Source organism: Lysobacter solisilvae, assembly GCF_016613535.2.
GTDB lineage: Bacteria > Pseudomonadota > Gammaproteobacteria > Xanthomonadales > Xanthomonadaceae > Agrilutibacter > Agrilutibacter solisilvae.
Window position 1 is genome coordinate 2,673,325 of sequence record NZ_CP071518.1, and the last position, 115,343, is coordinate 2,788,667.

The window sequence follows — 115,343 nt, forward strand, 5'->3', positions numbered from 1 at the left end:
CGGATGACGTCGGGCTCGCGCCAGTCGCCCAGCACGCCGTGTGCGGCGAGGTGTTCGAACAGGGCGCGGCCATGCTCGCGCCCGCCGTGGACCCGCAGCGAAAGCTGGCAGCCGCGACGCCCCGGTTCCCGCGGGGTAACCACATGCAGGACGTTGTGCAGGCGCGCGTCGATCAGTTGCTCGAGGTAGCCGGTCAGGCGGCGCGAACGTTCGCGCAGCGCCGGCAAGCCGACGCGGTCGAACAGTTCCAGCGAGGCACGCAGGGGTGCCAGGCCCAGAATCGGCGGATTGCTCAACTGCCAGCCCTCGGCGCCCGGGGTGGGCGAGAACTGCGGGCCCATGCGGAAGCGGGTGGTCACCTCATGTCCCCACCAGCCGGCAAACCGCGGACGTTCCGTGCTGGCGTGGCGCTCATGCACGAAGCAGCCGGCGACCGCGCCCGGTCCGGAGTTCATGTATTTGTAGTGGCACCACACGGCGAAGTCCGCGTTGGCATCGTGCAATCCCAGTTCGAGGTTGCCGACACCGTGCGCGAGGTCAAAGCCGGCGACGGCGCCGGCGGCGTGCGTCAGACGCGCGACTTCCTTCAGGTCGAAGGCCTGGCCCGTGCGGTACTGCACACCCGGCCAAAGCACCAGCGCCAGGCGCGGACCATGTTGCGCGATCGCGCGTTCGAGCGCTGCCATGGAGATCGTGCCGTTGGGCTCGTCGGCCTCCAGTTCGATCAGGTCGGTGGCGGGGTCGAAGCCATGGAAGGCCACCTGGGATGCCACCGCATGCCGGTCGGACGGAAACGCACCGGCTTCAATCAGGATGGCCGGACGTTCGCGCGTGGGCCGGTAGAAGCTGACCATCATCAGGTGCAGATTCACCGTAAGCGTGTTCATTGCCACGACCTCGGAGGCCTGGGCGCCCACCACCCGGGCCAGAGGCTCGCGCACGAGTTCGTGGTAGGGCATCCACTGTGCCGAGCCGGTGAAGTGGCCCTCGACGGCTTCGGCCGCCCACTTGTCCAGGACTTCTTCCACGTGGGCCCGCGCGCCGCGCGGCTGCAGGCCCAGCGAATTTCCGCAGAAGTACGCCTGGTCCGCGCCGTCATGGGCGGGAATCAGGAATTCGTCACGCAGCCGCGAGAGCGGATCGGCAGCGTCCAGGGCCAGCGCGTGTTGGGGGGCGGTGATGTCGGTCATGAGTTACCAGTGACGGAGGGCATTGAAGGGTCTCAGGACCTCCCTGATTCCCTGGGGTTGCAGTCGCACGTGCTTCGGTCAGGCAAACCGGGAAGCCGACAGCCCGAGCCATTCCAGCGCGGTGCCGTGGTACAGGCGCGCCTGGTTCGGGGTGTCCAGCTGCAGGGCTTCGATGCCGGCGCCCGGCGTCTGCTCGCCCAGCGGGAACGGGTAATCGGTACCCAGCATCACCCGCGACACGCCGCAGGTGTCGAGCAGGTACTGCAGTGCACGCGGGTCGGCCACCCAGGAATCGAAGTAGAAGCGTTCCAGGTACTCGCGCGGATTGCGCGGATTGTCCGTGGCGACCAGGTCCGGTCGCATGTTGAAGCCGTGTTCGATCCGGCCGATGGTGTACGGGAAACTGCCGCCACCGTGAGCGAGGCAGACTTTCAGCCGCGGCAGCCGCTCCATCACACCGCCGAACACCAGGCAGCATGCCGCGCGCGACTGCTCGGCCGGCATGCCCACCAGCCAGGGGAGCCAGTACTTGGGCATCGTCGGCGTCCCCATCATGTCCCAGGGATGCACGAGGATGGCCGCACCCAGTTCGCTGGCGGCCTGGAAGAACTCGAACAGCTCCGGCGCGTCCAGGTTCCACTCGTTGATGTGGGAACCGATCTGCACCCCCTGCAGGCCCAACTGGTCCATGCAGCGCTCCAGTTCCTGTACGGCCAGCCGCGGCGACTGCAATGGCACGGTGCCGATGCCGGCGTAATGTCGCGGGTAGTCGCGACAGGTTTGCGCCATGTGGTCGTTGAGCGCCTGGTGCAGCTCCAGTGCGTGATGCGGCTTGGCCCAGTAGCTGAACATCACCGGCACCGTGCTGATCACCTGCACCTGCACGCCGAAGCGCGCGTAGTCGTCGATGCGCTCCTGCGCATCCCAGGTCTTGGACCAGATCTCACGGAAGAACTTCCCGTCCTTGTAGATCCGGTGACGGCCGTCTTCGGTGTGGTGAATCACCGGGAAGCGCTCGTCGCCGTACTTGCGCGCCAGGTCGGGCCAGTCGCGGGGCAGGTAATGGGCGTGGGTGTCGATCTTGAGCATGCGCGAATTCAGGCCATCAAATGCCGATCCCGCATGATATATGCCGTGGGCGGGTCATGCAGTCCCGGCCGCCGCGATCCCGGCGGCCGGGCGCGCGGCCTGCGCTGGAAAGGTGTGAGTTGTGCAGGGAACCGCACAGAGCACCGCGACCTAGGTTGCCGGAGCGACACCGCGCCACTTGCGCGGCCGGGCGTCAGCTGGCGGCCGACGGCTCGTGCGCCAGGTCCAGCACGGTCCCGAAGCCCGCCTTTCGCGGCAACCGGCTGAGCTTGTAGTAGTGCCAATGCACGACGCACAGGCCGATGAAGCTGGCAAATGGAATGGCTTCGTCGCGCAGCGGGCGGTTGTAACGCTGCCACGCGCCGGCGTAGGAACCCACCAGCCGCCAGAGCTGGCCGTCGCGCGCCATGGCCCGCCCCAGCGCGATCCCCTGCCGCGCGGCGGCCAGCCAGGAACGCAGCCGGGCGCCGACGCCGCGCGGATTGCGCGTGAGCGCCAGACGCCGGAATGGTGCGGAGCCGGCGTAACCGGCAAAAAGGCGCTCGAAGTAGGCCTCGGGCGCGTATAGCCGCCGCAGCAGGTCATCGAAGCCGGCCTTCAGCGCCGCGCGGCTCATGAGCCTGGGATGGAACGCCACGTCCGGGTCGGAGAAGTCCAGCCGTCCCTCGTCGCGGAGCCGTTCGTACAATGGCGTGGTCGGAATGGGTGAAAGGATCGCCACCGTGGCCTGGGCTATGCCCGAGCGCTGGATGAATTCGAACTGCTGGTCGAAGACCTCTTCGGTATCGGTGTCGAACCCGACGATGAACCCCCCGTTGACAACGAGGCCGCCGTCGCGGATTCGCTGCAGCTTGGCTTCCAGGCTGTCGCCGCGGACGTTCTGCGTCTTGTGCATGCTGATCAGCGCTTCCTTGCTCGGCGACTCGATGCCGACGAACACCTGGCGGAAGTTGGCGGCCGTCATCAGTGCCAGCATTTCCTCGTCATCTGCCAGGTTGATGCTGGCCTCGGTGACCAGCACCAGTGGGAAATTGCGAGCCCGCTGCCAGTCCACGATCGCACGCAGCAACTCCTTGGCCTTGCCCTTGTTGCCGATGAAATTGTCGTCGACCAGGAAGCAGGAGCGGAATCCGGCGGCAAGGATCTGGTCGAGTTCGGCCAGCATCTGCACCGGTGTCTTCAGTCGTGGCCGCCGTCCGAACACCGTGATGATGTCGCAGAACTCGCACATGAACGGGCAACCTCGCGAGAACTGCAGCGAAGCCATGACGTAGCGCTGGCCGCGGACCAGATCGTACCGGGGCGTTGGCACCGAGGCCATGTCTGTCCGGTCGGGCTGGCGGTAACGCTTCTGCAGTGGTGCGTCCCGCGCCACGGCCTCCAGGAAGACAGGCCAGGTTTCTTCCGCTTCGCCAACAAACACCGTATCGCACAGGCCTTCGAAGGCATCTTCGGCTACCGAAGCGTAAGGCCCCCCGACTGCGACGATCGCCTGGCCGCCGCGCAGGCCCTGCAGGATTTCGTGCATGCGTACGCGCTGCACGATCATTCCCGTGACCCCGACCACATCGAAATCGCGCAGGCGCTCGAAATTGATGTCCTCGACGTTCTCGTCCACGATCTCGACGTCGCAATGCGAAGGCGCCAACGCCGCCAGCGCGGGCAGCGCCCCGGTGACCACCCAGCAACGGCGATCGCCAGGCATCAGTGGCAGCGCGAAATCGAATCCCCAGTAGGACGGTTCGAATTTCGGGTTGACGATGGCCACCCGCAGGCGCCGCGCGGCTGGCGCCGGCGTGGCCGGATTGCCGGACCGGGTGCGGGCCAGTGGCAGCGGATCGGGCAAGGTCAGAACGGTCGGATTCATTGCGACGTCCCGGAAGTTGCCAGGACGTCCGCACGGACCGCGGCGGGTCCGGCGCCGAGCAGGGCAGGCAACAGGTAGGGGTGGGGTCCTGCGTACGGCGACAGGAACGACAGGCGAAGGCCGGCGTCCGCAAAGCACGGGCCGTGGTAGAGATGGCGACCGCCGGGTGGGTTGATGTACTCCACGCCGCCAAGCGCGCGCACGATCGCGATGATCCGCTCCTGTCCGCGCAGCGCCGGATCCACCCCCAGGGTCGAGCTGCGCAGCAAGGTCGGGCGCAGATCGAGCAGGCTGCCGACCAGGCGCAGCCCGTGTTCGAGGAAATCCACGACCCCCGACAACGGGGCGCCCAGCAGTCGATGCAACTGCCCGGCTACTTCCGTATCGGAGCCGGCAAGCCAGGGAAAACGACGTAGCCGCGCATCTAGCGTGTTGCGTGCACCTTCGGCAAAGGCCAGATCTCGGATGAGAACATCGCGCGGTTGCCGCGCCAGCGGCAGGGTGAGCCATTCTGCTCCGCCGGCAGGGCCGGGCAATTGCGCCCGGTGCACGCGGCCGCGACGATTGAACTGGACGCAATCGAGCATCACGAAACAGTCGGCGGCGGCGAACAGGCGAAAGTAGCCTGGATATGGGAAAAAGTAGGGCTGCATGACCGCCACCCGTACCGGGCTCACGCCAATGCCTCCGCGCCGCATGCATCTGGCAGCGTCAGCAGGTGGATGCGCAGCCGTTCGTTGATGGCGTTCTGGCGCGGGGCACCGACGAAAGCGTCGAACAGGGCGCGATTGCAGAGAAACTCGTGGCGGGCGAGGTCGTCGCCGCGCAGGTAGTGGATGACGCGAACGTCCTCGGGCTGGACCCAGGCGTGCGCAAGCAACCGGTCATCGTTGGCACAATTATATTCGTGCCCCAGTTCGACCACGTCCACGCCGGTCTCCGCCATGGCCAGTGTCAGGGCAACCTGGGCCGCGAACCGATTGCGCGGCAACATGCGACAGGCCAGATCGAGACATTCGTCGATGCGTGCGGACACGGCGGTGAACGCGGCGGCATTGAAAGCGACGAAGCCGTAATTGAAGTACGCGGGCGAAGCGAGTTGTCTGCCGTCCACGTCGATGGAATAGCGTCGGTCCAGTGGCAGTCCGGGGCGGTCGATGGCCCGTAGCAGGCCGAGCCAGGTCTCCTCGTTGTTCGCAAACGGCGGACTGTGCGCCTGCAGTCCCGCCACGGCAGGAGGTGCGCCGTGGAGCAGGGTGAGCAGGTCGTCGAAGGGCGCCACCGGACAGGTATCGGCGTCACACAGCACCACGATGTCGGCGTCGCTAGGGCAGGCATAGCGACCGTGGCCGGACGCCCATTCGGGAGCAGTCATCCGCGCATGCAGTTCGTCAGGCACCACGTACCAGTCGACCGGAAATGCCTGCGCCCACGCATTGTGGGCGTGGACCTCGGCCAGCGAGGCCCGGTCGCCGACGGACACTTGGATCCTGGCCTGGGCGTACGCGCTCCCCAGGCTGGCCAGCGACTGTGCGATCAACCGTACCTGCGCATAGAACGCCGGCTTCGGCGAAATGGGGATGCGGAACTCCAGCTTCATGGTTCGTCTCGCTCCTCGACGGCGTAGCCGAAGCCCGCGCGGCTGAAGTCGTTGCCGTTGTAGAACATCACGCGGGAGTTCCCGTCCCGCACGACGCAGGCGGCTACCTGCATCCAGTCATCCCAGTCCCCCGGTTGCGGAGACGGCGCGAATCGCACCGGAGCAATGTCCTCCGGGCGCACGGTAGGGCCGTTCAGAGGGGACCGGTAAAGCCGATAGGCATCGGCCGACGGTCCACGGAATTCCGAGGCGCCGCGCGCGCTGAACCAGAGCGTCGCGTCCTGGCCCTCACCCTCGATCCAGGGCCGTGTCACGCCTGCCCAGGCCGTCCCCTCGATCGAAACCACCGGGTCACACTGGGTGTGCCAGGATGCGCCGTCGGTTGAATGCGCAACACGCAGGTCGTAGAAGGGCTCCGTTCGGCCGGCGACCCGACGCCATCCCAGTCCGTTGGCGTACCACATCGAGAAGCCCGAGTCCGTCCGCCGGACGCACGGGGCGGTGACGAATCGAGGATGTCCGGCGGGCGATGTCAGCACGGGGGTGTGGCTGGCCTTGCGAAATGAAAGCCCGCCGTCTTCGCTTACGGCCAGGCCGATGGCCAGTTCATGCGGTACATCCCGGCCCAATCGCATGCCCGTGTACCAGAGCATCACACGTCCATCCACGGCCAGGGCCGCCGATACCCACAGCCCGGCGCTGTCGAACGCGCCCTCGTTCCCGCGCTCCAGCCCGGGAACTTCACGGACGGCGAGCACGCGCATGGCGTCGCGCGGGTCAACGTCGGCGCACAGGACCCCGGCCCGGCCGTCCGAGTCGCGCGCGGCGAACCAGATGCGCCACAACCGTTCCCCGAGCGGCAGGCAGGTCGGCATGCCGGCGCTGTGTCGCCACCATGGATGGGTAGCAGGCGGCGACACGACCAGGCCCCTGCGGCGCCAGATTCCCATGCGATCGACGTCCTAGAGCAAGCGCTTGAGACGCTGGCTGGAATAGCGCGCCACCGGTGAAGCGACGCCGGGAACCACGGTGTCGGGTGGCAGGTCCGCCAGGACCACGGCGGCCGGACCCAGGAAGCAGCGCGCCCCGACACTGCGTCCATAGTCGATGCTCGATTTGCCCGCCATGAAGCACTCCTCGCCGAGGGTCACGTTGCTGGAAATCCCGATATGTGAGGACAGGAAGCAGTGGTCGCCGATCCGCGAATGATGGCCGATGTGGTTGTTGCTCCAGAGGATGACGTTGTCGCCGATCTCGACGAACGGCTGCAGCGTGTTGTTGTCGAGGATGAAGCAGTTCTCTCCGATGCGATCGGTGTAGACATTGCAGCTGGGATGGATGAAGGAGGCGAAGGTGTAGCCCCGAGCCTTGCCTTCCTGAAAACGCGCCTTGCGGAATTCATTGAGCTTGCGGAAGCTCAACGGTCCCAGCAGCTTCACCCGATCGGGTGGAAAGCTGCGCTCCAGTTGCTCCCAGGAAACCTGGGGCCTGCCCGCGAACGTGTCGCCAGTGCGGAACGCGTCGTCGACGGTGAAGCCGACAATGCGGTCGGGCCCGTGGGCGTCGATGTAGATGCGTGCGACATCGGCGATCTGTCCGGCGCCGAACACGACGATGTCATTCACGGCGTCACCCCGCGGCCGGCCTGGGTGATGCCTGCCTGGGCGTGCGGTATTGCAGCCTCCGCGAGCGCGGCCACCACTCGCGCGATTTCCGTGTCGTGCAGGTCCGGGGCCATCGGCAGGCCGATCAGGCAGGTGGCGATCCGCTCGGTGTTCGCGAGCAGCCCCCGCGGCGCCGAGACGAAATGCGGTTCGTTGTGCAGGCCGACGCCGTACCAGCGCCGGAAGCCCACCCGCGCAGCCGCGAGTGCGGCGGTCGCCGCCGCGGCCTCGGTTGCGTCGCGGGCGACGAAGAGCGCGTAGCAGGAGGCCACGCGCGGGGCGGTCACGATTCGGCCGGCCAAGCCATGGGAGCGCGCGTGCTTCTGGTAGGCCTGTGCCACCTGCGACAGCGCGTGGCGCTGCGACGGCCACCGGGCCAGTTGCGCCAGGCCAACGGCGGCATGGTATTCGCTGAGCTTGCCGTTGATGCCGGGCATGCGGCATTCGCGCGCGCCCAGGAACCCGAAATTCAGCGCACCGTAGGTCCGCTCGATGACGCCGCGATCCGTGCACAGCACGGCGCCGCCTTCGCCGATCCCGAATGCCTTGGTGGCGTGCATGCTCAGGACAACCGGCACCGTGCCGAAGGTGTCATCGGGATGGTCGCAGGCCTGCTCGAAGGCAGCGGCGGCGTCGATCACCACCGGTATTCCCGAGTCGCGGGAAAACTCGCTCCATGCCTGCTGGGGCACCGACTGGCCGTAGGCTGCCGTGGCGAGTGCGAGGCCGACACGCTCCAGCGGCTGGCGCGCGGCAAATTCGGGGGTGGGCATCCATCCGTTCGAGTCGACGTCGATCAGCCGCGGTTGATAGCCACACGCCTCGGCGGCCAAGGCTGTCGCGGCGAATGTGTAGGCGGGGCACAGCGCCCAGGGGCGCTCAGAAGTCGCCCTGCCGGCCGTGGCCAGGATCGCGGCGATCAGTGCCGAAGTGCCCGACGAGGCCAGGCACACCTCTTCCTCGCGCACACCGAAGGCCTGCGCCAGTCCGCGCGTGAACTGCGCGGAAAGCGTGCCGTGATTCGTATACCGCCGTGCGTCGTCCATGCGCTCCAGGAAGGGAGTCAGGTCTTTTACGCGCGGCAGCCGTGGCCTGCATACCGGGACGGCGTCCGCCTCGCGGCCGGCCGCGATGGGGCGCCTGCCCGGCGGTGGCAGGTCGTCCTTGAGCGCGAATGCCATCAGCTCGTACAGGTCGCGATCGGCGCGGAAACCGATCGCGCGTCCGGCCAGCCCGCGCAGGTAACGCGCGAGGTCGTCATAGGAAACGTGGAACAGGTCGTCGCGTTCCCAGTCCACGAGGGTGGACATGACGTTGAAGACGATGCCACGTCTTACTCGGGGCCAAGTGGCCTCGAGCATTCGGGTCATGAAGGCCCACATTTGCTCATGGGTGGCCTCGTGCCTGACGGTGAACAGCCCGTTGGCGAAGACGAAGTCACAGTCGAGCAGACGGTCCAGCGTCTTGCCGTCGGCGTCGAGCAGGTCCAGGCAATGAAACGCCACGTCGGGAAACTTCGCCCGGGCGATACCGATTGCCAAAGAGGAGCGGTCGATGCCGATGTAGCCGACGTCGTCGAAACCTTCCTCCTGCAGGAAGCGATACAGCTCACCGGTTCCGCAGCCCAGGTCGCACAGCGTGACGCGGCGTTGACCGGCATGCTGCAGCACCAGGTCGATGCCCATCCGGAACCGGGCGCGCCGACCCGCTTCGTCCGGCCAGGCCGCGCCTGAGGCGGTGTCGCCGTGGCGCGCGAGGTGCGCGTCGTAGTAGTTCAGCAACGCTGTCGACGTATCCACCAGTTCTTGCGCGCCCCCGGTCCTGCTGCGATCGTCACGCGCCGGCCCCGGCAACACCGCAGGCCCTTGCACGCCCCGAGTATTGCATCGCTGCATGAACTTATGGAAGCGAGCCAGAGCGGGCGGCAAGGTCGGCACTACCTGCGTCGCCCGGAAGGCGCCGTGCGATTGCGTCAGAGAGGGGGCCTGGTTCCGGTCGTGCCGGCGCGGAACCCTCAGGATTCCCCGGGGTCGTCGTATTTCGCGGGCGCGGGATTCAGATGGCCGCAGTCGCGGCAGGTACGGTGCTCGCGCGAGCGGTAGAAGCGCTCGAACACGGCCGGGAATTCGTTTTCGATGTCGCGCAGCGGGAAGAATTCCTCGTACAGCTTCTCGTTGCACCGTTCGCAGTACCACATCAGCCCGTCGAGTTCATGTGGCTGGCGCCGGCGTTCGATCACCAGGCCCACGGAGTCGGCCATCCGCTGCGGCGAATGGGGCGTGCGCGGCGGCAACATGAAGGTTTCACCCGCGCGAATGGGAATGTCGCGGACCGCGCCGTTTTCCTGGATGCGCAGCACCATTTCGCCCTCTAGCTGATAGAACCACTCGGGCCCTTCGTCGAGGTGATAGTCGGTGCGCTGGTTGGGCCCGCCCACCGCCATGACGATGAATTCGCCATTGAAGATGCACTTGTTGCCCACCGGCGGCTTCAACAGCGCGCGGTTCTCGTCGATCCAGGCCTGCAGGTTGAGCGGGGCGGGAAGCATGGCGTGTTCTCCGGTTTCAGGCGCCTGCGGCTGGCGCAGGCTGGCGGACCACCGCGGTGCACTTGAGTTCTATGGCGATGGGCGTGGGCAGCGCGGTGATGCCCAGCGTGGTGCGGCAGGGTGCGGTCTCGATGTCCGGGAAGTGTTCGGCCCAGACGGCGTTGTAGGCCTTGAAGTCCCGTCCCATGTCGGTGAGGTAGACGGTCACGTCGACCAGGTCCTCCCAGTGTGCGCCGCTGGCTTCCAGCACGGCGCGCACGTTGGCGAATACCGCGCGCGCCTGGGCGGCGATGTCGTACCGGCGCACGCGGCCGTCGGCGAAGTATTCATTCCCGGCAATGGCGTTGGTTGCCGCGTCGCGAGGCCCGATGCCCGACAGGAACAGCAGTTCGCCGACGCGGCGGGCGTGGGGATAGGTGCCCACCGGGCGTGGCGCCGCCTGGGTCTGGATCACGTCGTGCGACGCCGTGCTGGCCGGTTTCATGTCGCTCATTCTTCCGCTCCGCGCTTCCCACTCAGCCGGTTGAGGGCCGTGTCGTAGGCGTCATTGAGCTGTTCAGGCGAGCCTACGTCCATGCCCAGGTTGCGTACCCGTCCGTCGAGCAGGCTGTACACCCACCCGTGCACCGAAAGCTGCTGGCCTCGCGCCCAGGCGTCCTGCACGATCGTCGTCTGGCAGACGTTGACTACCTGTTCGATCGCGTTGAGCTCGCAAAGGCGGGCGTGCTTCATCGAATCCAGTTCCACTTCGTCCAGCAGCGGCTTGTGCTTCTGTGCCACGTCGCCCACGTGGCGCAGCCAGTTGTCGGCCAATCCGATGCGCTTGCCGGTCAGGCTGGCGTGCACGCCGCTGCACCCGTAGTGGCCCACGACCAGGATGTGTTCGACCTTGAGCAGGTCGACGGCGAACTGGAGCACCGACAGGCAGTTGAGGTCCGCGTGCACCACGACATTGGCGATATTGCGATGGACGAACACCTCGCCCGGGGCCAGGCCCAGGATCTGGTTCGCCGGCACGCGAGAGTCCGAGCAGCCGATCCACAGGTACTTGGGCGCCTGCTGCTGGGACAAGCCCTTGAAGAAACCCGGGTCGTCGCGGCGGACCTGTTCTGCCCACTCGCGGTTGTTGCGTAACAGTTCGTCCAGCGTCGTCATGGCAGGGAATCGCTCCCGATGAAAATGCCCACGTTCTTGGGCTCGGTGAAGAATCGCATGGCCTCCATGCCGCCTTCCCGGCCGAGGCCGGAAGCGCCGGTGCCGCCAAATGGCGTGCGCAGGTCGCGCATCAGCCAGGTGTTGATCCAGACCATGCCCACCCGCAGGCGCGCCGCCATGCGATGGGCCCGCGCGAGATCGCGCGTCCATACCGAAGCGGCCAGACCGTAGTCCCCCGCATTGGCCAGCTCGATCGCGTGGTCATCGGTGTCGAAAGGCTGCAGCGTGACCACCGGCCCGAAGATCTCCTCGCTGTTGCTGCGGCAGTGCGGACCAAGGTTGTCGATGACCGTTGGCTCGACGAACCAGCCCGGCCGATCCAGCGCCCGGCCGCCGCACAGGACCTCGCCGCCTTCCGCGCGCGCGAGCCCGATTGCGGCGACGACCTTGTCGAAATGCTGCTGTGAGACCAGCGGACCCAGGTTGTTGTCACCGTCGATCGGGTCGCCGACTCGCAGGGCCAGGGCGCGCTGGACCAGTGCGTCCCGGAACTCGGCGTAGATCCCGCGCTCGACCAGGATGCGCGATCCGCACAGGCAGATCTGGCCGCTGTTCTGGAATGCCGATCGCACGATGGTGTCCATCTGCTCGCGCCATGCGCTGTCGACGAACACCAGCGTCGGATTCTTCCCGCCCAGCTCGAGCGAGACTTTCTTGAGCAGCGGCGCCGCCAGGCTGGCGATGCGCTGACCCACGGCCGTGCTGCCGGTGAAGGAAATCGCCTTCACGCGCGGATGGGTCACCAACGGCTCGCCCACCTCCGGTCCCAGTCCATGCACGATGTTGAGCACACCCGCCGGAAAGCCGATCTGCGCGGCCAGTTCGGCCAGCATCGTGGCGGTCAGCGGGGTGATCTCCGAAGGCTTGGCCACCACGGTATTGCCCGCGGCCAGCGCCGGGGCAATCTTCCAGGTGAACAGGTACAGCGGCAGGTTCCACGGCGAGATCGTCGCCACCACGCCCAGTGGCGTGCGCAGCGTGTAGTTCAGCCCGGCCTGGCCATGGTGCGATTCGCTGGAGAACTGGGTGGCGGCATGGGCGAAGAATCGCAGGTTCGATATCGCGCGCGGGATCTCGACGTCGCGAGCCAGGCCGATCGGCTTGCCGCCGTCGCGCGATTCGGCGTGCGCGAAATCGTCCAGCCGCGCCTCGAGCGCGTCGGCGAGCCTTTCGAGCCAGCGCGCGCGTTCGCTGTTGGGCAGCGCGGACCAGGCCGGGAATGCGGCTGCGGCGGCCGTGATGGCCGCCTCGACATCGGCGGCGCCGCCACGAGCGACCTGTGCGAATGCCTTGCCGGTGGCCGGGTCATGAACCTCGAGCCATCGGTCATCGGCCACCTCACGCGGCCGCGCGTCGATCCAGTGCGTCAGTTGCATCCGCCAAGCTTAACCGCCGCGAGGGACGGCCGCAGCCCCGAGTGCCCGGTTCTATGCCCTCGTGGGCGGGACGAGCTGCGGGTCGTGGTATTCAAACCCGACCCGGTGCTCGTCGGCGCGCGCGACACGGGCAGGGACGTTGACCGCGACGACGCCATCGTCCTGGTAGAAGAACAGGCGCACCAGCTCGTCTTCAGCCAGGGGGCAGCCCTCGGGGCGGAATACCCCGCAGCCTCCGGTGGACAGGTCCAGGAGCTGGGCGAACCAGGCGCATTCGCCGCGCACGATCATCACGCGCGAAGCGAACGGGACGCGCTCGTCGTCGCGGCGCTCGGCAGCGGTGGGCATGTTCACGGCCCCGCGTCCAATCACAGTGAACGCAGCCGTCCGCCGTCGACCGGCAGGTTCACGCCGGTGATGTAGGCGGCCGCGGGCGAACACAGGAAAGCAATGGCGGCTGCGGTTTCCTCGGGCCTGGCGAAACGGCCGAGGGGAATCTCCTCCACCATCTTGGCCAATACCGCTTCGCGCAACTGGCCGGTGCGCTCCATCGTGGTGCTGATGATCTGCTCGATTCGAGGCGTTTCGGTCGCGCCGGGCAGCACGTTGTTTACGGTGATGCCGTGCGGCGCGACCTCTGTTGCCAGCGTCTTGGCCCAGCTCGCAACCGCCCATCTCGTGGTGTTGGACACGCCCAGCCCGCGCAGCGGCTCCTTCACCGAAGTCGAGATGACGTTGACGATGCGCCCATAACCGTCGCGCTCCATGCCCGGCAGGACCGACTGCGCAAGGACCTGGTTGCCCAGCAGGTGCTGGCGGTAGGCCGCTTCGAACTCGGCGATGCCGGCGTTGCGCAACGGGCCGGGTGGGGGGCCGCCGCTATTGTTGACCAGGATGTGCACGGGTTTGCCCGCGGCAAGCGCATCGACCTTGGTGCGCAGCGTGTCCAGATCGGCGGTATCGGCCGATACCCAGCCATGCGCCTGCGCCGGATGTGGCCGCGGCAGGCGGGTGGCGAGTTCGCGCAGCGTGTCCTCGCGCCGGGCGAGCAGGGTCACGTCGGCGCCAAGGCCAGCCAGCGCCCAGGCCGTGGCCAGCCCGATGCCCTCGCTGCCGCCGCAGACAAGCGCGTGTTTGCCGGTGAGGTTCAGGTCCATGGAGTACGGGCTCGTTGAAAGAGTGGAAATGCGGTGGCGCGGCGATCTGCCGTTCATTCACGACGGGCCAGGCGGTCGAGCATCAGCGCCGCGACTTCGCGCGCCGGCGCCGCTTCGCCTTGCGCAAGCCGGGCCGCCACGGCGCGGACGTTGTCCGCAGGGTGATTCTGGTTGAGCTTGAAGGTGATCCGGATGTCCTGCACGCGCAGGCGGAAACCGACGATGCCCTTGAGCTGGACGCGCAGGTCATTGCGCTCGTAATCGAAGCGCCAGTCCTGGCCCACCCGTGCCTCCTGCTGTCGGCTCAGTTCGTCGACGAGAGTGGCCAGTGCGGCCTCTTCGTCGAAGATCTCCAACGCGCCGTCGAGGTGGGCGATGGCGTAGTTCCAGGTCGGCACGCGCGCGGCAGCGTCCTTGTCGGGATACCAGGACGGAGACACATAGGCGTGCGGGCCGTGGACGATGGCTTTCGCCGGTCCGGGGTTTCGCGACTGCGGATTGACCTTGGCCCAGTGGCCGATCAGTTCCACATGGTCGCCAGCACGACGATAGATCACCGGCAGGTGGGAGACCTGCGGCGCCGCGTCGGCGACGGTCACCAGGGTGATGAAGTTGTCGCGCTCGATCAGCGCGTCCAGCGCAGCCAGGTCGGACTCGGCGAAATGGCGAGGCGGATACATGCTTCAGCGTCGCGCTGGCAGTCTGGCGACCATGCGTTCACGCAGACCCTGGTCGTCCTGAGCGTGCGGCGGGAGCAGTTCGTCGAGAGTGAAACCGCGCTCGGCGGCGTCCTCCGCGTCCAGCCCGTCGAGCGAGATGAACTCGGCGTCCATCAGTGCGGCACGGGCGGTATCCTCGCTGTCGTAGGGCAGGGTGTTGCCGTCGCTGTCGAACACCTCGGCCGTCCCGGCGTCTAGCACGCGCAGGCGGGCCCAGATCACGGTGCGGCCGATCGTGGCCAGCCACCATTCGTCGCGCAACGTGTCATTCATGCGGAAACCACCGTGGAAAGCGCCCACAGGAGGCCAGCCAGGACCAGGGCGATGATGATCGTCAGCAGGGACAGACGGGCCGGCGCGGCCAGCCCGTCCAGGTTGCGATCGCCGGCCTGGCGATAGCGTGCCGCCAGCAACCAGGCCAGCGCGGCCGGCTTCAGGAACGCGCCGTTGCCCAGCTCGCTGCCGATGGCCGGATGGCGATCTCGGATGTGGACCAGGGTGAGCGGCCAGAAGATCACGAACGCGCAGGCGCCCGCGATGGCCATGGCGACGAAGAGCAGGGCGAAGAACAGGATCAAGGCGGCGGGATCACGATGGCAGTGTGGTGTCGCCGACTCGGGTCGGCGGGGGTGGCCGATCGTCGCGATCGCGCCGGTGACTGGACGGGCAGGCTCAGAATTCAGCGCTGCCCGGGGCGCGCGGATAAGGGATCGCGTCGCGGATGTTCGACAGGCCGCATACGTACACCACCAGGCGTTCGAAACCCAGGCCGAACCCGGCGTGCGGCACGGTGCCGTAGCGGCGGAAGTCGCGATACCAGCCATAGTGGGCCGGATCCAGGCCGAACTGCGCCATGCGCGCATCCAGCAGGTCCAGGCGCTCCTCGCGCTGGCTGCCACCGATGATCTCGCCGATCCCGGGCGCCAGCACGTCCATCGCGGCGACGGTCCTGCCGTCGTCGTTGAGGCGCATGTAGAACGCCTTGATGTGCTCGGGGTAGTTGATCACCACGACCGGGCGCCCCACGTGCTCCTCGGTCAGCCAGCGCTCGTGCTCGGTCTGGAGGTCCAGGCCCCACTCGACCGGGAACTCGAACTTCTTGTCGGCCTTCTGCAGCAGCGAGATGGCATCGGTGTAGTCGATGCGCTCGAAAGGCGCGTTGATGAAGGATTCAAGCCGCGTGATCGCGTCGGGCTGCACGCGTTCGGCGATGAAGGCCATGTCGTCCATGCGCTCGTTGAGCACGGCACGGAACATGTACTTCAGGAAAGCTTCGGCGACATTCGCGTCTTCGTGGAGATCGGCGAAGGCGATTTCCGGCTCGATCATCCAGAATTCGGCCAGGTGGCGCGTGGTGTTGCTGTTCTCGGCGCGGAAAGTCGGGCCAAAGGTGTAGACCTTGCTCAGGGCCAGGCAATAGCCCTCGACGTTGAGCTGGCCGGAAACCGACAGGAAGGTCTCCTTGCCGAAGAAGTCGCGGCTGAAATCGACCTCGCCCTTGGCGTCGCGCGGCAGGTTGGCCATGTCCAGCGTGGAGACCCGGAACATCTGCCCGGCGCCTTCGGCATCGGACGTGGTGATGATCGGGGTGGAGATCCAGTAGAAGCCCTGCTCGTGGAAGAAGCGATGGGCGGCCTTGGCCAGGCAGTCGCGGATGCGGGTGGTGGCGCCGAACAGGTTCGTACGCGGGCGCAGGTGGGCGAATTCGCGCAGGTACTCGAGCGAGTGCGCCTTGGGCTGCATGGGGTAGGTGAGCGGATCCTCGACCCAGCCGACCACTTCGATCCTCGAGGCCTGGATCTCGTAGGCCTGGCCCTGGCCCTGCGATTGCACCAGGGTGCCGGTGGCGATCACCGCGCAGCCGGCAGTGAGGTGCTTGACCTCGCTTTCGTAGTTCGCAAGCAGGGCCGGTGCCACGACCTGGATCGGCGCGAAGCAGGAGCCATCGCTCACGTTGACGAAGCTGAGCCCGGCCTTGGAATCGCGCCGGGTGCGCACCCAGCCGCGGACCGTGACTTCGCCGCCGGCGGGCAGCTTGCCCGCGAGCGCGTGTTCGACGCTGACCACCGTCATGCCTTGAATCCTGGCCGTCGCGGGCCGATATGGGGAAAGGCGGCAGTGTACCCAATGCGGCTGCCCGGCCGACAGGACGCGGAGGCGCGCCGGTGCTCCCCAGTGTTTCCTCCGGCTGCGGCAGGAGTCAGGGACGCGCCCATATACTTGTCCTGACGCGGCGCGCCCTGCGCCCCGTCCAACTCCGGAGATTCCATGGCTGTTGCCCTTGCCCCTGCCGCCCTGGCCCGTGTCCAGCGCTACCTCGCCGAGTCGCCACAGGCGCTGGGCCTGCGTTTCGGCGTGAAGCGGACGGGCTGTTCCGGGTGGCAGCACTTCGCCGACCTGGCGCAGGACCAGCGCGACGGCGACCACGTCTTCGAGCAGGAAGGCGTGCGCATCTTCGTCGACGCCGACAGCCTCCCACTGGTGGACGGGACCACCATCGACCTGGTCAAGCAGCGGCTGGGCGAGCAGTTCATCTTCCGCAACCCCAACGCCAGCGCCGAATGCGGCTGCGGTGAGAGCTTCACGACCGACGCCGACGCGGCCTGATTCTCTACAGGTTCCGCGCTTCAGCCCCTCGAAGCGTTCATCGGCCTACAAGTGGCCGGGCCGCCGGCTTTGCCGTCCCTGGCCACTGGCGGTCGACAGGGAGAACCCAACCTTCGGCACGGCAGCACCCTGGCTGCCCCGACTAGACTCGGGCCTTCGCCCCGGGGAGTCGTCGTCATGTTCCGAACCCTAATGCGGCGCCTGCCGCAGCTGGCCGCCGCTGCCGCTTTTGCGCTGGCGCTCGCGCCTGCGGTGCAGGCGCAACAGCGAACCGCCAGCCAGTCGCTGCATCAGCTTTTCGACGAGGAGTGGGAACGCAACCTCCGCGAAAACCCGGTCAGCGCCAGTTACCAGGGGGACAAGCGCTACAACGACCGCTGGGGTGACGCCAGCCTGGCGGCCATCGAAGCCAGCGCCGCCGCCGATCGCGCCGCATTGGCGCGGGCGAAGGCGATCGACCGCGCCGCGTTGTCGCCGGCGGACCAGCTCAATTACGACACCTGGGTATGGCTGCAGGAAAAGGCCGTGCAGCGGCAGAAGTTCCGGCCCTACCTGCAGCCGCTGAGCCACCAGGGCGGCGTCCAGAGCATCGACGGCATCACCGAGATCCTGCCGTTCGCAACGGTCCGCGACTACCAGGACTGGCTCAGGCGGATGGATGCGCTGCCCCTGCTGGTCGAGCAGAACATCGCTTTGATGCGCGAAGGCATGAAGGCCGGCAGCATGCCGCCCAAGGTGCTCATGCAACGGGTTCCTCGCCAGATCGCCGGGCAGATCGTCGATGATCCGACGAGCAGCCCCTTCTACGGCCCCTTCCGCAAATTCCCCGACAGCCTCACGCCTGCCGAACGGGCACCGCTGGAGGCGCAGGCCCGCCGCACGATCTCCGAACGCATCGTGCCCGCCTATCGCACGCTGCAGGCGTTCTTCAACGACGAGTACCTGCCGCACGCGCGCGACTCCATCGCCGCCGCGGACCTGCCGGACGGCAAGGCCTACTACGATTTCCTGGCCGCCTACAACACGACCACCGACCTGAGCGCCGGGCAGATCCACGAGATCGGCCTGAAAGAAGTCGCGCGGATCCGCGCCGCGATGGAGAAGATCAAGGCAGAAGTGGGCTTCCAGGGCAGCCTGGGCGAGTTCTTCACCCACCTGCGCACCGATCCGAAGTTCTTCCACAAGACGCCTGAGGCCCTGCTGGTCGCGTACCGCGACATCAGCAAGCGAATCGACCCGGAGCTGGTGAAGATTTCACGCACGATCCCCCGCCAGCCCTACGGCGTGCGCCCGATCCCCGACACCATCGCCCCCGACACCACGACCGCGTATTACCAGGGCGGCGCGGCCGACGGCAGTCGTGCCGGATTCTATTACGTGAACCTGTACCGCCCGGAGATGCGGCCGATCTGGGAAATGATGCCGCTCTCCCTGCACGAAGCCGTGCCGGGCCACCACTTCCAGTTCGCCCGGTCGCTGGAGCTGCCGGACGCGCCAATGTTCCGCAAGACCGCGTATTTCGTGGCCTATAGCGAGGGCTGGGGCCTGTACGCCGAGCAGCTCGGTTTTGACATGGGACTGTACGAAGACCCCTATGACCGTATGGGCCAGCTGGCCTACGAAATGTGGCGGGCGGTGCGGCTGGTCGTCGACACGGGCATGCACGCCAAGGGCTGGAGCCGTGAGCGGGCGATCGCCTACTTCAAGGAAAACGCCCCCAAGACCGACCAGGACATCGTCAACGAGATCGACCGCTACATCGGCGACCCGGGGCAGGCGCTGGCCTACAAGATCGGCCAGATGAAGATCTCCGAACTGCGGGCCCGGGCCCGTGAACGCCTGGGGGAGCGCTTCGACCTGCGGGAATTCAACGATGAGGTCCTGTCGACCGGTTCGGTGCCGTTGGCCGCCCTGGAGCGTCATATGGAGGCCTGGATGGCCGGGAAGGGCCGCTAGGAGCACCGGGCGCCCCGGCTGGCTGCTCCTCTGTCGGGACACCACGGGTCCGCGCGGCCGGGGCGGGCCGAGTGGTGGCTTGCGGGCATGGCCGCTGGGAAACCGGCTCCCTTGGGCAGTTGACGTGGCCCTCCCCGGCGGGCGGATCGCGGGTTTGCGTGTAACCCATTGAAGCTGCCATAATTTCCGGCTCCCGCGGCTTAGGCCGGGGGGACCTTGCTCCACCGCGGCCATCCCGGCCGGCGGGGGGCTGACCGGAGGCGGCCTGGCTGCGCTCCGGCATCCACAAGGAACAACACATGCGTCATTACGAAGTCGTGTTCCTGGTCCATCCGGACCAGAGCGAGCAGGTGCCCGCCATGATCGAGCGCTACAAGGGCCTGATCGAGAACGGTGCCGGCAAGATCCACCGCCTGGAAGACTGGGGCCGCCGCCAGCTGGCCTACCCCATCGAGAACCTGGTCAAGGCCCATTACGTGCTGCTCAACATCGAGTGCAGCCAGGCCGCGCTGAACGACCTGGTCGACGGCTTCCGCTTCAACGACGCCGTCCTGCGTCACCTGGTCATGAAGCGCGATGCTGCCGACACCGAGCAGTCGCTGATCATGAAGTTCAAGGACGAGAAGGGCGACAAGCCCGAGCGTCGTCGTCGTGACGACGAGAGCGACAGCGCCATCGGCAACGCCGATTCCGCCACCGATGAAGCCGAAGCCGCTTAAGGAGCGCTGACATGTCCAAGTTCTTCCGCCGCCGCAAGTTCTGCAAGTTCACCGCCGAGGGTGTCAAGGAGATCGACTACAAGGATCTCAACACCCTGCGCCAGTACCTCACCGAGACCGGCAAGATCGTGCCGAGCCGCGTGACCGGTACCAAGTCGAAGTACCAGCGCCAGCTGGCCACGGCCGTCAAGCGCGCCCGTTTCCTGGCGCTGATCCCGTACACCGACAACCACAACGCCTGATCCTGGCGTCCGCTCCCGCCCGCGGGAGCCGGACCGGGGTGAGGCCTGCCTCGCCCGTCATTCGGACAGCGAAACCTGCTGCGGGCCCATGGGCCCGCTAACGAATTCGGAGCAACACCATGCAACTGATCCTCCTGCAGAACGTGACCAACCTGGGCAAGCTGGGCGACAAGGTCAACGTCAAGCCCGGCTTCGGCCGCAACTACCTGGTCCCGCAGGGCAAGGCCGTTCCGGCCACTGCCACCAACCTGGCCGAGTTCGAGGCCAAGCGTGCCGAGTACGAAGCCAAGGCCAAGGCCCAGCTGGAAGGCGCCGAGGGCCGTGCCGCCGCGCTGGAAGGCGTGGAAGTCACCATCTCCGCCAATGCCTCGACCGAAGGCAAGCTGTACGGCTCGATCAGCCCGCGCGACATCGCCGAGGCGCTGACCAAGCTGGGCCACAAGGTCGAAAAGTCGGAAGTCGTGCTGGGCGAAGGCCCGCTGCGCCGCACCGGCGAGCACGAAGTCGTCGTGCACCTGCATGCCGACGTCGAGTCGAAGGTCAAGGTGATCGTGGTCGGCGAAGCCGCCTGATCCCCGACCCGCGGTTCCGGAACGGGCGCCCCAGGGCGCCCGTTTCTTTTTGGGGCCGGGGGGAGGGCGCGCCACCCGTCGGCGCCACTGTGGCCGGGCATGGCAGGGTCGCAGTCTGCGAGATGCCCACCGGTTATCCACAGTGTTATCTGCAACGCCCCGGGCGGGGGGGAGACTAGGATGGCCCGCGGTTCCGCTGCGCCCAATCAACAATAACGAGGAGGGTCGCCATGACGATCCTTCCAGGGGAGTTACATCGCCGATGACATCACGCCAGGGCGCGCGTCCCGATCCTGCATTCCAGACCCGTCGCGACCAGCGCATCGAGCAGCTGCGCGTCCCGCCGCAATCGGTGGAGGCCGAGCAGGCGGTGCTGGGTGGCCTGATGCTGGCCCCCGACGCCTATGACCGCATCGCCGACCAGCTCACCGACAACGACTTCTATCGCCGTGATCACCAGCTGATCTATCGCGCGATCCGCGAACTGGCCGAGAAGAGCCGCCCCTACGACGCGGTGACGCTGGGCGAATGGTTCGAGTCGATGGGCATGAGCGAGATGGTCGCCGGCGGCGCCTACCTGATCGAGCTGGCCAGCACCACGCCTTCGGCGGCCAACATCACCGCCTATGCCGAGATCGTCCGCGACAAGGCCGTGCTGCGGCAGCTGATCGACGTGGGCACCCACATCGTCAACGAGGGTTTCATGCCCGAGGGGCGTGATACCAGCGAGATCCTGGAGGAAGCCGAGAAGCAGGTCCTGGCGATCGCCGAGGGCGCCTCGCGGGGGCGGCAGGACTTCACCGCCGTCAACAAGGCCCTTTCCGAGGCCTTCGACGTCCTGCAGACGCGCTACGCCAACGGCGGCGGCGTTACCGGCATGCCCACGGGCTACACCGATTTCGACGAGATGACCGCCGGCCTGCAGCCGACCGACCTGATCATCCTGGCCGCGCGCCCGTCGATGGGCAAGACCACGCTGGCCCTGAACATGGCCGAGTACGCGGCGATCAAGACCCGCAAGGCCGTGGCCGTCTTCTCCATGGAAATGTCGGCCTCCCAGCTTGCGCTCCGCCTCATCTCCTCGGTCGGCCGCATCAACGCCACCCGCCTGCGCACCGGCCAGCTCGAGGACGAGGACTGGAGCCGCGTCACCAGCGCAATCCGCATGCTGCGCGAGGTCAAGATCTTCATCGACGACACACCGGCCCTGTCGCCGGTGGCCCTGTCGGCCAAGGCGCGCCGCCTCAAGCGAGAGCACGACCTGGGCCTGATCGTCATCGACTACCTGCAGCTGATGCAGGTGCCGGGCAACAGCGAGAACCGCGCGACCGAAATCTCCGAGATCTCGCGCTCCCTCAAGGCCCTGGCCAAGGAACTGAACGTGCCGGTGATCGCGCTGTCCCAGCTCAACCGCTCGCTGGAAACGCGTACCGACAAACGCCCGGTGATGGCCGACCTGCGCGAATCGGGCGCCATCGAGCAGGACGCGGACGTCATCGTCTTCATCTACCGGGACGACTACTACAACAAGGAAAATTCGCCCGACAAGGGACTGGCCGAGGTGATCATCGGCAAGCAGCGTAACGGCCCGACCGGGTCGGTGAAGCTGAAATTCTTCGGCGAATACACCCGTTTCGACAACCTGAGCCACGACGGAGTGGGCTCGTTCGAATAGTCCGGGGGCGGGGAGAGCGCTCTCTGGCGGGCCAATAAGCGCCAGGGCATGCTGCGGTGCAGCATCGCGTGGGCCTCTCCACCCCGGGGTTCCTCCCGGCGCCTGCAGGCCGCGCCCCCGGCCTCCCCCATCCGGGTAGTTCCAAAATGGGCACTTTTGTGCGCCCGGAACCCTTGAAATCAAGCCTCAAGGCGTATCCTCCGACGCGCTGCGTCAGTCAAGTGACGCCGGATGAGCGGCACTTTGGTGAGGGGGAACGGTCGATCATGCGTCCGGTCTGTGACTTCCCGCACGCAATTTCCAGGCCCGCGACTTGCATGTCGCGGCGCCCATCGGCGACCCTAACGCCGGGGAAATCGGGGAACGGAAGCGATGTTCGCACGTGCGCGAAACGGATTTTCATTGATCGAACTGATGGTGGCGCTCGCGGTGCTGGTGATTCTGGTCACCGTCGCCTATCCCAGCCTGCAGTCGGTCACCAACAGCAACAGGCTGACTGCGGCCGCCAACGAATCGATGGCGATGCTGCAGAACGCCCGTCTGGAGGCCATCCGTAACAATCGCCGGACGGTCGCCTGCCTGAGCGCCAATCCCCAGGCCGCCGCGCCTGCCTGCTCCGCGAACGGGGCCACCGGCTGGATCGTCTTTCTTGATGGCGACCGCAACGGACAGTTCGGTGCCGGCGAGCGGCTGTTGCGAGTCACGACCATGCCTACGGGCATCCAGTTGCGCAGTAGCGCCAAATTTGCCGGCCTGGCCAGCTTCCGGTCCGACGGACTGGCCCGCGACGCCGCCGGCGCGCTCCTCAACGCAACGGTAGATATGTGCATGCCGGTCTCCGAACCGGTTCAGAACGTGCGGCACGTCAGCATCGGCACGGGCAGCCGGCTTTCGATCACCAAGGCCAGCACGCCCCAAGCCTGTGGTACTCCTGCAGACAATCCGCAAACATGACCCACTACCGTACACGCAGGGGGCGCGTTCGGCGCCCGCATGCCGTCGCGGGCATCAGCATGATCGAAGTGCTGATTTCCGTGGTGATCCTCGCATTCGGCATGCTCGGCATCGCCACGATGCAGATGCTGGCATTGCGAAACAGCCAGGTTTCGCTCGAACGCAGCCAGGCCACCGTGCAGACCTACGCGATCCTGGACGCCATGCGCGCCAATCTCGCCGTGGCGCGCATCGGCGGCTACAACCTGTCGCAGATGACCTGTGCGGTGCCGGAGGAGGCTGGCACGCTGGCTTCGACCGACCTGCACAACTGGGTCACCAGCCTCAAGGCCAATCTCGGCGCCAGCGCATGCGCCCACATCGCCTGCGGCGGCGCCGACTGCCTCATCAGCGTCGAATGGGATGACTCGCGCGGCAAGACCGCTCCTACCCGCATCACCACGAGGACCCGTCTATGAGCGCGCAGCGCCTGTCCGGTGCGCGCCGGACGCAGGGTTTCACCCTCATTGAACTGATGATCGGCATGGTGCTTGGCCTGGTCGTGCTGGCGGCCGTTGGTGCCGTGTTCGAGTCCAACAAGCACACCTACACCGCGACCGAAAGCCTGGGCCGAGTGCAGGAGAGCGCGCGCGTGGCGTTCGAGCTGCTGGCCAGGGACGTCCGCGAGTCGGCCGGCAATGCCTGCGAACGCGACCTGCCGGTCTACAACGTGCTCAACGACACCGCGCCGTGGTACGCCAACTTCAACAGCGGCCTGTTCGGGTACGACGGTGCGACCGCATTCCCCGGTCTGGGGTTCGGCACGGGTGTCGCCGACCGGGTGAACGGGACCGATGCGATCGAGCTCAAGTCGTCGGTCTCCGACGGCATCAACGTGGTCAGCCACGACCCCAGTTCGGCCCAGCTCAAGGTCAGCACGGTCAACCACAATCTCTTCCCGGGTGACATCGTGATGGCCTGCGACTTCGGCCAGGCCGCGATCTTCCAGGTGACCGGCGCCAACTCCGGCACCAACGACACGATCGTGCACAACAACGGCACCGCCACCGTGCTGCCGGGCAATTGCAGCAAGGGCCTGGGCCTGAGCCTGCCGGCCAACTGCTCCACCAACGGCAATGCCTATGCATTCGGCTGCTACCGCGGCGAGTGGGAGTCGGGCAAATGCAAGAACAACCGGACCTGGCCGGCCACGGTGTCCAAGCTGCGCATGACCCGCTGGTACATCGGCAACAACGCCCGTGGTGGCCGCTCGCTGTACCAGGCCACGCTCCGCAATACCGGGGGCGTGCTTGGCGTGGACCGCAATGAAATCGCCACCGGTGTGGAGGAAATGCGGCTGCGCTATCTGCTCCGCAACGGCCTCAACTACGTCGAGGCCAGCGCGGTGACCGCCACGAACTGGACGGCCGGGGAAGTACTCGCCGTCAGCATCGATCTGACGGTCCGCGGCACCGACGTCGTCGGCACCGACGGCAAGCCCCTGCAACGAAGGATCACCCATACCGTGGCCATCCGGAACCGCGCGCCATGACCTCCAGAATCCAGAATCCGCGGGCCGGGAAAGCCGGTCCCGCCCGGCAGCGTGGTGTCACGCTGGTGATCGTCCTGATCCTGCTGCTCGTGGTCACGCTGATCGCGTTGGCCAGCCTTCGCGGCACGCTGATGGAGGAGCGGATGAGCGCGAACGTGCTCGATCGCAGCCTGGCGTTCCAGGCGGCCGAAGCCGCGCTGCGCGAGGGCGAATCCGTCGCCGCGGGCAAGCCGGCGCTGCCGGCTGCTGGCTGCGCCGCGGGCCTGTGCGCCATCCCGAACCCGGCCGTCGCCCCGGTCTGGACGGATGAAGCGATCTGGGCCGCCGCGCCCGAAGCGGTCGTCCAGTTGGGCGACAAGACCGCCAAGCCGCGCTACATCGTCGAGCTGCTGGCCAACGACGTGCCGCCCAAGGGTAGTTGCACGACTTCCGGTGATGTATCGGAAACCACCTGCAGCGGCACGGAGCGCCGCTACCGCGTCACCGCGCGCAGCGAGGCCGAAGGCCGCGCCGCCGTGATGCTGCAGACCATCTTCGCGGTCCCCTGACCGCAATCGCAGAATGGATATCCGCTTCATGGACATGATCCAGCGCACCAATAATTCCCGCCGCGGCCCGGCGCGTGATCGCCTGATCGCCCTTTCGGTGGCGTTCGTGGCGACCTTGCTGGCTGCGCCCGGTCATGCGGTGAACTTCCCCAACATCCCGCTGCAGTCGGGCACGGCCTATCCGGCAGCGAACGTCCGCTTCATCCTCGACGATTCGGGCTCGATGAACTTCGTGGCGATGCCCGAGGACGTCAAGGACGACGACGACAGCACCAACTACGGCAACGGCGTCCAGGACGGGTTGAACGACGACGTCTCGGACATGTCCTACGCCCACAACACCATCTACTACAACCCGGCAACGGCGTACCAGGCCTGGCTGCGCTTCGACTCGGCCAACAAGTCGTCGCGCTACACGGGCGGCACGTCGTTCACCCAGGCCTACTGGCATCCGAGCCTGCTCAGCGACGTCGTCGACCTGTCCGACAACACCCAGACCTTCTACGTGCCCAAGTCCCAGCCGACGACCAGCACGAGCAACGCGGACTTCGTCCGCTTCCAGCTGCGGACGGTCGGCGGAAAGACGCGTGTAGTGCGCAGCGAGTGGCTGAAGGTCAGCAAGACCAACGAAGGCGAGAAGAACGCCGGCTGCGCCAGCAACTCCCAGAGCGCCTGGCGCGACTGCCGGTTCGAGACGCCCACCGGGCGCGACGAGGCCGATGAGCTGGTCAACTTCGCGACCTGGTACTCCTACCACCGCACCCGCATGAAGGTGGCCAAGGCCGGTGCGAGCGAGGCCTTCGGCCAGCTCAAGGACGACCTGCGTATCGGCTACGACTCGATCAACCGCAATACCAACGGCTTCACCGTCCCCTACAACATCCCCGTGGCCACCGACGACGGTCGCTTCCGTGGCGCCAACCGCAAGGACTGGTACGACGTGCTGCATGCCGCCAAGGGCAGCAGCAGCACGCCGCTGCACCGGGCGCTGCAGCGCGCCGGCAATTACTTCTCGAGCACCGCGGCCGACGGCCCGTGGGGCCCGGGCGCCACCAATCAGATCAGTTGCCGCCAGAACTTCGCGATCCTGACCACCGACGGCTACTGGAACAGCACCGACGGCTATACCGACCTTGGCGACGCCGACGGCACGGCGGGCGACAAGAACGGCAACGGGATCACGTCGACCTCGGGCAAGGCGTGGAAGTACGAGGTCAAGCGGCCCTACTACGACAACTTCGTCGAGACCGGCACCAAGACCCGCGGCGACACCCTGGCCGACGTCGCGATGTATTACTGGAAGAACGACCTGCGCACCACGCTGGAGAACGACGTTCCCGAATCGTTCGACGACCCGGCGTTCTGGCAGCACATGGTCACCTTCGGCGTTTCGATCGGCCTGAAGGGTCGTCTGGATCCCAGGAACGACCTGCTCTCGCTCAGCAACGGCACCAAGCATTGGGGCGATCCGATCCAGGGCGGCGCGGACGCCGACCGCATCGACGACCTGTGGCATGCCTCCGTGAACAGCCGCGGCGATTTCCTCGTGGCCTCCAACACGAAGGAATTCGTGCGCGGCCTGCTGGACGCGTTCACGACCGTGGCCCAGCGCCTGGGTTCGGCCTCCAACGTGACGGCCAACAGCACGTCGTTCGTCAACGACGTCTTCGTCTACCAGGCCAGCTATACCTCGGGCAAGTGGAATGGCGAGCTCAAGGCCTATGCCGCGACCGCGGCTGGCGTGGCCACCACGCCGGCGTGGTCGGCCTCGGGACTGATCCCCACCACCGCCCGCACCATCCTCACGTGGAACGGATCGTCGGGTACCACGTTTCCCACCACCACCCAGACCGGCCTGCTGGACGCCAGCAGCCGCCTGATCGGACCGGCGACGGGCGCCGAGAACGTCGCCTACATCAAGGGCACGCGCAGCAAGGAACGCCAGAATGGCGGCGAGCTGCGCGACCGCGACTCCCTGCTGGGTGACATCGTCAATTCCTCGCCGATGTATGTGAAGGAGACCCAGACGATCTATGTCGGCGCCAACGACGGCATGCTGCACGCCATCAACACCGCCAACGGCGTGGAGCAGTTCGCGTACGTGCCGGCCGGCATCAACTTCAGTGACCTCAAGTCCTTCAGCGACCCGCAGTACTCGCACCGGTATTTCGTGGACGGTCCGATCGTGGTGTCCAACCGCAACCAGACCGGTGGCAAGAACTACCTGGTCGGTTCGCTGGGACGGGGTGGCAAGGGCGTGTACGGGCTGGATGTCACATCGCCGGGCACCTTCAAGGCCGCCAATGTCCTGTGGGAGCTGTCCGCCGGCGACAACCTAGGCAACGTCCTGGGCGACCCGATCGTGGTCAAGCTCAACGACGGTTCCGACGCCGTCGTCTTCGGCAACGGCTACAACAGCAAGAACGGCCAGGCCGTGCTGTACGTGGTCGACATCAAGACCGGCGTCGTCCTGCATGAGATCAATACCGGCGTGGGCAGCGACAACGGTCTGGCTGCGCCGCGCGGCTGGGACGACGACGGCAATGGCACCGTCGACTACGTGTACGCCGGCGACCTCAAGGGCAATGTCTGGAAGTTCGACTTCACCGTGAGCGGCCAGGCCAAGGTCGCGCTCAGCGGCAACCCGCTGTTCTCGGCCGGCGCCAGCCAGCCGATCACCGGCGGACTGGCGCTGGCGCGCGACCCGCTCACGGGAAAGCGCTGGGTCTTCGCCGGCACCGGCCAGTTCATGACGCTGACCGACCTCAAGGACACCAGCCTGCAGGCCGTATACGGCCTGGTCGACGAGAATGCCGCGCTGACCAAGTCGCAGCTGCATTCGCGTGACATCCACGCCACGGGCAGCGTCAATGGGCAGGCAGTGCGCTCGTTCGAGCCGCACGCTCCGCTGGCCAGTGGCAAGAAGGGCTGGTACCTGGAGCTGGACACGCCGGCCACCGGCGAGCGTGTCATCAGCCGTCCGCAGGTGCGCGGCACGGTGCTGCTGTTCGCCAGCCTGATCCCGCCGACCGAGGCCACCTGCGACGCGGTGGGCAAGGGTTACGTCAACGCGCTGGACGTGTTCACCGGAACCGGGGTGCCGCAGAACGGCTACTTCAACAAGGGGACTGTCGATGGCCAGCCGGTCGGGTCGGTCGACCTGGGTGTGGGCATGCCCACCCTTCCGATCGTGATCGACAACCTGCTGGTCGTCGGCGGCTCGAAGGGTACCGTGGGCCAGACGCCGGTCAACCCGCAGGGTGGCGCGCCGTCGCGTGTGTCCTGGCGCGAGATCCTGAGGGACTGACAGACATGGCGAGCATCCGAAATTCCCGCGCGGCGGCCGGCTCCCGCCTGGCCGCGCGTGCCAGGGGCTTCACCCTGATCGAACTGGTGATCGTGGGCGTCTGCGTCACGATCCTGGCGGCCACGGCGATCGCCAGCTACGAATATGCGACCGTCAAGGCCCGCCGCGGCAACGCCCAGGGCTGCCTGATCGAAGCCGCGCAGTTCATGGAGCGCTACTACACGACGAACATGACCTATGCGGGGGCGGCCCTGCCGGCCTGTTCGTCGGACGTGACCAGCCACTACGACATCGGTTTCTCGGCTGCTCCCACCGCGGCGGGCTTCACGATCCAGGCGGCGCCCAAGGGCCGTCAGGCCGTTGCCGAAACCGATTGCGGCACCATGACGATGGACCAGAGGTGGGCCGCAAGACCCCGGCTGCGGGCTGCTGGTAACCCGTTTTTCCGGCGCCGCCAGCCAGCCGAAGTGTCGCGGACCGTCGCAGGGCGCACCCCGACAGCGCGGCAGGGCGCGGGCGAGCCGATAAACTATCGCGATGGCCCGTCCGACCTCCGCGATCATCCACGCCGACGCCCTGCGTCACAATCTCTCTCAGGTTCGCCAGCGCAGCCCGCATAGCCGGGTGATGGCGGTGGTGAAGGCCGACGGCTATGGCCACGGCCTCGAACGCGTGGCGCGCGCCCTGGGTGGGGCGGACGCGTTTGGCGTGGCCGCGCTCAGCGATGCCGAGCGCCTGCGGGCCGGCGGACTTTCCCAGCCGATCGTGCTCCTGTCCGGATTCAACGAGCCGGCCGATATCGCCCGGATGCGCGAACTGGCCGTGGATACGGTCATCCACCACCAGAGCCAACTGGAAATGCTCGAGCAGGCCGATGCAGGGGAGCCGCTGGCCTGCTGGCTGAAGCTGGACACCGGCATGCACCGGCTGGGCTTCCAGCCCGAAGCCGCCCATGACGCCTATGCAAGGCTGCGTCGACTGACCCACGTCGTCGGGCCGGTCCGGCTGCTCAACCATTTCGCCAGTTCCGACGAGTTCGACAGCGCGCAGACGCGCGAGCAGTTGCGTCTGTTCAACGAGATCACCGCGGACCTGCCGGGCGAGAGGTCACTGGCCAACTCCGCGGCGATCCTGGGTTGGCCGCAGTCGCATGGCGACTGGGTGCGCGCGGGCGGCGCCCTGTATGGGATATCCGTCGTCGATGGCCGCACCGGCGCCGACTTCGGGCTGCGTCCGGCCATGACCCTGGCCACGCGTCTGATTTCGGTCAATCGCGTGCGCGGGGGTGAGCGCATCGGCTACTCCGCTACCTGGGAATGCCCGGAGGACATGGACGTGGGGGTGGCCGCCATCGGATATGGCGACGGCTATCCGCGGCACGCCCCGGCGGGCACCCCGGTCCTGGTGGGGGGGCAGCGTGCACAGGTGATCGGGCGGGTTTCGATGGACCTGATGACCATCGACCTGCGTGGAATTCCCGAAGCCCGCGTGGGCGATCCGGTCACCTTGTGGGGCCCCGATCTGCCAGTGGAGACGATCGCTGACGCCGCCGGCACCATTGGTTACGAGCTCACCTGTTCGATCACGCGGCGCGTACGTTTCGTCGAGGCCTGAGCTCAGGCGACGGCCAGCTCCGACCGCTGGTCATCGTGCGTGGTCGGGTCGTCTTGGTCCGCGCCGTGCGTTGACGCTTCCTCGCGCCTGCGTGATTCACTCGCGGCATCCCGTCGGAGAAGCGCATGGCAGCCACAGAACGTCCGCGTCGCCGCGCCCCGTCGGCTGGCCCCATCGATGCAACCCCGACGGCCTCACCCGGTGCTACCGCGGCCACGCGTGGGCGGCCGGCCAAGGCATCGGCACGGAAGGCGCGGGGGCGGCAGTCGCAACCCGCAAGGCGGCCGTTCCGCGAAAGCCCGTCAGCGATACGTCGGCGCGCGGCCAGCGCAAACGGGCCAGGGCGAGTCGCGATCCGATGGCGAAGGTCGACACCGCCTGGCTGCGCATGGAGCAGCCCACCAATCCGATGATGATCACCGGCGTGCTGATGTTCGCCGAGGTGATGTCGGTGACCCAGCTTCGACGCGTCATCGAACAGCGCTGGCTGGCCTACCGCAGGTTCCGCCAGAAGGCCGTCGACTCGGCGGCCGGCGCATTCTGGGAAACCGATGACGACCTGGACCTGGACTGGCACGTTCAGCTCACGGCGCTGCCTGGCCGCGGCGGCAAGCGAGGTCTGGAGAAGTTCGTCAGCCAGCTGGCTTCCACGCCGCTCGATACGGGCCGGCCCTTGTGGCAGTTCCATCTGGTCGAACGGTACGAGGGCGGCAGCGCGCTGATTGCGCGCATCCACCACAGTTACGCCGACGGCATCGCGCTGGTGCAGGTGCTGTTGTCGCTGACCGATACCACGCGCGAACAGGTGAAGGGCAGCGACCTGCAGCGCGCCTGGCTCAAGCAGGACGGCGCCGACGTGGCGCGCCGGGTGGGCGCCGCGCAGCGCTACATGCAGCTGGGCTCGCGGATGGTCGAGAAGGGCATGGAGATGTATCGCGACCCCACGCTCGCCGCTGTCCTGGCGAAGGAAGGTGGCGAGATTGGCCGCGAGCTGCTGCACGCAATCACCTTGTCCGACGATCCGCCGTCGTTGCTCCGCGGGAAGCTCGGGGTCAGCAAGCGCGTGGCCTGGGCCGAGCCACTGGACCTGGAGGAAGTGAAGGCGGTGGGGCGTGCGTGCGAATGCACGGTCAACGACGTGCTGATGGCCACGGCCGCCGGCGCCTTGCGCGACTACATGATCGAGCGCGGCGACCGGGTCGACGGCATGACCCTGCGCGCCACCGTCCCCGTCAACCTCAGGCCGCTCGAGCATGCCCGCAAGCTGGGCAACCATTTCGGGCTGGTGTTCCTCGACCTGCCGGTAGGCGAGGCCAACCCGATCCGTCGCGTGGAGCGCGTGGCCGCGTGCATGACTTCGTTGAAGAACTCACGGCAGGCCATCGTGTCCTACGGCCTGCTGGCGGCGCTGGGCATGGCCCCCACCGCCGTGCAGGGTGTGGCGCTCGATCTGTTCAGCCGCAAGGCCACGCTGGTGGCGACCAACGTCCCCGGCCCGTCGCAGACGCTCTACATGGCCGGCTGCGCGTTGCGCGAGATGATGTTCTGGGTGCCGCAGACCGGTTCGATCGGCGTCGGCATCTCGATCATGAGCTACAACGGCCGTGTGCATTTCGGCCTGATCAGCGACGCCAAGCTGATCCCCGATCCCGACACCGTCATCAGCCGGTTCGGGTCGGAATTCGACAAGCTTGTTTACCTCTCGCTCATGAGCGACTGGGATTCGAAGCTGGACGGAACCGGCGCGGATTCGCTCGTTTCCAGCCAGGCACTGCATGCGCTGGACTTCGTCATGAGCTGAACGGTGTGGCAGCAAACAGTCGCTGCCATCACCGACCCGCGACATCCGCGGAATTAGCGTGAGCCCCGTTCAGTGACGGACACCATGTTCGTTCCTGCCGCCCCCATGCACGGAGACTCACGATGAACATGACTATCGAACAAGGCCGCCAGGGCCGCGTCGCCGCCACCCGCTCGGGAACTGTCGGCCGCGTGCGGCTGGTCTGCCTCGCCGCGGCAATGACGTCGCTGCTGGGTGCCTGCGCCACCACGAGTGGCCAGTACTCGCAGAACGACCCCAACCGCGACGTCAACCACACCCAGCGCAATGCCCTGATCGGCGCGGCCGTGGGTGCCGCCGCGGGCCTGCTCAGTGGCGACGATGCCACCGAACGTCGCCAGCGCGCGCTGGTCGGCGCGGGTGTCGGCGGTCTGGCCGGCGGCGCGATCGGCGCCTACCAGGATCGCCAGGAACGCGCCCTGCGCGAGCGCATGGAAGGCACGGGCGTCGGCGTCGTGCGCCAGGGCGACAACATCACCCTGAGCATGCCCGGCAACATCACCTTCGCCTTCAACGATTCGAGCCTGCAGCCGCAGTTCCAGCCGGTGCTGGATGACGTCGCCCGCACGCTGTCCGAGTACAACCAGACGATCGTCGAAGTGGCCGGCCATACCGACAACGTCGGTTCCGATGCCTACAACCATGACCTGTCCGTCCGGCGCGCGAACTCCGTCGCCAACTACCTGACGGCCAAGGGCGTGATCCAGCAGCGCCTGATCACCGTCGGCGCCGGTGAGTCGCGTCCCATCGCGACCAACGACACCGATGCCGGTCGCGCCCAGAACCGTCGCGTCGAAATCACCCTGGTGCCGGTGCGCAGCTAAGCCGGCGATGAGAGGGGAAGGGGCGGGGCAGGCGACTGCCCCGTTTCTTTTTGTCTCGGGAGGCTGCCGACTTTTCGATCCGAAGGCCGGAAGATGGCGGCCGATCAGCCCTGACGGTTCCCGTCATCGGGATTCGAGGGCGGGCGATGGCTGAAGCGGCGCTCCATCGTATTGAGCCCCGTGAGCACCAGCAGCGTAAGCAGCGTGCCCAGCACCGCCAGCCAGTGGTATCGAAGGCCGGCGGCGGCACCGATCACCGCCACCATCAGCAGCGAGGCAGCGGTCGTGATGCCGGCGACCGTGTCGCGGCCACGTGTGCCGAAGATGGTGCCGGCACCGATGAACGAAACGCCTGCGACGACGGCTTCCATCAGCCGCAGCGGATCGATCTGGACGCCCTCCAGGCGCGCCAGGCGCGGGTCATCCACGGCCATGACGCCCATGCCCAACAGCAGTGCCGAGGCGCCGGCCACCAGGGTATGAGTGCGGAATCCCGCCGGTCGATTCTTGAGTTCGCGTTCGTAGCCGATCACGCCACCCAGCGTCATCGCATACGCGGTGGTGACCACGACGGCCAGCTGTGACTGCCAATCCATGCAAGGACGCTGGGCCCGAAGACGTTAACGGGATGTGGCGGCCCCGCACGCCGTCCTGGGCCCGTGGGCTGAATCAACCCGCCGCCGGAACCGCCGCAGCGCTTGTGCCTGCCTCGCGGGGCCCTATACTGCCTGGGTCAGCGTTTTTGGCTGTCCCCGGGGGTGCATTGGCTTCGACGGGGGTCGCAAAATCGCCTGGTGCATGCCGAGGGGGCAGCTTTCCTCGTTAATCCAGCGGCAAAACTCTAGTTGCCAACGACGACAACTACGCTCTCGCCGCTTAAGGCGTAAGCCCCGAAACTGCCTGTGTCCGTGCTAGCAGCGTAGGGTCATTATCACGGAATCGCTGGAAGTGGCTGCCTGTCAGCTTCCGGTCAACCTAAAGCAGGCTGGTCCCCGGGCGCGCTTCGCACGCCGTGCTGTCCGGGGGCGAGATCCAACGGCGAGCTAAGCATGTAGTGCCGGGGATGGAGTGCCTTCGGACGGGGGTTCAATTCCCCCCACCTCCACCAATTCAAGCTGCAACGTGGTGCAAATCAGGCTGAATTCCCTAGTAATCAGGGGTTTTCGGCCTTTTTTGTGTCCGAGGACGTGCGCCCCGAGAGCTTGAAATCCAGAGTGTTCTGGCGGTAGCTTTGACGGTACCAGGCACCCAGCCGTCACAGGTTACCGTCTCCGTGCCCCTGACTGATACTGCTATTCGCAAAGCCAAGCCCTTGGCGAGGCCGCAAAAGCTCGTCGACGGCGGCGGGCTCTATCTCCTGTTGCAGCCGTCCGGCGCCCGCTGGTGGCGCTGGGACTACCGCAGGCCGGTCACGGCAAAGCGGAACACGTTGAGCCTCGGTACTTATCCGGAGACGACTCTGGCCGACGCCCGTACGCGCCGTGACGCTGCCCGCCGCCAATTGGCCGGGGGGATCGATCCTGGCGAGAGCCGAAAAGCGGCGAAGGCGGCCGGAGTCGAGCGGTCGGCCAACAGTTTCGAGGTCGTCGCCCGAGAATGGCTCGCCAAGCGGAATTGGGTGGAGGGCTACCGGGTCAAGGTGGCTGCCTGGCTTGCGAATGATGTCTTTCCATGGATTGGCGATCGTCCGGTCATGAGCCTGACCGCACCCGATTTCCTGAAGGTCGCTCGGCGGGTCGAAGACCGCGGGGCAGTGGAGTCAGCCCATCGAATCCTGCAGAACTGCGGGCAAGTGATGAGGTATGCGATTGCAACCGGACGTGCCGAGCGCAACCCTGTCGCGGACCTTCGCGGAGCCCTGAGCACTCCACCTGAGCGGCACCGCGCGGCCTTGACCGATCCGCAGGATGTTGGCGGCCTGCTTCGAGCCATCGACTCCTATGCGGGGTCTTTCGTTACGAAGTGCGCTCTGAAACTGGCACCGATGCTATTCGTGCGTCCCGGTGAACTGCGCCACGCTGAATGGGGCGAGTTCGACCTGGACAAGGCCGAATGGAACATTCCCGCAACCAAGATGAAGATGGGAGTTCCGCACCTGGTTCCGCTGTCGATGCAGGCCGTAGCCGTGATGCGAGAGCTGCAGGTGCTGACGGGGCGAGGCAAGTATGTGTTTCCCAGCGCGCGCGGAGACGGTAGGCCTATGAGCAATAATGCCGTGCTTTCGGCGCTGCGACGGATGGGCTTTGAGAAAGGCGAAATGAGCGGACATGGATTCCGTGCCATGGCTCGCACGATTCTGGACGAGGTCCTGGGCTTCCGGCCCGATTACATCGAACACCAGCTCGCCCATGCTGTCCGGGATCCCAACGGTCGTGCCTATAACCGTACGGCGCACCTGCATGAGCGACGCAAGATGATGCAGGTCTGGTCTGAGTATCTCGATTCGCTCAAAGAATGAGCTTCACGTTGTCAATTCAGCCAGGTCCAGCGCGGAAGAATTTCAATGCGATCCGGTATGGAGACGTATCTGTGACTAGCTTATTCCGGCACCTTGAAGTCGTGGGAATCCGCGTCGATTTGGCGGTTGACCAAGAATCCTCCGGTGTTGGGTCATTGGCTGAGGAGCTCCTGGACAGTGCGTCGAACCTGGCCTCCTTATCCACGCTCCTCTTTGCTGGGCTCTATCCGAAGGAGTCTGTCTACTTCTGGTGGGGGGAATCGATTTCGCTTCCTTGGTACATCGGCGACGAAGAGTTGGCCAATCGCAGGAGCGACGAGCAATTGCGCCGGATCCACGGCGTTCTGACCTCTAACCTAAGCGCTGAGGAAATGAAGTTTGGTCCAAGGACCTATCTCTTCTCCACGCTGTGCCGCTCTGCCGAAATGACGACCAGATCGCTAGCAGTCGAGGCACTGCTTTGTGTAGATGAGTACGTGGAGTGCATCGTCCGAGGAGACCTTGCCATGTGCGCGACGTGGCTGGCGGCGGCGTACTCCAATTACCTGGAAGCCGTTGCGAACGCGCGGGACGTAATGACCTCGGCCGCGGCGAGTCGTGCCGCGGGAGTCCGGCACAAGACGAATCGGGAGCTCCTCGAGAAGGCAAAGGCGCTGTACTTCGAGCGACGCCAAGACTACAGAACCATTTCGGATGCGGCCGAAGATATCGCCGAGACCGTGGGGGTGAGTTTCGATACCGCACGGCGATGGGTGGGGCGTTTTCGCCGGCTCGGTTACATCCAGAGGTAGGTGTTGCTTGTGCGCGAAACGACGGCGACAGGCTGGATGGGATTAGCAGCATGAAGTAACCCCTTCGGGGTGGATTCAAATGAGCGATTTGCCTCCGAGTTCCTTGTCTGTCTCAGGTTCTCGCGCTGATTCCGGTCAGCAAGTTCACGTGACGGTCGGGCGAGCGATCCGGTCGGTCTCTTAAGCCGGCGAGTGCCTCGGGTGGTCCGATGCTGGAGCGTGGAGCACATCCGCGACTTGACCCGTCCGAGAGTGACGACGAGGTGGGCCTTGTCTGAGGGAACCAACAGCGGACACGGCGGCGGCGTGTTCTGTACGAGGCGCCGCTCGTGCTGCTCCCTTGGGGGGCGTCCCCTTGGTTCGACGGTGGGGCGACCCGCAAGCACCTGGGCAGTCCCCAAGGTGGTCTTGCGGCTGCAAGGCTGCGGTCAAGGACCTTACATGGGGCAGTGGCTCCAGCGCTGGTGCAACGTCAAGCGCTTGATGGGACCACGAGGAAATCGGGCATCGTGGGCGAAACGGAGCGGCCCGACCGCATCCTCTCGCCAGGTACTCAAAGCTGCTGTTGCGAGACGAGTTGGACACGGTGAGAAATGACCGCAACCGGTGCCCCTCCACCGACCAATGCCACTACAGCGTCGTGCGACGTCTCGGGGCCGGCGGAACACTGAAGACCTAGCCTGCACCTATCCCTGTTCCTATGCCTACCCCGTCATACATTGCTGGCCAGCAGTAGCAAGGGTTTCGAGGACTTCTGCTGGCAGGTCGAACCAATTCAGGCTCTTGGGCGAGGCCCCTCAGGCCCTTGGGCAAAGGTGGAGGCCTCGATCCCGCCAATCTATCGCCCGGTTGGCCGAATCCGGCAGCTAGGGCCCACGTCAGGGCAAGTTGTTCTCTCCGGGAGAGGGTACCCCATGTCAGGCAAACTTCCTCGCGCGCGCGAGTCAGACCACAGCTACATCGGAATGGAATGGCCCAACCAGGGGGTGTGGGGCATTAGCCCTTGCAGAGATGCCCATGGGCGGGCGCGCCCTGATGCGCTGGGGATCCCGCCGAAAGTTTCCTCCGGCAACTTCAGTGCAAGAAGACCGTAACGACCTCACGATAGGACTTGTTAGCGCCCACGCACTCGGAATAGAAGTCTCCGGGCCGACTAACTTTGCAAACGTCGGCACACATCCCGGTAATCTCCATCCCGCAACGACTCACACGACTCACACCCGACGTCTCGGAGGAATCTGAACACACCCGGTGTTTCCGGGTCAGGCTCTCACCGCGCTGCGCCCCTCGACAAACGAAGAGGTGTGGCGTATCGCTAAAGAGGTCGCCATAGAACGAAGCCTCCTCGTAGGCAAACTCTTGACGAGGCCTGGAGGGGATGCCATTGAGTTTGGGATGGTCACCGCTCATGAGAATTGACAGCTTCACCCCAAAGTAGTTCATGCGGGCCAGCAGACAGGCCGTCATCCAGCGCCGCTCGCTTGCTACGAGCGGGCGGCTTCGCCAGTCCGGCGCCAAACCCACGCCGCTCTCCACTCGCGTCGGCGCCGTGCCTGTCGAAGCAGTCACCGGTGCGCCTTCCGGCAGGGCGCAACTCAGTGCGTAGTTGAGCACCTGGTTGCCGCCTGGCAACTCTGCCAGGCGGCTGGCGGCTGACGGCGGGGGCGACTTGTCCGCTGATAGGCGATTCGATGTTGGAAGAGCGCTGCAGCCGCTTAGAAGAAGCAGCAAAGCTGCGCCGCCCTGCTTCGGATTTCTCCAAGAGGAGCCGCTTCGCATGGCCCGTTGACGAGCTATCGTGAACATGCCGAAAGAGTGTGCGAGGTTGCTAGAAGCGCGTCGGAAGCTGCCGGTACGATCGACAGCTGCCGAACGCGAAACACTGGCGCGGCCTTACTCTTCCAGAGCCGTATCCGCCAACTGACGAAGAGCCTCGCGGTTCTCGCTTGCATCGTCGGGCTTTTCACTCGACGCCTTCATTGCGCTGTCCGCGACATTGCGCTGCTGGGAATCGCTAAGAGCCTGGGTGCCGACCTTTTCGTGGCCCGCCGGCTTTCGGAAATGGGTGAGGAGATAGGGATTAAGGCCATTATTCTTGTCCGTACCGCCTGCCTGCGCAACGCCCGCGGCGGCGAGGAGCAGGCTCAGCAGGACAATGCGGCTTTTGATGATCTGCATGGGGTTTCTCTCAAAAAGGGGGAGGGGCGCCACTGTTGAGCGCAGGCCGCAATATGAGCAGCCCATCTACTCGTACGACGACAGACGAGCAAGACCGCCAAGTGACGTTTCGTTCATCACGACGTGTCACCCCTATAGGTTCTATGACGTGCTGCACTGACACTTCGAAAAACAGCTATTGGAGGTGGCGGTGTGCTTGGTGGAGTGACGTACTTCAGCGACCTGGCCTCCTATTCCAGCGAACTAGCGCATTCATCTTCGATGGGTATTCTTCCATACACCCTTGCGCTTGCCGGCCTTTGGGACCGAAGAGAAGTAGTCCGCCGGCGCGACAGTCTGGCTGCTCGGGCACAAACCGAAATCGTGGCGGTTTTTGGCTCGAAAGAACGCACTAAGAACCGAGCACAGCACGATTGCCATGGGCTCAAGGTGTCGCATGAACGGCGAATGCCGCGAACCGACGTAGTAGTTTGTCTCTAAAGGTGACATATGCGCTTGTTTCGTAAGAACGTCCAATTGCTGTCTCCCCGAAAGAAGCTCGTTCTCTTCGGCGCAATCGCGCTAACGAGCACGCTGGCCTATGCCTATCCCTTGCAACATGTCGTTCTTGGCGAAACGGGCAAGCATCATTGGTTCTCTGCCAGCATGGATGTTCAGCATGTGGCGCTGCGTGGGATTCCTGTCTTTGACCCCTACAGCGATTCTGGGTGTACAGGAGGGGTTGAGCTCTACCTAGTGGACGAGAATGGAAAGGCCAACGAGCATCCTTTCACGGTTCCAGCTAACACCGTTGTTCTCGTTACCGATGTTTCTGTGTCAGGAAAGGCCTCCACGGCTTTCGCAGGCCAATCCCTCCAAGTGTCGCTGACGGCAAAAGACGCAGGCACCCCGGCGCATGAATTTTACGGCGACGTCATCACGTCCGCGGGACGCTTTGGTGGGAATTTCTCTTTGGAAACAGGAGCTGCCTTTGCTGGCGGGAACAAGATTTGCGTCATTTCACACGCGTGGGAAAGCATCAACAAGAAGACCATAGTGGGAGGGTTTTCAGCGACCGCCCAGGCGACCGTGATTACTAACACGCAGACGGTTTCGCTTCCCTGGTAGGGGCCTCTGTCAGGAACTCAACGGCCATCGCTCGGCTTGGTGCGCCCGCAAGAAGGGACGGGGCCGCGGGCCACCAGGTCGTTGAACGGCCTCTCATCAACGATCGACGCATGGCAGTAGGCGGTCACGGTTCGCTTCCGCCGTCGAAGCGTGGGCGTCGTCCGGGCTCAACGATATACGCGGGCACGTAGCCCCTTCCGATCCGCGCGCCCCCGTTTGTCAAGACCTGTCCGCGCATAGCGAGCCTGTGCGCGAAGCGATGGCGACAGGCTGGATGGGATTGGCCAGCATGGAGTCACCCCCTACGGAGTGACTTCAAATGCGCAATTTGCCTGAGACTGGCTTCCTGCGACTGTCGCAGGTTCTCGTGCTGATTCCTGTGAGCAAATCCACGTGGTGGGCTGGAGTCCGCTCCGGCCGGTTTCCCAAGCCCACGAGCGCCTTGGGCGGTCGCATAACGTGCTGGCGTGCGGAGCACATTTGGGAGCTGATCAATCGCGAGTGTGAGGTGCGCCGTGGCTGATGAATCAGATGGGCGTCTTGCCGGCGGCGTTCTGGACGAGGCGCCACCCGTGCTGCTCCCCCCGGGGGCATACCTCTTGCGGTTCGAAGGTTGGGCGACGCGCAAGCACCTGGGGCGGACAGCCAAGGTAGTTCTGCGGCTGCAGGTCTGCGATCAAGGGCCCTACATGGGCCAGGCCATGCAACGCTGGTACAACGTCAAACGCTTGATCGGGCCGCCGAGGAAGTCAGGTGGCTTTGCGGCGGGTTGGTCGTCGGACCTGTACCGAGAGTTCGTCTCCATCGTGGGCGAAACGGAGCGGCGAGACCGCATTCCCCTCACCAAGTACTCGAAGCTACTTCTGCGAGGCGAATTGGAGACGGTGACGACGGATCGCAACCAACGGCCCCTCCACCCCGGACTTCATTACAGCGTAGTGCGGCGCCTGGGGCCGGCGGAGCTCTAAATATCCTAGCCTGCACCTATCTCTGTTCCTATTCCTACCCCGTCATGCATTGGAGGCCAATGGAAACAAGCGTTTCCAGGGTTTCCGTTGGCAATGTGGAACGATTTCAGGCCCTTGGACAAAGGTAGAGGCCTGGATACCTGCCTATCTGTCATCTACCGCCCCGGCTGTCTGCTTTGGGCAGTCGGGGCCCAAGTCACTCGGCAGGAATCCACGGTCGACCTGGGGCCGTTTGTCATATGGAATTCCTCGCGCACGCACGCGCGCGCGAGAAATGGATGTAAACGGACGCCATCGGCCCGAGTGGCAAGAATGTCGCATCAGAGGTTAGAGGTGGCGCTGTTTTCGCGATTGAGGTTGGTTGGAAGGGTGGTTCGGGTGGGGGCGGAGTGGCGGGCCGGTGTCCGGCGCGTGGCAGATGATGGAGGGCCCTGGGGACGCAGAAAGGTGAGGGCGTAGAAGAGCCAGGATGAGTCTAGGAGGTCCGCTAGCGTGAGGCTGCGGGGCCAAGAGCCCCCTTTTGGGGAGAGGAGAGTAGGAGGGCCGTAAGAGGTGACCGAAGATGGGCCGTCGGGGCCATAGCAAAGCCCTAGCCAAGCGACTTTAGGCTGGAGACGTCTCGAAGTAGAGGGCGGACGCCGCCCCCCAGGGAAGGAAGGGACGGCGCCGCCAGCGGTGCGCAAAGCTCCTATACGTAGGAGATCCCGTGGCGCCTCACGGCGGGCTTCTTTTGCGTCGCCTCTGTCGATACGTCAATTGCGACAGATGCCCGCCAAGCTGGGGACGGATGATCCGAGAGAAACCGCTCGAGCCCGGCTATGGCTGGCCCTCGGCGGGCGGCTGCCAGTCCTGCGGTGCGGGCCAGCGTCCCTGGGAACGGAGCAAGGCAATCACAGGAGCAATCTCGCCCTGCTCCCAAATCACATCGAAGGGAATCGAATCGCGCAATGGACCGCCCGCGTGACTCAGCCAGTCCAGTTCACGCTGCTGCGCCCGCCATCGATCACGCTCGGCGGTCGTGCGCGCGTTCGTGCTCAGCACCATTAGGGCCATCTGACGCGGAATCCACATGTCGGAGGTCGCCAGTATCTCAAACGCGTGCCGACAGCCGTCGTCAGGTGTCCACAGCCGATCATGAGGGCACATCTCCAGTAGCTCGTTCTGCTGGGCCAGGAACCAGAACAAGGCGGTGCGCTTCGCGTTCATCAACACGACGTCACGAACGGTACCCGGGCGTGTCAACTGGTAATGCTCCGCGATGGCCGCGGACGCTGCGCCGCAAGCGGGCATCTGCGGCAGTGGGCTAAGGGCACTCACCTGCCGCTGGGCGAAATCCCCCATACGAAAGTCGACGTAACGCGTGACCGATGCCTGGCGCAACAGGGCGCGCGCGCGGCGCTTGTCGCTCCCGCGCTCGGCCACGTCGATAGCCAAAAGTCGAGGAGCCAAGTTATTTGGCTCCAGCGCTATCAGGCGAGCAACGGCGGCACTTGCGTCACAACGCTTGTCGTTTCGACAGTAAACGGCGTACATCCATGCCCCGAGCTCATTGTCCGGCCCCAGGCGCGTGGCAGTGGCCAGAGCCTGCAGATATTCGGGGCGTGTCTTTCCCAGCAGAAAGTCGGAGTTGAGCGACTGCGAGAGCACGACAGAGGAAACGAGGTCCTCGGCCTTCTGGCTCGCCGAGAGCTCCTGCGCGCGCCGCTGCACGGCCGCATGGTGCTGCGCCTCGCACGCTGCGAACCTGGGGTCGATGGGTCGATCACGCAGCTTCGCACCCGATTCGACCGCCACCGCGGACGACGCGCCACTCAACGGCGGCGTGCTGGAGCTGGGTGCCCGCGCCTGCTGTTCTGAGGTCAAGCTCCCTGACAAAGTGGCCTCCGGCGCGGAGTCCGGCGTTCCTGTGGCGGTGGATACAGTCTTGGGTGCAGACAGCGAAGCGATAAGCGCACCCAGGCCACACAAGATCATGGCTACAACGATCCATCGCGCTGTCGCATGTTTCATTGCTGAGCTTCCTAAGACTCTTTTCATCCTGCCAATGACGTCAGTTGCGACTGTTGGCAGGCGCCCATCAAACACCCTTCAGGTAGAAGCGCCAACCATTTTCTTTGCTTGGTATTGGATGATCAGAGGCGGGGACGTTGATCCAAGAGATAACCACAAACCGCTTCTCGCAACGTGTGTCAAGACACAGAAGCTCCCTTCGCCTTGGCGTGCTACAGGCGGCGTGCCTTTCGATCTGGCTCAAACATGCCTCGCTCTCCGGGTATCTTGCAAGCTCATCGGGATCTTCTGACGCAGGTCGACTCGCCTCAGAGATTGAATGATAGAGCGTGCGAACTTCTGGCGCATTGGCGTCGCCAGTGGGAATCAGCCTCCCTCCCAGCTTGGAAACCACTTCTTCAAATGCCGCCCTGTCGGAACTGCCGGTGAAGAGCACGCACGCGAGCCGATCGCGCGCGTCGTGATTCGATTGGCAGCCGGCGGAACTGTTTGCCACCGTCGGGCTAGGGCTATTCGGTTCCAGAGGGTCGAACCAGATCAAAAGAGCTACTGCCACTACGGCCGTAGAGGAAACAGCAAGCATGACTTTCACGAGAGACACGGCAGGCCTTCGGGTATGTGGTGGTGTACCCGGGATACGTCGTTTCGAACCGATTTCCGCCAGTTACGCCGCGGAGATGGATGGCTACCAGCCTCGAGGGAGAGCAGTTACTCCCATCCATGTGTACTGGGCATCGTGATGAATGGGTATGAGCTCGGACGACGGGCTGGATCACATCGTCGTCAAGGAGGCGAAAGAGAAAGCGCCATGAGCACCCGGTCGCTCCGATTCCTGCCGACGCAGTTCCTTCTTGAGCGTGAGGCTAGAGTTCCCTTTGCAGGGCACTCGCGCAGACCAAGATGACGGCCTGGTCGCGTTCCTCGTCAAGTCCCATCCATGCGGATGCCGATCATGCCAGTGGAGGTTCTTCCATGGTCGTGGCGGAACGTTTCAGTTTGTGGCGTACCTATCTTGTGCGGCGCAAACGATATCTCCCGACCGTTTGCGTTCCGCCGGCAGAGCCGCCTTCCACCCACTATCCGAGGGGAGGGCGGCCCTGCCCCTTCTTGGTTCTCTCGTGCATGAGGGTTAGGCGATGCGGAACAGGTTTGCTTGTGAGCCGCTGACGGCAAACTGCGAAGAAGTGTTCTCTCGGCGGGAGCACGCGGTTATTGGCATCAGTCCTGGAAACAGCTATTACAGCGAAGAGAATATCGCGGGTCTTCTTCATTGGGCTTCGCGCGAGTTTGAGAGCATTTCGGTGATGATTCCCGACAATGCCTTGATTGAGACGCTTATGGCTGCGGGGTATGCACGGGATCGTGCGCAGAAGAAGGCGCGGGAGGCGTGCGCTCGGCTCCGTAATCGCGCAGCTCGCGCCTGGAAATCCATGGGGCAAAGTGACAGGTCCAAAGTGAGTCTGCTTCTGCTGTCAGAGCTGAGCGGGCATGAACGATACCGTCAAGTTCTACAACGAGCCAAGGCGGGATTGGTTGAAGATGCTGAGTTACGCGAATGTTGTCTACGCTTGAGTCGCAAGGTGCTTGCATCATATCTGCGAGGAGCCGAGCCTACGGAGGATCAGGCAATGCGGGCGCTGGGGTATCTGATCGCGGAGATGCCTCTGCTTGTAGACTCGCCCAGAATCTTTGATGTTGATAGCTCTACCGCAATCTACTATCGGCGGGTTGAATATATCGACCGATTGCACTTGTGTAACGGAAAGTTGCGGCCTTCGACCAATCAAGCCTTCGCCGTGGTGCGGCAAGTCGAGCATGTATGACATTGGGCCCAAACGTTCGCAGATCAGTAGCCCGTGCGTGGAGGTCGGCGGCGTACTGCCACGCGGAAGGGCAGTGTCGAAGCGCCGTCAAACCTGGGGGCTAAGGTGACCGTTGCTATCGAGCCTGCTGGGGCGAAGGCTTCGGCTGGAGCAACAATTGAACGCAAGGACGCGCATCTGGATCTGTGCTCGACGGCGTCGGTTGAGCCATCGCAGAATGATTCCTTGCTTAGCTGTGTGCAGCTCGTGCATTGCGCGATGCCCGAGATGGCCCTTGAAGAAGTGGTTCTGTCGACTTCCTTCTTCGGCAAGACCATTAGAGCCCCACTGCTCGTGTGCGGGATGACTGGCGGCAGTAAGCGCGCTGAGCGCGTCAACCGGGCGTTGGCCGAGCAGGCAGAGCAGCACGGCTTGGCATTTGGTGTGGGGAGCCAACGCGCGATGATCGAGGATCCTCAGTGCGCGTCATCCTACGCCGTCCGCGATGTTGCGCCGAAAACCGTCCTCATCGGCAACGTCGGTCTGGCGACGGCGGCTTCGATTGGTGTTGACGGGGTCCGGAACTTGATGGACGAGATCGATGCCGACGCCATTGCCCTGCACCTTAACGCCGCTCAAGAGCTCACCCAGCCGGAAGGTGACCGAGACTTCCGCAACGGCTACCGAATTATCGAGAGCTTGGCGCGCTGCCTAGGGGGGCGCTTGTTGGTGAAGGAGACCGGCTGCGGAATCGGGCCGCGAGTCGCATTGCGGCTCTTTGACTCAGGGGTCGAGCTTATCGACGTTTCTGGACTGGGAGGAACCTCTTGGGTCCGTGTCGAGCAGTTCCGAGCGTCAGGTGTTGCGGCCGACGTGGCTGAACACTTTGCAAGCTGGGGCATTCCGACGGCCGCAGCCGTTGCTTCGGTTCGTCGGGCAGTTGGCGATCGCCTGACCATTGTCGCATCTGGTGGACTTCGAACAGGGCTCGACGTCGCGAAAGCGCTCGCTGTGGGCGCCGATCTTGGCGGTATGGCACTCCCGCTGTTTCGCGCACTTGAAGCCGGCGGGCCAGAGCGCGTTGATCAGAGCATCCGCGTAATTGTCGCCCAACTCCGTCAGGCGTTGCTTCTAACGGGATCGCGCACGCCGCAGGAGCTACGTCAGTCGCCGGTGGTCATAACAGGGGCGCTGTCTGACTGGCTCGCTGGTCTAGGCAGTGCGTCGGTGGGGGATGGGCTTGGCAACGACTGCTTGCTTCCCAAAGAGTGCCGAATTGCCCAGCGATATCGGGATCGACCAGAACTGGTCCGCGGTGGTCCTATCGTCTAACTTGCACATGCGAATGGTTCCTCTCATGACACACGAAGAATGCGGTGAGAATGAGTCCTTCATTTCACCCCTTGACGTTTTTCCAGAAGCAGCGAGCTTGGTTGAGCCCCATGTTCGACAGGCGCTGGCGCATTTCCCGCCGCAAATGCTGAGGGTTGTCGGCTATCACCGCGGTTGGCATGATCCGGAGGGCAAGGTAACGGGCCCGATGGGGCTCAGTCCGCACTGGTTTGCTTGCACCTCAATTCTCGCAGGACGAGCAGTCGGCGCCTCGGACGCAGACGTTATACCGGCCGCTGTTGCGATGGAATTGGTCCACGACGCTGCAGTGATCCTCGATGACGTAACTGACAACGACGAGACTCGCTACGGATGTCCCGCGGTATGGAGCGTCTTCGGAGTTGATCAGGCCATCACAGCTGCGGCGGGTCTGCTATCACTGGCATGGGAAGTGTTGCTGTCTGTTGATCCGAGAAAGGCGCTGCCCGCGGCCCGCCTGCTCGAGCGCGCACTGTCGACAGCGGCGAATGGACAGGGCTGGGATATCGTTCTCCGAGGCCGCAGCGACACATCCTGGCAGCGATGCTTGATGATGAGTCAGGAGAAGACGGGGGGGCTAGTGGCTGGTGCCGCGAGCTTGGGTGGATTGCTCGGCGGCGGTGTCCCCACAGACGTTGCCGCACTGCATGCCTACGGCTGGTGGTGCGGACTCGCCGGGCAGATCGTCAACGATGTTGCCGACCTTGGGGCCACGAACATCATAGGCCGTGACAGAGCGGATCTGCGCTCCCGGAGAATGAGCGCGCCGCTCGCCGCTGCCTTGGAGAGCGGCGGACCGCGAGCAGTCAGATTGGCTGAGCTGGTCGATTGCGGGCGAATGTTGACGGTTGACGAGGCATTCGAAGCAGCCGACATCATCGAAGAGGTTGGTGGGCGTGCGCAGGCGGTTGAAGCCCGAGACCACGCAGTGCGGATGGCTCTTGAAAGTCTGCAGTTGCTTCCCGAGTCGCGACATCGCAGACAGCTGGCACAAATGGCTGACCAGATAACGCGCTGCAGGCCGTAGATGCCCTAGGCCGAGCCTGGATGGGCAGCATGCAGCGATGCTTGGTGTGGTCGCGTCTATCTTCAACTGGCGGTCTATCCCTCGGTTCATCGTACTAGACCTCTCAATCAGCGGCGGTCTGCGCGCGATCATCGGCGTTGGCGCGTATCCCCTCATGAAATGAACACTATGCAGATCGTTAGGAGTCGTATTCTTCTCTGGAGCCTGCTTCTGGCCGCCGAGAGTGCCGCGCAAGCCCACGGCGAATCGCCAGTTGGCGGATGCGGAACTGGAAGAGCAATGCCTAGCAAGTGTCTTGAGTTTGGCAGCTGTCGCTCGTTTGGCACCTGCCAAAGCGCTTCTAGAGCCAACCACGCTGTCTCGCATGATCGCAACATCCATCTCGACGCCGCCTGAGGATCTGCCCGTGAATGCCACCCTTCCTGTCGTTGTCATTGGCGCCGGTCCCGTGGGCCTGGCCGCGGCCGCCCACTTGCTGGAGCGCGGTCTCAATCCGCTGGTTCTTGAAGCCGGGACTTCCGTCGGCGCCGGCATTTCGCGTTGGGCGCATGTGCGAATGTTCTCGCCTTGGGAGTTCACCGTGGACCGTGCTGCCAGCGCGCTGCTGTCCAAGCACGGCTGGAATGCCCCGGAGCTGTCGCAGTTCCCCACCGGCGGTGAGGTTATCGAGCGGTACCTGAAGCCGCTCGCCGGAATCCCGGAAATTCAGCCGCACCTGCGGATGGGTGCTCGGGTCATCGTCGTGACCAAGCAGCGACGCGACCGAATGAAGGATGCCCAGCGCAACGACGTGCCGTTTCTGGTTCGCTACGAAGATGCCCAGGGCGAGCATGAGGTGTTGGCACAGGCTGTGATTGATGCCTCGGGCACGATCGAAACGCCCAATCCCATGGGGGCTTCTGGTGTCCACGCCATCGGCGAGCGTTCGCTGCGAGACCGGATCTTCTATGGCATGCCCGATGTCCTGGGAGCGCAGCGCTCGCGGTACGCCGGCAAGCGTGTCCTGGTTGTGGGCAGCGGCCACTCGGCCTTCAATGTCCTCAGCGACCTGGCACGCCTTGCCCGCCAAGTACCTGGCATGCGGATCGAATGGGCCATTCGCCGTCCCTCCCTGCGCCGCGTCCTCGGTGGCGGTGAGCACGATCAGCTCAAGGAGCGCGGCCAGCTGGGCCTCACGATTGCCAAGCTCGTGGAGGACGGCGTGCTCAACGTGACCACGAGTTTCCACCTGGATCGCCTGGACACCACTGCGGAAGGCATCGTGGCGTACGCCGAGGGCGAGTCGATCGCCCCGGTGGATGAAATCGTCGCCTCTACAGGATTCCGGCCAGATCTGGGCGTTCTCTCCGAGCTCCGGCTTTCGCTCGACCACGGCACCCAGGCCCCGCTGGCGCTGGCGCCGCTCATCGACCCCAACCAGCACAGCTGCGGCAGCGTTCGGCCGCACGGTGCGGAGGAGCTGAAACATCCGGACGCCGGGGTCTACATCGTCGGCATGAAGAGCTATGGCCGCGCCCCGACGTTCCTGCTCCTCACCGGCTACGAGCAGGTGCGCTCGGTTGTGGCCGCGGTAGCCGGCGATTGGGAGGCCGCCCGCCGAGTCGAGCTCGTGCTCCCTGAGACCGGGGTATGCATCACCCAGTTCGCGGAAGAGGACGCGGCCGAGAGCGCGGCCTCGTGTTGCGGCACTGCACCCGCAGAAGTCGCGGAGCTGGCCACCACGCCTGCGGGATGCGGCGGCGGTCCAGCGCAAGTCGAAGTCACCCCGTGCTGTGTAAAGGACGAGATAGCCAAGACGGAGGAGAAGGCTGGGGGCGGCTGCGGTCCTGCAGCGCCGGTGAAAGCAGTTGCCACAGGCTGCTGCGGTTAGAACCATGGTGCAGGATCAGCGCCGGGCGGTGTGGGTGCTGGGCGCCTGCCAGTGTGTCTTCTGGGGGGTGCTCTACTACAGCTTCTCAGTGCTGCTGGTTCCCATGGAATCAGGCCTTGGCCTTTCGCGCGCCGCGGTTGCCGGCTCGTTCTCCCTCGGGCTATGTGCAATGGCAGTTGCTGCCCCCGCTATTGGGCGCGCGCTCGATGCAGGCCATGCCGCGCGGGTCACCCGGCTTGGTGCCGGCTTGGCCCTGGCTGGCCTTTCAGTCGTGGCCCTCGCGCACTCCGCCCCGGTGCTTTACCTGGGGTGGGCGTGTATAGGCACGGCCATGGCGATGCTCCTATACGAGTCAGCCTTTGCGCTCGTTAGCAAGGCCATCGCAGCCGATAGTGACCGCCTGCGCGCTCTCGCAGCCGTAACGGTCATGGGCGGGCTGGCCAGCACCATCTTTCTGCCGGTGCTTTCGCTGGTGGTTGATCACTGGGGATGGCGCGCCGCAGTGTGGGGCAACGCCGCAGCGGTAGCGGCTGCAGCCGCCGTCATGGAGCGGCACGTACTGCCGAACTTCCCAGCCGAGAACAGCGTCGTTCGAAGGAGCGCAATCGTTGCCGGGCCATGGCCACCGTACCTGGCCCGGCTGGTCGCGGTGTTCTCGTCCGGCACGATGGCCAGCATGGCGCTGACCACACTGCTGATCCCACTGATGATCGAACGGGGCGCCCCATCCGGCATTGCCGCGCTTGTCCTCGCCGCACTTGGCTTGGCCCAGCTGCCGGGCCGCATTTGGCTCCTCCGGCGTGGCAATACCCCGGACAGCCGCTTGTTGAATGGCATCCCCCTCTGCCTGCAGGCCGTTGGCCTCTTCGTTGTTGTGGTCTTTCAGGCGCCTGCTTCGGCGGCCGCTGGTGTAATCGCTTTCGGGTGCGGCGCCGGGCTCCACACGCTTGCCCGGCCGTGGATGATCCAAGCTCTTTACGGTCCGGCCAGCGCCGGACGTTGGAACGGTGAAGTCGCTCGGATCCAGGGTTTCGCCCGGGCCGCAGGTCCGGTGCTCGCCGCGGCGGCTTCCCAGTGGGTAGGGTCCGCCGCCGTCCTAGGCGCTGCAGGTGGGCTACTAGGGCTCGCGCTAGCCGTGGCGGGCACCATCCCACCACCCAAGATATCGTCGCAGCTACCGCGTCACGGAGCGTCCTAGGAACGGACGTCGATGGGCACGCAACCAGGGAGAAAGCAACGGGCCCGGCGAGCCCCGCACCCGTGAATTGGCGCCAATTGGCGCCACCTTGGGGATGGATTCCAAGCCCCAGTTGCAATCAGGCAGATATCGAACCGATTGTGTCTCGGTTTTCGGCAAGCCGTCACAACACCCATTGCCGCCCTGGCAGGTCTGAATGCGGGTGCGCCGACCATCTTCCCAAGGGCCAAAGGGCACCCCGGCATAGCTCCAGATCCCGGTTCCGCCGGCCTCTGGGCACTGGCTGCGCATACGTTGTCTCCATTCCGCAATCAGGTTCCGAAGCGCCTCAGGCGGGTTCGTTGGAGGAGAATTGCCAGCTTGATCCTTGGTGTTGCTCCCGTGGCAGCTAGTGCAGACCCGGGTTTCTCCGCGATTGAAGCTTACCCAGTTCCGTTCGCGCACCACTGCTCTGTCCCAACCTGTTCTGCTGCTGTTGACGAGCTGCCAGGTCAATGCGCGTCCGGCGGGCACGAATGCAGCCATGGAGCCATCAGGCGCGATGGGCGTTTCGCCCAACGAGTTCAAACGGTTCCCCATGGCCAGAACTGCTGTCGGATCATGCAGAGTCCTCGGCAATACGCGCCTGCCGGGCTTCACTGGCGCGCCATTCTGCGGCAGGCCACCAGAGCCATAGCCGCGGACCTGATCGGCCTGAAAGAACTGCACATGCGAGACGTCATAGATCTTGGCACCCGGTGCGCCAATCGTCTGCAAACCCGATCCCGACACTCGTAGATTGTAGGGCTGCTGCTTGTCGCTACGATCACGCGAAGTCACATTACGCGAGACGACAAGTGCTAAGTCATTCTGCGCTAACCAGTTTCGTAGGAGCTCCTGCTCGACATTCACAGATTCGAGCACAGATCGTTCCGGCAGTGGCAAAGATGGCGCCCTTGTCTTCGTCGGCACTTGCCTCGGGCGCACTTCCACCGGATCCAATTCCCAGAGCGCACCGCTCCAGGTCACTCGCACGTCGGGACTCCAGTATGAGACGGTGCGCATGAGTCCACTTGTCAGAAGCGGCCCCAAGGCCGGCGTTGTCCCCGAAAAATCGACGTAGCGCAGTCGGTATGAGAAGTTGTAGACAGGGTTGGCCGTCGTGCCGCTGTTCTTTTGCTCGGCATAGGTGCCCGTGTGGACAACAAGCAACTGTCCATTCGCAAGCGGCAGCGGATTGCGAAAGTGTCCGGCAGGGTTGTTGTCGAGGACAAGTTCCACCTTCATGGAGTCAGCATTCAGAGGCGGCGTGGCGTCGACATACACCAGGTCCCCGCCTGTTGCGGTGGCGAACTCGGCCGAGCTCACGCCCCAGAACCGGCCCGGCCGGGCGGGATCTTCACGCAAATGGAACATCCCGCCGCTCCCAAACAGCAAATAGGTGGCTCCAGAAAATTGGCCATATTTGATCTGCTCCTGCGCAGGATCACTCCGGTACGAGCCCATGGCGTAGGAGCCGCCAAGCTCATGGCGACCCGAGTGGTTCAATGTCTCCTCATCACTGCCGTCCTGATTCATTTCCCAGGGCAAGAAGTGGTTGAAATTTAGGCTATTGAAAGGGTAGTCATTCGCCACACTAACGCCGTCATAGCCCTGTCCTGGTAGCAAGGAGTACTCCTGCCGTCGCAACTCGGGATATACCTCTGCGCGACTGTGAACCGCGGGCGGCTGTACCTGGTCTTCACTGTCGAAATTGAAGCTGTAGTAGGAGGCGTTCTTGAACACATCCTGGTCGGCCTGCTGATCGCGCAGAAGATGGTCCCACTTTGTGAAAATGACGCGGCCGGCGGAATCGATGCTGGGATAACTCACACCCGAAGGGGCATGCTCAATGATTCGAAATGAACACGCTGCGGGATCCAGTTTCCACAGCCCTGATTCCACAGGCACGGATTCGTACTCATCGAGCTGGGGGTACAAGTGCGCTGCTCCACTGCGTGGACGGTCGCTCACAAAAATGACTTGATCGTCCGACGTATAGACCGGAGCGATGTTGTTGAATCCGGCCGGCTGGCATGGGAGACGGGTGATGTGCACGGCCTCCCCGGGCATATAGCCAGTGACTTCGTATAGCTGCCAGTAAAACTTGTCCGTCCGATACTGCTTGTCTGGGGCTCCGATGAGCATGGAAACAAGAGCCTTCTGCCCTGACCAGTGAATGACGGGCTGGCGCACAGCAATGGCTGGGCCATCTTGACCGGCAGTTTGAATGCCATAGCCAGCTTCAGCGGTCAGATTGCGCAACGACCCATTTGAATACCGAATCCACAGATCGCCGCCACGTGGCGTCCGGAGGGGATCCGTTTGAATGGCGCCGAACGCAGCGGCAACATGCTGGAACTCGGCTGTCGGAACCTGGGTGACAAACATGATGGGCGAGCCGGTTTCGACCAGATTCGCGTTGTCGCCGTCCGCGCTGACGTGGCCGGGATTGGAGGTAGAAAATCGACCCTCTGTTCCGTGATCGCCCTGTCCCGCGCCGCGGTTGCAGGCGGCAATGACAAGCACTGAGATAAGCAGGAGGGAAATCCGTCCATTGAATTTCGGAGATGTAAACGTCCTTGACATGTCGCAAGTCCATGATTGCGCGGCTCTACAAAAAATGCGAACGGAAGGCCCCCCCTGTTCGCGGCCAACTGCTTCGCTGAGCGCCCTACTAAGCTCTGGGATGTATCAGGCCGGCACTCCTAACCAATCGCAAGGCTTCTGGAGATCTTGGTCGGAGCCTTGCGTTATCAGGTACGGCCTCTCCCGCCCGCGTCCGCCAGGCAGGTGCGTGTCACGCGTCACAATTCTGGAAAAATGCCAAGCACACGCTTTCCCTGGGCGCTTCAGGTTTCGCTCGCGCCTGTAGACGGGGCGGACTGCTAGCCGCTGGCGGTCACAGGGATTGATGGCTCGCGACTGATCCGCACGGGCTCTATTCGTGGCGGAGCCGGGGCGGTAGCCAATCGCGCCACCGTCCCGATATGCGATCGCTATGGCGAGCGGTTGGTCGCCACATCGAAACTGGTGCCATCGCGCCGACAGAGTGAGGGCGGCGTTGGGTGCGAGCACGGCAACGCTCAGTCGGGTCAGGGGCTATGGCGACCGCTCAGGTGACGTCTCTGTAAACAACAGTGTTGCCAACGAAGGGTGGCGCCAGGCGGCGCCACCCCAATGCCTGATGAAAGTCCTATTCCACGGTGCCCGTCCACACCCCGATCAGACTGAAGGGCCTGTTTGGACACGCCGAGGCGCTGTTAACCGTCGTATCCACAGAGGTCTTCGTGGTCCCCGCCGATGGGCTAAGGAGCGATCCGCTGCGCAGGTAGCGCGTTGAAGCTTGTCCATTCGCAACCAAATTCAGCCGAGTGCCCGCATCGCGACTCGCGCCGCTGTCGATTGGCGCTCCGTTGTACCAGAGCCGGACGGTTCCGGAATTGTGCCCAGCCCCGAAGCAGGTTCTCCGGACGGACAGGCGAACGGCTACATTCGGGTTGCCAAGGTACTCGGCCGGCATCGAGCCTAGTCCAATCGTCTGAAACAGCGCGTTGTTAAATCCACTGCTACCCGTGTTGACGTTGTTGAGCTGGCCTGAATTGACCACCTGATCGTCAAGCAGGACCTCGGCCAGCACGTCGATGCGTAGCCCCACAGCGTCGCTATTCTTCAGGCCGAGCCAAGACATGACAGGTCCGGAGGCAAGCTGCAATGGGCAAGGCCCGGGATCGTCCAGGAGCGCGTCGAACGGCGTGTTGTCGATGCCACTGAAGGCGATATTGTCGATCTGCCAGCCAAAATTTGGGGAGATAACTGCTGTGTTCAAGGTGCCGAGGGAGCCGAATCGAACCCGCACGGTTTGCGCTTGATACATTGCCCCCAGATTGACCGATATCGTTCTAATAGAAGACTGGTTCGCGGCATAGACGGGTCGCGCACCGAATATGTTTTCCAGTACACCTGGTTGGCCCACGGGTGACTCGCCCACCAGCATCAGCGGTCTATCGTAGGTCGGCGTGGCGAACGCCCCGATATCGATCCAAGTGGCTCCATCGTCATTGCTAATCTCGATTACGCCACCCGCGTATGTGCTGGGCCATAAGGGGGCGTCGAATGAGTGGCGTTCCTGGAACGTGAAGGCAAACGTTCCACTCGCGGACACGTTCAACGGTGGGGAGACCCAATAGGTGCCCGCCGACACCTTTAAATTAGACCCGCTGAACCGGTGTTCGTTCGGACCTACTTCGATTCTCGTCCAGTTCGAAGCGCTCGCGCCGATATGGTCGGTCGACCACACCACATGACGACTTTCAGCATCATCGGTGGCCGAGGACAGGGGTACCTCGTCGTAGCCGAGACGGAGGGTCGCCGAACCCGCCCCCGGCGCGTAAGCCCCCGGGGCGCTTGCCGTCGCGTCGAATTGGACAAACGCGGGTCCCACCACACCGGACAGCGAGACCGGTATGACAACTGTGGTCGTGCTGACGGGTGGAAGCGAGGGCACCGTGAAGCCTGCGCCCTGCGGGAAGATGACCCCAAGTACGGGCGAACTCACGGTACCCGTGATCTGGGTCAGAGTGCTGAGCCCGCTATTCCGCACGGTAACCATCAATCGTCCGGTCTCGCCGTTGTCGAGCACATCGTCGCGGTCACAATAGCCCGGCAAATCATCCAGATCGAAACTCGTGATTTGCAGTCCTCCCGCGACGCCATAGCTCTCGACCAGGCCACTCCCCGCGAAGTCAGTTGGATGGACGGCGCCCGCGCCGAGGCCACGGCGCGCGAAGGCGGCCGCACACAGCTCGAAGTCGGAGGTGTCCTGCGCAAGCATCGCTGCCAGCAACGCGTCGCGTCCTTGGATAAAATTCGGACGGACCGGGGTCAACTTGAGCCCGGTCACGAGGTAGCGCTTCATGCGGTCTTGCGCCTGCGCGAATGTCAACCGCTCGCTATCCCTCAACAGACTCGTGTAGCACTCCCACAGCATGGTGGCCCAGATGGTGCCCCTGTGGTACTCGTCGCCATTGAAGCTGGTGAAGGGTGGCAAACGGCCCGGCTCGGGCGGGCGCGGCGGTAGCGCGGCGTCGACCACAAAATGGCGGAAGGTGAGCCCGTTCTTGGCAAAGTCGGTCGAAAGCGGATAGCGTCGGAGCGCTGCACCGCCACTAAAGTAGTAGGATTGATTTCCCGGCGGCGAGGCCGGGCCTCCGCCGACATGTGGAGCGAATGCATAGACGCCGTTGTAGTCATGGTTCGGATCGGGCCCAGCCAACAGGTGCATCGCGACGAAGTCGGCCCAGCCTTCGGCCATTGACTCGCCGAAGGTTCCCGCATTAAAGCCATCACCGTTGCTGATCGTCCGTGAAACTAGGAGGTGACCGAACTCGTGGGCCGCGACGAAGTTATCGAGCACATGGTGGCGGACATAGGGCTCGGTTTGGGCCTCCATCTGCGCGGTAACGATACCGGCCGCCATGGCGGCCTTGAGATTGGTTGTGTCCGCAGGCTGCAGCACGAGTAACGGGATGCTGACCGTCGCATCTCCGCCGCCGACTGGTGAGGTCGCATCCCCAATGATCGCGCCGATTGCGCCGGCGTTCTGCGCGTTCTTTACCTTAATGCGGTGCTGGCACGTCCCCGCGTCGAGGAACGCGATCTTGCCCGCCACTTCGGAAGCATTGGTCAGCGCCGTGCAACCACGGGTCGACGTGCCGCTGAGGCCCGGAACGACGTCCGCGGCGACGTTGAAGTTGACAGGCCCCATGAAATTGGGCCGAACGTGACCAACGCTTGTTGTGGTAAACGTCGTTTGGCCGGTCACCGACAAGCGTCCTGACTTCCCAGGAACATCCATTGGATGCAGGGACATCGCCGGGGGAATTCCGTCAGGGGGCAAGGTTATGGAGCCGCCGCCCCCTATGTTGTAGTAGGCATTGACAATCATGCCATCATTTTCGAGACCGCCGCGTCCGTAGTTTGAGACCTGCGCGTTTTGGCCAACCTCGTTGAAGCCCGCGTCGTAGTACCAGTCATGCAGCCAGTTGGTCAGATAGAACAACTGAGTCAGTGCGGCTTTGATCTGGTCCGAAGATCCGTCCGACGGCAGCGTGAAATCGTAGGTGCGATCGAACGCGTTCGCCGACGTAATGTCAGGCCGGATGGCGTCGGCGTCGGCGGTGTCGTTGAACGTCAGGTCCGAATATGCATCGACATTGTTGCCGGTCAAATAGATGGCGTTATCGGGCAACCATGGGTCCCCCGTTGAGATTGGCCCGCTCTGCATCATCACGAGATTGGGTGCGATTAATGGCGGCTGATAACCATCGGGAACGCCAGTGGGATGCGGCGTTCCATTGCGACCACCCGGGCCCGGAAAAGGAAAGTTTGGCGCAGTCGCTTCCGCCCAGACACGGTACGTGTAGGGCTGTGCATGTGCCTCCTGTTTGTGGCGAAAAAGGGTGTCGCCAGAAATAGCGGAGATGACGTGGCTGTAGTACTGCAGTGGCTTGGACTCTGAGCCGGCCAACCTGGTGTGAACGTAGTAGGCGGGAACCAAGCCACTGGGCACGCGGAAGTAGACCGGCTTGGTGTGCACTGGCAGTACCGCAGCGCCATTGCTACTGCGCGCCCCTTTGGCAAGCTGGTACAGCGAGTAGCCATTTCGATGGCCTGTGGCGTGCAGCGAGCCCGCCACAGCTTTCGGGTCGAACGCAAAATTGCTGAGCGCACGAGCCACGGCGTCCTTCGCGTCGAGTTTGAAGAGACCTTTCGGATTGGTTGTGGCCATTGGACCCGCGCCGGAGACGAAGCCTCCGATCGCCACCAGGCGGCCGTCGTCACGCAGCAGCACGGAGACTTCCTCGAGAAAGATCTCAACCCCGTTTACCACATGCTTGAACTTGACCAGATTTGACCCCGCACTTAGCGCTTGCTCCTCTTGGAGTCGCAAGGCATCGACCTCGGCGGGGGCCATTCGGTAGGCGCTAGCGAGCCGTCTGAGCTGCCAACGCGCTTGCTCCTGGGCGTTGCCGATCAGCGATCGCGGCGGAATCGCGAGGGGATCTGCGTTTCCCCACGCAAAGTTTGGCACCTGAAGCTTTTCATCCATGTGTCCCGACATGCCCGCCAGCACGCCCTCGCCGAACTTGGTCGCTCGTGCATTCGGCAGCGGCGCTGCCTCCGCGGCCGCGTCAATATCAGGCAGCTGTCCTGCCACTTGAGAGCCAGGAGCAGGCGCGTTCGCCCTGGCAACGCGTCCCGGGATTGCCTTGAAACCCGACATGACGGGTGAGACAGTGGGCGCGCGCGCGATACCCGCCAGCCCGATAATCGTAAACAGGGCGACGGTTGACATCACTGTCAGGAGGTAAACAGGGACGCGTCCCGCCGCGCGCACCATCGACAAGTACAGGACAGTGCTTCTGGCCCGAAGCCGCTTGAGCGTAGTCATGGTCTTCTCCACAACTAATGAGCTTGACCGGAGCCGAGTCCCCGGTGGCGGTCAAGAGCGATGGATCAACGCGCTCCTCGCATCGCTTCACACGCAGGTGACACCACGTGTTTCGAGTGGGTCTACACCCGATCAAGCATTCTGTCAATGGCCGCTTGTCGCCTCGCATTCCGCTGCCGCGAGTTATCGCGACAGACCTTCAGGGCGGCACTTGTTCTCCCTTACGCGGGGGAGAGCTTCGGTCGCTTTCACGGCCGTGGTACGGCTCGCCGCTGAGTTGTTGCAGCGGTGTGGACAGGTCTACTTGATCATTGGAAAAGGGGCTAGGCCGCGAGGTCCAAAGACTCCAAAAGGTTTCATCCCTGTGGGTGTAGCCGTCTTAGCGCAAGGATTGCTTGGCATAGAACTTGATGGGACCGTCGCCGGACGCGGTGAGCGAGTAGGGAACAGGGCGCCCGGTCGCCTCCCCGACAGTCGTGCGCGTCTCCAGTGCCTCTGCCAGCAGCGGTCCGGTGCCCGTACACAGCCCGCTGAAGTGCTGGGGGGCGTCGTAGCGATCACAGTGTCCGCGCTTTTGGCGCATGCGGACAAGATCTCGAGCCGGGAACTATGCGAAAGCTACGGCAGGGCCCACGGGAAAGCGCACATGAAAACTATCGAATACCGGCACCGCTATCAGCATATGTATGTTGCGGCGCGCTACTCGGGAGCGCGCCACCTAATCTCCGTAGCCGTCATTGGTCTGGTCGTGACCGGAGCGCTGTTGGTGTACTGCGTGCCATTGGCAACCACCCGCGACTGGCTAGTCGTACCTACGACACTGACGCTCGCAAGTTTTGTCGAGTACTGGATGCATCGCGGGCCGATGCATCATCCAACACGCGGCCTGCGCGCAGTCCACGAGCGTCACGGCCGACGGCACCATCGCTACTTCGCTCCCGATGCGATGACCTTCCAGAACGCACGTGACCTGCATGCGGTTTTGTTTCCGCCTGTACTGATCATCTTCTTCGCCGCCATTGCGACCATCCTAGGCGCAGTCCTGGCCCTGATTTGGGGGGCGGCCGCCGGTGGGCTGTTCGCCGCGACGGTTATCGGGTACTACCTGGCCTATGAGACGTTGCATTTGTTCTACCATCTGGCCGAGCGCGTGCCAGGAAGGCGATGGCGCTGGCTAGCGTTCCTCTCGCGACACCATCAACTTCATCATGATCCACGCGACATGCTTTCCTGCAACTTCAACCTTGTCTTTCCGATCTTCGACTGGCTCTTTGGAACCCTGCGCACGAGTGCCGCAATGGACCCTCGGACGGGCGAGCGGGGGAGGGCTGGCGCAATCGGACAAGACTCGCCGGACCGGGTGTCCTAGAACACCTCCCACCGAACCGGCTGGAGCGCCTTCGTGAGTGGTCACACCCGTAACAGACGCGAATTCATGGCTTCCCTTGCCGGCGTTATTGCCGGGTGCTGTCTTCCCTCAATGGCCTCGGCCGCCACGCAGACGCGATCCAAGCTCAGTCTGCCGCCTTCAGCCATTCAGTCCGACTACGATGTGGTAGTCGTCGGCTCAGGCTATGGCGGCGCGGTTATGGCCGCCCGACTTGCCCCCGGTCGAAAGCTGTGTGTCCTGGAGCGGGGGCGGGAGTGGCAGCCCAGTGACTTCCCGAGCCAGCTGGATCAGGCGATCGGGGAGTTCCGAGGCAGCACGAAGCCACTGGGGCTCTTTGACTACCACGCAGGCCCACACGTCGATGTGCTCGTAGGGAACGGCTTGGGCGGCACATCGCTGATCAATGCCAATGTCGTCATGCCACCGGATCGCGACATCTTCTCCGGTTGGCCGGCCGCCATTCGCAACGATTACGCGTCTGGTGTCATGGCAGGCTACGAGAAACGAGTTCTAGATATGCTAGCGGTGGAGGCTGTAGGCCAGGCAGACGGTCTGCGCAAAAACTGGTTCCATGTATCTACCAGCGAACAGCGTAAGAAGGCCGGCAGCCGTGGCAAGACTGGAAACCTCCCGCTATCAGTAAATCTTTCGCGTTATGCGTCTGCCCCGAATGCGCAGGGCGTTGTGCAAGCACTTTGCAAGCGGTGCGGCGATTGCGTGACAGGGTGCCGCTACGGGGCAAAGAACTCTCTCGACGTCAACTACCTGCCGCTGGCAAGGCAGAGAGGTGCTGAGATCATCAGCCGCACTGAGGTCAGTCACGTTGAGCGATTGGCGAACGGTCAGTGGAGGGTGCACTACGTCGCCCGGCCGGAGGGCGCAGCGGCCTATAGCGGGGCTCTGACGGCCCGTGCCGTCGTACTCAGTGCCGGCACCCTTGGCACGACCAAGATTCTAATGCGCTCACGCGCCCAGGGCCTCCCTCTATCGGATGCACTGGGCAAGCGCTTCTCCGCAAACGGTGACATTCTGGGCCTTGCCTACAACACCGACGTGCAAACGAACATCATGGGCTTTGGCACCGGACTGCCGGCCATGGGTTTGCAAAAGGTAGGGCCCACGATCACGACCGTGTCGGACTATCGAGGTGCCGCTGCCGTGTCCGAGCGCTTCCTCATCGAAGACGGCGCCGTGCCAAGCTTGTTGGTCGATGCCATGCGTACCGGGTTGCCACCTCTGGCCGGAATCAGCACTTCGATCCCCGAGGACCAGCGTATGGCCAAAGACCTTGCCGGGAAGGACGCCCGGGGCGCCCTGAACCACAGCATGATCTACCTCGGTATCGGCCACGACTCTGCCGGCGGCCGCTTGGAGCTGGCGGCTAACGGAAGTGTTTCAGTTAACTGGCCTGGCATTACCGATGAGCCATTTGTGTCTCGAATTCGCGCTGAAATGACTCGGCATGCGAACGCATTCGAAGGCACCTACTTGGACAGCCCGCGTTCGCATCCCATCTTTGGAGGTGCGATGACCACGGTCCATCCTCTCGGAGGATCCCCCATGAGTGATCGGTCCGATTCGGGGGTGGTCAATGCCAATGGCCAGGTTTACGACCCGCGTACGGGGTTGACGGGGGTACACTCCGGCCTTTACGCCGTGGACGGCTCCATTGTGCCGGGATCGATTGGTGTGAATCCATTGTTGACCATTGCAGCCTTGGCCGAACGTGCGGCGGATCGCTTTTCTTGAAGGAGCTTCAAATGAAATGGATTTTGGCGTTTATCCTTCTCCTGCCTGGGATCGCATTCGGACGCGGCATCGCATTCTCTGAGGAAATGCATGGCTATGCGTTCTTCAAAGGCGAGTTTCGTGACGTTGACGTGTACCTGGACGTCACCGTTCAAGACATCGACGCATGGCGAAGCAACCCCCAGCATGCCGCGAAAGTGCGTGGGTGGCTCGTCGTCAATAGTCAGTGGCACAGCATCACGGGAACGCTCAATATTCTAGCGCCCGCTCCCGGCGACACTGGGCGACTGCTGAAGTACTCGCTTCAGGGAACCAGCTTGAAGTTCCTTGGTGCCAAGCATGTATACGACAACGGTGGCTTCGATCTGGTAGACGATATGACCACGCTACGCGGTGCGCTGCGATCGGTCGGTGAATCCATGCCGACAATCGAAGATATGCTCTACCGTGACGCGTGGTCATCAGAGATTAGATTTGAATGGTGGGCCTCAGGGGTCCTGTGGAACTTCACGACTTCGTTCAGAACGATTGATACCCCTTGGTATCAAGAACTCGAAGTTCGCGCGCTGTTCGTGAAAACGGTGTTCGGTGGCATTGCCTCCGAGTTCTTCCCTTGGCTTCCGCAGCCATGACGATTGGCGTCGGGGCCGCCGGCACGTCGACAGGCGGTCACCGAAGCATCCCGATGACAGAACCTAGTGTGTGCGCGCAGTATGCGGACGCGTTTCTCGACTACTTGGCGCATCGAGGCGTAAGAAGTCCTGGCGCCGGTTGCTTCGCCGTACCGAAGGCAAGCCCGATGCTGGGCCGAGTAGCGTCTCAACGCTTCTGTGACCTGGTCAGCTCCAGTGTCCAGCAGTTGGGCGATCCAGCCATCGGGCTCAAATTTGGCGGGATGGTGGGCGGGAACGCCTTCGGTCTGCTGGGAGTCGCGAGCGCTACCGCCGAAACGCTGGCAGACGTGATCCGAACGCTATCCAGAATGGAGTCACTCACGAGCACCCTGGGTCAGGTGAGCGTAGTTCGTGATGCGAAGGTCGTACATTTGCGGTGGAAGGCTCATGGACAGCCACCGTCGCCTGCGGTCGTCGAAGGCATCTTGGCAGGATGGGCATCGTTCGGTCGTTACTTGCTTGGGGCCAACGTTCCCGTTCGATCCATCTCGTTCTGCCATGATCGACGTGCTAGTTCAGCTGCCTACGAAGATGCATTGGCATGTGACGTGCGGTTCAATGCGCGTTGGAATGCCCTGACGGTGGCCACCGACCTGCTGGACGCGAGGACACGGTTCTTCGAGCCCAGGCTTCATAACGCGCTTTGGCGCTGGTCGGACGCTTCAATCATCGTGGCTTCCGCTGCCTCATCAAGCCTCGTGCGTCGAGTAGTCGACGTCATCGACGGCAAGCTTCCGTGGTCAGTACCTTCTGAATCCGAGATCGCCCGCGAGTTGGGAATGAGTTGCCGAAACCTGCAGCGTCGCCTGCATTGTTCGGGATTGACTTATCGCCGCCTGCTGGAATGCGTGCGAGGCAAGGTGGCCATCGGTGCCATGATGAACGGTTCTCAGAGTTTTGTGCGGATCGCCGAGCGCATTGGCTACGCCGAGCAGGCGTCGTTCTGCCGGTCTTTCCGACGCTGGGCAGGCATTGCGCCGAGCGAGTTTACCCGAGCGCTTGCACCGCATTTTTTCGCACTTAGAACTCAAACTCCACCGACAATGGGATAGTTCTCGCAGCTGCCAAGAAACCCTCGGCAGGGGGCAGTCGGTCCATTCGCTGGGCTGCCCCCCGATTCCGTGCGGGGCGAGCGGTACCTGACCAACTTGTGCCAAGCACGACTGCGCGAGCGACCGTGGTCTATTGGTGGGCGTTCAAAGGTGATCTTACTCGCGTTGGAGGTTGCAGCGAGCAATGCCCGACGGCATCAGTGATCCGCTAGTTGGAACCGAGGCGAACTCTCGAGCCCGACAGTTCGCTCTCCAGAGCTAGTTCGTCCGTCCGTGAGAGGTAAGCGCCAAGCTCCCTGCTTCACGACTGATCTAGCTTTCGCGCGAAATTGTACTGAAGTTCCCCGTTGGAATACTGAGTTCAAAATGACCTTGAACTCGTTCCCCGAAGTGTCTAGATGAACGTTTCTCGAATGCTGTCCAGAACTTGGGCGACGTCGGTCACTTCTTCGGCCTTGCTCTTGGCTTCAAGGGCGCGCTTGATCGCTCGTTCCACTTTTGCGACGCCGTTTCCAGCTTCATAGTATTGCTCTGAATGCGTGACGAACGACAATACAAGTATGGCAAGAGTGGAGAGACTTGCCCTTCTTGGGTCGCGAGCGGATGCGGAGAATGGTCGAAGCGTGCAGGTGTTCATGACGGCTGGTAGATCAAGGCTGTACTAGTAGGTACGGCCTCAATCCCCAGGCCCCGCCACTGCCAATGTCTTGACTAACGGTCGAGGTATGGCGGAGCAACTCTTCGAAGCGCGTAGGGACTGATCAGCGGCACGGTCGCGAATCATCCAGCCGAAGGCGGGACCATGTAACCGATGCGCTTCTGTGGCGATGGGCGGTCGCGCCTTAGGAAATTACCGGTCTTACGGTCCGCGATCGCCTCAGATCCCTTTCGAATTACTAGCTATACCCAGCTGAAGTGCCCAAGATGAAATCTGTTTCAGAATCCACCTACCGTGCAGAGCTTCGCGTGCAGCATGTTCGTGGGCCAATCCTGTTCTCGCCACTCCAACATCAGAGGTACTCCACGCTGGAGCTGGCTGCGGAAGCGGGTCTCGCACCGGCGCAGTCAAGAGCGCAGGATATCGGCCTGGGAGTCATGCTATGCGTATACGACGATTCTGGCCACCTGATTCTTCGATGTCTAAGGTGGGGCAATGATCGCCCACTTGCGCAGCTTGGCGCGGATCAGACGATGCGAAGAATTGTCTGACCATTTGCCTTAGGGTTGGAGATGAGAGGCTGCCCAAAGGACGACCGGTGGCTGCACTGATAGACGCCGGGCTTTCATGATTGTTCATTTCTGGTCCGAGTTCGCTGGCTATTTGGGCATGGGGTGGTGCGGTCCTGGCACGCCGGCCCCGCCTGGGGCGCACGTCCAACGCTGTGAACAGGCCGGGGCTTAGATGTTCAATTGAACTGCCATGCGCCTTCTGGGATGGCTTTGGCAGGGTTCGTCGATGACGGCTTTAAACGGCTGGTCGCCGAAGATCGTATCGACACCAGTCTGCCGTCAGCGCGGCTCTTCTCTACGAAACAATGGTCGCAATAGCGTCTTGACTGTCCCCCCACTGAATCCCTTCGGGTCGGTGATTGGACGAGAGCAGCCCCGGATTCGCCGCCATGGCGGACGCTATCCAGAATTGCCGTATTAGAAGTGGCAGCGTGTGCATACCGTGCTCGTTGCCCATCAAACTGACGAGACCCAACTATGCACACCGCGAAAAAAGTCGCCATGGCTCTCATGCTCACGGCCGCTGCCACGAACGCTAGCGCAACAGAACTGGGGGATATGCTGAATGCAGCACTCGACCTGTGCGACAACCAGCTACGGGCGACGTCGAGTATTCCCGCCAATTACCAGCCCACTCCAGGTTGCGGCGTGTCTCCTGCCTTCAACGTTGCGCTTCATATGGGCGGATTTCAGATTGGCACGCCCAGTGAATGGCGAACTCTAGCGGGCGGGGCCTCAGGCTGCTATGAACATCTTAAGTCGTATGAAATTGCCCCCGGCGTTGGACTCGAGGTGGGCATGTTTTGGCAACTTCGGAGTGTCACTGTTCTTGAGAATGGGGTGCCGAAGACGCAGATGCAAAAGCATTGCCAGGCAGTTCTCAAGGGCTAACTACAAAGATCGCAAAGCGCCTGTGAATGGGGATAAGAGTAGCAATAATCTGTTCGAAAAAAGCAATGTTAAGGGCAATCTTTGCCGCGTCCGTCGATCTACCGAAAGCGGAGTCAAGCACTTGTGGAGCCAGCTCGCGCCAATTCCTTCATCGGGTTATGCATCTCATCATCTTAGGGCGTGCAATCCACCAGCAAGTTGGTCAGGTCGGACGCAGGCTGTTCCGCTGTGTGGTCCGTCGCGCATCTTAGTCAAATGCGAATGCATCCGGATTGGCTGCAAAGACGCAGCATGGCGGAAAAAGTAGACGAAGCGCGTAGTGGAATGTGACCCATTGCGTTCACATCAATGAGAGCTTCCCAAATGAAACATGCAAAATATTCTAAGGTCATCTTGGCGGCAGCCGTCGGAGCATTGACGATGTCGAGCGGGCTTGCGGCGCCCACCGATTCAGGGGGGGGCGATGGTAGTTCCTTGGAATCAGTTTTAGATGGAGTGCAAAGTTGGTTTAGCGATGCAGTCGCAGCATTGCTTCCCGAAAGTGGGGCCGTTGGGCCATTTGAGCCGCTCAAGCCATCATACAAGCGTCCAACCAAGCGGCCGTTCCCTAGTTTTCCGAGCGGCGATCCAGTTCCGGGTGTCGAGGTAGGTTATCTGTCAGGCAGTGCCGGAGTCGGCGGCTCCGGCCAAGCCACCTACAGCATTCCGTTGGAGGTGCCAGCGGGCGTGCGGAGCATGCAGCCTGAATTGAGTTTGTCCTACAGCAGCGGGGGTGCGGACGGTCCGCTGGGCATCGGCTGGTCTCTGCAGGGAGCATCCAGCATCGAGCGGTGCAACAAGACACTCCGCACCGAGGGCATCGTGGACGGTGTGACGTTCTCTGACGACGACGCCCTCTGTCTGAACGGTGAGAAGCTCGTCCTCGTAGGAAAGCAAGCAAATGGGGATCCGGAATACCGGACCGAATCGAGCCCGTTTGACAAGATCGTACATAAACTGGCTAGCAATAGCTTTGTGCTGTGGTCAAAAGACGGACGAATCGCGACGTACAGTCCACTCAGTGCGCCTCGCAGCAAGATCGTCGATCCGCACACGGCCGATAGGCTGGCCCCCTGGCGGGTCACTGTTGAGCCGGACGCGCAAGTCGTCGCGGCATGGCCTCTAGCCCGGCTGGAGGATCAGTTTGGCAATGCCGTCAAGTACACATACGACCCCCCGGTGGTGACTACCATTGAGGGTGTAGGTGTGGGGCAGGAAGTGCGGCTGAAAGAAATATCCTATTCCTTTGAAAAGAGCGCCGTTGGTAACCGACAAATAAAGTTTTGGTACGACGACCGTCCCGAGGGAAGTTCGAATAGGTTCGCCTTCCAAAATGGCGTTAGATCGGATCTGTCCAAGGTCCTAAAGCGCGTTGAAATGTGGGCCCCGCCTCAGCCAGGACTGGGCCCTGTGAAGCAATGGCAATACGAGCTGGATTTCAAGACGTCGCAGCGCAGCGCACGCCCTGAACTGGTCAGCGTGCGGAAGTGCGACAACCTGGGTAACTGTGGATGGAAGAAGGAGTTTACGTGGCAGGGACAGAAGGATTCGCTCCACCTCAACGCCACTTCTTCGGTGATTGCGACGGCATGGGGGTCGCTAGAAAATGCGCTTCCCGTGGTGTGGGAGCAGAATCCAATCGTCCTCGATGCGGATGGAGATGGTCGGAGTGACATTATTTTTTACGATACCAACGACCTAAACAGCGATAAGCCGGCTTGGAAAATTGCTTTGTCTTCGGATTGGGCTTTTCATACTTTGCGGACTGGCGAACATCTTCTTGATATCGAGGATGGCGCGAACATTGCGTCAGGTCGCTACCGGGTTGCAGATGTAAACAACGATGGTCGAGACGATCTGATCGCCGGGCTCGATATTAAGGCAGGGTACGATGGTGCGGGGAACGCAGGGCGCTTTGAGTACCATTGTCTTACTTGGAACAGTGTCGTTAGCGCGCTAGTAGAATGTATGGCGCCTGAGAAGAAAGACGCGTCCAACTCGGATCAAACTCCCCGATTCCTGGGCGAAGAACGTTATCGCTGGCCGCTGTGGAACTTCGCAGACGTAGATGGCGATGGTCGGATCGACCTAGTCGAGAACAATCATGTAAGAAAAAATATCGGAATCACTTCAAATGGTGATGTCGCATTCAATCCGACTCTTCATCCGATGGATCTGCTCGATATGGATGATGCGCCCAATAATCAGATCGCATGGCCATGGAAGGTCTACAACCGCGGTGCCATGGCGTTTGATTCTAATGGGGATGGGCGCGGCGAGCTGACACTGATCTCGCCCGATGGCATTGAGGTGGATACGCTGGGCTCGAGTGATTACTCGCTAAGCGCAGGGGAGCCGGAGGCCCGAAGCTTTGGGCTTGCGGCAGATGGAACGCCAATTATCCAGACCATTGCGGGCCTGGGCGTAAGTTCAATTCCGTATGCGCGACGCAGCATCATCAATTCGTCCAACGTAGATGTGAGTGATGCCAGGATGGGGCATTCGGTCATGGCGGATGTCAACGGCGATGGCCTCAAAGATCGGGTGATCATCTGGCACGAAATGAAGGGCGATAAGCTTTATGTTTCCGGTGAAAGCCCCAGGTCGCATGCCGGCAATCTGGGAACGCACATTCAATTCAACACGGGCCGAGGGTTTACGCATGCATTTCGCACTAAGTTGCAGATACGGCCTATTGAGGACACTCTCGCGCACTTCGCCGATGGGACGGGGGCGGGTGATGTAGGGCAGATGTCTACTCGATGGCCTGCCGCGGTGGATGTGGTTGACCTGAATGGGGATGGTCGTGATGACTTGCTAATCAAGACAGGGATCAGTTGGAAGTGGAATCCCCAAGCGGATGAACTGGGATTGCTAGAGACCCCTGGCAACGCTATTGATCCAACAGTTACAGACGGAAAAACATTTCGTCTTGTTCGCGCCTACATTTCTACGGGAGCCGACTTCAAGTTGATCGAGGGCGTATTCGATCCGGGCATGGTTGAGGGCGGATATTCGTACGGAGAAGGGGTTGCGGGCGGGCTTTCAGGATATACGGCGACCAAGCCTGTGGAGTTGGATGGCGACCCCACTCCGGAGTATATCAAGCGAGGCTCCAATGGCTGGGATCTCATGAAGGTCGAATTGGACTCCGGCTTGCCTGAGGTCATCGTCGAGGTTCGCGATGAAGGGTCCACTGTTGTCAAGGATAAGTTCGCTTATCACGACCAATCGTTCTCCCGAACGGGGGGGGGGTGCAACTATCCGATCGCATGCCCGGCGCGGCTTACGACTATCGTGGATCAGCACCACACATATGTCGGTCACGATAAGAATGGCCTGCCCATGTACCGCCGGTTCAAGTATGAATTCATGCGCCCACGCGTGGACCTGCGTGGACGCGGAATGCTGGGTTTTGACAGGACGCGTATGGTCGACCTCGACACCGCGGCTGAAACGGTGTCCGAGTTCGAGTTGAATACAATGCAGATCGGGGAGTTCTTCCCGTATGCAGGCATCGCCACCAAGGTCACAACGAACGTGCCGGTGCTGGAGGCGCCCGCTGATGGCGCACCAAATCTCGCGTCATACGTTGGAAGCAGCGTGAAGGTTCGCCAGACTTTGGTGAATCAGCTCCCTGACGTCAAGCTGTTGAATCCGGATTCTGGAAACAACCCGAAGAGCTACTTTACTTACGTCAAGGTTGCTACAAGTTCGACGCACGAAATGAGTATGCAGCTTCAAGTTACAGGCAACATTCCTAGCCTTTCAAATCCAGGTGCGAGCGCGCTTCTGGGCTATGCGGAGAATACCTACGCCTATGACGAATGGGGTAACCAGACGTCCGCAGTTGTCGATGTGATGAATGGCGAAGTCCGCAAAACCACCACCACCTACATCAACGATCCGACGAAGTGGCTGTTGGGCCTGCCGGACGTGGCGACAAGCGAATCGTTGGGCAAGAAGCGCATTGTTGATTATGGCTACACTGACAAAGGTCATCTGCAGACGATCCAGATCCAGCCGAACGACCCGGACCTGACGGTGCGTAGCACGACGACTCGGATAGCGGATACGCGCGGATTGGTCTATCAGGTTGCGATTGAAGCGCCAAGTGTGCCGGTCCGAGTGACAAATCTTTACTACGATGACGACTTTGTGTTCCTGGCGCAGACGAAGAATCCGTTGGGGCACACAGATACCGTGCTGCAGCATCCGGCTTTTGGCGTGCCGGTCGTCACGCAGGACCTTCTAGGTGTTGTCTCGACGATCCAATACGACAGTTTTGGGCGTCTAAAGTCCACCAATGGACCCACCGATATGGATGTCCAGGATGTGACATATGCACCATGGGTAGATGCGGGGGGGCAGATCCAAGGTTTGAAGGTCCGCACCCAGACCACGGATGGCGGCGATTCCTCGATGTACAGCGATGAGCTGGGCCGCGATGCCATGTCAACCAAGAAGGGATTTGACGGCAGCGATCTATATGCTAGTCAAAGCTATAACCTCTTGGGTCAGGTCGTGGAGATTGCGCATCCCGAGGAGGGCGCCATTTCCGGGTACAAAGATCGTATGACCTATGACACGCTGGGTCGCCCGTGAAGGCGGTCGACGCAAACGAAGTCGACATGTCCTATGAGTACGAACCATTCCTGACGCACATCTACTTGCCTCGTGAGCCCGGTGATGACCCGGGCACGTTCGGTACGCTGCCGTACCACCATAAGCGCACTCTGCATACGGATTCGATGGGGCGGGTGGACTGGACTGAGGAGAAGGGGATCAGTGACAAGGGGCCGATTGTGCTCCATACCAGCTTTGCCTATGACGCGTTTGACACCCTGTACACGAGCACCGATCCGAAGAACAACAAGATCGTGATCCTGAGCGACGTGCTGGGGCGCACGGTCCAGATCACGGATCCTGATGCCGGCGTTCGTAAGTACACCCTCAACGGATTGGGCGAAATTGACAACGAAACGACGCCGCTCAATCAAAAGATCGACTACAAATACGATGCGCTTAGTCGACTTACGCTTCGAAATGATTCCGAGGGCGTGACGCAATTTGCCTGGGACCAGACTCCCAATGGTTTAGGTCAGCTGGGTGGCACGTCCGGTCCGTTCGTCGATAAGGGGCCCGTCGGCGTTCCAAATGGCGTCGCCGACGTTCCTCGGATTAGCACCGGCTATTCCTACAACGCCTTGGGTCAGCTCGAGCTGTCGCTGCAGAAGTTTAGTGCGGCTGATGGAGGCCTTAAGGAAGAGGTTTACACGACGACGATGGAATATGACAACTTCGGTCGCCCGAGAGGTGTCGGCTATCCCAACGCGGGATCCGCGACGATGTTCGTAACGTTCGACTACAACGCCAATGGTTATAGGAAGTCGGTGACCCGCGGCACGCTAGGTGGTGGTACGAAGTTGGTCTGGGAGACGCTTGAGCGTGATGCCAACCTGGCGTTGGTTGAAGGAAAGTTCGGTAACAACGTGCTCACCCATTGGACGCGTAATCCGATTACCGGTCTCGTCGACAAGATCACCTCCAAGCCAGTGATCTCCGCGGGCGTTAACCCCTTGTTCGAGGTCAGCTACGGCTACGATACGGCTTACAACGTGAAGTCGCGCAGTTGGAATGGCGTAGCATTTGGCAGTAAAACGATCAATGAGGAGTTCACGTATGACATCCTCGATCGCTTGAGCACCTTGGAAGCTCAGCGGGGTCGATGCCAATCAGGACGGTGGGCGTCGTTATGGGTACGATACCCTTGGCAATCTGACCCTCATAACCAAGAACGGAGCTGCAATATATAGCGCCGAGTACGGCGTAAATGGCAAGCCCAATGCGTTGAAGTCCTATACGGAGCTGCCGGGCAATGGCCAGCCCGGGCTTCCGGTCTTCCCCAGCTACGATGTAGCTGGGCGTCAGACGATCCCGAATCTGCGGACGGTTACGTACAACGACCAGGACATGCCGCTTCAGGTGACCAAGGGCGCCGTCAAACACAACTTCCGCTATGCCCCCCTGGGTGGTCGTATCGAGAAGAAGAGTTCGGATGGCAAGCGCACGGTGTACATGGCTGGGTTGTATGAGCGACGCACCGTCGGTAGCACTTCAGAGCACGTGTACATGGTGCCGGGCGAGGACGGCGCAGCAGCACAAGTGACAAGGACCTGTACTGGTTCCACCAATTGTAGTGAGAAGATCAGTTATCTGACGCGAGATCAGTTGGGTTCTTCGAGCGCGGCATTCAATGATAACGGTGACGTAGAAGCGCAGGTGTTTGATCCATGGGGTAAACGCGTCTTCCACACCGGTGGCAACACGATCGCACTTCTGAATGAGGTCAAGCACGGCTTCACCAAACAGCGCCACGAGGATGAGCTGGGGTGGATCGACATGAATGCGCGCATGTATGACCCGATCCAGCGGCGGTTCATCTCGCCGGATCCGATTCTGGCAGATCCAATGTTCAGTACTGGCCGCAGTCCCTACACCTACGTGCGAAACAATCCCATGCGCTACACGGACCCCACGGGGCTCTACGAGACGGAGCAACCGGATACGAAGGGTGGCAATCCATTGCCTTCTGCTTCTGCTTCAGTTTCAACTCAAGACAGCTGCAAGTGTAGGCATCGAGGTGAAGGCTCCTTGGGCAAACTCCCGCTGGACTGGTTCAAGCCAAGCAAGGCACAAGCTGGCTCCCCTGTAGAGCAATCAGGTGGTGGCGGTGGAGGGCGCGGCGGCTGGGGGCCTAGTTTGAGCGATGCGCCCTCCGCTACAGAAATGTCCCAGAACGAGGCTGAGGATGCCTACTACGGCCAAGATCGTTGGAAGGCCCCTGGTGATGCAGATGAAGGCGGCTCTCCGCAGGGTGGAGGTCCAGCCGGCGGGTGGGGGGTGTTTGAGGACTACCTCAATCTGGTCAACGGTGGTTGGCAGATCGCCGAGATGATTCGCAATACCTACGCCGATGTCCACGATGCAGCAATTACTGGAAATGCGAAGGACATCGCTTTGGCCGGCTTGTCAGTACGTCAAACCGGTGACGCAGTTTTGTTGTCCGTCTTGGAAGTTGGTCAGGCATTGGCGCCGTTGAAGGGGGCCGCTGCCGCGGGTTCTGGCGCGCGACTCGGAGGTCTATCTAAGAAGCAGAAGGAGATAGTACGGGCCGCAGATAAGATGAGAAGGGCGCTAATGGAACAAGCTCTAGATGAGCTGGCGAAAGATCCAGACAATGTCTACAAGCTGCACGAAGTGCTAACACACATGTCGCCTGACCAATACGCGGCGTTCAAGTCGGCTCTTCGAACAATTGGTCCTTCGGAACAATTCATGGTCAGATTTGCTAAGACGCACGCAGAAGAGGCTCTCCATCTGGTCAACGAGGCACGGCAGATCGACCATCTCGCAGGTCAGAAGCCTGGACAGTACTATGAGAGTTTCATTGGGTTGGTAAAGACGTTTGCAAAGTAGCTGTATTTGTTCTCAAACAAGCTCGCGACGGCGCGAGCTTGTTTGTCTGAACAGTCGCTACTACACGCGTCTGATTCGCAGCTGCGGCCTGCAGCAGGAGTTCATCACGCCGCACTGCCCACAGCAGAGCGGCATGACCGAGCGAGCCATCCGGACCTTGAAGTGGCAATGCATCCATCGCCACTGCTTCGAGTGCCAGCAGCACGCGACGCGGAGCATTGGCGACTGGCTCCGGTTCTCAACATCGGCGTCCGCACCAGGCGCTAGAAGACACCCTGATGCGCATGCATAGCGGCGGCCTGACCTGTGCAGGAACCGCTGGGGTCGTTAAATTCTCCACCCGCTTGATGGCTTGTGTAAGACCAAAAGGTCTTCAGGACGCAGGCTGTTCCGCTGTGTGGTCCGTCGCGCATCTTAGTCAAATGCGAATGCATCCGGATTGGCTGCAAAGACGCAGCATGGCGGAAAAAGTAGACGAAGCGCGTAGTGGAATGTGACCCATTGCGTTCACATCAATGAGAGCTTCCCAAATGAAACATGCAAAATATTCTAAGGTCATCTTGGCGGCAGCCGTCGGAGCATTGACGATGTCGAGCGGGCTTGCGGCGCCCACCGATTCAGGGGGGGGGCGATGGTAGTTCCTTGGAATCAGTTTTAGATGGAGTGCAAAGTTGGTTTAGCGATGCAGTCGCAGCATTGCTTCCCGAAAGTGGGGCCGTTGGGCCATTTGAGCCGCTCAAGCCATCATACAAGCGTCCAACCAAGCGGCCGTTCCCTAGTTTTCCGAGCGGCGATCCAGTTCCGGGTGTCGAGGTAGGTTATCTGTCAGGCAGTGCCGGAGTCGGCGGCTCCGGCCAAGCCACCTACAGCATTCCGTTGGAGGTGCCAGCGGGCGTGCGGAGCATGCAGCCTGAATTGAGTTTGTCCTACAGCAGCGGGGGTGCGGACGGTCCGCTGGGCATCGGCTGGTCTCTGCAGGGAGCATCCAGCATCGAGCGGTGCAACAAGACACTCCGCACCGAGGGCATCGTGGACGGTGTGACGTTCTCTGACGACGACGCCCTCTGTCTGAACGGTGAGAAGCTCGTCCTCGTAGGAAAGCAAGCAAATGGGGATCCGGAATACCGGACCGAATCGAGCCCGTTTGACAAGATCGTACATAAACTGGCTAGCAATAGCTTTGTGCTGTGGTCAAAAGACGGACGAATCGCGACGTACAGTCCACTCAGTGCGCCTCGCAGCAAGATCGTCGATCCGCACACGGCCGATAGGCTGGCCCCCTGGCGGGTCACTGTTGAGCCGGACGCGCAAGTCGTCGCGGCATGGCCTCTAGCCCGGCTGGAGGATCAGTTTGGCAATGCCGTCAAGTACACATACGACCCCCCGGTGGTGACTACCATTGAGGGTGTAGGTGTGGGGCAGGAAGTGCGGCTGAAAGAAATATCCTATTCCTTTGAAAAGAGCGCCGTTGGTAACCGACAAATAAAGTTTTGGTACGACGACCGTCCCGAGGGAAGTTCGAATAGGTTCGCCTTCCAAAATGGCGTTAGATCGGATCTGTCCAAGGTCCTAAAGCGCGTTGAAATGTGGGCCCCGCCTCAGCCAGGACTGGGCCCTGTGAAGCAATGGCAATACGAGCTGGATTTCAAGACGTCGCAGCGCAGCGCACGCCCTGAACTGGTCAGCGTGCGGAAGTGCGACAACCTGGGTAACTGTGGATGGAAGAAGGAGTTTACGTGGCAGGGACAGAAGGATTCGCTCCACCTCAACGCCACTTCTTCGGTGATTGCGACGGCATGGGGGTCGCTAGAAAATGCGCTTCCCGTGGTGTGGGAGCAGAATCCAATCGTCCTCGATGCGGATGGAGATGGTCGGAGTGACATTATTTTTTACGATACCAACGACCTAAACAGCGATAAGCCGGCTTGGAAAATTGCTTTGTCTTCGGATTGGGCTTTTCATACTTTGCGGACTGGCGAACATCTTCTTGATATCGAGGATGGCGCGAACATTGCGTCAGGTCGCTACCGGGTTGCAGATGTAAACAACGATGGTCGAGACGATCTGATCGCCGGGCTCGATATTAAGGCAGGGTACGATGGTGCGGGGAACGCAGGGCGCTTTGAGTACCATTGTCTTACTTGGAACAGTGTCGTTAGCGCGCTAGTAGAATGTATGGCGCCTGAGAAGAAAGACGCGTCCAACTCGGATCAAACTCCCCGATTCCTGGGCGAAGAACGTTATCGCTGGCCGCTGTGGAACTTCGCAGACGTAGATGGCGATGGTCGGATCGACCTAGTCGAGAACAATCATGTAAGAAAAAATATCGGAATCACTTCAAATGGTGATGTCGCATTCAATCCGACTCTTCATCCGATGGATCTGCTCGATATGGATGATGCGCCCAATAATCAGATCGCATGGCCATGGAAGGTCTACAACCGCGGTGCCATGGCGTTTGATTCTAATGGGGATGGGCGCGGCGAGCTGACACTGATCTCGCCCGATGGCATTGAGGTGGATACGCTGGGCTCGAGTGATTACTCGCTAAGCGCAGGGGAGCCGGAGGCCCGAAGCTTTGGGCTTGCGGCAGATGGAACGCCAATTATCCAGACCATTGCGGGCCTGGGCGTAAGTTCAATTCCGTATGCGCGACGCAGCATCATCAATTCGTCCAACGTAGATGTGAGTGATGCCAGGATGGGGCATTCGGTCATGGCGGATGTCAACGGCGATGGCCTCAAAGATCGGGTGATCATCTGGCACGAAATGAAGGGCGATAAGCTTTATGTTTCCGGTGAAAGCCCCAGGTCGCATGCCGGCAATCTGGGAACGCACATTCAATTCAACACGGGCCGAGGGTTTACGCATGCATTTCGCACTAAGTTGCAGATACGGCCTATTGAGGACACTCTCGCGCACTTCGCCGATGGGACGGGGGCGGGTGATGTAGGGCAGATGTCTACTCGATGGCCTGCCGCGGTGGATGTGGTTGACCTGAATGGGGATGGTCGTGATGACTTGCTAATCAAGACAGGGATCAGTTGGAAGTGGAATCCCCAAGCGGATGAACTGGGATTGCTAGAGACCCCTGGCAACGCTATTGATCCAACAGTTACAGACGGAAAACATTTCGTCTTGTTCGCGCCTACATTTCTACGGGAGCCGACTTCAAGTTGATCGAGGGCGTATTCGATCCGGGCATGGTTGAGGGCGGATATTCGTACGGAGAAGGGGTTGCGGGCGGGCTTTCAGGATATACGGCGACCAAGCCTGTGGAGTTGGATGGCGACCCCACTCCGGAGTATATCAAGCGAGGCTCCAATGGCTGGGATCTCATGAAGGTCGAATTGGACTCCGGCTTGCCTGAGGTCATCGTCGAGGTTCGCGATGAAGGGTCCACTGTTGTCAAGGATAAGTTCGCTTATCACGACCAATCGTTCTCCCGAACGGGGGGGGGGTGCAACTATCCGATCGCATGCCCGGCGCGGCTTACGACTATCGTGGATCAGCACCACACATATGTCGGTCACGATAAGAATGGCCTGCCCATGTACCGCCGGTTCAAGTATGAATTCATGCGCCCACGCGTGGACCTGCGTGGACGCGGAATGCTGGGTTTTGACAGGACGCGTATGGTCGACCTCGACACCGCGGCTGAAACGGTGTCCGAGTTCGAGTTGAATACAATGCAGATCGGGGAGTTCTTCCCGTATGCAGGCATCGCCACCAAGGTCACAACGAACGTGCCGGTGCTGGAGGCGCCCGCTGATGGCGCACCAAATCTCGCGTCATACGTTGGAAGCAGCGTGAAGGTTCGCCAGACTTTGGTGAATCAGCTCCCTGACGTCAAGCTGTTGAATCCGGATTCTGGAAACAACCCGAAGAGCTACTTTACTTACGTCAAGGTTGCTACAAGTTCGACGCACGAAATGAGTATGCAGCTTCAAGTTACAGGCAACATTCCTAGCCTTTCAAATCCGGTGCGAGCGCGCTTCTGGGCTATGCGGAGAATACCTACGCCTATGACGAATGGGGTAACCAGACGTCCGCAGTTGTCGATGTGATGAATGGCGAAGTCCGCAAAACCACCACCACCTACATCAACGATCCGACGAAGTGGCTGTTGGGCCTGCCGGACGTGGCGACAAGCGAATCGTTGGGCAAGAAGCGCATTGTTGATTATGGCTACACTGACAAAGGTCATCTGCAGACGATCCAGATCCAGCCGAACGACCCGGACCTGACGGTGCGTAGCACGACGACTCGGATAGCGGATACGCGCGGATTGGTCTATCAGGTTGCGATTGAAGCGCCAAGTGTGCCGGTCCGAGTGACAAATCTTTACTACGATGACGACTTTGTGTTCCTGGCGCAGACGAAGAATCCGTTGGGGCACACAGATACCGTGCTGCAGCATCCGGCTTTTGGCGTGCCGGTCGTCACGCAGGACCTTCTAGGTGTTGTCTCGACGATCCAATACGACAGTTTTGGGCGTCTAAAGTCCACCAATGGACCCACCGATATGGATGTCCAGGATGTGACATATGCACCATGGGTAGATGCGGGGGGGCAGATCCAAGGTTTGAAGGTCCGCACCCAGACCACGGATGGCGGCGATTCCTCGATGTACAGCGATGAGCTGGGCCGCGATGCCATGTCAACCAAGAAGGGATTTGACGGCAGCGATCTATATGCTAGTCAAAGCTATAACCTCTTGGGTCAGGTCGTGGAGATTGCGCATCCCGAGGAGGGCGCCATTTCCGGGTACAAAGATCGTATGACCTATGACACGCTGGGTCGCCCCGTGAAGGCGGTCGACGCAAACGAAGTCGACATGTCCTATGAGTACGAACCATTCCTGACGCACATCTACTTGCCTCGTGAGCCCGGTGATGACCCGGGCACGTTCGGTACGCTGCCGTACCACCATAAGCGCACTCTGCATACGGATTCGATGGGGCGGGTGGACTGGACTGAGGAGAAGGGGATCAGTGACAAGGGGCCGATTGTGCTCCATACCAGCTTTGCCTATGACGCGTTTGACACCCTGTACACGAGCACCGATCCGAAGAACAACAAGATCGTGATCCTGAGCGACGTGCTGGGGCGCACGGTCCAGATCACGGATCCTGATGCCGGCGTTCGTAAGTACACCCTCAACGGATTGGGCGAAATTGACAACGAAACGACGCCGCTCAATCAAAAGATCGACTACAAATACGATGCGCTTAGTCGACTTACGCTTCGAAATGATTCCGAGGGCGTGACGCAATTTGCCTGGGACCAGACTCCCAATGGTTTAGGTCAGCTGGGTGGCACGTCCGGTCCGTTCGTCGATAAGGGGCCCGTCGGCGTTCCAAATGGCGTCGCCGACGTTCCTCGGATTAGCACCGGCTATTCCTACAACGCCTTGGGTCAGCTCGAGCTGTCGCTGCAGAAGTTTAGTGCGGCTGATGGAGGCCTTAAGGAAGAGGTTTACACGACGACGATGGAATATGACAACTTCGGTCGCCCGAGAGGTGTCGGCTATCCCAACGCGGGATCCGCGACGATGTTCGTAACGTTCGACTACAACGCCAATGGTTATAGGAAGTCGGTGACCCGCGGCACGCTAGGTGGTGGTACGAAGTTGGTCTGGGAGACGCTTGAGCGTGATGCCAACCTGGCGTTGGTTGAAGGAAAGTTCGGTAACAACGTGCTCACCCATTGGACGCGTAATCCGATTACCGGTCTCGTCGACAAGATCACCTCCAAGCCAGTGATCTCCGCGGGCGTTAACCCCTTGTTCGAGGTCAGCTACGGCTACGATACGGCTTACAACGTGAAGTCGCGCAGTTGGAATGGCGTAGCATTTGGCAGTAAAACGATCAATGAGGAGTTCACGTATGACATCCTCGATCGCTTGAGCACCTGGAAGCTCAGCGGGGTCGATGCCAATCAGGACGGTGGGCGTCGTTATGGGTACGATACCCTTGGCAATCTGACCCTCATAACCAAGAACGGAGCTGCAATATATAGCGCCGAGTACGGCGTAAATGGCAAGCCCAATGCGTTGAAGTCCTATACGGAGCTGCCGGGCAATGGCCAGCCCGGGCTTCCGGTCTTCCCAGCTACGATGTAGCTGGGCGTCAGACGATCCCGAATCTGCGGACGGTTACGTACAACGACCGGACATGCCGCTTCAGGTGACCAAGGGCGCCGTCAAACACAACTTCCGCTATGCCCCCCTGGGTGGTCGTATCGAGAAGAAGAGTTCGGATGGCAAGCGCACGGTGTACATGGCTGGGTTGTATGAGCGACGCACCGTCGGTAGCACTTCAGAGCACGTGTACATGGTGCCGGGCGAGGACGGCGCAGCAGCACAAGTGACAAGGACCTGTACTGGTTCCACCAATTGTAGTGAGAAGATCAGTTATCTGACGCGAGATCAGTTGGGTTCTTCGAGCGCGGCATTCAATGATAACGGTGACGTAGAAGCGCAGGTGTTTGATCCATGGGGTAAACGCGTCTTCCACACCGGTGGCAACACGATCGCACTTCTGAATGAGGTCAAGCACGGCTTCACCAAACAGCGCCACGAGGATGAGCTGGGGTGGATCGACATGAATGCGCGCATGTATGACCCGATCCAGCGGCGGTTCATCTCGCCGGATCCGATTCTGGCAGATCCAATGTTCAGTACTGGCCGCAGTCCCTACACCTACGTGCGAAACAATCCCATGCGCTACACGGACCCCACGGGGCTCTACGAGACGGAGCAACCGGATACGAAGGGTGGCAATCCATTGCCTTCTGCTTCTGCTTCAGTTTCAACTCAAGACAGCTGCAAGTGTAGGCATCGAGGTGAAGGCTCCTTGGGCAAACTCCCGCTGGACTGGTTCAAGCCAAGCAAGGCACAAGCTGGCTCCCCTGTAGAGCAATCAGGTGGTGGCGGTGGAGGGCGCGGCGGCTGGGGGCCTAGTTTGAGCGATGCGCCCTCCGCTACAGAAATGTCCCAGAACGAGGCTGAGGATGCCTACTACGGCCAAGATCGTTGGAAGGCCCCTGGTGATGCAGATGAAGGCGGCTCTCCGCAGGGTGGAGGTCCAGCCGGCGGGTGGGGGGTGTTTGAGGACTACCTCAATCTGGTCAACGGTGGTTGGCAGATCGCCGAGATGATTCGCAATACCTACGCCGATGTCCACGATGCAGCAATTACTGGAAATGCGAAGGACGTTGCTTTGGCGGGCCTGTCAGTACGTCAGACCGGAGATGCGGTTGTGTTGTCCGCACTGGAGTTGGGGGCTGCGGTGAAACCCTTGAAGGCGGCCGCCGCTTCCGCCGCCGGAGGTATTAGCCTTAGGGGAGGGCTTAAAAAATTCCAGGTCGTCGAGGAGTTTATGCATAAGGATCGATTGATAAGGGTCCTCAAAGATTCCAGTGGCCGCACGCAAATGTTCTTCAAATCTTTGAAGAATGGCGTGCCAGGCAAGTGGTATCCGACTCGGGGCATCGATCTCAATACAGGTCATATAAAGAAAGCATTCCCTACCGAGGAGGCTTCTCGCGAACTGAGGCGTGTTGCCGAGATGGGTTTTGAGCCTGGAAGCCCAGAGTTCGAGGCTGCCGTCGATAAAGTGTATGAAGGCGGAGTTGAATTCGCAGAGGCACTAGGGTTCCTAAACGGCATGTGAGACTCCACGCTGCTGAGGCCTGGAGGAATACTCAGCTTGCTTTGGAAGCTCGCCTCACGGCGGGCTTCTTAGAGGTGGTCCCGGTAATCTGAACGCTGCGATAAGTGCTTGATCTGCTCCGATGGACGAGGACATCGTCCGGCAAGATTGGAGCCTAGATGAGCAGAAAACCCCGTCGTACCCACTCAGCCGCGTTCAAGGCCAAAGTGGCGTTGGCCGCGATACGCGCCGAGAAGACGCTGGCCGAGTTAGCTTCCCTAGCCTTTCACGACAGCGCGTCGTTCAGGGCGTGGCGGAGTACATGCGGAACTGGCGTACATATCATGGGGCGGCGCTATTGCCCCCGAATGAATTTTCGATAGACCACTATAGAGGAATTAAGCATGACAAATACTTCAAAGAGGCTCCTCTCAAAGGCAGTCGCACTATCTGGAATTTGCGGCGCAGCTTCAGTGCTCCTGCCAGGAGTTGGGCACGCAGTTTGATCCAACTGGCAAGGCAGTTTTTGACGTGCTTCAGGACGGGCAGCGACGCGGATACATTTATGTCGATGGGGGGGCAGGATGAGTGTCGATACGTTGAAAACTGGTATTTGTTAAAAGGATACGTATACCCGAGCGCGAAGAATTCTGCCTCGACGTTAGTCAAGGCCGCAGGGCCCACCACGCTATCGCGGGATGAGTTCTTGGCTAAGATGTCTTCGGCTTACCCGGGCGGTAGGCACGTCGAAGTCTTCGCGGCTGAAAGACGTGACGGGTGCGAGTAGCAGATGGGAGCAGCAGCGCATCGCGCGTCCGCGCCGTTCAGCAAGGTAAGGGTGGTGACTTTCGCTGGTTGAGGGCAGGTAGCTGGCTGGCCATTGCCTTGGATTGTTCAACGGCCAGCTCGCATTGGGCTAGGGCACCCCCGCTGTCCCGCGAATGGCCTCCAAGGTCTGTTGGAGGACTTGGGCCTTTTGCTCGCCTTCAATGATCTTGTCCGCCGGCCCCCCGCGCTGGCGAGCTTGCTGAAGTGTCTGTTGCATCTCGGTCACAGCAATGGATGCATCGTGCTCGAACCTTGCGTATAGATTGTTCTGCTGTTGGAGTTCGTGGCGGGCGTACGATTCGTGGTCGGTGGGATCGGGTCCAGGAAGGGCCTCTGACGCAACCTCCTTAGCGATGGGAGGGCTACGGTTGTCTCCACTAAAAATAGTCATGGCTAAACTGGCGGCAGGCAAGGCATCGCTAGCCAATCCTGGCGGCCGACCAAAGTTGCGGGCTCCCGAGGAATCGACAAGATCGACGGTACCAGCGGGTTGGGCGGCGCGATGATGTGGGATCGAAGACCGATCCGAGACAAGCGGCCTCGCGGAGGGTGGATGTGCCTGCGCCCTGATGCCGAAGGTATGCAAGCCCCCGGATGGCTTCGCGACGGGCCTTCGGACCACTGGGCTGGCAACATAGATCCCCAGCGACAGCGCCAGGGCACCATAAAGGCAGTTGACGAACAGTCGTTTCACGTTCCCTCCGAGTGTACGAATGTCCGAACCTTTGCGTTCAGACGTAGGCGCTTCCTAAGTTCGGTGAAGTTGGATTTGGCCTTCATTTCAGCGATTGCCCGCGCAGCCTGGTAGCGCACCGTTTCGGAGGTGCGCGAGTAATCGGCGACTTCGTGATCGTCTACGCGGATGATTTCCCAACGTGGCCGGTTATGCTCAAGACCAGGCGCACGAGCAGGCCGGCCGTTGCGATGCAGGGGCAGGGCGAAAGCAAGGTCCTCCAGCCATGTGGAGTCTTCCTTTCGAGCTAGCCAGCCCAGTTGTCCGCCGATTTCCCGATCGGGCGCTTGTGAGTGCAATCGAGCCAGCTGCGAAAAATTGCTGCCGTCGTCTAACAGATCGGAGGCGACCCGGTCAGCCTGGCTTTCGTCGTCCAGGCGGATGTGGCGGGCGCGAACACGCTTGATGTAGCGGAACTGGTCCCGGTGGCTATCGTACCAGGCCTCGATCTCCGTCTGACTTGCCTCACTCGCCAGACGATCCAAGTAGGCACTGCCGTCATGGAGCGACTCGCCAACCCCCAAATGATTCGCGACGGCGTGGGCATACTCATGATCCGCTACGCTTCGGCGCAGCTCGGCTAGGGGGGCATCGCCCAGGCGCCGGGCCGCCCAGTTTAGTGTCACGAGCGCGGCGAGTCGATTCCGTGCCTGGTCAGCGAGAAAATCCACGTCGAGTTGGTGCAGGGCGAGGCGGCCTTGGACGTTCTGCAGCCTGTAGATGTCATCCAATGTGAGAATCCCATCCTTTCCGCCCGGGAGGCGGTAGCGGATCAGAATCCACTCGGCGGCGCGATTGTGGGAGGCCTCGTCCACTGCCAGCGTCGCCGTTGGGGCCTCGCCCAGTGCGACCAAAAGTTGAGATCGATTCGGCAACGAGTAGTTCAGGATGACTTTGCTCAGGTTGCTCCCCGCATCCATTTGGTAGCCAGTCTTCAGCTCTTCGCCGAAGACTGCGTGGAGTAGGCTCAGGAGTCGCGCTTCCACGACCGCCTCGGGACTGAATCCCACGCGTCGCTCGGGAAACAGCTCCGAATCTGAGAAGCGCGCCTGGGCGTGCTTTGCAAGAAGCCTGTTCTCGATCGTTTCCTCAAGGACCTGGTCGGGGGATAGCGCCGGGCGTTGCAATCGCCCGTGGCGTTCAAGTATTGCCAGGCTGGTACGTCCAAGCCTTTCGTCGTCGATGCGTACGGCATCCAGGTCTCCTGCAGACGCCAGGGCGCCGATGCGCTGCGAGCTTAGGTCCACATCGGCCGCGTAGGTGGGCGACGCCGTGGAGTGGGCGAGGCCGACATAGCTTGCGATGATGCAATGCACAATTAGCCGCGCTGTTCTAGTATGACTGATCCGCGTCAGCGACCGGTTGTTCATGACTTTGTGACGTGCAGGGCGGCGCAGTCGAGCACGAGAACCGTCATGGCGATGGCGCGAGGCACCGTCTTCTGGGCAATGCTGAGACGCGTTGAATGATCGGTCGAAGACAGCACGGCGCCGCCGACGCGATAGGAGTACGCACCGCCCTCTGTCAACAGGCCGCGAACGTCGGAAGTCGAACTGCTGGTGCACTTCTTGTTGAAGGTGCCGTCGGACAGCGCTGCCGTGACTAGCGTTGGATTATTCAGGCTGAGGCTGTAGTAGTAGTCATTAACCCATTGCTCCCAGCCGGAGTGATTCTTTCCTAGCGTTGTCCACGTGTGATGCGGCTGCAAGAGGTCAGTAGTGTGCAGCGCATAGCCCAGGGTCTGGGCGGTAGGATGTTCGCGAAACGAGGTCCACCAAGCCTGGCCCAGGTTGTCGATGGGCTGAAATGGCATCGACTGATAGTCGGCGTACATACTTTTGGTGGATGCCGTCCCAATCCGGTAGCGAGCTTCGGTGGTGCTATAGGTATTGTATTTGCTGCCGTCGCCCAGCAGCCCCCCCATTCCCCCTTGACCGTCGTCAAGATGATCATTCCATAGCCAGCCCGCTGCGAGCTCGTCTACGTCACCATATTGTGTCAGGCGACCGTAGTCATAACCTCCGAAGTCATTGCCATGCAGGTCCGGTCCGCGCGTGTGGTTCTGGAAGTGCCAGTAGCGCGTGTAGTGGGCAATGTCAGTCGCTGCCGACCACGCGGGTGCTCGCTGACAGTCACCGGACACCGCGCCGCAGAGATAGGTGTCTGCGAAATCGTCGACGTCGGCTGCACTCTGTGCGATGACGGTGGCCAACTGCTCGAAACTGACGCCGGCAGACTTGGCCCATGTGGCCAGCTTGTTGTATTGCGTCTTGGTCGGGTTGTTCTTCATGTATTGCAGCGCGTCCAGGACGATGCGGCGGTGCGTCTCCTTTGACCAGGCATTGGCATCGTTGACCATGCCCAGTGCAAGGACCAGGCTCAGGCCCATTACTCCAGAAACTCGCATGTTTGCCTCCTTTTGATCGGCATTGGAAATGAAGGTCTCAGACGAGGCCGGGCCCAGCGACGTCATGAACGGAAGATCAGGTCAGTACGGAAGGCGGGGGGATGCGCCGCTGGTGCAATCACGGCCCCTTCGTGGGTGACGGGGTAGGGCGTTACTTACGCTGAGCGCGCCTGTTCAGAGCGTGCAGTCGCTCGGGGAAGGAGACCCAGCGTCCGAAACGCACGCCGATGCTCGCAACGACTGCTCCCACATCCGGGCGAACGATTCCGCGCCGCCATACAGGGGCGCCAGATCGGTCCCCACGTTGTTGAGATCTTCGAGAAAGTCTGGCAGGAGGCCGTAGTGGGCCATGCCCTCATTGTTGTAGTTCCAGACTTTCAGTGCTCCGTCGTCAACTGTGCTGGAGTCCGGGCTCACGGCTTGTTCGGGCCCGTGGAACGCTCCTGCTTCGTAGGTGAGTTTGTTCGATGAGCAGCCGCCCGTCGGGCTGGCGCGGGCGCCAAAGCGCGGCGCCGGATGGACTATCAAACCATTGACGTCGGAGCCGAGACCCACCTGGTGACGCTGCATTTGGTTCAGCGCGTAGGTAAGGCGATCCTTGTAGGTGCAGGCATCGGTGCCACCCCAGCCTACTCCGAACATGCCGCCGAGGTTCCGCAAGGCGGAGAGCTGGGCATCGGTCCTGTTGTTCTCGTTCGGCGTAACGGCCCGCCCTGCTGCGCGTTGGTTCCAAGTGTGCGCTCGTGGCTCGTTGTGTCCCGAGTTGAGCGGATAGCCAAACTGCTGTGCCAGCGCGATCGTGGCATTGGCGCTGCGCTCCGACATATGGTCGATGTCTAGCAGGAGGCCCCGTCGCATGAGACGGGTCAGGACAGTCGTGCCGAGATCGCTGAGTCCTTTGGTATTGCGGTGGCCGGACCCACCAACGCAGCTGGGAATCTGGGGAACGCCTGCACCGCCGTCATCGGCAACGGCCAGCGCAAACTCCATCAGTTCGAGAGCGGGTCCGGGAATTCCAAATCGATAGCTGATCTTGGACCCTTCCGGCGCGCATTCGAGCTGCCAGAACTCGCCACGTTCTAGTCGGTTGGAAGCATTGAACACGTCGACATAGGTGGCCGTTCCACCGACTGCATTGTTCAGGAGATGGATCGGAAATAGGTAGCGAACGCCGCGATCGACCAACGCCTGAATCCGAGCTTCAATGACTTCCATCTTTACGGCGGACGACCCCACAGGTAGGGGCGGCAGCAGGCTGTCGATTTCCACCCCAACTACGACGGCGAGCTTTCCAGAGCGCACGATTCTGCGCAGATCTGTTGGCGTGTAGGCGACCTCCATGAAATCTGAATGGCGAGCCACAAACAGCTTCAGCTCGTCGATCTGCAAGCGCGCGGAGTCGTAGTCCGTCTTTGGTTCGTTTCCGATCGATATGTCCGCAATGGTCTTGTTGTTGATGGCCAATGCGACCAGGACGCGCAAGCCGCCGTCTCGAGCGCGTTTGATCCACTCGAACCACATCTGCTGATGCGTGATGTCGTCGTGCGCCGGCCAGGCGGAGAAGGCTACGCCGGGCTGTTTGCCGACACCCAGCTTGTCGGCACCGTGGTTGGAGCTAGCTTCGTTGGCCGCATCTAGAATCCGAATGGCGGCATTGCGAATATAGTTGCCGCAAGGATTGTCGACGCCGGCGCCTCCATGTGTAGAGTTGTCATGCCCGAGTGCGTCGTAGATGGTCCGGCTCCTGAAATCGGTTTCATTGCAGTCGCGGGTTCCCGCTGGCACCAGGCTGCCGATATCCGGCGCCCCGTGGACAACGTGCTTGCCAAATCCAAGGTGGGCCATGGGGTGGGTATGCAGGTCCACAAGTCCCCAGATTGGGGCGTCTCGATCTACCCAGCCGTTCTCCAGAGGATTCGGCGAGGCGAGGGGCTGTGGTGCTGCTACGATCGCAGGGACGCTCTGCGTTCCAAGCTTGTTCGTCTGCTGCGGGGGATAGACGTCCTGAACGCGGAAGTCGTCCACGTTGATGTGTCCGAGCTGTGGATCGGTGTCCTGGTCGACAATTTCCAGGCGCGCAGTCTGGCCCCGGTAGCTATTTGCATCGAACCAGTCCCGGCGCATCATGGGATGATTCCTGCCAGTGGCCAGCGCTACGCGGCTATAGCGACCGTCGCGGTATGAGAGCGATCCAGCGTCGTCTCTGACCAGGAGCTGGACCCGCAGTTTGGCCGGGTCCTTCTTGCCGCTGATCAGGAACGTCAGGTAGCGGCATGAAATTGTAAAAGGATCACTTGTGAGTTGGCCCGTTCGCCCGGAGCTGCCTGTGCTGGATTCTGCAACCGATCCACTCGAACTCGGACGAATAAATCCACTGCTGATCCAGCCGTTGTCGCGGAAGCCATGGTGGATCGCCGTGTTCCAGGCTCTGCCGCGCGGCGGAGTGGGAAATGGCCAGGATTGGCGGCTGTTTAGGACATCCTGCACCCGGTAGGCTGCTCCGCTCATAGGCTGTCCGATGAAAGCAGCGCCGGTGCTCGTCCATCCGGATTCGCTTCCGTTCTCGAAGTCCCATAGGACCTTGCTGTCGGTACAGGCCAGCGCGGGCCGCCACAGCGTAAGAAATGCTGCGGCTGCATATAGTGCTGCGCGCAGGCAGCCCCCAGTGGTTGCAATCATGAGACCTTCCCCGTCCTGACTCAGTTGTGCCGTGGACCGCGCCCGCAGAGGGGCAACGCCTGACTTCGGGGGGCGCCCAAGCCGCAGTCTGCCTGCCGCCTAGGGCCCCATCGAACTTTAGGTACGACGTCCAGGTGCAGAGTCCGCCAACCATTGGGGGGGCGGGACGATGGTACGGCGGGTGCGACCGGCCACCCCTCCTAGGCTTCGGAGCCTTGGGGGCGACCGGTCAACTGCAGCGAATCCGGAGCCTGTTCTATGGCGGGCACAAGGTGCGCGCAGAGGCATCAGGGTGTACCGACCGCCCAGCAGGACGCTAGGGGAGGAAGCGCCTTGGAGCGGCCGGTACACGTACGTGCATCTACTCGCGCTGGATCAGGTCATTTCCGTCACTCCTTGGCACCTATAACGTTAGAAGAACTGCGAAGGTCGGCTCGCCCTCTCAGGTGAGGGAGTTTTGTCGCGAGGGAGAGCAGGCTCGCATCATCTACATACGAGCAACTGAAAAGTTCTCCGCCACCAACATTCCGGATGAGAAGCGCAAGTCAAGGTCCTTTGAGTTGCGGATTCTGCAATTGAGCACGGCGCCCCCCCCAGCAAACGAATCGGGTGTACCGAGGGAGGCGAGGTCTGGAGGCGGAGTCTTGGGGCGAAAGCCGTCCTTAACCCTAGGCCACAGTTCACGACGGAAAATGGAAAAGGCTTCGTTTCTTAGGCCGAGCGGCGGCATTCAAGGACGCTTGTTTCGGCGGCTGATAAAGGGGATGGACCAACATCCTGAGATCCCTCCGGGAACCAAAATTGGCAAGTACCGGGTTGAACGCGAGCTTGCTAGGGGCGGGTCCAGCGTGGTCTACCGTGCTGAGCGAGACGACGGCGTGTTCGCACAAACCGTTGCGTTAAAGGTCGGATGTGGAGGTGCCTCTTGGGGCGCGTTAGTCCGCCGCGAGCGAAACATCCTCGGGCAGCTCAATCACGCAGGTATCTCTCGAATACTTGATGCTGGTGAAACAGACTGCGGTTTGCCATGGCTGGCAATGGAGTTCGTTGAAGGTGAGCCCATAGACCAATGGTGCCGGACAAGCGGTCTGGCGTGGCAGCAGGTGTTGACGCTTATTATTGCTGCTTGCTCGGCAGTTCAGCATGCGCACAGCCGCCTTGTACTTCACCGTGACTTGAAGCCAGATAATATTCTCGTGGATGGTGGCGGGAACATTCGCTTGCTCGACTTCGGGATATCCACCACCTTGGACGGCAGTAGAGAAGCATCAAGGGGGTTTACCCCGGGGTTTGGGAGTCCAGAGCAGTGTCGCGGTGATCTTCCGACGACAGCCGATGACATTTACGCGCTTGGCCGTCTGATATCAAAACTCACACTCTCGAAGGCGGACGGACAAGCGGCATCTGTCGCTGACACCAGAATGCCATTCGTCACCCGGGCGAGCCTTGAAGCAATCGTCGGGCGGGCCACTCATGCGGATCCAGGTGCGCGCTACCAGACCGTCTCGGAGCTAGCCAGCGACCTTGGCCTATTGATTGGGGATAAGCCTGCAATAGGAGTTGAAGTGTCCTGGGTGATTCGCTTGTTGCTCTTCCTGCGACGGCGGTGGGTGCCAACAGCGGTGGGGGTGCTTGGGGCGTTGTCCGTGTCCGTAGTTCTGATCGCGGCGACAGGAAAGATAGCCAAAGAGCGTGATGCCGCCCTGCAAGAGGAGCAGCGGACCCGAGAGGTCGTGCGCTTCTTTATCGAGATATTCGATGCTCCGGCATCGCATGATCCGCCGGCCAATCAGGTTCTGGATCGCGCTCGTGAACGAGCAACGCGTGAAAGGAACGTCAAGCCAGAGGTGAGAGGAGCCGTTCTTGATGGTCTCGGAATGGCGTACTACTACTCTGGCCGATATCACGATGCAAGCGAGATGCTTTCAAGGGCAATTGAAGTTCGCAGAGATCTTGGGCCCAAAGCCAAGATCCTGGTGGCCGAATCACTTGCCAATCTTGCACTTGTGAATGCGTACCTGAGTGAGCCAGAAAGTGTTTCGTCGCTTCTTCGCGAGGTTGAAGATCTGCTAGACGGCTACGACGTCGATTCCCCGCTGGTTCGATTTCGCGTCGAAACATTGGTGGCCCAGGTGGCAGCCACGATAGGAGATCACCGTCGCGCCGGTGAGGCCTTGAAGGCGGCAATATCTACGAGTCAGCATCACTTTGGTGCTGGAAGTCCAGAGCATGTTGAGGCCATGCGCCGCCATGCACGGTGGCGGCTTGGACGACTCGAGGGGCGATCAGCACTGGATGAACTCAAGAAGTGCACTGCGGCAATGGCTAGGATCTACGGGCATGATGACCCACGAGTTCTGTCAGAAATGACCTACTTGCGGAGCGTTGAAGCCGAGATGGGGGGACGGAAGGAGGCTGAGGACTACTTTCGAGGAGTGCTGCTACGACCAGACGTGTTTGACGGAGATCGTCTTCAGAGGAAACATGCTGCTCAGTTCTACCTGGCGCGAGCGCTGCAGTTGCAGGGGAGGTACGCGGAGGCCGCGAGGTACTACGACGGAGCGCTGGTGACTCTAGAAAATGCAGACAACGGCAAGAGTGGGCCCCACTTTGCGGCTGATGCGCAGTATGTGGCGCAGTTTTACGCAGATAAAGGAGACCTGGATCGGGCCGAACTGATCGCGAGAAAAGCGCTAAGAGCGGCGCAGATTAGTGTGGCCCCCAATGGCGTGGAGATAGCCAGAAATCAATACTCCCTAGGTCGGATTCGCGCCATGCAAGGTGATGTTTATGAAAGCCTCGGATTGGCTTGGCAGGCATACGAGCGAATGCGAAGGGTTTATGGGCCACGCGCCATTAGAACGGCTGAAGTCGACGCCTTGATTGGCGAGATACTGAGAAAGCGCGGTGATTCGAATGAAGCGAAGGTTCACCTCCTCAGAGCGAGGGCGGCGCTTCATGGAGACAGAGTCTTCGACTATGCGGTACTGAGGGCTGGGATTGATACGTCCTTGAGCGAAATGGCGTTGGCTAAAGGCAGGGTATCCGAAGCTACCGCTGCTCGACTACTGGCCAAAGAATGGCTGGCGAATGCATTCGGGCAGTCGCATCCATTGGTGACCAGTGTTCAGCTAATCGGTCCTGAGCAAACTCATTTCGAAAAGTAGCTGTTAGCGCGCCGTGCTGCGCGCACACCACCTATCGAGTCGGGGGCTGAACGGTTCGCGCCGCGACGCGTCTACCTGGCGCTGCATGGTGATCGTGCTTCCAAGAGATGAGCGAGTGGGGCGCTATGGCGGACGTGTCCGATCAAATGTCGTACCAGATGTGGTGGTGCTCGGTAATGCATCTCCGTAGCAATGCATTTCTGATTTCACCGGTCAGGCGATGGTTCATGAAATGCTTGTCTTCATGGTGGCTACGGGTGATGGCGATTCTTGAGTTTGACATGACGTGGATTTGGCAAGCGCGTTAAGAACGGTCGCTTTCGGTTCGAAGGAAGGATAGATCTGAGTTGAAGTACTTGGAGGTGTCTCAACCAATGTTTTCTGCTTACACCTGCAGCAGCAAGTCGTGCAAGGTATTGCTTTTGCTAACGCTGCCTTCGTTTTGTTTGGCCGCCCTAAGTTCCGCAAGCGCTTCAACTTTCTATGTTCGTATCGGTGGTGGCGACTCCGCCCAGTGCAACGGCCGCGTCGATGCTGCCTATCCAGGCAGCGGTACTGCGCAGAACTGCGCCTGGAAGAATCCCGACATCGCCCTGCCCAACTCGGGCACCGCGCGCATCGCGGGTGGTGACACCCTGATGATCGGCGCCGGTACCTACCAGATCGGCAGCGGCGGCTACATGCAGAAGGTCCCCAGCGGCCCGAGCGCGACCTCGCGCACCCGCATCCTGGGCAAGGCCGGCACCAGGCTGGTCGGCGTCGCCGGCACGCATCGCGTGATCAACCTGGACGGCAGCTCGAACGTCGAGATCGGCAACCTCGAGATCACCGACAACAGCGACTGCGTCTACAACCATTCCAATTCCGCCGCCACCTGCACCAGCTCCATGCCGTGGGCGCGCGTGGGCGTGTACGCCGCTGCCTCGGGCAACGTGTACCTGCACGACCTCAACATCCACGGCATGGGCAAGAACGCCTTCAATGCCGGCGGCCTGAAAAACTGGACGCTCGAGCGCGTCAAGATGAACAAGAACGGCAGCGCGGGCTGGGACGGCAACGTCAGCTCCGGCGGATCCAACTCCGGCCAGATGGTCCTGCGCGATATCGAGATCGCGTGGAACGGCTGTGGCGAGAAGGTCGCCACGGGCGAAGCCTGGGCGTGCTGGGCGCAGACGACCGGCGGCTATGGCGACGGCTTCGGCACGGTCGACACCGGCGGCCAGTGGCTGATCGAAGACGCCTTCATCCACCACAACACCTCCGACGGCCTGGACCTGCGCTACATGGACGGCGCCGATAGCACGAAGGTGACCCTGCGACGCATCTACTCGGTCGCCAACGCCGGCAACCAGGTCAAGGTCAAGGGCAACTCGCTCATCGAGAACTCGGTGATGGTGGGTCATTGCACCTACTTCCGTGGCAAGTACTACATGGCCACGGGTGACCTCTGCCGCGCCTACGGCAGTTCGGTGCTGCTTATCCTGACGGGCAACGACGTCGCAACCCTTCGCCACAACACCATCGCCGGCGAAGGCGATGCGCAGATCGCCTACGGCGAAGGCGCCTCGACGGACAAGGTCTACATCCAGAACAACTTGGTGGTGGGCTTCCCGTACTACGCCAGCACCTCCACGCAGACCCTGATGACGGCCGGCGGCGCGCCGGCGGCCAAGTCGTTCTCCGGCAATATGGGCTGGAAAGTGCGCACCTGCCCGACCGGCACGACCTGCACGCAGGATCCGAAGCTGACCAACATGACGCTGGCGTCGTTCGATGCCGAGCCGCTCGCCGGCAGCCCGGTGGTCGACAAGGCGCCGATGATCAGCGGGATGACTGCCGACTTCCTCCTGGCGCCGCGTCCGTTCGGTGCGGCAAATGACGTGGGTGCGTACGAGGTGCAGGCCGTTGCTACCTCTGCACTGGCGGAGTCGGTCAGCACGAGCAAATTGACTTACAGGGCGGGCGAAATAGTGTCGATCACTGCGCGCGTGTTGAGAGGTGGGTTTCCACTCTCTGGTGCTAGCTTAACGTTCACCGCTCTTAAGCCGAATAGAGTGAACAAAGTAATCTTGAACGCCAAAACCGATAGTAACGGCTACGCACAGGTGTCCTTCATCTCCGGCACGGGACCCAGCTCCATTGGTACGTATCGGCTCTCGACGATGGCCACATACGGCACTCTATCGGCCACGGCTACCTCCACGTTTACAGTCAATTTGTAGGAGTCGGTTGTTCGCTTGGGTCATTGATGCGCCCCCGTAAGGGCCAGTGAATTCGCTACTCAAGATGATCGGCTAGCCACTTTCGTGCATCATGCCAGTTCCGCTGTGCTGTGCGGAGGGTCAACCCCAGCGCCTCAGCCGTTTCGTCGTCGGTTAGTCCCGTAAAGAACCGGCATTCAACGACGCGGGCCCAGGTGGGATTTTCGGCCTCGAGCTTGGTCAGTAGTTCGTCTATCCAGATGAGGTTCTGGGCCTCACTTTGCTCTTCCACTTCAATGTCGGTCAGCTCCTCATGCTTGACGCCGCCTCCGCGTTTGTCTCTGAGGCGCAGGCGCGCGTAATCACAGAGAACCTGGCGCATGATTCGACTTGCCAAATTCAAGAAATGCTTTCGATTCTCTATGTGATCCTTGCCTGTCCCGGCTAGACGCATGTAGCTTTCGTGTACAAGTCCCGTTGTTCCAAGAGTGGTTGGAATCGCATTGTGCGATCGCTGGCGTCGCGCGAGGCGCTGAAGATCTGTGTACACCAGCCGTACAAGTGACGACCATGCCACCTGATCGCCCGAACGCGATGCGACGAGCAACTCGGTGAATTCGCCTTCATTCATAGCCAACCTCGGGGCACGGCCGCCACTGCGCGGGACGGTGTTACGCCGTAGCGTATCTCCAATTGCGGAGAGATGTCAGCCAGCAGTTTATAGAGCGGCGAGTTGAAAAAGAAGCGTCAGGCCCCTCATGTGGCACGGTTTGTGCTTAAAAACTAAAGGCCGGCCTATCGACTGGGAAATCCATGTCATCCGCGAAGGAGCTGGGGGTCGTACAAAGGCTTCACTCAGGCGCTGAGAGCCCCCTGAGCTAGGTGGCTCTCCTGTGGGCGATTTGACCGCTTCGCTGAGAAGGACCCTAGAAGCACTACCGCGCCATCGTCATTCATGATCAGAAACGTCACGTCCACATTGTGCAACTGCGAATGCCGCTCGGCTCGTGTGATGCCAGCAGTCGCGGCGGTTGCTGCGCATTTGATGTCTTCGTACTTGGCGACCACGCGCCCGTCGAAGTTGCGCTCGTGGACACTGACTCGATAAGTGCTTGCGCTGGTTTCAGGAAGTGCCGGATGACTTGCGGAGACGCTCATGAGTGCGTGACCTTGTTCGTGGAGATTGCGTATTACTACGACCAAAGATTTGTAAATCCGCCATTGGATCAATACGATACGAGCGCGTATGGCGGTTGGAGATTGATTGGTGCGCGGGAGTGTTGGATTGGGCCTGGGGTGGTGCTGCCGTTAGCTTGAATGCAAGATCGTCCTGGACCTAGCGAGCGCTGCGTGTCGCGTTCCCATCTCGATCAATCTCGTTCACCTCTCGGTTGATGTGGATTCGATGGCTTGGCTATCAAGCTCCTGCGTCTTGATCGCGGAGCGTCGATCGCCAATGAAATGTGAGTCAAGATGCGAGGCACCTTGGCTGAGGCGGAATTGGGTGCGCAGGCGTCAAGAGGGTAGGCGTCACCCGATTGGGTGACATCGAGCTGAGTAAAGTGAGCGGCCGTAGAATGATTGAGAGTGTTAACTATTGGGGACGGCCATGAGCCTTCGGCAAATCCCCTTGGACCCGGGTGGTGCACTGCTCGGACGATTGTTCGGACGAATGCTGGACGAGCAATCTTCGCAACAGGCCACGCAGGAGCATCACCGCGCTGAGGTCGATGCAGGTCTGGTGGGGCGGGAGGTCGGGCCTTATCTGCTGTTGGAGCTTATCGGATCCGGCGGAATGGGGGCCGTGTACCGTGCTCGTCACAGGACACAGAAGCTGGATCGCGATGTAGCGCTGAAGCTGGTGCGCGACAGGGGCGCATATCTAACGGTACGCGAGCGCTTCCTCCAAGAGCGCGACATCCTGGCTCAGCTTCACCACCCCGGGATAGCACAAATCTATGACGCTGGGGAAACCGACGACGGAATCTTGTACTTCACCATGGAGTATATCGATGGTGTGCCGATTACTCAGTACTGCAAGGATTACGTTGATTCCGTTGCGGACCGAGTTCGCCTACTCCAGCGCGTTGTAACCGCTCTTGGAAGTGCTCATCGGAATCTAGTGATCCACCGGGACATCAAGCCGTCAAACGTTTTTGTCACACGGCAAGGCGGTGAGGTAAAGTTGCTCGATTTCGGCATTGCCAAGTCGTTGGGGGGCGCATCCGATTTGACCAATGAGGCCAGCCCTGGTCCCATGACGCCGTTGTACGCAGCCCCCGAGCAGTTTCACGGGCGGCCATTATCGGTTCCAACCGATATTTATCAAACGGGCGTTCTTATTTTCTACGTGCTAACAGGCAATAAGCCCTATCGCGCCGATCCAGGGAGCCCTATTGCATGGAGTCGTGCGGTTACAGAGGAAGAGCCGTTGCAACTACAGCAGGCCTTCGATATGGCCGCACGTGGTGGCGCCAAGACGGGCGAGCCAATCTGGTACACATCAGCCAAAGTTCGAGCGGTACGTAAGCAGCTCAGGGGCGATCTGAATGCAATCGTCAGGAAGGCCCTGGCAAAGGATCCGGACCAGCGCTACCACTCTGCTGACGCGCTGCAAACCGATCTTGCCGCCTACCTGGCGGGGCGTCCCGTAGTCGCGAGGCACGGTGGGCGCCTCTATCGCATCTCCCGTCTGCTGCGTCGAAATCTTCCTGCCACTTTGATCGCTGCAATAGCCTCTGTTGTCTTGACAGTTGTTGTCACGCTCGGAGTGACGCGCGTAGAGTCTGAGCGAGATCTAGCAGTCGCCGCCGCAAAAGTCGCGACCCAAGAGGCGAGGCGTGCGGAATTGACGCGGGACTTCTTGCTTGACCTAATCGCGCGTACAGATCCTACCGAGCCCGCGCGTGGATCCGTGTTGTCGGCGAGCGACTATCTCGAGTGGGCTGCGCGGCAGGTTGATAGTGGGCTCGAAGGTGTTCCCGAAGCGCGTGCTCAGGTTCGGGCTGCAATTGCGCAAAGCCTTGAACATCTTGAAGGGCCAGCGCGCGCCCTCCCGCTGCACACGAAGTCCGTCGAAGAACTTCGGCGACTAGACTCTCCAGATGCAAGAGGCGTGCTGCCAAAGCTGCTTGCGACGCAGGCGACCTTGCTCAACTCCGCCGGCCAAACTCAGGAGGCAGAACCAGTTGCACGCGAGATGTTAGCCTTGACGGCCGGCGATCCGGCCTGGGCGCGCGACCGAATTTCGGCTATGACCGCTCTCGCTCACTCACTCAACAAGCGCGGTCGCAGCTTGGAGTCCCTGCAGATTCGTCAGCAGATTCTCGTTGATAGGCAGGCGCTCGACTCATTCGACCTCGCCGATTTGGCGATGGATCACCAGAACATTGCAGTCACCGAGGTTGCCCTGGATCGCTTCGCCGACGCGGAACGAAGCTATCGGCAGTCTCTTTTAATGCTGGAGCGTTCGGTTGGGGCGGGAAACCCACGAAGCGTATTGCCCCTGAATGGCCTTGCATCGACTCTGACGAAACTGGGGAGATACGAAGAGGCGCAGGCGGTTGCTGAGCAGGCGCTTTCCGTGGCGGAAGCGTCGTTAGCTCCAGGCCATTTTGGGATAGCCAACGCACTCACGCAGCTCGGAGTCGCAACATTCAATCAAGGGCGTTATGAGGAGGCGCAGCGACTTCTGGCAAAGGCTGAATCTGTAGCGGGGCCAGATGATCCCGGGAAGATTCGCCCATACATCAATCTGTACCGAGCGGAGCTCTATCTCCGCTGGGGGCGTTTTCTGGATGCCAAGAAGGAAGCAAAGCTCGCTGCGAGTGGAATGAGCAAGATCCGCGGTCCAGATTCCCCCATGACCCTTCTCGCCCGCGGGATGGCAAGCTATACGGCATTCAAGGTTGCGCCAAAGAAGAATGGTGAGTCGGAGCGTATCTTGCGGGAGGTCCAGTCAAAGTTGGCTCAAGATTCCAGTTCGTCCGCCGAAGAGATGGTGCAGCTCAAGCCATGGCTAGCTGAAATCTTGGAGAGCAAGGGGGCGAAGGATGAAGCAAAGCGCGTGCGGATTGAAGCGCTAGCTATGGCACGGCGAATCTATGGTGATGCGCACCCTCTGGTCCAGGCACTTCGAGAAGCAAGTCAATCAACATAGTTGCTGGCTGCCAGGCGATTTGTCCCGGGCTGGTTTTTGCCGACTCCCTTTTGCGTTGCAGGCCAATGTATCGCCCCGCTCAGCTTTCCCCTGCGGGATGGGTCGGCCTGGCGGCTAAGACCGTCGCGCATTACCAGAGCTGGATTCGCACGCCCCATGAATCGGGCTCGCCGATCTGTTGCGTGGGCTCTTCCCCGCCGTCCGTTATCCGGTCCACAACCACCCCAGGCCGAACCGACGCGAAGTGGGTGTTTCGCTCCGGTCCAGCATTCGCATAGGCGTACAGCCGCTCCTCGGTCCAATGTTGCGGATTGTGCAGCTTGACCTTGTTCATAGTCGTACCCAAAGTTCGAACGGGGAAGGGGATTTCCTCATTGACGATCCGCTGGCAAATTAACACTTCGCCCTAAGTTCCTTCTTGTTACTGGATACGCTATCCGTTCGATCCTGCCGCCACTCGCATTAATAGGGGAACAAGTCGTTTCCGCCTGAGTCATTGCAGCCCGCGAGTTGAGACTCGAAGCCGCCGACCACGTTGTCTTTTACCCGCGCCCCACTACTGATGCACTTGATGCCGATCCCTTTGGTTTCGGTGTGAGTAACGTGGTTGTCGATGATGGCTGCTCGCAGACTGGAGTTGATGAATATGCCATTGACGCTCCCGGTCCCGGTGCCGTCCGGCTTCAGGTTGCGAACCCGATTGCCCGCGACAGTGACACTCGGGCTCGAGCCAATTTCAATGCCGTAAACCGGCTTGTTGCTGCCCACTCGGGAGAAGACTCCATCAATGAGATTGTCCAGCACATCCACCCCGTAGCGGGTGGATAGCGCCCGTTCGGCCGGGTTGTTGGTAGTGCCGCCGGTGTTCAGCATCTGGTTTCGCCTTACCACTGAACCATAGGCCCGTACACTCGCTCCAAGAAACGTATTTCCTTCGAGGCGGTTGTCCTCGACTACATGGCCGCTCGAACCTTCAAGGTTGATCCCGCGATAGAAGCCACGGACGTTGCAGTTCCGCACGGTGATGTTTGGCCGATTCATGGCGTAGATGCCATTGGTCTGCGTACCTGCGCCTGCCTGCAGCCCGCCGACCTTGAAGTCATTGCAGTCGATGGTGACGTTATTGTTGGCGATCGTGATGGCGTTGCCCATGGTAATAGCTGTACTCAGGTCATGGCGCAGGCACCACGTGCCTTGCGCGTCAACCGTGGCGGTAGGGAGTCGATGAAGCCTGTGCAGTTGTCGTAGCTGCGGCCGGCTTGGGCCGGGCCCGCGAAAGGGGAAAGGGCCAATAGAATGACAATGGTGGTGCTCGGCGATAGGCGCATGAGTTTTCCAGGTCTGTGGAGGTGTGGGTGATGAATGGAGGCAAGCCGCCGTGCCGGCCCAAGTTGCCAGTACGCCATTCTGCAGCGGGGTCGCCACTCGGATCGAGCCACTGGGTGGGGTAGGAGGCTGACTTTGTCTTAAGGTTGCCCAGGCGTCGCGTCCTGATTTCTATGGCTGGGGAGCTGTCCCGATATGTGTTTCTTGCTCGATGAGGCAGGCGCAGCAGGTCGCGCTCGCTTTGAAGTACGGGCACGGGCTCGACGAAGTACGGGCACGCGCTCGGCGGGTTTGCGCGGTTGCCAGCCGGATTGACTGGTGGCCGAAAGCATTTGAGGGAGATTCTGAGCCGGCAAACCCAGCGCTCGACAAGGTGAGCTCCACGGAGGTCCGTTGGACGCTCCGCTGTCCATTTGCGCTTTGGCCAAAAGGCGTCCAAGCCATTTTCTCGACCTCCATTTGCCACTGGCATGCCTCCGGCCACGTGGGCGCTGGCGGGCATGTGCACTTGTCACCGTAAAGAGGAGGGCGCTACCAAGAAGCTGCTGTAGCTTGCATGGGCGCAAGGGTGCTGACAGAAGTCAGTTCGAAACAAGCAGTTCAATCGATCTAGGTGGTCAATGTATTAATGGTCGCAGCAGTGGCATCGATTCTGGTGGGAGGGGTATGCCAGGCACAGATCGCATGGGGCGTGCATGACGTCATTCAAGACGGCATCAAGCGCGGCGCCATTTTCGTCAAGGGGGGGGCAGGATCCGTGTCTGTACATTGAGGACTGGTTTCTGTTTGAGGGCTACAAATATCCCAGTCCCTTGAGCGGAGCGTCATTCACGGTGCGACCGTCGGGGGAGTCTCTGCCTAGTCGTGAAGACTTCCTCGCCCGGATGCGGGCCGCTCACCCAAGCGGTAGGCATGTTGAAGTAATTGCAAGCGAAAACAGAGAAGGTTGCCCTACCGGGAAGTAGTTGGTGAAGGCGTTGCAATTCTTGTCACTCCCTGAAAGCGTCCAATCTCGGCGGGATGTTGCGAGCAGGCGGACGTGGCCTCCCCGCCTTGCGAACTTGCTGGGCTTCACTTGCGGCTGGAGGTGCCAGGGCCTTCGGCTCCAACAAGAGGGGGCGCGCGGTCTCAAGCTAGGCTGGCGGTAGCTATGACGGTAACACTGTTGTGCGAGCTGCAGTTGGCATTGATATTATGCCTGTTGCGGCAGTGATTCAGTAGCCCCCACCTCCACCAATTCAAGCTGCAACGTGGTGCAAATCAGGCTGGAATCCCACAGGGTTCCGGCCTTTTTTGCGCCCGGGGATATCAGGAACTACCCGTCTTGCGCGGCGGCTCAGCCGCGCTGCTGGTACTCCTTTCGCCATTCCCGTGGGGCCATGCCGAACGCGCCGCTGAACCAGCGCGTGAATGAACTGGGAGAGGAAAAACCCAGGAGGCGGCCGACCACCTGCAACGAGTACTGGGGGTTTTCCATGTAGCGCAGGGCCAGCTGGGTCCGGACCGAATGCAGGACATCGGAGAATGTCTCGTTGGCCTCTTCAAGCCGGCGTTGCAGCGTGCGCACGTTCATGCCGCGTCCAACCGCCACCTGCTCGATGGTCGCCTGTCCCATCGGCATCAGGATGTAGAGGTCCTTGCGGATATCGGTGGCGATGGAATTCCGGGTGGGCGCCGGCAGCGCCTCCACCAGGCGCTTGACGTAGAGGGCCATCGCCGGATCGGCGGACGGGTTGGGGGCGTTGAGGTCGGAGGCCTCGCAGACGATGCCATTGAACTCGCGGTCGAATTCCGCGGGGCAGCGGAACACGCGGCGGTGGATCAGCAGGTTCTCGGGGGCGCCGTGCGTGAAATTCACGCTATGCGGCTTCCAGTGCGGGCCCAGCAGGAATCCGCACAGGCGGTACAGGGCGCCCAGCGCCAGTTCGATGGCCTGGCGCGATGAGGTGAATCCGGAATCGGTCACGAACTCCTCGCGGATGACCACGGTCCGTCCCCTTTCCTCCACGTGGATAGCCAACAGCTCGTTGAGCAGGTGGCGGTACTTCATGGTCGTGACCAGGGCGTCGCGCAGAGTGGGCTGGTGGATCAGCAACAGGCTGACCACACCGAAGTCCGACAGTTGCCGCGACTCGGCCATGCGCAGCCCGAACGTGTCGCATCCGGACTGACGCGCCGAATCCTCCAGCAGCCGCAGCACGGCTGAGGCCGGAATGCGCCGTTCGGGGTCGGTCAGCATGGTCCGGCTCAGGCCGGCTGCGCGCAGCAACGGCTGGGGATTGAGGTCGAGCTGCTGCGCCACTTCGAAATAGTTCTTCAGCGTGGCGGCACGGATGAGGCTGCTCATGGAACGGTCCTGAGGGCCGGGGGACCTGTCATGAAATGTCAAGTCATTGTCGTCGTTTGGCAAGAGCCGCGCATCCCGGTTGCCTATAGTCGAAAAAGCCCCCCCCGAGGGGCGCCCGACTCCCCGATGCGAGGTTCCAGACAGCTCATGGCCCATGCGGTTCGATTCTATGAGGGCGGTGGCCCGGAGGTTCTGCGCTACGAATCCGTCGAAGTCGGCGAGCCGGGTCCGGGCCAAGTGCGGCTGCGTCATGTCGCGGTGGGCCTGAACTACGCCGACACCTACTTCCGCAACGGAACCTATCCGATCCCGCTGCCGGCCGGCATCGGCGTCGAGGGCGCGGGGGTGGTGCAGGCCGTGGGCCCCGATGTCGACCAGGTCGCGGTCGGCGACCGCGTGACCTACACCGGGTTCATCAACACCCTGGGCGCCTACAGCACCGAACGCCTGGTGCCGGCCGCGCCCTTGATCAAGTTGCCCGAGACCATCGGTTACGAGACCGCCGCCGCCATGACCATGCGCGGCCTGACCGCGGCCTACCTGCTGCGCCGCATCCATCCGTTCCGGGCCGGAGACTCGATCCTGCTGCACGCCGCCGCCGGCGGCGTCGGCCTGATCGTCTCGCAGTGGGCCAAGCTGCTGGGTCTGACCGTGATCGGCACCGTCTCGACGCAGGCCAAGGCCGAGCTCGCCCGCGAGCACGGCTGCGACCACGTCATCGACTACAGCCACGAAGACGTCGCAGCGCGCGTGCGCGAACTGACCGATGGCGAAGGCGTATCGGTGGTGTTCGACAGCGTCGGCAAGACCACGTTCGAGGGCTCGCTCGACTCGCTGAAACGGCGCGGGACGATGGTCTGCGTCGGCACCGCCTCGGGGCCGGTCCCGCCGTTCAATCCGCAGATCCTTGCAATGAAAGGCTCGCTCTACCTTACCCGCCCGGCGCTGGCCGACTACATCGCCGATCCGGCCGAGAAGGCGGAACTGGCGGCCGAACTGTTCGACCACGTCGGGGCGGGGCGCATCCGCATCGAGATCAACCAGCGTTACGCCCTGCAGGACGCCGCACGGGCCCATCGAGACCTGGAGGCCCGCCGGACCACCGGGTCTTCGATCTTCGTCATCTGAGGTAGAACGGCATGCGCGTCGAACAACTGACCTGCGCCATCGGAGCCGAACTGTCCGGCGTCGACCTGGCCGATGCGATCGACAACGACGATCTGTTCGGAGAGATCCGCGCGGCGCTGCTGCGGCACCGCGTGCTTTTCCTGCGCGACCAGGCATTCAGCCGGGCCGAGCACGTCGCGTTCGCGCGTCGTTTCGGGGAACTGGAGGACCATCCCGTCGCCGGCAGCCATCCCGATCATCCGGGCCTGGTGCAGATCAGCAAGTCGCCGGACGCGCCCAACGACCGCTACGAGAACGCCTGGCACACCGACGCCACCTGGCGCGTGGCGCCGCCGCTGGGCTGCGTGTTGCGCTGCATCGAATGCCCGCCGGTGGGTGGCGACACGATGTGGGCCAACATGGCGCTGGCGTACGAGCGCCTGCCCGACGAGGTCAAGGCGCGCATCGCCGGCCTGCATGCACGCCACAGCATCGAAGCCAGTTTTGGCGCCGCGATGCCGATCGAGAAGCGCCACGCGCTCAAGGCGCAGTTCCCGGACGCGGAGCACCCGGTGGTGCGGACCCATCCGGAAACCGGCGAGAAGATCCTGTTCGTCAACGCGTTCACTACTCACCTCACCGACTTCCACACGTCGGCCAACGTGCGCTACGGCCAGGACGCCAATCCCGGCGCGGGTGACCTGCTGCGCTACCTGATCAGCCAGGCCTACGTCCCGGAATACCAGGTGCGTTGGCGCTGGCGGCCCAACAGCGTGGCGATCTGGGACAACCGTTCGACCCAGCACTACGCCGTGATGGATTACCCGCCCTGCCATCGAAAGATGGAGCGGGCCGGAATCATCGGCAGCGTGCCGTACTGATCCGCGGCCCATTTCCCAGACATCCGACCGCTTTACGCAACAGGAACCCACGCATGAATTTCCTCGATGGCTCGCTGTTCCCCGAGAACCAGCCGAAGCTCGTGATCACCGCCGCGCCATATGGCCCGGAATGGCTGCCGTCGGATTTCCCGGAAGACATCCCGGTGACGATGGAGGAACACATCCAGAAGGCGGTCGATTGCTACAACGCGGGTGCCACGGTGCTGCACCTGCACGTGCGCGAGCTCGACGGCAAGGGCTCCAAGCGCCTGTCGATGTTCAACGAGCTGCTGGCCGGCATCCGCGCCCGCGTGCCCGAAATGATCCTGCAGGTCGGCGGTTCGATCTCCTTCGCGCCGGAAGGCGAGGGCAACGTGGCCAAGTGGCTGTCCGACGACACCCGGCACATGCTGGCCGAGCTGCAGCCGGCGCCGGACCAGGTGACCATCGCCATCAACACCAACCAGATGAACGTGGTCGAGCAGATGTGCGAGGCCGACCTGGCCGGTACCAGCCTGGGCACGCCGGAGGGCTACCGCGCGTATCGCGAGATGACGATCCCGGCCGGCCCGGAATGGGTTGAAGAACACATCCGCCGGCTGTCGGCCAAGGGCATCCAGACGCATTTCCAGCTCGCCAACATCACCCAGATCGAGACGGTGGAGCGGATGATGCGCAAGGGCACCTGCAACGTGCCGCTGATCCTGACCTGGGTCGCCATCGGCGGCGGCTTCGATGCACCCAACATCTACAACCTGGCCAATTTCGTGCGTGCCTGCCCGGACGGCTCCGTGCTGACGCTTGAGTCATCCATGCTCAACGTATTGCCGCTGAACATGATGGCGATCGCGATGGGGCTGCACGTGCGCTGCGGCAACGAGGACAACATCTGGACCCAGCGCCGCGACCGCAAGATGGGCAGCGTCGAGCAGATCGAGCAACTGGTGCGCCTGTCGCGCGAGTTCGGCCGCGACATCGCCTCGGCCGCCCAGGCGCGCGAGATCTACAGGATCGGCACGTTCTACAAGGATGCCGACGAGACGCTGGCGGCCAATGGCTTCGCGCCGAACCGCAGGCCGTTCTGGAAAGGCGTGCCGATTCCGGCCTGACCCTGTCCTGCTGAAACACCGGGTGCATCATGGCGTACTACTCCCACTCCCAAACCGGTAACGACGATCCCGGCGCGCGCATCCCGCGCCGCTATGCCTGGGTCGTGTTCGCGCTGAGTTTCGGCCTGCTGCTGTCGGATTACATGTCCCGGCAGGTGCTCAACGCGGTCTTCCCGCTGCTCAAGCACGAGTGGGCGCTGTCCGATGCGCGGCTCGGCCTGCTGAGCGGCGTCGTGGCGCTGATGGTGGGCTTGCTGACCTTCCCACTGTCGCTGCTCGCCGACCGGTTCGGTCGCGTGAAGAGCCTCGCCATCATGGCCGCAGTCTGGAGCCTGGCGACGCTGGGCTGCGGCCTGGCGCAGGATTATCCGCAGATGCTGGCCGCGCGATTCCTGGTGGGTGTCGGTGAAGCCGCGTACGGCAGCGTCGGGATCGCCGTCGTGCTGTCGGTGTTTCCCAAACACATGCGGGCGACGCTCACCGGTGCGTTCATGGCCGGAGGCATGTTCGGCTCGGTGCTGGGCATGGCCCTGGGCGGCACGGTGGCGGCCCACCTGGGCTGGCGCTGGGCGTTCGCGGTGATGGCCCTGTTCGGGCTGCTGCTGGCGGTCGTGTACCCGATCATCGTCCGCGAGAAGCGCATCGCACCGCCGTCGCCGGGCAATGCATCTTCTACGGCTACGGCTACGGCCACGGCCACGGCTACGCCGCCCGTGCGCGTTCCATTGCGCAGCCTGGTCAACACGCGTTCCGTGCTCGGCGCCTACGTCGGGAGCGGCCTGCAGTTGTTCGTCGGCGGCACGGTCATCGTGTGGCTCCCAAGCTATCTCAACCGCTACTACGCGATGGCGACCGACGCCGCCGGCGGCGTGGCAGCCATGATCGTGCTGGTCAGCGGCCTGGGCATGATCGGCTGCGGCATGCTCAGCGACCGCCTGTGCCGGGGCGCGCCGGAGCGCAAATTCAGCCTGGCGATCGCCTACAGCCTGGGCAGTTGCCTGCTGCTCTCGCTGGCGTTCGCGATGCCGCACGGCGCGGCGCAATTGGCCGTGATCGGGTTGGGGATGTTCCTGGCGGCGGGCACCAGTGGCCCGGCCGGCGCCATGGTCGCCAATCTCACGCCGCTGCCGATCCATGGCACCGCGTTCGCGATGCTGACGCTGGTGAACAATCTGCTGGGCCTGGCCGCCGGGCCGCTGGTCACCGGCGTGCTGGCCGATGCGCTGGGCCTGGCGACGGCGTTCCAGCTGGTGCCATTGATCAGCGTGGCCGCCGCCGCGGTGTTCTTTTTCGCCAAACGGCATTACCTGGCCGACATCCAGCAGGTTGCGAGCCGCCCCTACATCCGGGACATCGGCGCGCAGGCAGCGGCGTGAGCGGCGCCAACGGGCTCACCGTAGCCGTCCACTTCGACCTGATCTGCCCCTGGTGCTTCATCGGCAAGCGCCAACTCGAGCTCGCGCGCGAACGGTTCGGGCAGAAGTACCCGGAGGTCACGCTGGAAACGACGTGGCACCCGGTGCAGCTGCTGCCCGGCGTGCCGGAGCAGGGCTTGCCGTTCGCCGAGTTCTACGAGCGACGCCTGGGATCACCCGAAGCGGTGGCGCAACGTCGGCGACAGATCATGCAGGCCGCGCGGGCCGTGGACCTGCCCCTGGAGCTGGCCGCGATCGGGCGGCTGCCCAACACCTCGCGCGCCCACCAGTTGCTGCGTCGCGTTGCGGCCCATGACAAGCCGCTGTACGAAGACGTGCTCGAGCGACTGTTTGTCGCCTATTTCCAGCAGGGCCAGGACATCGGCGATGCCCGGACGCTGCAGGCGCTGGCGATGGAGGTCGGCGTTCCCATGGATCGGCCCGGCGCCGCGCCGGGCGATGAGGCAGGTCCCCTGCACGGTTCGACCGTTCCGGGGGTGCCGCACTTCGTGTTCAACGATCGGCTGTCCCTGGCCGGCGCGCAGGATGCAAGCCTGCTGCTGCTGGCCATGCGGAAGGCAGCGCAGGGGACGGCCCCGGCCGAACGGGCATGAACCGGTTCCGGATGCTCGCCGGGCGCTACATGCCCGGCCTGCTGGCCAGCGTCGTCGTGGCCGTTGCAGCGCAGTCGCTGGCCAGCCAGTACCAGGCGCCGGTGATGCTGTTCGCGCTGCTGCTGGGCATGGCGATGAACTTCCTGTCGGCGGACGGTCCGTGCAAGCCCGGCATCGACCTGGCCGCGCGCGGCGTCCTGCGCCTGGGCGTGGCCCTGCTCGGCACGCGCATCACCCTCGAGCAGATTGCCGCGCTGGGCTGGGAGCCGGTGCAGCTGGTGGTCGTGTCGGTCATCGTCACGATCGTGTTGTCGATGCTGGTCGCGCGGGCGATGGGTTTCAACGTGCTGTTCGGCCTGCTTTCGGGCGGAGCGACCGCTATCTGCGGCGCGTCCGCGGCACTGGCCCTCGCCGCCGCGCTGCCGGCGCACCCGGGCAAGGAGCGCGCGACGCTGTTCACCGTCATCGGTGTGTCGGCACTGTCGACCGCGGCGATGATCATCTACCCGATGATCGTGCGCGCTGCCGGTCTGGACCCCGTCCAGGCGGGCGTTTTCCTGGGCGGCACGATCCATGACGTCGCCCAAGTCGTCGGTGCGGGCTACAGCCTGTCGAACGAAACCGGCGACACCGCCACCGTGGTGAAGCTGATCCGCGTAGCGATGCTGCTGCCGGTCATCCTCGCCGCGACCATGATCACCCGCGCCCGCGGCGGGCACGAAAGCGGGCAGCGCCCGCCCTTGCTGCCGTGGTTCGCAGTGGCCTTCCTTGTCTTCGCCGTACTGACCAGCCTGGGTGTTGTCACGCCCACGCTGCGGCAGTTCGGCAGCGGTCTGTCGACGTGGTGCCTGGTCACCGCCATCGCCGCGCTCGGCATGAAGATCCAGCTCCGCGAACTTGCCACCGTAGGCATCAGGCCCGTGCTGCTGATGTTCGGGCAGACCGCATTCCTCGCCGCCTGGGTGCTGGGCCTGTTGTGGCTGGGCGCCCGATGAACCATTTCCCCGAAGAGATTCCAATGACCATCCGTTCAACCGTCCTCATCGTCCCGGGCCTGCGCGAGCATGTGCCGGAACATTGGCAGACCCTGCTCGCGGCCGGGCTCGGCAAGGTGCGCACCGTCGCGCCGCTGGAGCACGACAAGCTCTGCTGCGCCTCGCGCGTGGAGGCGCTGGACCGGGCGCTGCGCGGCATCGACGGCCCGGTCATCCTGGTCGCGCACAGCGCAGGGGTGATGATGGTGGTGCAGTGGGCGCTGATGTTCCAGGCGCGTTGTCCGATCAAGGGCGCGCTGCTGGCCACGCCCGCGGACGTGGAGAACCCGTTCCCCGCCGGCTATCCGGCGACCGACACGTTGCGCGAGCACGGCTGGCTGCCGATACCGCGCCGTCCGTTGCCGTTCCCGAGCCTGCTCGCGGCCAGTCGCAACGACCCGCTGTGCGCGTTCGAGCGCGCGCAGGCGCTGGCGCAGGACTGGGGCAGCGAGCTGGAGGACCTGGGCGAGGTCGGCCATCTCAATCCGGCGTGGGGTTACGGCGAGTGGCCGCTGTCGCTGGAACTGATCCGCCGGCTGGATCGATGAGCTGATGGGCAACCCCGCGATCGCGGGGACCCAGCCTTTGGTAGGCCAATCCCCCGCCAGTCGCCGCTGGCCTTCAGCGTGTCGTCGGGGCGTGGACGGGGCAGGGCGCCTCACGACGCCCCGGCCTTACGCCTCGACCGGAAAGCGGTAGTCGCGGAACCTCTCGCGCAGTACCGCCTTGTGCAGCTTGCCGGTCGCCGTGTGGGGCAGTTCGCGGACGAACACGACGTCGTCGGGCAGCCACCATCGGGCGACGCGACCCTCCAGGTAGTGCAGCACCGCTTCGCGCTCCAGTGTCTGGCCCGGCTTGACCACGACCAGCATCAGCGGTCGTTCCTGCCACTTCGGGTGTGCGATCCCGATGACCGCGGCCTCGGCGATGAGCAGGTGGCCCATGGCCGCGTTCTCCAGGGCGATGGACGAGATCCATTCGCCGCCCGACTTGATCACGTCCTTGGCCCGATCGGTGATCTGCATGTAACCGTCGGCATCGATCGTCGCCACGTCCCCGGTATCGAAGTAGCCCTCGTCATCCAGGATCGGACCGTCCTCGTCGCGGTAGTAGGCGCGGGCGACCCAGGGTCCGCGGACCTTCAGGTGGCCCGCCGCCTGGCCGTCATGCGGCAGCCGCTGGCCGGCGTCGTCGGTGAGCTTGAGGCTGACGCCGAACACGGCGCGGCCCTGCTTGGCCTGCACATCCAGGCGCCGGGCCAGTGGCAACGCGCGGTGGCTGGGCATCAGGTTGCACACCGTGCCGACAGGTGACAGTTCGGTCATGCCCCAGGCGTGGACCACGAAGGCGCCGAAGTCGCGTTCGAACGCCTCGGCCATCGTCCGCGGCGCAGCGGCGCCACCGATCACCACGCGGCGAAGCGCCAGCTCGTCGATCGGCTTCAGGCCAGCCGCGGCGACGTGCTGCAACAGCATCATCCAGACCGTGGGCACGCCGAGCGCAAGCGTGACCTGCTCGTCGCGCAGCAACTGGTAGATGCTCGCGCCGTCCAGGGCCGGGCCGGGCAGGACCAGCCGGGCCCCGCTCATCGCACCGGCGTAGGGCATGCTCCAGGCGTTGACGTGGAACATCGGTACCACCAGCAGGGCGGTCTCGTTCCTCGACACGGCCAGGCTGTCCACCGTGCATGCGCCGAAGGCATGCAGCACCGTGGACCTGTGCGAATACAGCACGCCCTTTGGCATCCCGGTGGTGCCGGAGGTGTAGCAGAGCGAAGCGGCCGCGCCCTCGTCCAGGTCGGGCCAGGTGTAGTCGTCGGCCTGCGCCGCGAGCAGGTCCTCGTAACACAGCAGACCGGGGATCGTGGAGGCGGGCATGTGGCCGCGGTCCGTCATCAGGACGAAGGCGCGCACGTGCGCCAGCTGCGGCGCCAGCTTCTCCACCAGCGCCACGAAGCTCAGGTCGAAGCACAGCACCGCGTCCTGCGCGTGGTTGATGATGTACTCGAGCTGCTCGGGAAACAGGCGCGGATTGACCGTGTGCAGCACGGCCCCCATGCCCGAAACACCGAAATAGAGCTCCATGTGCCGATAGCCGTTCCAGGCCAGGGTGGCGACGCGGTCGCCGCGCTGTACGCCGAGCGCCGCCAGAGCGTTGGCCGCCTGCTTCGCGCGCCGCTGGATGTCGCCGTACGTGCAGCGATGGATCGGGCCTTCGACCGTGCGCGAGACGATCCCGGCGTCGGGATGGGCGGCCGCCGCGTGTTCGATCAGGGACGAGACCAGCAGCTTGTGGTCCTGCATCAGTCCGAGCATGTCAGGCCTCCACCTTGCGCAGCAGGAAATGAGAGAGCGCCGGAATCAGCACGAGCGCACCGATCATGTTCCACACGAACATGAAGGTGAGCAGGATGCCCATGTCGGCCTGGAACTTGATGGGCGAGAACGCCCAGGTGATGACGCCCGCCGCCAGCGTGATGCCCACCAGGGCGACGACCTTGCCGGTGAACATCACCGCATGCCGGTATGCGGCCGCCAGCGGCACGCCGGCGCGCTGCTGGGCCAGCTGCACGCTCAGCAGGTACAGCGCGTAGTCCACGCCGATGCCCGCGCCCAGCGCGATGACCGGCAGCGTCGCAACCTTGACGCCGATCCCCAGCTGCACCATCAGCGCCTCGCAAAGGATCGAGGTGAGGATCAATGGCAGTACCGCGACCACCACCGCGCGCCAGCTGCGGAAGGCGACGAAGCACAGCAGCGCGACCGCGCCGTAGACGTACAGCAGCATCGAACGGCTGGCCCGGCTGACCACTTCGTTGGTGGCCGCTTCGATGCCGGCCGAACCGGCGGCCAGCTTGAAGGTCACGTCCTGGTCGTTGTTGCGCGCCGCGAAGTCCTCGGCGATGCCGGCCACGCGCTTGAGCGAGTCGGCCTTGTGGTCGGCGAGGAAGGCGATCACCGGCAGCACCGAGCACTCGGTATTGAACAGGTCCGGATTGAGCACCGTGGCCTGCTGGCCGGAGTAGTTGATCACGTCCTGGTTGCGGCTGAGGGTCAGCCACTTCGGGTTGCCCTCGAACGAACCGGCGGTGATGTTGCGCACCGCGTCGGCCAGCGACACCGTGGTCTGCACCGCGGGATCCTGCTGCAACGCCCAGCCCAGGCGATCGGCCTGCACCAGGGTCTTGTAGTTGAGGCAGGCGTCGTCCGCCGTCTTGACGATCACCGCGAACAGGTCGCTGGACAGCGCGTAGTTGCCGGTGATGTAGGCGTTGTCCTGGTTGTAGCGCGACTCCCGGCGCAGTTCGGGCGCGCCGGGGTCGAGGTCGCCGATCTGCAGCCCGCGGCTCATCCACAGGCCGCCCGCCGCCAGCACTGCGGCGCAGGCGATCGCGCCCACGGCCCAACGTCGCTGCGTGAAGCGGTCGAGGAACTTCCACAAGGCATCGAATCCGCGCCCCCGCGCTTCTTCGGCCTCCTGGCGCAGGCTGCGGCGGGCGGCGGCCGGGCTGACGCCCACGTAGGACAGCAGCACCGGGAGCAGGATGAGGTTGGTGAACACCAGCACGCCCACGCCGATGCTGGCGGTCAGGGCCAGTTCCTTGATCACCGGAATGTCGATCGTCATGAGCACCGCGAAGCCGACCACGTCGGCCAGCAGCGCGGTCAGGCCGGCCAGGAACAGGCGCCGGAAGGTGTAGCGCGCAGCGACCAGGCGATGGGTGCCGCGCCCCACGTCCTGCATGATGCCGTTCATCTTCTGCGCGCCGTGGCTGACGCCGATGGCGAAGATCAGGAAAGGCACGAGCACGGAGAACGGGTCCAGTTCGAAGCCGAGCAGACGCACCAGGCCCAGCTGCCAGACCACCGCGACCACCGAACAGGCGACCACCAGCACCGTGCTGCGCAGGCAGCGGGTGTAGGCGAGGATGATCAGCGCGGCGATCACAGCGGCGATCAGGAAGAAGCTGGCGACCTTGACCAGGCCGGCGATGAGGTCGCCGGCCAGCTTGGCAAAGCCGATCACGTGGATGCGGATCCTGCCCTTGCCGGCCTTTTCGTATTTCGTGCGGACGCGCTGCTCGAGCTCCTGCGAGAAGGCGTGGTAGTCCAGCCGTTGTCCGGTGGCCGCGTTGCGCTCGAGCAGGGGCACGAACACCATGCTCGAACGGAAGTCGTTGGCCACCAGGTTGCCGACGATGTTGGCGCGGCGGATGTTGAGCTTGAGCGCGTCGACGGATTCGGCCGAGCCGTCGTAGTTGTCCGGCATCACCGGTCCACCGACGAATCCTTCCTCGTTGACCTCGCTCCAGCGCACCGCCGGCGTCCAGATCGACTTCATCCAGGCGCGGTCGACATCCTCCATCAGGAACAGTTCGTCGTTGACCTGCTTGAGCACTTCCAGGTACTCGGGGTCGAAGATATCGCCGTCGGTGTTCTCGACCACCACGCGCACCGAATTGCCCAGCCCTCGCAGGCTGCCGCGGCTCTCCAGGTAGTTGCGGACGTAGGCGTGGTTGTGCGGGATCATCTTCTCGAAGCCGGCGTTGATCGCCAGTTTCGTGGCCTGGAAGCCGAGCAGCAGCGTCAGCAGCGCGCAGGCCAGGACGATCCACAACCGGTTGTTGAAGATGGCGCGTTCGAAGACATGGCCCGAACGGTGGTCGAAGTCCTCGATCGAGCGGACGACCGGCATCTGGTCGAGCGGGGAAGGTGTGGTGTTCAAGCAGGAATCCTCAAAAGACGGACCCGCGAACGGGTCCGGCAGCCACGCCTAGGGGCAGCGGGCGGAAAAACAGACGAATCGATCGGGCCGGACGCCTACAGTTGCGGATGCTCGACGCGCACGCCGCGCAGCCCGCTGAGGACCAGTGCGTCGCCGGCAGCAGCCAGCCCGGTGTAGGACATCGGGGCCTTCAGCGCGACACGGCGGAAATGGGCTCCATCGTCGTCGCTCAGCAGCACGTCGCCGGCCTGCGACGACAGCAGCAGTCGTCCATCGCGCAGCACCTGGCCGGCCGTGATCGACGCGGTGACGCCGGTCTCCCCGGGCTCCCAGGTCTGGCCGCCGTCGCGCGAGCGCCAGGCGGTGCCGCGCATGCCGTAGGCCAGCACGAGTCCGGGCTTGGTCAGCAGGCCGAAGAAGCTGCCTTCGTATGGGGTCTGCATCGCGATGAAGCGGCCGGACGCCGGATCCAGGCGCAGCGCCAGCCCCAGTTCCCCGACGACGTACACGCTGTCGTTGCCGTCCTCGTTGCCGGCGAGGTGGCCGCCGCGGACGCCGTACAGGTGGTAGAAGTGATCGTTCGGCGTGCGCTCCACCCAGGGTTCCCAGGTCAGGCCGCCATCGCGGGTGTGGAAGATCATGTTGTACGCGCCCACGACGAAACCTTCGCGCTCGTTGCCGAACCAGACATCGAGGAAGGGCCGGCTGGGGCCTTCGGCCACCGCGCGTTCGGCCTCGGTGAGCAGCGATTCGCGCAGGGCCGGGTCAGTGCCGGCGGCCAGCCTGCGCACGTGTTCGAGCACCAGCGCGTTCGCGCGTCGGCCATCCAGCTGCAGTTGCCAGGTGGCGCCGCCGTCGCGCGTGTTCAGCACCACCCCCTCGTGGCCGACGGCCCAGCCCAGCTTCGCGTTGGCGAAATGCAACGCGGTCAGGTCGGCGCTGACCGGCACCCTGGCCTGCTGCCAGGTCGCACCCTGGTCATCGGAGTACACGATGTGGCCGCGCGCACCGGCGGCCAGCAGGCGCGCGCCGGCGACGGCGCTTGCCTGCATCAGCCGTTGCGCGGCGAGCGGACTGGTGGAAGCGGGTTGATCGAGGACGTCGACAAAACTGCGGCCGGGCGCCGTCGATGCAACGGATGTAACGAGCAGCGTGGCAAAACCGAGCGCGGCTGCGAGCCTTCGGACTGGGTGCGTCATATGGATTCGTTCAACAGCGCGACGCGCTGGAAAGACGGATCTCCGGCGGCGCACACGCGCCGCCGGAGCCTGGACCGTCAGGCCTCAGCGGATGCCGGCGCCGGCAAGCGCGTCGGGCGACCACTGGTTGGCCGGGAGGGGATTGGTGTAGGTGACGCCGCCATGCGGGCCCATCAGGAAGCTGACGTTGTAGACGCCCGAGGTCAGGTCATAGAAGGCCTGGGTCTCGGCATTGGGCGTCCTGGCGTCGTAGCTGGGCGACATGTGGGCGAAGGACGCGCGATACAGCCGACCCTTGGCGTCGTACTGGTCGGCGGCCAGCGCGGTCCAGCTGTCCTCGTCGAGGTAGAAGGTGCGCTTGGCGTAGATGTGGCGCTTGCCCGGCTTCAACGCCGCTTCCACCACCCACACGCGGTGCAGTTCCCAGCGCACCAGGTCGGGGTTGATGAAGTTCGGCGTGGTGACTTCGGCCGCCTTCTTGTGCGTGGTCAGCTTGTAGGTGTTGTACGGGACCAGCATCTCCTTCTTGCCCACCAGCTTGAAGTCGTAGCGGTCCATGGCGCCGTTGAAGATCCACGAGTCATCGTAGGTCGCCGAGCCCGCGGTGCCTGGATTGGGCGTGTCATAGGAAATGTCGGGGGCGAGCTTCACCCGGCGCTGGCCCGGCAGGTACAGCCACGCGCGGCGCGGCCGCTTGAGCGGATTGACCACGTCCACCGCCATCAGCGCTTCGCCGGCGCGGCGTGCCGGGGCGTTGTAGAAGATCTTGGTGCGGAAGTAGACGTCGGTCTCTTCGGCCGGCTTGGTGTTGGCCGGGTCGTAATAGGGGTACTCGACGAAGAGCTTGCCGCTGGTGGCCAGCGCCGGCTTGCCGGACGCGTCCACGTTCCAGTTGTCGTACTTGAAGTTGCTGGCCACGCCGACATAGCGCAGCAGGTGGTTCCACATCGCCTCGAAGCCGGTCTTCGGGATCGGGAACGGATAGCCGCCGATCGCGCCGGTGATGCCCAGGCCGCCATCCTTGGTGCTCGCGCGCGTCGCGTTGGCGACGGTGTTGTCGAGCACGCGCTCGGGCAGCGCCACGGTGCGGTGGGTCGGGTACACGTCGATGCGGTACTTCGGGTACTTCTTCAGCAGGGCTTTGGCGCCCGCGGTCAACTGGCCTTCGTACTTGGCCATGTTGGCCGCGGTGATCACCGCGCGCGGCTTCTCGCTGGCGAAAGGATCGGGGCGCACCGAACTGCCGGCCTTGAAGGCGGCCGGCGGCGTGGTCAGTCCGCCGGTGTAGGCCGGGATGGTGCCGTCGGCGTTGGCGGACTTTTCCGCGCCGATGCGGGTCAGGTTGGTGCCGAGTTTCTTCGCCTCGTCGGCGCCGACGCCGGCATGGGCGGTGCCAAGGGCGGCCAGCAGGGCGCCGGCCAGCAGTGTCTGGGTGATGTTCATGGTGTCAGGCCTTGTCGAAAAAGACGGTCACAGGGTGGTCTTGAAGGTGAAGACCACGAACCCGCGGTCCGTGAGCAGCGAGTTCGCGCCGCCGCTGGAGGTGATCATGTTGGCGGCGTTGGTGGTGGTGCCACCGAGGAAATCCACGTACTTCAGGTCGAAGCGGTAGCGCGACTGCAGATCGATGGCCACGCCGACGGAGTAGCTGCCGGCGCCTTCGTTGCCGCCCAGCAGCACCGCGGAATTGCCGCTGAGACCCTGCGACCAGCTGATCGGCACGGACAGGTCGGCGCCCGGGAAGATCTGGTACTTGGTCGGGGTGAAGTTGACCGCCAGGCCGTAGTAGTTCCGGGTCACCTTGTCTTCCGGCGTCACCGGCGTGCCGGCGGGGCCCATGACCGTGTAGCTGTCGCGGCCCTTGAACACGGCGGCGCCTTCGCTGACGCTGTTCCAGCGGTTCCAGGTCAGCTCGACGATCAGGTTGGCCGCATCCCAGACGGGCGTGTCGCCAAAGGTGGCGAAGCCGTTGAGCACGCCGTGCCAGGTCGAACCGCGTGCGCCGCCGGTTTCACCTTCGGTGGGCGGGGCGAACAGGCTGCCGGCCGGAAGCACGGCCGCCAGCGGCGCCAGCGAGGCCGGCAGGACGGTGACCGTGTCGCTGAGCAGCGGCATGTCCTCGCGGTAGTTCAGGTCGGCGCCGATGCTGACGCCGGCGACGTTCTTCGACAGGCTCAGGCCGTAGATCTTGATGTCGTCGGCATACGCCGCGCCGTAGCGGCCGATGGTGCCGCGCAGGATCTCCGGCACCGTCGCGGCCGACGGATTGATGTAGCAGGTGGTCGGATTCAACGGAATCAGACCGAGCGCGCTGCACAGCGCCGCGGGCGTGCCCGGACGGACCGCCGGCGTTGCGTTGCCCTGCGGCAGCACGTCGGCAGTCACGCGGTAGTACGCACCGAGCGTGCCGTCGAGCCACGACGGGCTCCAGCGCGATGAAATGCCCCAGTCGCCGGTCTTGTCCGGGCCGCTGTCGCGTCCCCGGACCAGGCGGTTGACGCCCAGCGGGTTGAGCGGCGTGGCCGGCGCGGCGCTGAAGATGAAGGACTCGCCGCCGCGCAGCAGGTGGTCGTTGAAGCCCAGGAACGAGCCGGACTCGGGGATGCGGGCCTGCTCCCAGTCGAAGAAGTACTGGGCGGCGAAGGACAGCTCCGGCGTCGCCTGGACCTGCATCGAGATCGCTTCGCGCGGCAGGAACAGTTCCTTGGCTTCCGTGCCCGGGACCGCGAACAGCTTGCCCAGGTCGAGCGCAGACTGGCCGTAGCTCAGGCTGTGCACCGGATTGAGCATGGCCTCGCCCCAGAACACGGTGTGGCGGCCCAGCTTGAGGTTGACGGGCACCTGGCCCACGTCGAACTTGCCGAACACGAACGCGTCGAGGATCTCGCCCGACGGACCGCGGAAGTACTTGTCGGTCTCATCGCTCAGGCCGAGCGCGGCCTGGCCGTCTTCCATGTGGTTGGACGAGCGCAGGCTGTGGTTGTCCAGGTTCTCGGCGGCGACGTCGTACCAGCCCGCGCCGCTGACGCGGAAACCGAAGCGTTCCTTGTAGATGAAGTCGAATTCGCTCAGCAGGTCCAGGCGCGCGCCCACCATGCCGGGGTCGAAATTGCGGTCGCCGTCGTCGAAGTTCGGGCTGGCCAGGATCGATGGATCCTGGTCCTCGATGCGATTGGCCAGGTTGACGCGGACGGTGTTGTCCCAGCGCACGACGACGTCCGGATTGCCCGTCCTGATTTCGGCCGACCACGCGCTTCCCGTGGCGCCCAGCGACGCCAGGATCATGGCGCTCAGCACACGCCTGGACACCTTGGGTACCGCCCTTCCTGCATTGAATGACTTCACGTAAACCCCTCTCCCCCTGTTGAGATCCAGACCCGTCCGGACCGGCCGTCTGGTCGCGGCGCAAGCCCGGGTGGGAGCCCCCGCGGAGGGGGCGAACGTCTTGGACTATAGGGACGGCTGGAGCGCGGTTCTTGCCAAATGGCGACATCAACTTGCCATTTCATGACAGTTTCCGAGGCCCGGCGAACGGCTTGGTCGAAATGCCGGATTCATCCGGATTGCCTGCGAACGGGTCGCAATTGGCTGCTGCCCGGTAGCGGCTTACCGGATACCGGGGGGCGCCATGCGTCCCGGCTGCCGCGTAGTTCGCGTCGCCGGAAGACCCGCACGGCCTGAACGGGTGAAGCTGCTTTCGAACCCCTTCCATGGCAGCCGCATCGTCGGAAACGGCTCGCGCAGGTGACCGGTTTCAGGAGTGCGCCCCCGTCAGTGCGCTCCCATTTGTGCGCTCCCACCGCCGAGCCAGCGCCACTGGCTTGTATCCTTGCCCCATGGAGCCAATTGGGCGTGGGGATGCAGCATCCGCGGACCGCACCGGCCTGGTGGCACCCAGGCACGGGTATGTGCTCGCGCTGCTGGTCCTGATCGGGGCGCTGGTACTGGTGCTGTCGGCCTGGCGGATCGCCCGGGAACGCGAGCTGCGCGCGGCGGAAGAGGTCTTCGTGAGCCGCACGGCCGAAGTCGTCGACCGCATGCGCAGCCGCATCGTGAATTACGAACTGGTCGCCCGCGGGGGCACGGCGCTGTTCGCTTCGGTCGCGCGCCCCACACCGCGGCAGTGGGCCGATTACGTCGAGAGCCTGGACCTGGGGACGCGCTTTCCCTCGCTCACCGGCCTGGGCT

Annotated in this window: 86 protein-coding genes and 1 other RNA gene (2 of these 87 only partly in view); 49 read left to right on the forward strand and 38 right to left on the reverse strand. The window is 62.7% G+C overall.

Annotated elements, in window-relative coordinates; translation table 11 throughout:
- From kynU to asnS, 18 genes are all read right to left on the reverse strand, one after another.
- Positions 1-1,190, reverse strand: partial view of a kynureninase gene (gene kynU / locus I8J32_RS11855; protein WP_200612400.1) — the 5' portion only. Its footprint begins 85 nt before the window's first position; only the first 1,190 of its 1,275 coding nucleotides appear in the window; its start codon is at positions 1,188-1,190; its stop codon lies beyond the left edge, outside the window.
- 78 nt (positions 1,191-1,268) lie between these two features.
- Entirely contained in the window at positions 1,269-2,279 is a 1,011-nt protein-coding gene (locus I8J32_RS11860; RefSeq protein WP_200612403.1) for an amidohydrolase family protein, read from the reverse strand.
- Positions 2,280-2,472: 193 nt separating this feature from the next.
- Entirely contained in the window at positions 2,473-4,146 is a 1,674-nt protein-coding gene (locus I8J32_RS11865) for a radical SAM protein (RefSeq protein WP_200612406.1), read from the reverse strand.
- The gene (locus tag I8J32_RS11870) at positions 4,143-4,799 is read right to left on the reverse strand and encodes a WbqC family protein (RefSeq protein ID WP_200612409.1); all 657 of its coding nucleotides are present in this window, start codon (positions 4,797-4,799) and stop codon (positions 4,143-4,145) included. Before I8J32_RS11870 ends, I8J32_RS11865 begins: the two co-directional genes overlap by 4 nt.
- Positions 4,800-4,819: 20 nt before the next feature.
- A complete protein-coding gene (locus I8J32_RS11875) occupies positions 4,820-5,746 on the reverse strand; it encodes a hypothetical protein (protein ID WP_200612412.1) in 927 nt (308 codons plus the stop codon).
- Positions 5,743-6,621, reverse strand: a complete 879-nt coding sequence (locus I8J32_RS11880) for a glycoside hydrolase family protein (protein ID WP_200612415.1) — start codon at positions 6,619-6,621, stop codon at positions 5,743-5,745. The genes I8J32_RS11875 and I8J32_RS11880 overlap by 4 nt, the downstream gene beginning before the upstream one ends.
- Before the next feature lie 87 nt (positions 6,622-6,708).
- Complete coding sequence (locus tag I8J32_RS11885) at positions 6,709-7,371, reverse strand: acetyltransferase (protein WP_200612418.1); 663 nt, start codon at positions 7,369-7,371, stop codon at positions 6,709-6,711.
- On the reverse strand, positions 7,368-9,191 hold the full coding sequence (locus I8J32_RS11890) for a DegT/DnrJ/EryC1/StrS family aminotransferase (protein WP_207526570.1): 1,824 nt from the start codon (positions 9,189-9,191) through the stop codon (positions 7,368-7,370). The genes I8J32_RS11885 and I8J32_RS11890 overlap by 4 nt, the downstream gene beginning before the upstream one ends.
- Positions 9,192-9,424: 233 nt before the next feature.
- Positions 9,425-9,958: a 3-hydroxyanthranilate 3,4-dioxygenase gene (locus I8J32_RS11895; protein ID WP_200612423.1), complete on the reverse strand. Its 534-nt coding sequence runs from the start codon at positions 9,956-9,958 to the stop codon at positions 9,425-9,427.
- Positions 9,959-9,974: 16 nt separating this feature from the next.
- Positions 9,975-10,451 carry a RidA family protein gene (locus tag I8J32_RS11900; RefSeq protein ID WP_245156322.1) on the reverse strand — a complete coding sequence of 159 codons (477 nt, stop codon included), beginning with the start codon at positions 10,449-10,451 and terminating at the stop codon, positions 9,975-9,977.
- The gene (gene can / locus I8J32_RS11905) at positions 10,448-11,113 is read right to left on the reverse strand and encodes a carbonate dehydratase (protein ID WP_200612424.1); all 666 of its coding nucleotides are present in this window, start codon (positions 11,111-11,113) and stop codon (positions 10,448-10,450) included. The genes I8J32_RS11900 and can overlap by 4 nt, the downstream gene beginning before the upstream one ends.
- On the reverse strand, positions 11,110-12,549 hold the full coding sequence (locus I8J32_RS11910) for an aldehyde dehydrogenase (RefSeq protein WP_207526571.1): 1,440 nt from the start codon (positions 12,547-12,549) through the stop codon (positions 11,110-11,112). Before I8J32_RS11910 ends, can begins: the two co-directional genes overlap by 4 nt.
- Positions 12,550-12,600: 51 nt before the next feature.
- Complete coding sequence (locus I8J32_RS11915) at positions 12,601-12,897, reverse strand: PilZ domain-containing protein (RefSeq protein ID WP_200612428.1); 297 nt, start codon at positions 12,895-12,897, stop codon at positions 12,601-12,603.
- Positions 12,898-12,917: 20 nt separating this feature from the next.
- A complete protein-coding gene (locus tag I8J32_RS11920; RefSeq protein ID WP_207526572.1) occupies positions 12,918-13,706 on the reverse strand; it encodes an SDR family oxidoreductase in 789 nt (262 codons plus the stop codon).
- A 53-nt stretch (positions 13,707-13,759) separates the two neighbouring features.
- The gene (locus tag I8J32_RS11925) at positions 13,760-14,386 is read right to left on the reverse strand and encodes an FMN-binding negative transcriptional regulator (RefSeq protein WP_200612432.1); all 627 of its coding nucleotides are present in this window, start codon (positions 14,384-14,386) and stop codon (positions 13,760-13,762) included.
- Positions 14,387-14,389: 3 nt separating this feature from the next.
- Positions 14,390-14,698 carry a hypothetical protein gene (locus tag I8J32_RS11930; protein WP_200612434.1) on the reverse strand — a complete coding sequence of 103 codons (309 nt, stop codon included), beginning with the start codon at positions 14,696-14,698 and terminating at the stop codon, positions 14,390-14,392.
- A complete protein-coding gene (locus I8J32_RS11935; RefSeq protein WP_200612436.1) occupies positions 14,695-15,003 on the reverse strand; it encodes a hypothetical protein in 309 nt (102 codons plus the stop codon). The genes I8J32_RS11930 and I8J32_RS11935 overlap by 4 nt, the downstream gene beginning before the upstream one ends.
- A 94-nt stretch (positions 15,004-15,097) precedes the next feature.
- Positions 15,098-16,498 (reverse strand): asparagine--tRNA ligase, encoded by a 1,401-nt coding sequence (gene asnS / locus I8J32_RS11940; protein ID WP_200612438.1) that lies wholly within the window; start codon positions 16,496-16,498, stop codon positions 15,098-15,100.
- A 195-nt stretch (positions 16,499-16,693) separates the two neighbouring features.
- Between asnS and I8J32_RS11945 the strand changes: the two genes are divergently transcribed.
- The 15 genes from I8J32_RS11945 (at position 16,694) to I8J32_RS12015 (ending at position 32,814) form a co-directional block, all read left to right on the forward strand.
- Positions 16,694-17,032 (forward strand): HesB/IscA family protein, encoded by a 339-nt coding sequence (locus tag I8J32_RS11945; protein ID WP_200612442.1) that lies wholly within the window; start codon positions 16,694-16,696, stop codon positions 17,030-17,032.
- A gap of 177 nt (positions 17,033-17,209) precedes the next feature.
- Positions 17,210-18,988: a DUF885 domain-containing protein gene (locus I8J32_RS11950; protein WP_200612445.1), complete on the forward strand. Its 1,779-nt coding sequence runs from the start codon at positions 17,210-17,212 to the stop codon at positions 18,986-18,988.
- Positions 18,989-19,287: 299 nt separating this feature from the next.
- Complete coding sequence (gene rpsF, locus I8J32_RS11955; protein WP_200612447.1) at positions 19,288-19,707, forward strand: 30S ribosomal protein S6; 420 nt, start codon at positions 19,288-19,290, stop codon at positions 19,705-19,707.
- A gap of 11 nt (positions 19,708-19,718) precedes the next feature.
- Entirely contained in the window at positions 19,719-19,949 is a 231-nt protein-coding gene (gene rpsR / locus I8J32_RS11960; RefSeq protein WP_031372470.1) for a 30S ribosomal protein S18, read from the forward strand.
- Between the two features lie 119 nt (positions 19,950-20,068).
- Positions 20,069-20,521 (forward strand): 50S ribosomal protein L9, encoded by a 453-nt coding sequence (gene rplI, locus I8J32_RS11965; protein WP_200612449.1) that lies wholly within the window; start codon positions 20,069-20,071, stop codon positions 20,519-20,521.
- Between the two features lie 262 nt (positions 20,522-20,783).
- On the forward strand, positions 20,784-22,196 hold the full coding sequence (locus I8J32_RS11970) for a replicative DNA helicase (protein ID WP_200612451.1): 1,413 nt from the start codon (positions 20,784-20,786) through the stop codon (positions 22,194-22,196).
- A gap of 402 nt (positions 22,197-22,598) precedes the next feature.
- Complete coding sequence (locus tag I8J32_RS11975; RefSeq protein WP_200612453.1) at positions 22,599-23,150, forward strand: GspH/FimT family pseudopilin; 552 nt, start codon at positions 22,599-22,601, stop codon at positions 23,148-23,150.
- Complete coding sequence (pilV, locus tag I8J32_RS11980; RefSeq protein WP_200612454.1) at positions 23,147-23,608, forward strand: type IV pilus modification protein PilV; 462 nt, start codon at positions 23,147-23,149, stop codon at positions 23,606-23,608. The genes I8J32_RS11975 and pilV overlap by 4 nt, the downstream gene beginning before the upstream one ends.
- The gene (locus tag I8J32_RS11985; RefSeq protein ID WP_200612456.1) at positions 23,605-24,681 is read left to right on the forward strand and encodes a prepilin-type N-terminal cleavage/methylation domain-containing protein; all 1,077 of its coding nucleotides are present in this window, start codon (positions 23,605-23,607) and stop codon (positions 24,679-24,681) included. The genes pilV and I8J32_RS11985 overlap by 4 nt, the downstream gene beginning before the upstream one ends.
- Positions 24,678-25,229 carry a pilus assembly PilX family protein gene (locus tag I8J32_RS11990; protein WP_200612457.1) on the forward strand — a complete coding sequence of 184 codons (552 nt, stop codon included), beginning with the start codon at positions 24,678-24,680 and terminating at the stop codon, positions 25,227-25,229. The genes I8J32_RS11985 and I8J32_RS11990 overlap by 4 nt, the downstream gene beginning before the upstream one ends.
- Positions 25,230-25,242: 13 nt before the next feature.
- The gene (locus I8J32_RS17670; protein ID WP_245156323.1) at positions 25,243-28,536 is read left to right on the forward strand and encodes a pilus assembly protein; all 3,294 of its coding nucleotides are present in this window, start codon (positions 25,243-25,245) and stop codon (positions 28,534-28,536) included.
- Positions 28,537-28,541: 5 nt separating this feature from the next.
- A complete protein-coding gene (locus tag I8J32_RS12000) occupies positions 28,542-29,156 on the forward strand; it encodes a type IV pilin protein (RefSeq protein ID WP_207526573.1) in 615 nt (204 codons plus the stop codon).
- Positions 29,074-30,150: an alanine racemase gene (gene alr, locus I8J32_RS12005; protein WP_200612463.1), complete on the forward strand. Its 1,077-nt coding sequence runs from the start codon at positions 29,074-29,076 to the stop codon at positions 30,148-30,150. Before I8J32_RS12000 ends, alr begins: the two co-directional genes overlap by 83 nt.
- Positions 30,151-30,508: 358 nt before the next feature.
- Positions 30,509-31,951: a WS/DGAT/MGAT family O-acyltransferase gene (locus tag I8J32_RS12010; RefSeq protein ID WP_200612466.1), complete on the forward strand. Its 1,443-nt coding sequence runs from the start codon at positions 30,509-30,511 to the stop codon at positions 31,949-31,951.
- Positions 31,952-32,169: 218 nt separating this feature from the next.
- The gene (locus I8J32_RS12015) at positions 32,170-32,814 is read left to right on the forward strand and encodes an OmpA family protein (RefSeq protein WP_245156517.1); all 645 of its coding nucleotides are present in this window, start codon (positions 32,170-32,172) and stop codon (positions 32,812-32,814) included.
- A gap of 104 nt (positions 32,815-32,918) precedes the next feature.
- Here the strand turns inward: I8J32_RS12015 and I8J32_RS12020 are convergent, their stop codons facing one another.
- Positions 32,919-33,410: an MgtC/SapB family protein gene (locus I8J32_RS12020; RefSeq protein ID WP_200612469.1), complete on the reverse strand. Its 492-nt coding sequence runs from the start codon at positions 33,408-33,410 to the stop codon at positions 32,919-32,921.
- Between the two features lie 158 nt (positions 33,411-33,568).
- Between I8J32_RS12020 and ssrA the strand changes: the two genes are divergently transcribed.
- The 3 genes from ssrA to I8J32_RS12035 all read left to right on the forward strand — a co-directional run bounded on the left by ssrA (position 33,569) and on the right by I8J32_RS12035 (position 36,063).
- Positions 33,569-33,922: a transfer-messenger RNA gene (gene ssrA / locus I8J32_RS12025) on the forward strand.
- Between the two features lie 165 nt (positions 33,923-34,087).
- Positions 34,088-35,272 (forward strand): tyrosine-type recombinase/integrase, encoded by a 1,185-nt coding sequence (locus I8J32_RS12030; protein WP_200612472.1) that lies wholly within the window; start codon positions 34,088-34,090, stop codon positions 35,270-35,272.
- A complete protein-coding gene (locus I8J32_RS12035) occupies positions 35,269-36,063 on the forward strand; it encodes a hypothetical protein (protein WP_200612476.1) in 795 nt (264 codons plus the stop codon). The genes I8J32_RS12030 and I8J32_RS12035 overlap by 4 nt, the downstream gene beginning before the upstream one ends.
- A 1,893-nt stretch (positions 36,064-37,956) precedes the next feature.
- On the opposite strand, the gene I8J32_RS12040 is transcribed toward I8J32_RS12035, so the two are convergent.
- Positions 37,957-38,241, reverse strand: coding sequence for a hypothetical protein (locus I8J32_RS12040; RefSeq protein ID WP_200612478.1), 285 nt, complete (start codon positions 38,239-38,241; stop codon positions 37,957-37,959).
- Positions 38,242-38,730: 489 nt separating this feature from the next.
- Here I8J32_RS12040 and I8J32_RS12045 point away from each other — a divergent pair, with 489 nt between their 5' ends.
- On the forward strand, positions 38,731-39,348 hold the full coding sequence (locus I8J32_RS12045) for a hypothetical protein (RefSeq protein ID WP_200612480.1): 618 nt from the start codon (positions 38,731-38,733) through the stop codon (positions 39,346-39,348).
- A 319-nt stretch (positions 39,349-39,667) separates the two neighbouring features.
- Complete coding sequence (locus I8J32_RS12050; RefSeq protein WP_200612482.1) at positions 39,668-39,871, forward strand: helix-turn-helix transcriptional regulator; 204 nt, start codon at positions 39,668-39,670, stop codon at positions 39,869-39,871.
- Between the two features lie 1,261 nt (positions 39,872-41,132).
- Here the strand turns inward: I8J32_RS12050 and I8J32_RS12055 are convergent.
- Positions 41,133-42,179, reverse strand: coding sequence for a hypothetical protein (locus I8J32_RS12055; RefSeq protein ID WP_207526574.1), 1,047 nt, complete (start codon positions 42,177-42,179; stop codon positions 41,133-41,135).
- A 1,283-nt stretch (positions 42,180-43,462) separates the two neighbouring features.
- On the opposite strand from I8J32_RS12055, the gene I8J32_RS12060 reads away from it, so the two are divergent.
- From I8J32_RS12060 to I8J32_RS12080, 5 genes are all read left to right on the forward strand, one after another.
- Positions 43,463-44,149 carry a tRNA-dependent cyclodipeptide synthase gene (locus I8J32_RS12060; RefSeq protein ID WP_200612485.1) on the forward strand — a complete coding sequence of 229 codons (687 nt, stop codon included), beginning with the start codon at positions 43,463-43,465 and terminating at the stop codon, positions 44,147-44,149.
- Positions 44,150-44,254: 105 nt separating this feature from the next.
- Positions 44,255-45,460: a type 2 isopentenyl-diphosphate Delta-isomerase gene (fni, locus tag I8J32_RS12065; protein WP_200612486.1), complete on the forward strand. Its 1,206-nt coding sequence runs from the start codon at positions 44,255-44,257 to the stop codon at positions 45,458-45,460.
- A 13-nt stretch (positions 45,461-45,473) separates the two neighbouring features.
- Positions 45,474-46,526, forward strand: coding sequence for a polyprenyl synthetase family protein (locus tag I8J32_RS12070; RefSeq protein WP_207526575.1), 1,053 nt, complete (start codon positions 45,474-45,476; stop codon positions 46,524-46,526).
- Positions 46,527-46,890: 364 nt separating this feature from the next.
- Complete coding sequence (locus I8J32_RS12075; RefSeq protein WP_200612490.1) at positions 46,891-48,396, forward strand: FAD-dependent oxidoreductase; 1,506 nt, start codon at positions 46,891-46,893, stop codon at positions 48,394-48,396.
- A 4-nt stretch (positions 48,397-48,400) separates the two neighbouring features.
- Positions 48,401-49,594: an MFS transporter gene (locus tag I8J32_RS12080; protein ID WP_200612492.1), complete on the forward strand. Its 1,194-nt coding sequence runs from the start codon at positions 48,401-48,403 to the stop codon at positions 49,592-49,594.
- Here the strand turns inward: I8J32_RS12080 and I8J32_RS12085 are convergent.
- Together I8J32_RS12085 and I8J32_RS12090 are read right to left on the reverse strand one after the other, a co-directional pair.
- A complete protein-coding gene (locus I8J32_RS12085) occupies positions 49,571-52,003 on the reverse strand; it encodes an HzsA-related protein (RefSeq protein ID WP_407060966.1) in 2,433 nt (810 codons plus the stop codon). The genes I8J32_RS12080 and I8J32_RS12085 overlap by 24 nt on opposite strands.
- An 805-nt stretch (positions 52,004-52,808) precedes the next feature.
- Positions 52,809-57,065: a M36 family metallopeptidase gene (locus tag I8J32_RS12090; protein WP_200612496.1), complete on the reverse strand. Its 4,257-nt coding sequence runs from the start codon at positions 57,063-57,065 to the stop codon at positions 52,809-52,811.
- 646 nt (positions 57,066-57,711) lie between these two features.
- Between I8J32_RS12090 and I8J32_RS12095 the strand changes: the two genes are divergently transcribed.
- From I8J32_RS12095 to I8J32_RS12110, 4 genes are all read left to right on the forward strand, one after another.
- Positions 57,712-58,434 carry a sterol desaturase family protein gene (locus tag I8J32_RS12095; protein ID WP_200612507.1) on the forward strand — a complete coding sequence of 241 codons (723 nt, stop codon included), beginning with the start codon at positions 57,712-57,714 and terminating at the stop codon, positions 58,432-58,434.
- Between the two features lie 66 nt (positions 58,435-58,500).
- Complete coding sequence (locus I8J32_RS12100; protein WP_200612509.1) at positions 58,501-60,204, forward strand: GMC family oxidoreductase N-terminal domain-containing protein; 1,704 nt, start codon at positions 58,501-58,503, stop codon at positions 60,202-60,204.
- 11 nt (positions 60,205-60,215) lie between these two features.
- Positions 60,216-60,836, forward strand: a complete 621-nt coding sequence (locus I8J32_RS12105) for a hypothetical protein (RefSeq protein WP_200612510.1) — start codon at positions 60,216-60,218, stop codon at positions 60,834-60,836.
- Positions 60,837-61,003: 167 nt separating this feature from the next.
- Entirely contained in the window at positions 61,004-61,930 is a 927-nt protein-coding gene (locus I8J32_RS12110) for an AraC family transcriptional regulator (protein ID WP_200612513.1), read from the forward strand.
- Positions 61,931-62,324: 394 nt separating this feature from the next.
- Here I8J32_RS12110 and I8J32_RS12115 read toward each other — a convergent pair whose 3' ends face one another.
- Complete coding sequence (locus I8J32_RS12115; RefSeq protein WP_200612516.1) at positions 62,325-62,567, reverse strand: hypothetical protein; 243 nt, start codon at positions 62,565-62,567, stop codon at positions 62,325-62,327.
- Between the two features lie 1,070 nt (positions 62,568-63,637).
- On the opposite strand from I8J32_RS12115, the gene I8J32_RS12120 reads away from it, so the two are divergent.
- The 9 genes from I8J32_RS12120 to I8J32_RS12160 all read left to right on the forward strand — a co-directional run bounded on the left by I8J32_RS12120 (position 63,638) and on the right by I8J32_RS12160 (position 79,245).
- Positions 63,638-64,051: a hypothetical protein gene (locus I8J32_RS12120; RefSeq protein WP_200612519.1), complete on the forward strand. Its 414-nt coding sequence runs from the start codon at positions 63,638-63,640 to the stop codon at positions 64,049-64,051.
- Between the two features lie 474 nt (positions 64,052-64,525).
- Positions 64,526-68,695 (forward strand): SpvB/TcaC N-terminal domain-containing protein, encoded by a 4,170-nt coding sequence (locus tag I8J32_RS12125; RefSeq protein WP_207526577.1) that lies wholly within the window; start codon positions 64,526-64,528, stop codon positions 68,693-68,695.
- A 26-nt stretch (positions 68,696-68,721) separates the two neighbouring features.
- Positions 68,722-69,906, forward strand: a complete 1,185-nt coding sequence (locus I8J32_RS12130) for an RHS repeat domain-containing protein (RefSeq protein WP_207526578.1) — start codon at positions 68,722-68,724, stop codon at positions 69,904-69,906.
- 34 nt (positions 69,907-69,940) lie between these two features.
- A complete protein-coding gene (locus tag I8J32_RS12135) occupies positions 69,941-71,569 on the forward strand; it encodes an RHS repeat domain-containing protein (RefSeq protein ID WP_207526580.1) in 1,629 nt (542 codons plus the stop codon).
- A gap of 133 nt (positions 71,570-71,702) precedes the next feature.
- Positions 71,703-71,861, forward strand: a complete 159-nt coding sequence (locus I8J32_RS17675; RefSeq protein ID WP_245156324.1) for a hypothetical protein — start codon at positions 71,703-71,705, stop codon at positions 71,859-71,861.
- A 350-nt stretch (positions 71,862-72,211) separates the two neighbouring features.
- Positions 72,212-74,749 carry a SpvB/TcaC N-terminal domain-containing protein gene (locus I8J32_RS12145; RefSeq protein WP_207526581.1) on the forward strand — a complete coding sequence of 846 codons (2,538 nt, stop codon included), beginning with the start codon at positions 72,212-72,214 and terminating at the stop codon, positions 74,747-74,749.
- Positions 74,746-75,636 carry a hypothetical protein gene (locus I8J32_RS12150; RefSeq protein ID WP_207526582.1) on the forward strand — a complete coding sequence of 297 codons (891 nt, stop codon included), beginning with the start codon at positions 74,746-74,748 and terminating at the stop codon, positions 75,634-75,636. Before I8J32_RS12145 ends, I8J32_RS12150 begins: the two co-directional genes overlap by 4 nt.
- Positions 75,636-77,693 carry an RHS repeat domain-containing protein gene (locus tag I8J32_RS12155; RefSeq protein WP_207526583.1) on the forward strand — a complete coding sequence of 686 codons (2,058 nt, stop codon included), beginning with the start codon at positions 75,636-75,638 and terminating at the stop codon, positions 77,691-77,693. Before I8J32_RS12150 ends, I8J32_RS12155 begins: the two co-directional genes overlap by 1 nt.
- Before the next feature lie 52 nt (positions 77,694-77,745).
- A complete protein-coding gene (locus I8J32_RS12160; protein WP_207526584.1) occupies positions 77,746-79,245 on the forward strand; it encodes an RHS repeat domain-containing protein in 1,500 nt (499 codons plus the stop codon).
- 895 nt (positions 79,246-80,140) lie between these two features.
- Here I8J32_RS12160 and I8J32_RS12165 read toward each other — a convergent pair.
- The 4 genes from I8J32_RS12165 to I8J32_RS12180 form a co-directional block, all read right to left on the reverse strand.
- Positions 80,141-80,746: a hypothetical protein gene (locus I8J32_RS12165; RefSeq protein WP_200612526.1), complete on the reverse strand. Its 606-nt coding sequence runs from the start codon at positions 80,744-80,746 to the stop codon at positions 80,141-80,143.
- Complete coding sequence (locus I8J32_RS12170) at positions 80,743-82,155, reverse strand: peptidylprolyl isomerase (RefSeq protein ID WP_200612527.1); 1,413 nt, start codon at positions 82,153-82,155, stop codon at positions 80,743-80,745. Before I8J32_RS12170 ends, I8J32_RS12165 begins: the two co-directional genes overlap by 4 nt.
- A complete protein-coding gene (locus tag I8J32_RS12175; protein WP_200612528.1) occupies positions 82,152-83,258 on the reverse strand; it encodes a phospholipase C/P1 nuclease family protein in 1,107 nt (368 codons plus the stop codon). Before I8J32_RS12175 ends, I8J32_RS12170 begins: the two co-directional genes overlap by 4 nt.
- 108 nt (positions 83,259-83,366) lie before the next feature.
- A complete protein-coding gene (locus I8J32_RS12180; protein ID WP_200612529.1) occupies positions 83,367-85,871 on the reverse strand; it encodes a membrane dipeptidase in 2,505 nt (834 codons plus the stop codon).
- Positions 85,872-86,563: 692 nt separating this feature from the next.
- On the opposite strand from I8J32_RS12180, the gene I8J32_RS12185 reads away from it, so the two are divergent.
- Both I8J32_RS12185 and I8J32_RS12190 read left to right on the forward strand, forming a co-directional pair.
- Complete coding sequence (locus I8J32_RS12185; RefSeq protein ID WP_207526585.1) at positions 86,564-89,038, forward strand: serine/threonine-protein kinase; 2,475 nt, start codon at positions 86,564-86,566, stop codon at positions 89,036-89,038.
- Between the two features lie 374 nt (positions 89,039-89,412).
- Positions 89,413-91,260 carry a choice-of-anchor Q domain-containing protein gene (locus I8J32_RS12190; RefSeq protein WP_207526586.1) on the forward strand — a complete coding sequence of 616 codons (1,848 nt, stop codon included), beginning with the start codon at positions 89,413-89,415 and terminating at the stop codon, positions 91,258-91,260.
- A 55-nt stretch (positions 91,261-91,315) separates the two neighbouring features.
- Here I8J32_RS12190 and I8J32_RS12195 read toward each other — a convergent pair whose 3' ends face one another.
- Complete coding sequence (locus tag I8J32_RS12195) at positions 91,316-91,870, reverse strand: ECF-type sigma factor (protein WP_200612536.1); 555 nt, start codon at positions 91,868-91,870, stop codon at positions 91,316-91,318.
- 224 nt (positions 91,871-92,094) lie between these two features.
- On the reverse strand, positions 92,095-92,397 hold the full coding sequence (locus I8J32_RS12200; protein WP_200612539.1) for a hypothetical protein: 303 nt from the start codon (positions 92,395-92,397) through the stop codon (positions 92,095-92,097).
- Positions 92,398-92,848: 451 nt separating this feature from the next.
- On the opposite strand from I8J32_RS12200, the gene I8J32_RS12205 reads away from it, so the two are divergent.
- Positions 92,849-95,398, forward strand: a complete 2,550-nt coding sequence (locus I8J32_RS12205; protein WP_200612541.1) for a protein kinase domain-containing protein — start codon at positions 92,849-92,851, stop codon at positions 95,396-95,398.
- A gap of 130 nt (positions 95,399-95,528) precedes the next feature.
- Here the strand turns inward: I8J32_RS12205 and I8J32_RS12210 are convergent, their stop codons facing one another.
- The 3 genes from I8J32_RS12210 to I8J32_RS12220 form a co-directional block, all read right to left on the reverse strand.
- Positions 95,529-95,732: a hypothetical protein gene (locus tag I8J32_RS12210; protein ID WP_200612544.1), complete on the reverse strand. Its 204-nt coding sequence runs from the start codon at positions 95,730-95,732 to the stop codon at positions 95,529-95,531.
- A gap of 128 nt (positions 95,733-95,860) precedes the next feature.
- On the reverse strand, positions 95,861-96,550 hold the full coding sequence (locus I8J32_RS12215; protein WP_207526587.1) for a right-handed parallel beta-helix repeat-containing protein: 690 nt from the start codon (positions 96,548-96,550) through the stop codon (positions 95,861-95,863).
- Positions 96,551-98,060: 1,510 nt separating this feature from the next.
- The gene (locus tag I8J32_RS12220; protein WP_200612549.1) at positions 98,061-99,071 is read right to left on the reverse strand and encodes an AraC family transcriptional regulator; all 1,011 of its coding nucleotides are present in this window, start codon (positions 99,069-99,071) and stop codon (positions 98,061-98,063) included.
- A 147-nt stretch (positions 99,072-99,218) separates the two neighbouring features.
- Here I8J32_RS12220 and I8J32_RS12225 point away from each other — a divergent pair, with 147 nt between their 5' ends.
- Genes I8J32_RS12225 through I8J32_RS12255 form a run of 7 tightly spaced genes read left to right on the forward strand, consistent with a single transcriptional unit; the run spans position 99,219 to position 105,779 of the window.
- Positions 99,219-100,199, forward strand: a complete 981-nt coding sequence (locus I8J32_RS12225) for a quinone oxidoreductase family protein (RefSeq protein ID WP_200612551.1) — start codon at positions 99,219-99,221, stop codon at positions 100,197-100,199.
- 11 nt (positions 100,200-100,210) lie between these two features.
- Entirely contained in the window at positions 100,211-101,059 is an 849-nt protein-coding gene (locus tag I8J32_RS12230; protein ID WP_200612553.1) for a TauD/TfdA dioxygenase family protein, read from the forward strand.
- A gap of 53 nt (positions 101,060-101,112) precedes the next feature.
- Positions 101,113-102,168 carry a BKACE family enzyme gene (locus I8J32_RS12235; protein ID WP_200612555.1) on the forward strand — a complete coding sequence of 352 codons (1,056 nt, stop codon included), beginning with the start codon at positions 101,113-101,115 and terminating at the stop codon, positions 102,166-102,168.
- A 29-nt stretch (positions 102,169-102,197) separates the two neighbouring features.
- Entirely contained in the window at positions 102,198-103,544 is a 1,347-nt protein-coding gene (locus I8J32_RS12240; RefSeq protein ID WP_200612556.1) for an MFS transporter, read from the forward strand.
- Positions 103,541-104,197, forward strand: coding sequence for a DsbA family oxidoreductase (locus I8J32_RS12245; protein WP_200612557.1), 657 nt, complete (start codon positions 103,541-103,543; stop codon positions 104,195-104,197). The genes I8J32_RS12240 and I8J32_RS12245 overlap by 4 nt, the downstream gene beginning before the upstream one ends.
- Positions 104,194-105,192, forward strand: a complete 999-nt coding sequence (locus I8J32_RS12250) for a YeiH family protein (protein WP_200612558.1) — start codon at positions 104,194-104,196, stop codon at positions 105,190-105,192. The genes I8J32_RS12245 and I8J32_RS12250 overlap by 4 nt, the downstream gene beginning before the upstream one ends.
- A gap of 23 nt (positions 105,193-105,215) precedes the next feature.
- Complete coding sequence (locus I8J32_RS12255) at positions 105,216-105,779, forward strand: RBBP9/YdeN family alpha/beta hydrolase (RefSeq protein ID WP_200612560.1); 564 nt, start codon at positions 105,216-105,218, stop codon at positions 105,777-105,779.
- 126 nt (positions 105,780-105,905) lie between these two features.
- On the opposite strand, the gene I8J32_RS12260 is transcribed toward I8J32_RS12255, so the two are convergent.
- The 5 genes from I8J32_RS12260 to I8J32_RS12280 form a co-directional block, all read right to left on the reverse strand.
- A complete protein-coding gene (locus tag I8J32_RS12260) occupies positions 105,906-107,546 on the reverse strand; it encodes a 3-(methylthio)propionyl-CoA ligase (RefSeq protein WP_200612562.1) in 1,641 nt (546 codons plus the stop codon).
- 1 nt (position 107,547) lies between these two features.
- Positions 107,548-109,956 (reverse strand): efflux RND transporter permease subunit, encoded by a 2,409-nt coding sequence (locus I8J32_RS12265; RefSeq protein ID WP_200612564.1) that lies wholly within the window; start codon positions 109,954-109,956, stop codon positions 107,548-107,550.
- A 95-nt stretch (positions 109,957-110,051) separates the two neighbouring features.
- On the reverse strand, positions 110,052-111,155 hold the full coding sequence (locus tag I8J32_RS12270; protein ID WP_207526588.1) for a WD40/YVTN/BNR-like repeat-containing protein: 1,104 nt from the start codon (positions 111,153-111,155) through the stop codon (positions 110,052-110,054).
- 84 nt (positions 111,156-111,239) lie between these two features.
- Positions 111,240-112,598, reverse strand: a complete 1,359-nt coding sequence (locus I8J32_RS12275; RefSeq protein WP_200612568.1) for a DUF1329 domain-containing protein — start codon at positions 112,596-112,598, stop codon at positions 111,240-111,242.
- A 27-nt stretch (positions 112,599-112,625) separates the two neighbouring features.
- Positions 112,626-114,500, reverse strand: a complete 1,875-nt coding sequence (locus tag I8J32_RS12280) for a DUF1302 domain-containing protein (RefSeq protein WP_200612570.1) — start codon at positions 114,498-114,500, stop codon at positions 112,626-112,628.
- 542 nt (positions 114,501-115,042) lie between these two features.
- Between I8J32_RS12280 and I8J32_RS12285 the strand changes: the two genes are divergently transcribed.
- On the forward strand, positions 115,043-115,343 hold the 5' portion of the coding sequence (locus tag I8J32_RS12285; protein ID WP_200612572.1) for a CHASE domain-containing protein. Its footprint extends 1,826 nt past the window's final position; the window shows 301 of its 2,127 coding nt (coding positions 1-301); the start codon lies at positions 115,043-115,045; the stop codon falls past the right edge of the window.

Coding starts and splice junctions, on each gene's coding strand:
- asnS (WP_200612438.1), bottom strand. CDS start 16,498: ATGACGGTGGTCAGCGTCGAACACGCGCTCGCGGGCAAGCTGCCCGCC.
- I8J32_RS12115 (WP_200612516.1), bottom strand. CDS start 62,567: ATGAACACCTGCACGCTTCGACCATTCTCCGCATCCGCTCGCGACCCA.
- I8J32_RS12190 (WP_207526586.1), top strand. CDS start 89,413: ATGTTTTCTGCTTACACCTGCAGCAGCAAGTCGTGCAAGGTATTGCTT.
- I8J32_RS12095 (WP_200612507.1), top strand. CDS start 57,712: ATGAAAACTATCGAATACCGGCACCGCTATCAGCATATGTATGTTGCG.
- I8J32_RS12050 (WP_200612482.1), top strand. CDS start 39,668: ATGCGCAATTTGCCTGAGACTGGCTTCCTGCGACTGTCGCAGGTTCTC.
- I8J32_RS11950 (WP_200612445.1), top strand. CDS start 17,210: ATGTTCCGAACCCTAATGCGGCGCCTGCCGCAGCTGGCCGCCGCTGCC.
- I8J32_RS12235 (WP_200612555.1), top strand. CDS start 101,113: ATGAATTTCCTCGATGGCTCGCTGTTCCCCGAGAACCAGCCGAAGCTC.
- I8J32_RS11875 (WP_200612412.1), bottom strand. CDS start 5,746: ATGAAGCTGGAGTTCCGCATCCCCATTTCGCCGAAGCCGGCGTTCTAT.
- I8J32_RS12080 (WP_200612492.1), top strand. CDS start 48,401: ATGGTGCAGGATCAGCGCCGGGCGGTGTGGGTGCTGGGCGCCTGCCAG.
- I8J32_RS12060 (WP_200612485.1), top strand. CDS start 43,463: ATGCGGAACAGGTTTGCTTGTGAGCCGCTGACGGCAAACTGCGAAGAA.
- I8J32_RS11860 (WP_200612403.1), bottom strand. CDS start 2,279: ATGCTCAAGATCGACACCCACGCCCATTACCTGCCCCGCGACTGGCCC.
- I8J32_RS12120 (WP_200612519.1), top strand. CDS start 63,638: ATGCACACCGCGAAAAAAGTCGCCATGGCTCTCATGCTCACGGCCGCT.
- I8J32_RS12275 (WP_200612568.1), bottom strand. CDS start 112,598: ATGAACATCACCCAGACACTGCTGGCCGGCGCCCTGCTGGCCGCCCTT.
- I8J32_RS12090 (WP_200612496.1), bottom strand. CDS start 57,065: ATGACTACGCTCAAGCGGCTTCGGGCCAGAAGCACTGTCCTGTACTTG.
- I8J32_RS12070 (WP_207526575.1), top strand. CDS start 45,474: ATGGTTCCTCTCATGACACACGAAGAATGCGGTGAGAATGAGTCCTTC.
- I8J32_RS12000 (WP_207526573.1), top strand. CDS start 28,542: ATGGCGAGCATCCGAAATTCCCGCGCGGCGGCCGGCTCCCGCCTGGCC.
- I8J32_RS12215 (WP_207526587.1), bottom strand. CDS start 96,550: ATGGGCAACGCCATCACGATCGCCAACAATAACGTCACCATCGACTGC.
- I8J32_RS12210 (WP_200612544.1), bottom strand. CDS start 95,732: ATGAACAAGGTCAAGCTGCACAATCCGCAACATTGGACCGAGGAGCGG.
- I8J32_RS12020 (WP_200612469.1), bottom strand. CDS start 33,410: ATGGATTGGCAGTCACAGCTGGCCGTCGTGGTCACCACCGCGTATGCG.
- I8J32_RS12085 (WP_407060966.1), bottom strand. CDS start 52,003: ATGTTTGTCACCCAGGTTCCGACAGCCGAGTTCCAGCATGTTGCCGCT.
- I8J32_RS12010 (WP_200612466.1), top strand. CDS start 30,509: ATGGCGAAGGTCGACACCGCCTGGCTGCGCATGGAGCAGCCCACCAAT.
- I8J32_RS12255 (WP_200612560.1), top strand. CDS start 105,216: ATGACCATCCGTTCAACCGTCCTCATCGTCCCGGGCCTGCGCGAGCAT.
- I8J32_RS12240 (WP_200612556.1), top strand. CDS start 102,198: ATGGCGTACTACTCCCACTCCCAAACCGGTAACGACGATCCCGGCGCG.
- I8J32_RS11970 (WP_200612451.1), top strand. CDS start 20,784: ATGACATCACGCCAGGGCGCGCGTCCCGATCCTGCATTCCAGACCCGT.
- I8J32_RS12100 (WP_200612509.1), top strand. CDS start 58,501: ATGGCTTCCCTTGCCGGCGTTATTGCCGGGTGCTGTCTTCCCTCAATG.
- I8J32_RS12015 (WP_245156517.1), top strand. CDS start 32,170: ATGACGTCGCTGCTGGGTGCCTGCGCCACCACGAGTGGCCAGTACTCG.
- I8J32_RS11910 (WP_207526571.1), bottom strand. CDS start 12,549: ATGCAACTGACGCACTGGATCGACGCGCGGCCGCGTGAGGTGGCCGAT.
- I8J32_RS12105 (WP_200612510.1), top strand. CDS start 60,216: ATGAAATGGATTTTGGCGTTTATCCTTCTCCTGCCTGGGATCGCATTC.
- I8J32_RS11865 (WP_200612406.1), bottom strand. CDS start 4,146: ATGAATCCGACCGTTCTGACCTTGCCCGATCCGCTGCCACTGGCCCGC.
- I8J32_RS12075 (WP_200612490.1), top strand. CDS start 46,891: ATGATCGCAACATCCATCTCGACGCCGCCTGAGGATCTGCCCGTGAAT.
- rplI (WP_200612449.1), top strand. CDS start 20,069: ATGCAACTGATCCTCCTGCAGAACGTGACCAACCTGGGCAAGCTGGGC.
- I8J32_RS12175 (WP_200612528.1), bottom strand. CDS start 83,258: ATGACGTCGCTGGGCCCGGCCTCGTCTGAGACCTTCATTTCCAATGCC.
- I8J32_RS17675 (WP_245156324.1), top strand. CDS start 71,703: ATGACCGAGCGAGCCATCCGGACCTTGAAGTGGCAATGCATCCATCGC.
- I8J32_RS12260 (WP_200612562.1), bottom strand. CDS start 107,546: ATGCTCGGACTGATGCAGGACCACAAGCTGCTGGTCTCGTCCCTGATC.
- I8J32_RS11985 (WP_200612456.1), top strand. CDS start 23,605: ATGAGCGCGCAGCGCCTGTCCGGTGCGCGCCGGACGCAGGGTTTCACC.
- I8J32_RS11895 (WP_200612423.1), bottom strand. CDS start 9,958: ATGCTTCCCGCCCCGCTCAACCTGCAGGCCTGGATCGACGAGAACCGC.
- I8J32_RS12270 (WP_207526588.1), bottom strand. CDS start 111,155: ATGACGCACCCAGTCCGAAGGCTCGCAGCCGCGCTCGGTTTTGCCACG.
- pilV (WP_200612454.1), top strand. CDS start 23,147: ATGACCCACTACCGTACACGCAGGGGGCGCGTTCGGCGCCCGCATGCC.
- I8J32_RS11990 (WP_200612457.1), top strand. CDS start 24,678: ATGACCTCCAGAATCCAGAATCCGCGGGCCGGGAAAGCCGGTCCCGCC.
- I8J32_RS12205 (WP_200612541.1), top strand. CDS start 92,849: ATGAGCCTTCGGCAAATCCCCTTGGACCCGGGTGGTGCACTGCTCGGA.
- can (WP_200612424.1), bottom strand. CDS start 11,113: ATGACGACGCTGGACGAACTGTTACGCAACAACCGCGAGTGGGCAGAA.
- I8J32_RS11880 (WP_200612415.1), bottom strand. CDS start 6,621: ATGCCGACCTGCCTGCCGCTCGGGGAACGGTTGTGGCGCATCTGGTTC.
- alr (WP_200612463.1), top strand. CDS start 29,074: ATGGCCCGTCCGACCTCCGCGATCATCCACGCCGACGCCCTGCGTCAC.
- I8J32_RS12195 (WP_200612536.1), bottom strand. CDS start 91,870: ATGAATGAAGGCGAATTCACCGAGTTGCTCGTCGCATCGCGTTCGGGC.
- I8J32_RS12180 (WP_200612529.1), bottom strand. CDS start 85,871: ATGATTGCAACCACTGGGGGCTGCCTGCGCGCAGCACTATATGCAGCC.
- I8J32_RS12110 (WP_200612513.1), top strand. CDS start 61,004: ATGCTGGGCCGAGTAGCGTCTCAACGCTTCTGTGACCTGGTCAGCTCC.
- I8J32_RS11945 (WP_200612442.1), top strand. CDS start 16,694: ATGGCTGTTGCCCTTGCCCCTGCCGCCCTGGCCCGTGTCCAGCGCTAC.
- I8J32_RS11920 (WP_207526572.1), bottom strand. CDS start 13,706: ATGGACCTGAACCTCACCGGCAAACACGCGCTTGTCTGCGGCGGCAGC.
- I8J32_RS12155 (WP_207526583.1), top strand. CDS start 75,636: ATGAATGGCGAAGTCCGCAAAACCACCACCACCTACATCAACGATCCG.
- I8J32_RS12170 (WP_200612527.1), bottom strand. CDS start 82,155: ATGAACAACCGGTCGCTGACGCGGATCAGTCATACTAGAACAGCGCGG.
- I8J32_RS12040 (WP_200612478.1), bottom strand. CDS start 38,241: ATGCAGATCATCAAAAGCCGCATTGTCCTGCTGAGCCTGCTCCTCGCC.
- I8J32_RS12130 (WP_207526578.1), top strand. CDS start 68,722: ATGTCCTATGAGTACGAACCATTCCTGACGCACATCTACTTGCCTCGT.
- I8J32_RS11870 (WP_200612409.1), bottom strand. CDS start 4,799: ATGCAGCCCTACTTTTTCCCATATCCAGGCTACTTTCGCCTGTTCGCC.
- I8J32_RS12045 (WP_200612480.1), top strand. CDS start 38,731: ATGCGCTTGTTTCGTAAGAACGTCCAATTGCTGTCTCCCCGAAAGAAG.
- I8J32_RS12200 (WP_200612539.1), bottom strand. CDS start 92,397: ATGAGCGTCTCCGCAAGTCATCCGGCACTTCCTGAAACCAGCGCAAGC.
- rpsF (WP_200612447.1), top strand. CDS start 19,288: ATGCGTCATTACGAAGTCGTGTTCCTGGTCCATCCGGACCAGAGCGAG.
- I8J32_RS11900 (WP_245156322.1), bottom strand. CDS start 10,451: ATGAGCGACATGAAACCGGCCAGCACGGCGTCGCACGACGTGATCCAG.
- I8J32_RS12160 (WP_207526584.1), top strand. CDS start 77,746: ATGCCGCTTCAGGTGACCAAGGGCGCCGTCAAACACAACTTCCGCTAT.
- I8J32_RS12230 (WP_200612553.1), top strand. CDS start 100,211: ATGCGCGTCGAACAACTGACCTGCGCCATCGGAGCCGAACTGTCCGGC.
- I8J32_RS12185 (WP_207526585.1), top strand. CDS start 86,564: ATGGAAAAGGCTTCGTTTCTTAGGCCGAGCGGCGGCATTCAAGGACGC.
- I8J32_RS11915 (WP_200612428.1), bottom strand. CDS start 12,897: ATGCCCACCGCTGCCGAGCGCCGCGACGACGAGCGCGTCCCGTTCGCT.
- I8J32_RS17670 (WP_245156323.1), top strand. CDS start 25,243: ATGGATATCCGCTTCATGGACATGATCCAGCGCACCAATAATTCCCGC.
- I8J32_RS11925 (WP_200612432.1), bottom strand. CDS start 14,386: ATGTATCCGCCTCGCCATTTCGCCGAGTCCGACCTGGCTGCGCTGGAC.
- I8J32_RS12035 (WP_200612476.1), top strand. CDS start 35,269: ATGAGCTTCACGTTGTCAATTCAGCCAGGTCCAGCGCGGAAGAATTTC.
- I8J32_RS12225 (WP_200612551.1), top strand. CDS start 99,219: ATGGCCCATGCGGTTCGATTCTATGAGGGCGGTGGCCCGGAGGTTCTG.
- I8J32_RS12250 (WP_200612558.1), top strand. CDS start 104,194: ATGAACCGGTTCCGGATGCTCGCCGGGCGCTACATGCCCGGCCTGCTG.
- I8J32_RS11930 (WP_200612434.1), bottom strand. CDS start 14,698: ATGAATGACACGTTGCGCGACGAATGGTGGCTGGCCACGATCGGCCGC.
- I8J32_RS12220 (WP_200612549.1), bottom strand. CDS start 99,071: ATGAGCAGCCTCATCCGTGCCGCCACGCTGAAGAACTATTTCGAAGTG.
- rpsR (WP_031372470.1), top strand. CDS start 19,719: ATGTCCAAGTTCTTCCGCCGCCGCAAGTTCTGCAAGTTCACCGCCGAG.